Origin of the sequence: Oerskovia jenensis, from assembly GCF_016907235.1 — a bacterium.
GTDB lineage: Bacteria > Actinomycetota > Actinomycetes > Actinomycetales > Cellulomonadaceae > Oerskovia > Oerskovia jenensis.
Genome location: NZ_JAFBBO010000001.1, coordinates 2,461,881 through 2,576,271, shown reverse-complemented (window position 1 = coordinate 2,576,271; position 114,391 = coordinate 2,461,881). Strand labels below are relative to the sequence as shown.

Sequence of the window (114,391 nt, the reverse complement as noted above, 5' to 3'; positions counted from 1 at the left end):
TCGCCCGAGCCGGCCGGTCGAGCCGGGCGCGCGGTTCCCGGACGCGGCACCTCCGGGGCCCGCACCCCGGCCGTGCCCGACGACGCCTCCCACCGCTACGACCCCGACCGCGAGCTCGTGGGCCAGGGCCTGGCATCGATCGCGAGCGGCGTGTTCGGCGGGATGCCCGCGACGGGCGCGATCGCACGGACCGCGGTCAACGTGCGCGCGGGTGCCCGGACGCGGCTCGCGGCCGTCGTGCACTCGGTCGTCATCCTGGGCGTCATCTACCTGGCGACGGGACCCGTCTCGGCGATCCCGCTCGCGGCGCTGGCCGGTGTCCTGATGGTCACCGCGGTGCGCATGGTCTCGGTCGCGACCCTCCGCGCCGTGCTCACTTCGACCCGGGCGGACGCCCTCGTGCTCGTGGTGACAGCGGTCGTGACGATCGCGGTCGACCTCATCGAGGCCGTGCAGATCGGGCTCCTCGTCGCGGCGTTCTTCGCGCTGCGGTCGGTCGCGAAGGCGGCGGCCGTGCACCGGGAGCCGCTCCCCGGGCCCGCAGTGCCGGGCGACGAGCACATCGCGCTCTACCGGCTCGACGGCGCCATGTTCTTCGGCGCGGCGGACCGCATCCACGCCCAGATCCGCGACGACCAGGACGCCCTGGTCGTCGTCCTGCGGCTCTCGCACCTGCGCCTCGTCGACGCGACGGGCGCCCACGCGCTGGGCGAGCTCGTCGCGGACCTCGAGCGCTCGGGCGTCACGGTCCTGGTCAAGGGCATCCAGCCCGCCCACCTGCCCGTGCTGACACGCGTCGGCGTGCTCGACGAGCTGCGCCACGAGAAGCACCTGTTCGCAGACCTGCCGCCCGCGATCGAGCACGCTCGCTCGCACGTCGTGCGGGCTCAGGCCGGGACCGCGGAGCGGCCCACGAGCGCCGCCGAGGTCCCACCCCGGGACGCCCTCACCGCGTGACGTCGAGCGTCAGGAGCACCGTGACCACGTCGCCCAGCTCGACGCCCTCTGCCGCACGGATCGCGTCCTTGAGCGGCACGACGTACAGGCCGTCCTTCGCGAAGAGCGACGTCGTCCAGGTCGTGCCCCCGATGCGCGCCGAGACGGGGATCATGCCCCAGCCGTAGGTCACGAGAGCCGCGACCTCGTGGATGCGGGCGCTCTCGTCGTCGGGCACGGTCACGAAGTGGAAGGGCGCGGGCCCCCGCCAGTGCCACACCTCGCCGACGGCCTCGATCTCCATCCGCCCAGCATCCCCCGGGGACGCGCCGCCCGCCGCCCCTGCGCCGAGCGCGCAGCTCAGACCAGGATCGCGACCACGGTGACGAACAGCGTGACGAGGACGAGGAGCACACCGAGGCCGACGAGCAGGCTGACGGCGACGGGGTGGGCCTGGCGCCACGGCACGAGGCGCGGGTCGAGGGCACGGAGCTGGGTCGGCGTGACGGGCTGACGAATCGGCGTGAGCGGGACGCCGCGACCGGCGAGGTCGAGCGCGAGGGCGGAGAGCTGCTCGCGGTCCCACATCTGTCCCACGAGCAGGAGGAGACGCTTGCGCGGTCCGACGACGACGAGGTGATGGGTGGGCGCGGCGCCGGCGAACCCCATGCTGTCGATCGTGACGACGCGTTCCATGTCCTCGACCGTGAACGTCTTCGACCGCCCCCACCCCTGGACCGTGAGGGTCCCGTCACCGAACGTGACGCGCGACGTGTCGGCCACCTGGCGGGCGAGGGCGTACGTCAGCGGGATCATGGCGAGCACGAGGCCCAGGAAGACGAGCGGGAGCGCGATGCTCCGCGTGGTGATCGCGAGCGTGACCGCGTTCAGCCCGAGGAGCGGCGCCAGGATCCCGATGAGCATCAGGTTGGTGCGCACCATGCGCCGCTTCGCGTCGTCGTGCAGGGTCAGCTCGGTCATGCGCGACATCGTCCCACGGCCGATACCGGCGTCCGGGACTGCGCCCGCGCCTCGACTCCCCGCTCCGCTCAGGCGCGGGTCGCCGTCGCGACGGCCCGCTCGAAAGCGCCCGCGAGCGCCGCACGGACCGCGTCCGGGGCGTCGGGGGCGCAGCGCGCGGCCACGGTCGCCGCGAGCTCGGCGAGGTGGGGCAGCAGGGCGTCGAGCTCCGGGGTCGTCGCGTCGAGCTCGTGCGCGGGCACGACGACCGTCGCGGTGATCCGTCGCCGCGACCGGGAGAACCGGACGTTGCGGACCCCGGCCGGGCCGGCCGAGGGCGTGACCGAGCCGCCGAGCGCGAGCATGACGTCGAGCTCGTCCAGGCCCGGGACGTCGAGCGGGGCGCACTCGGCCAGGAGCGCGCGGCGCAGCCGGACCACCGCGCCGACATCCCGGTCGGGGCCGCCCAGGACGTTGCGCTGCGCGAGGATCATGCGGTCGGCCCGGTCGGCGGGGTGGGCGGGGTGGGCGGGAGGTCGGGTAGGTTCTGGTCGAGCAGGTCCGCGAAGGTCTCGGCGAGAGTGCGCCGCTCGCCCGTGTCGTGGTCGAAGGTCACGACGGGGCCGTCGTTCGTGATCACGAGGGGATTGCCCGAGCCGTCGAACCCGATCACGAGCCCTTCGTCCGCGACGGCCCAGCCGTCCGCGCGGAAGGCGCGCGTGAGGGCCGCGACGTCGGCGCCCTCGAGGAGCGGCGCGTTGTGCAGCCCGTGGACGGGGACGCCCACGAAGCAGCCGCCGTGCCGCCCGACCACCTCCACGTACCCAGGGTCGAGGACCACGTCGAGGCCGCTCACGGCCTCCTCGATCTCGTCGCGCGTCGAGGGCTCGCCCGCGCCGTAGAGGGCCACCGCGGCGTCGAGCCGCGCCAGGAGGTCGGGGGTCAGCACCATACGTGCACGGTAGCCGGGGCCTGGGACAGCCCGACGACGTCACGCGCCCCGGGTGCGTCTGTCGCCGCCGGGCGGGACCATGGCGGAGGCACGTACACCCTCCTCTCCCCACACCAGCGAGGTGCTCCATGACCCGGTTCGTCGTCGACCCCGGCACGGTCCTGCGGCTCGTCGCCGACGACTCCCAGGTCTCGGACACGCACGAGCTGCTCGCGCCGACCCTCCTGCGGTCGCAGACGTTGTCCGCTCTGCACGAGGCCGTGCATCGCGGTGACCTGTCGGTCGAGGTCGGACGGGAGCGGCTGGCCCGCGTCGGCCGTCTGAAGATCCGGCTCCTCGGCGACGGCGTGCTGCGCCGCACCGCGTGGACGGTGGCTGATCGGCTCGGCTGGGCCTCGACCTACGACGCCGAGTACGTGGCCCTCACGCAGCTCCAGGGGGATGCCCTCGTCACGACGGACGCCGAGCTCGCTCGCGCGGTCCGCGGCGTGATCGAGACCGCGCCGTACGAGGCGCTGCTCGACGCGGGGGCTTGACCCACACCAGGATGAGGGGCCCCGGAAGTGTCAGGGTCTCGACGCCGCCAGTCGGTCGAGCGCCCCGATCGACGCCTCGACGATCTGCGCCTGGGCCTCGGCCCGGCTCGTGGTCGGTTCACCGTCCCCCGGTTGCGCCCCGTAGTCGGCGAAGAAGGCGTGGACGGCCCCCGGGATCTCGACGAGCTCGGCCGTGACGGGCAGGTCGGCGCGGGACGCCTCGATCTTGTCGGGCGTGGTCAGGCCGTCGCGCGATCCCCACACCGACGTCACCTCGACGTCCGCCGCGCTCATGTCGGCGGCCGGGTACGAGGCGTGCAGGAGCAGGCCGTCGACCTCGTCGTCGTGCGCGGCGGCGAACGACGCGGCGACGACGCCACCCAGGGAGTGACCGCCCACGGCCCAGGTGTCGACCTCGTCGAACGCCGCCATCGCGGAGGCCGACTGGTTCGGAGACGTGAAGGCGATCCCCAGGGGTTCCTTGAGCGCCACGACCAGGTAGCCCGCCTCGGCGAGCGGGCGGAGCACCGCGGCTGTGGCGCGCACGTCCACCCGAGCCCCCGGCGAGTAGACGAGCCCGGTCGTCGCCTCCCCGTCCCGCGGGACGAACGCGATCCATCCTGCCTCGTCGAGCACCTCGACCGAGTCGTCGCTCTCGAGGGCCGCGAGCGCCGGGGTGGTCGCCGGGAAGGGCCTGAGCCACACGACCGCCGCAGCGAGCGCCACGAGCACGGTCAGTCCCGCACCGAGGGAGATCCCGCGGAGCACACGCCGGGATCGCGACCGCTCCGGGCGCCGAGCCGGCCGCCGAGCCTGCACGACGGTCACCAGGAGGAGAAGCACTCCGGCGACCGCGCTCGCCACCAGGACGGCGGTGAGCGCCCAGTGCTGGTGCCGGACCGCGTCCCCCGTCGTCGCCACGACCCACACGGGTGCGACGACCAGCACGACCCCCAGGAGGGCGAGCAGGAGGAGTCCGACCAGCCCGCTCCGCGACCTGCGGCCCTCGTCGTCCGGCTGTCCGGGTCCGGCTTCCGTCCGGACGTTCGGCGTGCTCATCCCTGCTCCAGAACTCTCGACGACGCCTCCGGAAGACCGGGGCGATCGCCACGCTAGCAGCGGCTCGGCGCGCGCAGCCGACGACCGTGGTCGCGCGTCAGGGGCACCGGCATCCCCGTCGTGCCGCGGCGCGGACCAGGGCAGCCACGCAGGGGCGCTGCGCCGTCGGGCCGGACCGCCACGGCGCCCCCAGATGCCAACCGGGGCGACCCGGGCGAGCATGGCCGGATGAGCACCCTCCTGACCGCCGACCCACCGCCCGACACCGTGGCCCGCCGGATCGGGCGCATCGCGCTCGGGCTGAGCCTCGTCTTCGCGGGGATCGGTCACCTGACCTTCTCGCGCGAGGAGTTCCAGGCCCAGGTGCCCGACTGGTTCCCCGTGAACGAGGACGTCACGGTCCTCGCGTCGGGCGCGGTCGAGATCGCGCTCGGCTCCTCTCTCGTCGTCCTCTCGCGACGGCGGGTCGCGGTGGGGCTGGTCGCGGCCGCGTTCTTCGTCGTGATCTTCCCGGGGAACGTCGGGCAGTGGCTCGAGCACAAGGACGGGTTCGGGCTCGACACCGACGCCAAGCGGCTCGGGCGGCTCTTCTTCCAGCCCTTGCTCGTCGCGTGGGCGCTGTGGTCGACGGGCGCGTTCCGCGCACTGCGGCAGGCACGGCACCAGGACTGACCGCGGCCGCTCGAGCACCACCAGACCCGACGCACTCGGACGAAAGGAACCACTCATGGGCTACATCACCTCCGGCAGCGAGAACACCACCCCGGTCGAGCTGTACTACGAGGACCACGGCACCGGACGGACCGTCGTGCTCATCCACGGCTACCCCCTCGACGGGCACAGCTGGGAACGTCAGACGCGTACCCTGCTCGACGCCGGGTACCGCGTGGTGACGTACGACCGTCGGGGCTTCGGCCGGTCCAGCAAGGTCGGGACGGGCTACGACTACGACACGTTCGCGGCCGACCTGCACGCCGTCCTCGAAGCGCTCGACCTGCGCGACGTCGCCCTCGTGGGCTTCTCGATGGGCACGGGCGAGCTGGCCCGGTACGTCGCGAACCACGGCCACGAGCGCGTCGCGAAGCTCGCGTTCCTCGCCTCGCTCGAACCTTTCCTCGTCCAGCGCGACGACAACCCGACGGGTGTCCCGCAGGAGGTCTTCGACGGGATCGTCGAGACGGCCCGCGCCGACCGCTTCGCCTGGTTCACGCAGTTCTACGCCGACTTCTACAACCTCGACGAGAACCTCGGGACACGCATCTCGCAGGAGGCCGTGACGGCGAGCTGGAACACCGCCACGGGGTCGGCCCCCGTCGCCGCCTACGCCGTGGTCCCGACCTGGATCGAGGACTTCCGCGCCGACGTCGCGGCGGTGAGGGCGAGCGGCAAGCCCGCCCTGATCCTGCACGGCACGGCCGACCGGATCCTGCCGATCGACTCGACGGGCCGTCCGTTCCACGCGGCGTTCCCCGAGGCCGACTACGTCGAGGTCGACGGCGCCCCCCACGGCCTGCTCTGGACCCACGCGGAGGAGGTCGACCGGGCACTGCTCGCGTTCCTCGCGTAGGGCGGGACGGCACGCGTGGCGGAGGCGCCATGACCGTGACGCTCGCGCTGCCGTTCCGTGGGCGTTGGCTCGTGCAGAACAGTCCTGCGCGCCGGGTCCCGAGCCACGGCGTCGACCTCCTGGGCCAGCGGTATGCGATCGACTTCGTGGGCGTCGACTCCCGGCACCGCACGGCCGCGGTCCGCGACTGGCGCACGGTCCTCGCGACCGAACCCCCCGAACGTTTCGTCGCGTTCGGTCGCCCGGTCCTCGCGCCCGCGGCCGGCGTCGTCGTCCAGGTGCACGACGGCGAGGACGACCACGCCGCCCGGCGCTCCCAGGTGTCCCTCGTGCCCTACGCGCTCGGGGCCGCGGCGCGGCTGCGGCAGGGCGTGCACGCCGTGGCCGGGAACCACGTGACCATCGCGCTGCCGGGGTCCGTGGCCCTCGTGTCGGTCGTGCACCTGCGGCGCGGGTCCTTGCTGGTCCGGGTCGGCGACGAGGTGCGGGTCGGGCAGCCGCTCGCCGAGTGCGGGAACTCCGGGAACTCGACCCAGCCGCACGTGCACCTGCAGGTCACCGACAGCGCCGACCTCACGGTCGCCCGCGGCGTGCCGATCACGTTCCGCGACTTCCGCGAGTGGCCGCGCGGGCGGGGCGAGCCCCTCGACCGGGTGACGGGGCTGCCCGACGAACGCTCCGTCGTCGAACCGCTGGGGTGACGCTCGGCGCGGCCCTCCGGACGGGAGCAGGTCCCTCCCCTCAGGCGAGGGGTTGGAGCCGGAAGAGTCGGACCACGCGCCCCGACTCGCGCTCGTACGCGCGGTACCCGGGCCACTGCGCCTGGATCAGTTCCCACGCGGCCTCGCGCTCGTCGTCGGACTCGAGCAGGCTCGCCCGGACCCGCAGGTCCCGGCCGCGCACCGTGATCGAGGCGTCGGGGTGCGCCAGCAGGTTGTACGTCCACGCCGGGTGGCGGTCGCGCGCGAACGACGTGCCCGCGACGATCGCTCGACCGTGACCGTCGGGCGTGTACATGAGGTAGGTGCTGCGCGGCTCGCCCGACCGCGCGCCCGTCGTGTGCAGGACGAGTGACGGGACGAGGATCGCGCTGATCTGCCACCGCCCGCCCGACACGCGCGCGAGGAACCGCTCGACCGGCGGCAGCACGACCGGGGCGACCCGGCGGAAGGAGCGCGTGCGCGTGAGCGGGGCGACCACGGACCGGACGACCTGCAGCAGCGAGGGCATGCCCCCATGATCGCCGGGGTAGCCGCGGGGCGCGTCCCGGCGGGCTCGTCGCACCCTGGCCGGGCACGACGCACCCGACCGGGACGTCGCCGAGGACGATGCCCGACGCCGTCCCCTCAGCCACGCGCCCCCTGCACGACCGCGCTGCGCAGCCCGAGGTTCTCGCGCAACGTCGTCCCGGGATACTCCGTGCGGTAGACCCCACGCGACTGGAGCTCGGGCACGAGCCGGTCCACGACGTCGTCGAAGCCGTCGGGGACCGACTGCGGCGTGAGGTTGATGCCGTCGAGGGCCCCTGCGCGGACGTACTCGGCGAGCCGGTCGGCCACGCCCCCGGGCGTCCCGACGAACGCGGCCGAGGTCGTGACCCTGTCGACGAGCTGCCGGACCGTGAGCCCCTCGTCGGCCACGACCTTCCGCCAGCGGGCGGCCGTCTCGAGGGGCCGGTCGCGGGTGTTGACGACGCCGTGGGTCCTGGTCTGCTCGGCCGAGACCGGGTCGACGTCGGGCAGTGGGCCGTCGGGGTCGAGCCAGGACAGGTCGCGACCCCAGACCGCCTCGACGACCGCGAGGACCATGCGGTCGGTCCACGTCCGCCGGTGGAACCACTCCGCCTTCTCACGCGCCTCGGCCTCGGTGTCCCCCAGGGTGATGCTCGCCGCAGGGAAGATCCGCAGGGCGCCCGCCGGCCGCCCGTGCGCCACGAGCCGACGCCGCATGTCGTCGGCGAACGACGTCGCGGCGTCGAGGTCGAGGTACCGCGAGAAGATCCCTTCGGCGTGCCGGGCGGCGAAGTCCCGCCCTTCGTCGGACTCACCGGCCTGGAACAGGACCGGCCGGCCCTGGGCCGAGGGCGCCAGCGGGGACGTCGCGACCAGGTCGTAGTGCGCGCCCGTGTGCCGCACCTCGGCGCCCTGCTCGGCGTCCCACAGGCGTCGGGCGACCGCGAGGTGCTCCTCGGCGAGCCGGTATCGCTCCGAGGCGGGCAGGTACCCGCCGCGACGGAAGTTGGCCCCCGTCCAGGCGTTCTCGGTCGTCACGAGGTTCCACCCGACACGGCCGCCCGAGAGACGGTCCACGGTCGCGACGCGCGCGGCCAGGTCGACCGGGTCCGAGAACGTGGTGTTGAGCGTCGCGACGAACCCCAGGTGCCGGGTCCGGGCGGCCAGGTGCGCGAAGAGCACGAGCTGGTCCGGTCGGCCCGTGACGACGGTGTCGTTCACCCGGCCCAGGTGCTCGCGCAGCCGCTGGCTGTCACCCAGGAACAGGGCCGAGAACAGCCCACGCTCGGCCGACCGCGCCAGGCCGGCGTACGACTCGACGTCGTAGTAGTCCTCCGGGTCCTCGCGGGCGGTCCAGTCGTAGTGCGGACCGAACGGGAAGAAGCCCGCGAGGTGCAGCTCACGGCGCGGCGCGCTCATCGGGTCCCGCTCTCGTTCTCGGTGGACGACACGCTGCCGCGTGCCGAGGCGAACACTCCCGCGGGCCGCGGGAGCCCGAACAGGTCACGCAGCGTCCGCCCGCTCTCGGGTGGCGGAGCCACGAGCCCGGCCGCACGCAGGGCGGGGATCACGTCCTGCACGACGCGGCGCGCACCCTCGGGTCCCGTGGGGACGAGCCGGACCGCCGTGACGGCGCCCCCGAGCCGCCGCACCCTCTCGACGACCGCGTCGCTCTCGTCGCTCCCGGGAGCCCCGTCGCCCCCGTCGGGCTCCGGGCCCACGACGACGTCGACCACGGTCCGCTGCTCCTGCCCGCCAGGGCGCGGGAGCGTCCCGGACAGCACGGCCACGTCGGCGGGCTCCTGGTCGAGCCACCCCGCGGCGGCGAGCACGGGGACCCGACCCTGCGGTGGGCGGGGCAGCAGGGCCGGCCCCTTGATCGAGAAGCGTCGGCCGACGAAGTCGACGTAGTGGATCCGGTCGGCGTCGAGGAACCGCCCCGACGCCTGGTCGGCGACGAGAGCGCCGTCGTCCCACGAGTCCCAGAGCAGCCGCACGACCTGCACGACCTCGGCGACCTCCACGCCGAGGGCGTCGCCGACCGGCGTCCTGGACCTGGCCCGGGCGTGCGCCTCGTCGTCGACGACCTCGATCCACCAGCCCGCCCGACCACGGGAGATCCGGTCGAGGCTCGAGAGCTGGTTGGACAGGTGGAAGGGTTCGCCGTGGACCGGGTCGACGACCGGGACCAGCCCGACCCGGTCGGTCCAGGCCGCGGCGAACGACGCCGCCTCGATCGCCGACAGCCCCTCCCCGCCCGGGCCGCCGGCGAACGTGACGAGGTGCGCCCCCGCGGCTTCGAGCGCGACCACCCTCTCGCGCAACGACTCGGCCGCGTCGGCCTCCCCGGTGTCGACGTGGGCCGCGACCAGCACTCTCCCGCTCATGTCTCTCCTCCTCGCGCGGGACCCTCGACCACGGCACCTCGTGGCTCGGTCACCCTTCGAGACGATGCCGGATGCCCCGCGAACGAGCGGATGGTAGCCCGTACCATCCGCTCCCATGACCGCACCCGAGGAACTGTCCATCCTTCGAGCCCTGCACTCGACGCCGTCCCGGCGCTACCTGTCGCCCGACCCCGTCCCCGACGACGTGCTGGAGGCGATCCTCGACGCCGCGATCCGTGGCCCGAGCGGGGGCAACCGGCAGCAGTGGGCCTGGATCGTCGTGACCGACCCCGCGGTCAAGGCGAAGATCGCCGAGTGGTACCGGGAGGGCTGGCGCGCGGCCTACGGGCAGCGTCGCGACGACGTGCTGGCCGCCGCGGCGGGCGGCACGGGCGTGAGCCCCGCGACGTTCCGCGCGGTCGAGCACCTCGCGCTCCACCTCGAGGAGGCCCCCGTGTGGGTGTTCCCCGTGCTGCGGAACGCGGCGGGATCGACCGACCCGCGGCTCGGCGCCTCGATCTACGGAGCCGTCCAGCACCTGGTCCTCGCGGCCCGCGCCTACGGGATCGGGACGACCCTCACGAGCTTCCACACGGGCCACGAGGCCGAGGTCGCCGCGCTCCTCGGCCTTCCGGCCGATGCCGCGACCATGGGGCTGATCCCGCTCGGCTACCCCGAGCGCGGCCGGTGGTCGGAGCCACGGCGCCGCCCCCTGGCCGAGGTGGTCCACCGCGAACGGTGGGAGGGCTGACCGCGGGACACCGGAGCAGAGACCCTCGTCAGCCCTCGTCCGGGACCGAGGTCGTGCGGCGGACGCGGCACGTCGGCGCGGGCCCTGCTGCCCTGGCCGGCGCCTCAGAGCCCGTCGAGGAGGTCGCGCATGCGGTCGATCTCGCCCGCCTGGCCCGACGCGGTCTCGGCGGCGATCTCGTGCGCGAACAGGTCCTGCCCGTCGACCAGGACGACGTCGACCATGGCGAGCGCGCCCTGGTGGTGGGCGATCATGCCTTCGAGGAAGAGCCGGTCGAACTCGGCGCCGTCCGCCCCGGCGAGCGCGGCCATCTGCTCGGCCGTGAGCATCCCGACGACGCCGTCCCCGTGGGCGCCGTGCTCGCCCCCCGAACCCGCCGACACCCGAGGACCGGTACCCCCGAGGTCCCGTGCCCCCTCGGGAACGGCGACGTCGCGCGCCTGCAACCACGAGGCGAGCGCGTGGATCTCCGGACCCTGCGCGGCCGTGACACGCTCGGCGAACGAGCGGACGGCACCGGACTCCGCACGGTCGGGGGCGAGCGCGGCGATCTCGAGAGCCTGCAGGTGGTGCTCGATCATCCCGGCGACGAACCCGACGTCGGCCTGGTTCCAGGAGCCCTCCACCGGGGCGTCGTCGTAGTCCTCGGGCGAGACGGTCGCGTTGGTCTCCCCCGGCAGGCCGGGCTGGACGACGATGCTCGACGGCGTCGAGGTCGGCGCGGGGTCGCCCGTGCACGCCGTGGCACCGAGCACCGCCCCCACGACGACGAACCCGCAGGTCAGGACGCGGACGCTCGCGCGCGCCCCGGTCGCCGGCACCGCGTTACCGCCAGGAAAACTCCGCATGCGCTCTGTTCCCTCCGTGTAAAACCTTGCCGGACCGATCCCGTTTAAGTGGTGCATGTCACATTTGCCGGTCAGAATGCGCAGAACCCTATCAAGGAGGTGTTTCTCTCGTGCATCGAAGAACGCGCAGTCACAGAAGCCGGGTCCTGCTCGCCTCGTCCGTGGCACTCACCCTCTCCGTCTCCTCGCTCGCGGTCGCGTCGGCGGCGTACGCCGAACCGTCCGACGGATCTCCCGAGGCGGTGGCCGAGCTCCTCGAGCAGGCCCCGTCCTCGCTCCCCGCACAGCGCCTCGCTCCCCTCGCCCAGGCCACCGCCGTCCTGGCCCCCGGGGAGATCGCCGGCAGCCCCAACCTGTCCCTCGTCGCCAACATCCCGAAGAACGGGGCCTTCGCCCCCGAGGGCCAGTACAACAGCGACCTCGCCTTCCAGGACCACTACGCGTTCGCCGGGAACTACGGCGGGTTCACGGTCTACGACGTCGCGGACCCGAAGAACCCGCAGCAGGTCGCCCAGGTGGTCTGCGCCGGCTCCCAGAACGACATCTCGGTCTACGGGGACCTGCTCGTCCTGAGCACCGACTCCTCGCGCAGCAACGCCTCGTGCGACAACGTCGCCCAGAGCGCCACGATCAAGGACTCGTGGGAAGGCCTCAAGGTCTTCGACATCTCCGACCCGACGTCGCCGAAGTACGTGTCGGCCGTCGAGACCCAGTGCGGCTCGCACACGAACTCGCTCGCCCCGTCGAAGGACGGCAAGGACCTGTTCGTGTACGTCTCGTCCTACTCGCCCAACGCCGCTTTCCCCGACTGCAAGCCGCCGCACGACCTCATCAGCGTCGTGCAGATCCCGGTCGACGACCCGACGGCCGCCGCGCTCGTCTCGACCCCCGTCCTCTTCCCGGACGGCGGCAACCCGGGCGGCAACGGCTCGAGCACGACGTCGGGCTGCCACGACATCACGACCTACCCGTCCAAGGACATCGCGGCGGGCGCGTGCATGGGCGACGGCATCCTCATGGACATCACCGACCGCGCGCACCCCGTGGTCACCGAGGTCGTCCGGGACACGACGAACTTCGCGTTCTGGCACTCGGCGACGTTCAACAACGCGGGCACCAAGGTCGTCTTCACCGACGAGCTCGGCGGCGGCGGCGCACCGACCTGCAACGCGACGGTCGGGCCCGAGAAGGGCGCGGACGCGATCTACGACATCGTGGACGGACAGCTCGTGTTCAAGAGCTACTACAAGATCCCGCGCGAGCAGGCCGCGACGGAGAACTGCGTCGCGCACAACGGCTCGCTCATCCCCGTGCCGGGCCGCGACGTCATGGTCCAGGCCTGGTACCAGGGCGGCATCTCGGTGTGGGACTTCACGGACTCGGCCAACCCGGTCGAGATCGCGTGGTTCGACCGCGGAGCGCTGTCCTCCGAGCGGCTGATCCTCGGCGGCTCGTGGTCGGCGTACTGGTACAACGGCGCGATCATCTCGAACGACATCCAGAAGGGCCTCGACGTCCTGCTGCTCGACGACCCGGTGACCAACGCCGCGAAGTCGGTCCTCACGACCGAGCTCAACCCGCAGGCCCAGCCGACGTACGTCGAGCCGGCCGCGTGGGCCAAGGGCACCGCCTACGCGGGCGGCACGACGGTCACGTACAAGGGCGCCGTCTGGCGGGCCCAGTGGTGGACCCAGGGCCAGACCCCCGGGGACCCGTGGGGTCCGTGGGAGGAGATCGCGGGCGTCGACTCGAAGGGCGTCGGGGCGTGGAAGCCGACCCGCGTCTACTCCTCGGGCGAGACCGTGACGCACCAGGGCACCACGTACACCGCGAAGTGGTGGACGAGGAACCAGGCGCCCGGCGACCGCTGGGGTCCGTGGGCTCCGCAGGGCTGACCTGCGCCTCGCCCGGGCTGCGGCCCGGGTGACCACTGCCCGACGGCGCCGCTCACCTCCCGGGTGAGCGGCGCCGTCGGGCATGGGGCGGCACGGGCGCGGGTTTCGGCCCGCGGAGCACACCCACTACTGTGAGCTGCCCGCTCTGCCCCGAGGCCGGTCCTGTGGGCAGGGGACCGGGCTCGACGACCGAGAGGAACCGCACGGATGGCCAAGCCCAGGGAACGACCCTTCGTCGCGCTGATCGGTGCGCTCCTGTTCTTGGCCGGCGTGGTCCTCACCGCCCTGTTCGCCGCGGTCGCGATCTGGAACCTCGTGCACGGGGAACGAGGAGTGGCGTGGGGGATCTTCGCGGTCACCGTCCCCGTCGGGGCCGTCGGCCTCTGGCTCGTCCGGATCAGCCGGGTCCCGCTCGGCGAGGCCCTCAACCTCTGATCACCTCTCCGTGGGCCGCCCGGACGAGAGCCGGTCGGCCACCCCGCCGAGCGTGTCGCGCCGCCCGGTCGCCCACGGAGGTGAACTGCTCGGGCGGGTTCTTCGTCGTGGGGACCTGCGGCAGGGTCTTCATCAGTGGTCTTCTCCTCGAAGCGTGGACGGGGACGTGGACCGAGCGGGGTGTTCCTCCTGCTCGCGGGTCGCGGCCCAGGACGCGAGGAGCTTGAGCCCGTCGTCGGACGGGGAGCCGGGGACCGCGGTGTACACGTTGAGCTGCAACCCGGCGTCGGCGGGCAGCTCGAGTGCCTCGAAGTCGAGCTCGAGCCTGCCGACGACCGGGTGGTGGAAGACCTTGGTGCCCGTGCGGTGGAGCCGTACGTCGTGTGACGCCCACAGCCGACGGAAGTCCTCGCTGCGTGTCGACAGCTCGCCGACGAGAGCCGTGAGCGCGGTGTCGTACGGGTTCTTGCCCGCCTCGGCCCGCAGGATCGCGACCGCGTCGTGCGCGATGCGGTCGTACCGGTCTCCCCAGAACGCCTGGGCCGCCTCCGGGTCGAGGAACTGGAACCGGGCACTGTTGACCGGCCTCTTCGCGATCCGCTCGGGCGACTCGTAGATGGGCGAGTACAGGGCCCGGCCCAGCGAGTTCGCCCCGAGCACGTCGAGCCGACCGTTCCGCACGAACGCCGGAGCGCCCTCCATCGCGTCCAGGATCCGCTGGACCACCGGACGGAGGACGGGCGCGGAGGTGCGCCTGGCGCGTGACCGGGCAGCCCCGGACTGGTTCGCCGCGCGGGCGAGATCGAACAGGTGGTGGTGCTCGGCCTCGTCGAGCTGCAGCGCCTGAGACACGGCCTCGAGGACCTCCTCGGACACGCCGCCCAGGTTCCCGCGCTCGAGCCGGGTGTAGTAGTCGACGCTCACCCCCGCGAGCATCGCGACCTCCTCACGGCGCAGACCCGGCACACGCCGGTTGCCGCCGTACGCGGGCAGCCCGGCCTTGTCGGGGGTGATCCGGGCGCGGCGCGTCGTGAGGAACTCGCGGGTCTCGGCCTTCAGGTCCATGCCGTCGACGGTACGGCCGACACCCTGCTTCTGGGAGGTTCTGCCGGTACCCGGAACTCCTGCGGCTCCCGCGCCGGGTCGAGCCGGCGCAGACCGGCGCCGCACCGGACGTCGGTAACCTCGGACGTCGGGAGCTCGGAGCGGGGTACCAGCAGAACCTGCCTCATCCGGCAGACACCTCCTAGCGTGAAAGGCATGACGACGAACCCGATCCCCACGCTGACTCTGAACAACGGCACCGAGATGCCTGCCCTGGGGTACGGCGTCTTCCAGACGCCCCCGCAGGAGACCGTCGACGTGGTCACCGAAGCGCTGCGTACCGGCTACCGGCACATCGACACCGCCGCCGCCTACGGCAACGAGCGTGAGGTCGGACGCGCCATCGCCGGATCCGGTCTCGAGCGCGGCGAGATCTTCGTCGAGACGAAGGTCTGGATCAGCGACTACGGCTACGACGCGACGCTGCACGCGTTCGACAAGTCCGCCGGCAAGCTCGGCATCGAGACCATCGATCTCCTGATCCTGCACCAGGCGCTGCCGAGCCGGTTCGACCTGACGATCGAGGCCTACCGAGCGCTGGAGACGCTGCTCGCCGACGGCAAGGTCCGCGCGATCGGCGTCAGCAACTTCATGCCCGAGCACCTGACCTCGCTCCTCGAGGCCACCACGGTGGTCCCGGCCGTCAACCAGATCGAGGTCCACCCCTACTTCCAGCAGAAGGGCCTCCAGGCGCTGCACGCCGAGCACGCCATCCTCACCCAGGCGTGGTCGCCGATCGGCGGCATCACGTTCTACCCCGGCTACGGCGAGGAGCGTCGCAGCACGCTCGAGGACCCGACGATCGGCAGGATCGCCACCGCGCACGGCAGGACGCCCGCGCAGGTGATGCTGCGCTGGCACCTGCAGCAGGGCCGCTCCGCGATCCCCAAGTCCGTCACCCCCGCGCGCATCGCCGAGAACTTCGCCGTCACCGACTTCGAGCTCACGGGCGACGAGCTGGCCGCGATCGACGGCCTGGACACGGGCGTCCGCGGCGGTCCCGACCCCGCCGACATCACGCTCGAGACCTTCGGCCGCGAGATCCCCGAAGCCTGAGCACCAGCACCGCCGACAGCGACCGCCACACCCGATCCATCCACGCACCACCGAGAGGCACCACCTCATGCGAGCAACACTCATGTACGGCGCCGGAGACGTCCGCATCGAGACCGTCCCCGACCCCGTCCTCCAGCAACCCACGGACGCGATCGTGCGTGTCGTGCGAGCCTGCGTCTGCGGGTCGGACCTGCACCCCTACCACTCCATGCGCGGCTCGACCCGGGGCAACCCGATGGGGCACGAGCTCATCGGCGTCGTCGAGGAGACCGGCAGCGTCGTGACGAACGTCCAGAAGGGCGACTTCGTCATCGCCCCGTTCGCGTTCTCCGACAACACGTGCGTGTTCTGCCGTGAGGGCTTCCAGACCTCGTGCGTGCACGGCGGCTGGTACGGCTCCCCCGAGACCGGTGGCCTACAGGCCGAGCTCGCGCGCATCCCGCTGGCCGACGGCAGCCTCGTCGTCGTCCCCGACGTCGACCCGGCGACCGCCGACGAGGGACTGCTGAACTCCCTGCTCACCCTGTCCGACGTGTACCTCACCGGCTACCACGCGGCGCACATGGCACAGGTCCAGCCCGGCCAGATCGTCACCGTGATCGGGGACGGCGCCGTCGGGCTCTCCGCCGTGCTCGCCGCCAAGCAGCTCGGCGCCGAGCGGATCATCCTCATGGGCCGCCACGCCGCGCGCACCGACCTGGGACGCGAGTTCGGTGCGACCGACGTCGTCGCGGAGCGTGGCGCCGAGGGCATCGGCAAGGTCATGGACCTCACCGGAGGTGAAGGCTCGCACGCCGTGCTCGAGGCCGTGGGCCACATGCCCGCCTACGAGCAGGCCTACGGCGTCGTGCGCCCCGGCGGGATCATCTCCCGCGTCGGCGTCCCCCAGTACGAGGACGCCCCCGTCGGGTTCGGGTCCCTGTTCGGGAAGAACGCACGCCTCGCCGGTGGCCCCGCCCCGGTGCGGGCATACCAGGAGGCAGCGATCGCCCAGGTCCTCGCAGGCGAGATCGACCCCGGCAGGGTGTTCGACGCGACTCTGCCGCTCGAGGACGTCGCCGAGGCCTACCGCCTCATGGACTCACGCGAGTCCCTCAAGGTCGCCCTGCGGCCCTGAACCTCGGGGGGGTGGGCGCCCCGGCGCCCACCCTCTCCCCCGTCTGTGTCCCCGACCACGAAGGAGAAGCACCATGAGCGACTGGAGCTCCGCAGACCTGGCGGCCATCGACGCCGACGGCGAGCTGCGCGTCGCCGCGCACCGCCCCGACGGGACGCTGCGTACCCCCCGCATCGTGTGGCACGTCGTCGTCGACGGCCATCTGTACATCCGCTCCGTGCGCGGCGTCGACGGCGCCTGGTACCGCGGCGTGCAGCGCACCCGTACCGGCCAGATCGACTCCGGCGGAGTCCGCGCCGACGTGACCTTCGTCCGCGACGACGGCCACGACGACGCCATCGACTCCGCCTACCGCGCCAAGTACGGCAACGGCTCGGCCGTCGACCACATCACGGCCCCCAGGGCGCGGGCCACCACGCTGCGCGTCGAGCAGGCCTGACGACCTGCCGATCCGAGCGCTGCCGCCGGCCCGCGACCCCGCTCTTCGGCGCGTCGCAGATGGCGGCGGGCTCCTCGGGCTCGGTCGTCCTGCCACGGGAGGACCCCGTCGCCCTGGCGTCCGACGACGGGGGGACGCCCGGACGCGAGCGCGTGCCTAGCGTCGGGGTGTGCCCGACTCGACCTCGCTCCACGACCCTCTCGACGACCGTTCGCCCGTCGCACCGTCCCGCCCCGGCAGGACGACGGCGCCCAGCGGACAGCCCTGGTCGCGCGGCGCCGTCGTGCTCGCGGCAAGCTTCCTGCTCGGCGGGCTCACGTCCTTCGCCCAGGGCTTCCTGCCCGACGCCGCAGCTCCCTTCGCGAACTCCGCGAGCGGCTGGACCCTGCTCACGGCGCTCCTCGTCGCCTGGGCGGCGCGCGACCCACGGGCCCGGACGTGGCACGCCGCCGTGCTCGGAGCCGCGAGCTTCGTGCTCCTCGTCCTCGGCTACACGGTCGCCTCCGACGTCCGCGGGTACGTCTACGACCCCACGCTGTTCGAGGTCGTCGGCCTGCTCGTCGGTCCGTTCGTCGGTGTCGGAGCGGCGTGGCTGCGCGAGACGGGCGTGCGCGCCGCCCTGGGCACAGCGCTGCTCGCGGGGATCGGGCTCGGCGAGTCGGTGTACGGGCTGACGACCGTCGTGGAGACGACGGGAGCAGGCTACTGGGTCGCGATCGGGCTCGTGTCGCTCGTCCTGCTCGCCGTCATGCTCGGGCGTGCGCTCCGCGGCACCCTGCAGGTGGCGTTGACCACGGCGGGCACCGCCGTCGTTGCCGCGGGGTTCCTCCTCGCGTACCGCGCGCTCGGCACGGTCGGCTGACGAGCCCGGTCGCCAGATATCCACCCCGGGGGCCGGGCCCCCCACCGGAGGTGTGGCGGCGTCGAGCAGTTCGTCGGATGCCTCACGACCCGTGCGCGGGCACGCATCTGCTGGTCCGTGGACGTGGTCGTCAGGGAATCACGTCGAGAGCCGCTGCCCAGAGGCTGTGCTCGGTGTAGAACCGTGCGACCTCGTCCAGGTCGACGATCCCGGGAGCGGGGGCACCGGCAGGACCGGCGACCCACCAGTCCGCCCCCGGAAGACCGGCCGACGCCCACGCTCGCGACCCCGGGTCCTGCGCCTGGTAGCCGACCCGCCCTCGAGCGACGACCTCACCGTGCGCCGGCTCCCACAAGCGCACCGAGTCGTCGCCGGTCGGTCCCAGGACGACCGCGTCGTACCACCTCCACACGACGACACCGGCGCCGTCGGACCCGGGGGCGATCGCGACCAGATGGCCAGGGGACACCCGCTCGACCCGCGGCCCGGGAAAGATCGGTGCGAACCGGACCCGGCTGACCACACCGTCCTTCCAGACCTCGCAGGTGTCCTCCTCGACGCTCAGGACGAGGGACGTCCAGAGGTCGAGCGGGGAACGGACGGCATCCACAGGTGGAGTGGTCATGCGCCACAGCGTCGACGACGTGAAACCGGGTCGTCCACGCCTTCCAGGGCTCACACGCACCCCATAGCGAGGCCGGAACCACACAGGATCGAATCAGACCTGCATGTCCACGAACCGCGCGTAGTGCCCCTGGAACGCCACCGTGATGGTGTCGGTCGGGCCGTTACGGTGCTTGGCGACGATCAGGTCGGCCTCGCCGGCTCGCGGAGACTCCTTCTCGTAGGCGTCCTCGCGGTGGAGCAGGATGACCATGTCGGCGTCCTGCTCGATGCTGTTGTGGACGGCGATGCCGTTGGCGACGAAGTTGTGGGTGCCGACCACGGTCGCGTCGTAGACGGGCTTCTCACCCTCGGGGGTGATGGAGACGACCTCGTCCCACAGCAGGTCGTTGACCGCCATGATCTCGAGCTCCTCGCTGTCGAGGACTTCCGCGATCTTCCCGAGCCGCTGCCGGGACGGGGAGCGCTTGAACAGGGTGCTCCCGCAGAACTGCGTCCCCATGGCCTCGGCGAACTTCCGGTGCGACATCCCGCGCTCCTCGAGGAGCACTCGGACGTCGTCCCACACCTGGCGCGGCACGGTGTCGACGTTGGTGTTCGCGCGGGTGTCGCGGATGATCTCGAGGAGCCTCTCGGCGGCGGCCCCGCGCTCACCGTGCACCCCGATCTCCTGGAGGAAACGCCGCTGGTCGTCCACGCCGGAGATGTCGAGCGTGTACCCGGTCCGGTACGCGCCCTTGGGGGTGGCCGTGCGAAGGCGGGTGGAGATGCCGAAGCGCAGCAGCAGGCGGGACAGTCCGTCGACGAGCTGTCGTGAGGTCGAGGCGTAGTAGATGCGGCCGCTGCGGCCGTTGGCGTTGACGGTCACCGAGCCGTCGGTCGCCCAGATGTGCCGGATGAAGAGCGCGATCTGCTCCTTGGGCAGGTGGAACACGGTCGAGGGCACGAACTTCTCGTGGCTCCGCGCCCCGAAGAGACCCAGGTCGTCGAGCCACTCGGCGACGGGGTTCCGCTTGCCGCGGGCCAGTCGGTAGGGAGCCGGGAGCCGCAGTGTGGTGCAGCGGGCGACCGCGTACTCGTCGCGGATCGGGGTGATGCCGAAGGCACCCGCGGCCTCCGAGACGACCGCGAGGTTCTTCTCGTCGATCGACGCGTAGCAGATGGGTTGGCGCTTGACGAACGAGCCGTCGCCCAGCATGTGGGCGAGCATGACGACCTTGCGGTCGTCCCACGCGACGCTCTGCTCCGGTCCGGGGACGTGGCGGGGCACGCCGAGGCGCGAGCCCACCTGCAGCTCGCCGAGCGGCGTCCAGCCCTCGTACGTGAGGAACGGGTGGTTCGCGGTCGCGCTGATCTCCTTGCCGGAGGCCAGCTTGAGGCGGAACGTCTCGCGCGTCCCGGTGGGGAACACGTGCGTGAGGTGGCGGCGCACATACTGGAGGCGTTCGTTGAGCGCCCACACGGGGACGTCCTTGGCACCGAGCGCGTAGAGCTCGCCCATCGTGGTCTCAGCGCCCGTGTCCGCTCGCAGGATCCTGGTGTCCTCTGTGAGGCAGCCCGACTCACGCAAATCCGACATAGCGGGCTTCTTGTCCGTACGCTGCTCGGCGCCACGGTTCAGCTGAGAGATCGCGATGACCGGCACCTCGAGCTCCTTCGCGAGGAGCTTGAGCGCACGGGAGAACTCGGAGACCTCCTGCTGGCGGGACTCGACGCGCTTGCCCGACGTCATGAGCTGGAGGTAGTCGATCACGACGAGCTTGAGGTCGTGCTTCTGCTTGAGCCGGCGGCACTTGGCGCGGATCTCCATGAGCGACATGTTGGGCGAGTCGTCGATGAAGAGCGGCGCCTCGGAGATCTTGCCCATGGTGCCTGCGAGCTTCTGCCAGTCGTCCTCCCCCATGGAGCCGTTGCGCATCTTCTGCAGGTGGATGCGCGCCTCGGCAGCCAACAGACGCATCGTGATCTCGTTGCGGCTCATCTCGAGCGAGAACACGACGGACGTCATGTTGTGCTTTATGGAAGCACTCCTTACTATGTCGATTCCCAGCGTCGACTTCCCGATGGCCGGGCGTGCCGCGATCACGATCATCTGCCCGGGGTGCAGCCCGTTGGTCAGCCGGTCGAGGTCGGCGAACCCCGTCGGGACGCCCACCATGCCCTCCCCGCGGTGACCCGCGGCCTCGATCTCGTCGACCGTCCCGCCGATGACCTCGCCCAGGACGATGTAGTCCTCGGCGGTGCGTCGCTCGGTCACGGCGTAGACCTCGGCCTGCGCGTTGTTCACGACGTCGTCGACGTCGCCGCCGTCGGTCGCGTAGCCGAGCTGCACGATCCGGGTCCCGGCCTCGACGAGGCGGCGCAGCACGGCCCGCTCGCGCACGATGCGGGCGTAGTAGCCCGCGTTGGCCGCAGTGGGGACCATGGCCATGAGGTCGTGGATGTAGGGCGCGCCGCCGATCCGGCCCAGCTCGCCGCGGCGCGTCAGCTCGGCGACGACCGTGATGGCGTCGGCGGGCTCACCTCGTCCGTAGAGGTCGATGACGACGTCGTAGATCGACTCGTGCGCCGGCTTGTAGAAGTCGGTGCCGCGGATCTGCTCGATCACGTCCGCGATGGCGTCCTTGGACAGGAGCATGCCGCCGAGGACGCTCTGCTCGGCCGCGATGTCCTGCGGCGGGGTGCGGTCGAACCCGGGACCGCCGCTGCCTGCGGGTGGTCCGAAGCTCGACTCGAGCTCGTCGATCGACATGCGGGCCCCTCACTCCCCCGGCATGGCCGGGTATCGTCCTGCGTCGCACATCTGTTCTACTCCGGCCCACCGACACGTCTTGAGCCCGCGTCGTCGAGGGGTGTCGTGTGGTGCTGCACCGTCGACCGTCCGTAGGCCCGAGCATGCACGACTCAGCGACAGTAGATCGCGCTTCCATCCCCCGCAAACGACCCTGTTCACAGAGGTGTGGACAGCCTGTGGACAGACCCCGTCAGCCTGTTCACAGGCATGTGGACAACCATGTGGACAAGTGACGAGTTGTCCCCTGTACACGCCCATGAGCAGCCTGTTCACTAGGCTCGGGGGTGTGGACGAAAGAAATTCCGGCGACACGCCGCACGCACGCCAGCCAGCCCCAGGTCAGCGCTCCGACGCCGGTCGTTCACCCCGTTCATCCGAGGACCGCTCCCCGTCCACCGAGGGCACCCCGCACGGCCCGTCGTCGTCCACAGGGGACGGGCCGTCCACAGCGGACGGGCCCCCCAGCCGTCGGCTCATCGACAGGCAGATCCTCGCTCTCGCGGTCCCCGCCCTGGGCGCGCTCGTCGCGGAGCCGATCTTCGTGCTCGTGGACAGCGCCGTCGTCGGGCATCTGGGGACCGCAGAGCTCGCCGGGCTCTCCCTGGCCTCCACGGTCCTGCTGACCCTCGTGGGCCTGTGCGTCTTCCTCGCCTACGCGACCACCGCGGCCGTGGCCCGGCGCATCGGCGCGGGCCACCGGCGCGAGGCGCTCCAGTCGGGGATCGACGGCATGTGGCTCGCGCTGGGCCTGGGCCTGGTGCTCGCGGCGACCCTGTGGATCGGGGGCGGCTGGGCGATCGGCGCGATGGGCGGCACGGGCGAGGTCGCCGAGCACGCGCTGGTGTACCTGCGATGGTCCGGCCTGGGCCTGCCGGGCATGCTCGTCGTCCTGGCGTCCACGGGCGTGCTGCGCGGCCTGCAGGACACCCGCACGCCCCTCTACGTCGCCGCGGGCGGCGCGACGTTCAACGCGGTCCTCAACGTGGTCCTCGTGTACGGCGTGGGCCTGGGCATCGCGGGCTCGGGCATCGGGACGGCCGTCGCGCAGCTCACCATGGGCGCGGTGCTCGCCGTCGTCGTCGTGCGTGGTGCCCGGCGCGAGGGCGCGTCGCTGCGCCCCGCCGCGGGCGGCATCTGGTCCAACGCGCGCGCGGGCGCGCCGCTGCTCGTCCGCACGCTCTCGCTGCGCCTCGCGATCCTCCTGACGGTCTTCGTCGCGACGGGCCTGGGCGAGGTCACGCTCGCGGGCTACCAGGTGGTCGCGTCGGTGTGGGGGCTCGCGGCGTTCGCGCTCGACGCCCTCGCGATCGCCGCGCAGGCCCTCGTGGGCCACGGCCTGGGCGCGGGAGACCGGTCGCACGTGCGCTCGGTCCTGCGTCGCACGCTGCAGTGGGGCGTCGGCGCGGGCGCGCTGCTGGGCCTCGTCATGGCCGCGGGCGGCTGGTGGTTCGCGCTGCTCTTCACGTCCGACCCCGACGTCCGCGCCGCCGTCGCGCTCGGCATGGCCGTGTGCGGGCTGCTGCTGCCCATGGCGGGGTGGGTGTTCGTCCTCGACGGCGTGCTGATCGGCGCCGGGGACGGCCGCTACCTCGCGTGGGCGGGCATGGTCACGTTCGTCGTGTACGTCCCGGTGGCCCTCGCGGTCCGCGCTCTCGCGCCCGACGGCGCCGCTGGGCTCGCGTGGTTGTGGGCGGCCTTCGCGGGGGTCTTCATGGCGGCGCGCGCCCTGACCACGGGGCTCCGTGCGCGCGGCGACCGGTGGATGGTCACGGGAGCCTGACCGGACCCGGACCTGTCAGAACGAGCGAGGGCCAGAGGTCACGCTCGTTCTGACACACGGTTCAGGGGGAACGCCGACGGCCCGGCCCCCTCCGCAGAGGGGACCGGGCCGTCGGGTGAGATCTCCGATCCATCCATCCCTCACGGGACAGGGGCGATCAGTCGATCAGGCAGCCACCACGTTGACCGCGATGTTCGCCGAGACCTCGGCGTGCAGGCGGATGGTGACCGTGTACGAACCGGTCGACTTGATCGGCTGGCCGATCTCGATCTTGCGCTTGTCGACGGACGGGCCGCCGGCGGCCTTGACGGCCTCGGCGATGTCACCGGTGGTGACCGCACCGAACAGACGGCCGCCCTGGCCCGCCTTGGCCTGCACGACGACAGGCTTCGACTGCAGCGAGTCGCGCGTCGCCTTGGCCTCGTCGAGCGTCGCGATCTCGCGAGCCTTACGAGCCTTGCGAATCGCAGAGATCTGCGACTCGGCGCCCTTGGACCATCCGGTCGCCAGGCCACGGGGCACGAGGAAGTTACGGGCGTACCCGTCCTTGACCTCGACCACGTCGCCGGGCTCGCCCAGGCCGGTGACCTCGTGGGTCAGAATGAGCTTTGCCATGTTCTATCCCCTCTCGATCAGCGTGCGGACGACGAGTACGGCAGGAGCGCCATCTCGCGAGCGTTCTTGACGGCACGTGCGATCTGACGCTGCTCCTGGACGGAGACGCCGGTCACGCGACGGGCACGGATCTTCCCGCGGTCGGAGATGAACTTCCGCAGCAGGGTCGTGTCCTTGTAGTCGACCGACTCGATCTTCGCCGACTTCAGGGGGTTGGACTTCTTCTTGGGCTTGCGCACCACTGGCTTCGCCATGGTGTTGCTCCTTCACAAGGTGCTATCCCCGGCCGGGGTGGGTGCCGTCGTCGGGCACCTGCCCTGCCGGGAAGGGTTTGTCTGGGGTGAGCGGTGACTAGAAGGGGGGCTCGTCCGAGAACGAGGATCCACCCGACGACGCCGGGCCAGCCGTGGCCCACGGGTCGTCGTTGTTCTGCTGGCCACCGCCGGAAGCACTGAAACCACCGCCGCTCGAAGCGCCGCCGCCGCCGAAACCGCCGCCGCCACCACCGAAGTTGCCGCCACCCGTGCGCTGGGCCCGGGTGACCTTCGCGGAGGCGTACTTCAGGGAAGGACCGATCTCCTCCACCTGCAGCTCGACGACCGTGCGCTTCTCCCCCTCGCGGGTCTCGTACGAACGCTGGACCAGTCGGCCCTGAACAATCACGCGCATGCCCTTGGTCAAGGACTCGGCGACGTTCTCCGCGGCCTCGCGCCAGATCGAGCAGCGCATGAACAGCGTGTCGCCGTCCTTCCACTCGTTGGCGTTCTTGTCGAAGGTGCGCGGCGTGGACGCCACGGTGAAGTTGGCGACGGCAGCCCCTGCAGGGGTGAAGCGAAGCTCCGGGTCCCCGGTCAGGTTTCCGACCACCGTGATGACGGTTTCACCAGCCATGCCAGCTCCTCATTGTTCGTTGCGTATCGAAGAAACTTCGAAGGGGATGACCCCCGTCCGCGGACATCCCACCACGTGCCACTGACGACGCCCGTGAGGACGCGCAGCGCACCGGGACGGCGCGAGGGAAGTCAGACGTGCGAGGCGATCAGCGAGCGTCGGTGCGCAGGACCTTCGTGCGCAGGACGACCTCGTTGAGGCCGAGCTGACGGTCCAGCTCCTTGGCCGTGTCCGACGTCGCGGTGAAGTCGACGACGGCGTAGATGCCCTCGGACTTCTTGTTGATCTCGAAGGACAGGCGGCGACGCCCCCAGATGTCCACCTTGTCGACAGTGCCACCGTCGGTCTTGATGACCGTCAGGTACTTGTCGAGCGACGGAGCAACGGTGCGCTCCTCGATCTCGGGGTCGAGGATGATCATCAATTCGTACTGACGCATGCGGTTAACCCACCTCCTGCGGACTCAGCGGTCACGGTCTCTCCGTGACAGGAGGGTTGTGCGTCGCTGTGCGGTCCCCGCGCTGATGGCAGCGCGGATCGGGACACAGCAAGATCCCAAGGTACCCGGTCAGGGCCGGGGTCGGGAAATCTGGGGGGCTCCAGGCGCGGGTCCGGTGGCGGAGGGTGCCGCCACCGGACCTCGGCTAGGGCCTGGTCCCGCCACCGCCCGGAACACCACCGTCGCCTCCCTCAGGAGGCGTGGTCTGCGTGGGCGTCGGTGTGGGCGTGGGGACCGGGGCGACGGGCTTGGGGCCCTTCGACAGGACGATCGAGACGCGGGAGCCCGGCTCGACGACCTTGCCTCCCGGCGCGCGGATCACCACTCCTGGCGGCTGGTCGGACCAGTCCTCCGTGAAGCTCACCTCGAGCCCCAGACGGGCCAGGATCTGCGCCACGTCGTCCTTCGACTTGCCCACGAGGTCGGTCGGGACCGTCGGCTGGGTGGGCTCGACGGGATCGGGCTCGACGGGCTCCTCGACCGGCGGGATCTCCGTGGGGACCTCGCTCGGCGTCTCGGTCGGGACCGGCTTCTTCGGCGTGTACTGCGGGAACTCCTGCACCTCGGCGTACTGCGGGAGCGCGAGGACGCCCTCCATGTACTGCGTCCAGGCGTCCACGGGCCAGGTTCCACCCGTGATGGACTTGCGGTAGTACTCGCCGAACGGCTGGATCTGCTCCTGGGCCTGCGTCTCGAGGTTGGTCTGATAGAGACCGACGATGGTCGCGAGCTGGGGGACGTACCCGGCGAACCAGGCCGACTTGTTGTCGTTCGACGTTCCGGTCTTGCCCGCGACGGGCCGCCCGAGCGCCTTGGCCGGTGCACCCGAGGCGCCCTTGGACTCGACGACCTGCGTCATGGCGTAGGTCGCGGCCGCCATGGTGTCCGGCTCGAAGACGCGGTCGTTGCGGCCCACGGGCTCCCAGATCTCGGCACCGCTGCTGAGCAGCTTGACGGACTGCACGACGTGCGGGGTCGACTCGAAGCCCTGCGCAGCGAACGTCGCGTAGGCGTGCGCGAGGTCGATCGGGTGGACCGACGCGGTACCGAGCACGTTCGACGGCACGGGCTTGAGGTCCATGGTGTCGGCCGGGATGCCCGCCTTGACGGCCGCCTCGACCGTGGCCTCGGGACCGATCTCCATGTTGAGCGCCGCGTAGACCGTGTTGACGGAGTTCGCGGTGGCCTTGACGAGGTCGACCTGGCCGTACGGCACGTCGCCGAAGTTCTTGACCCCCTTGCCCTTCTCGGAGAACCCGGGCACCTCGACGTCGTTGTTGCCGTCGTACGTCGCGGACAGGTCGATCCCCTTCTCGAGCGCCGCGACGAGCGTGAACGGCTTGAAGGTCGAACCGGCCTGCGCGATGCCGTCCGTCGCGGAGTTGAACGGCACCTTCACGAAGTCCGCCCCGCCGTAGATGGCCTTGACCGCACCGTCCGCCGGGTCGATCGAGACGATCGACGGGCTCAGGCCGGCAGCGGCCGGATGGTCGCCGTCCCGGGGGATCGTCGCGGGGTCCTCCGCCGTCGCGACGGCGAGGTCCTGCATGGTCTTGTCGATCGTCGTGACGATCGTGTAGCCCTTGGTGAACAGGTCCTCGGAGTCACGGCCCGAGTTGGCCCACTCGTCCTGGACCATGTCCAGGAGGTAGCCCGCCTGCCCACCCTTGGAGTTGGTGGCGGGGGCCTTCGGCAGGAGCGTGTCGGCCGGGAAGGCGGCGGCGGCCTTCTCCTCGGGCGTGATCAGCCCCTGCTCGCCCATGCGGCGGATCACTCGATCCCACTTGACCTGTGCGGCCTCCGGGTTGACCGCCGGGTCGTAGCGGTTCGGGCTCGGGATGACGGCCGTGATCAGCGCGGCCTGCGAGAGGGTGAGCTCCGCGGCCGGGACACCGAAGTACGCCTGCGCGGCGGCCTCGATGCCGTGCGCCCCGCGACCGAAGTAGATCGTGTTGAGGTAGTTCCCGAGGATCTCCTTCTTGTCCTCCTTCTGCGTCAGGCGCAGGGCGAGCATCGCCTCACGGAACTTGCCCGCGTAGCTGGAGATGGTCTCGTCGGAGTAGTAGCGCTCGGCGTACTGCTGCGTGATCGTCGACGCGCCCTGGCGCGGACCCCCCGTGATGTTGTTCAGCGCGGCGCGGGCCATGCCCTTGACATCGACCCCGGAGTTCTCCCAGAACGTCTCGTCCTCCGAGGCGACGACCGAGTCCCCGACGTGCTTGGGCAGGCTGTCGAACGGGACGATCACGCGGTTCTCGACCTGGAACGTCCCGATCTCGGTCACGCCGTCGGCGTAGTAGACGGTCGTCTTCTGCTGCTTCGCGTAGGCGGCTTCTGCGGGGACGGTCGTCGTGGCGTAGGCGGCGATCACGATGCCGGCGACCAGCGCGACACCCGTCAGGAACGTCCCGAGCAGCACGCGCCACGAGGGGAGCCAGCGACGGAACCCCTTGACGTGGGACCGGGGGTAGTTGAAGAACCGGCGCTTGCGCGCCGGGGTGGCCGTACGCGCTGTGCTGGCGGTGCGCGCCGTGCCCTTCGTCTGCCTCGCGGAGCTCGCCACGGTTCACCTTCCTCTGGGGGTCACTTCAGGTCCGGACCGCACCGCGCTTCGCCCAGGGGGAGGGCGACGGGGGACGCGGGACATGCATCGGACCACCCTGAACAATAGGCCGTCAGCCCGTGAGGACAAGGACCTCGGCGGGGGGAAGGTCATTGTTTCGCCACAGCCACTCGGCAGTTCCGCCAGTCCTTCACATCTGGCCCGTCGCACGGGGGACACAGGGTTCTATGCACCGGCGCATTGCGCAGCGGTTCGATTGCACCTAGCCTGTCGATGTATCGACTCGATACATCGAGTAGGTGAACCAGCCCGATCCGCCCTCCGCGGTGACAGCCTGACCGAGGAGGAGGTGCCATGGCACGCAGCCGTTCCGACGTGCTGGAGACCGCCATCCTCGGCCTCCTGAACGAGTCCCCGCTGCACGGGTACGAGCTGCGCAAGCGCCTCAACCTGCTGCTCGGTTCGTTCCGGGCGTTCTCCTACGGTTCGCTCTACCCGGCGCTGAAGGCGATGGTCGCGCACGGCCACATCGTCGGCACCGAGTCACCCACCACCCCTCCCCACGCGCTGTCCGGCAAGCGGGCACGCATCGTGTACCAGCTCACGGCCGAGGGCAAGGAGCGTCTTCAGACGGTCCTCGCGACCTCGGGTCCGGCAGCCTGGGAGGACGAGAGCTTCGACGTCCGGTTCGCGTTCTTCGCGCAGACCGACGCCGAGACCCGTCTCCGCATCCTCGAGGGTCGGCGCAGCCGGCTCACCGAGAGGTTGGAGTCGGTCAAGGAGTCCGCCGCCCGCACTCGCGAGCGTCTGGACGAATACACCCTTGAGCTGCAGCGTCACGGCCTGGAACAGGTCGAACGTGAGGTTCGCTGGCTCGACGGACTGATCACGACCGAGCGCGACCGTCGTCGCACCCGGCCGTCGAGCGGCCCCGAGAACCGTCACGGGCAAGACAACCACTAACTACGAAGCCGTCGGCGCGCAGCGCCCCCGGCACTGACAGCAAGGAGCGAGGATGTCCTCCATCCGCGTCGCCATCGTTGGCGTCGGAAACTGCGCATCTTCCCTGGTCCAGGGCGTGCACTACTACCGCGACGCTGACCCGAGCAGCACCGTGCCCGGACTGATGCACGTGCAGTTCGGTGACTACCACGTGTCCGACCTGGAGTTCGTCGCCGCTTTCGACGTCGACGCCAAGAAGGTCGGCTTCGACCTCTCGGAGGCCATCCACGCCTCGGAGAACAACACCATCAAGATCGCCGACGTCCCGCCGCTGGGCGTGCCCGTCCAGCGTGGCGTGACGAACGACGGTCTCGGCAAGTACTACCGCGAGACCATCGAGGAGTCGGACGCCGAGCCGGTCGACATCGTCGCCGCGCTCAAGGAGTCGGGCGCGGACGTGCTCGTCTGCTACCTGCCCGTCGGTTCGGAGATCGCCGCGAAGTACTACGCGCAGTGCGCGATCGACGCGGGTGTCGCCTTCGTCAACGCCCTGCCGGTCTTCATCGCGTCGGACCCCGAGTGGGCCGCGAAGTTCGAGGCCGCCGGTGTCCCGATCGTGGGCGACGACATCAAGTCGCAGGTCGGTGCGACCATCACGCACCGCGTGCTCGCGAAGCTCTTCGAGGACCGCGGCGTCGTGCTGGACCGTACGTACCAGCTGAACGTCGGCGGCAACATGGACTTCAAGAACATGCTCGAGCGCACGCGCCTCGAGTCCAAGAAGATCTCGAAGACGCAGGCCGTGACGTCGAACCTCGAGGGTCCCCTCGGTGGCAAGACCGAGGACCGCAACGTGCACATCGGCCCGTCGGACTACGTCGCGTGGCTCGACGACCGCAAGTGGGCGTACGTCCGCCTCGAGGGTCGCGCGTTCGGCGAGGTGCCCCTGAACCTGGAGTACAAGCTCGAGGTCTGGGACTCCCCCAACTCGGCCGGCATCATCATCGACGCCGTCCGCGCCGCGAAGATCGCCAAGGACCGCGGGGTCGGCGGCCCGATCCTCTCGGCCTCGACGTACTTCATGAAGTCCCCGCCGGTCCAGATGGAGGACACGAAGGGCCGTGCGGCTCTGGAGGCCTTCATCTCCGGCGAGAACGAGCGCTGATCCGTAGCGAACTTGCGAGCGCAGGACCAGCGCGACCGCACGTACCTGCGCTGATCTGACGCAATCGAAGAGGGTCCGGAACCTGAGGGTTTCCGGGCCCTCTTCGCATGCCCGGCCACGCGTCGCACGGCCCGACGGCGTCGCTCCCCCGCCCCGGTCGGCTCGCCCAGGCCCAGGGCACCGGGGCGAGATGGGTGCTCCCGCACGAGACGGGTCGTGCGGGCAGCGTCCCGGGGACCCACCTCGGACGGAAGCACCCATCTCACCGTCCGGGGCCGGGACCGCGCCGGGACCGCGCTGGGACCGGCCCCCTGCCAACCCCACCCCCGCACCCCGGTGCACCCCCGAATCCGAGGGGCGCGCCGTCGTCGGGCCGTCCCCGGGCGGGAACCACCCGCCCCACCGCATACCCTGAACCGGTGGGTGTGATCTCGGAACTCGGTGTCCTGCTTCGGCTGCGCGACTTCAGGAAGCTCTTCGCGGTCCGGCTGGTCAGCCAGGCGGGCGACGGGATGTTCCAGGTCGGGCTGGCGTCGCTCCTCTTCTTCTCCCCGGAGTCCCAGGGCACGGCGGCCTCGATCGCCGCGGCGTTCGCGGTGATGCTGGCCCCGTTCACGATCGTGGGCCCGTTCGCGGGGGTCTTCCTGGACCGCTGGAGCCGGCGCCAGGTCCTCGTGTGGGGCAACGCGGTGCGTGTGGTCCTGACGGCCGCGACCGCGGTCCTCATGCTGACCACGGGCGTGACGCCGTGGATCTACGTGCTGGCGCTCGCGACGCTCTCGGTCAACCGCTTCCTGCTCGCGGGGCTGTCCGCGGGGCTGCCGCGCGTGGTCGACGGTCCGCTGCTGCTCACGGCCAACTCCCTGACTCCCACGCTGGGTGCCGCGGCGGCGTTCGTGGGCGGTGGCATCGGCTTCCTGCTGAGCCTGACCTTCGAGCCGGGGCGCCAGAAGGACTCGGTCGCGCTCGTGTGCGCGGCCCTGGTGTTCGGGGCGGCGTCGTTGCTGGCGCTGCGCATGTCGCGCGGTCTGCTGGGGCCCGACCGGCCCGCGGAGGCGGCGATCACGACCGAGATCGCGAAGGTCGCGCGCGGCCTCGCGGACGGCGCCCGCTATCTCGTCGCGCGCCGCACGCCGGGCCAGGCCCTCGTGGTCATGGCGACGCACCGGTTCCTGTACGGGGTCACGTTCATCGCGTCGATCCTCATCTCGCGCAACCTGCTCTCCGACCCGGGCAACACGAACGCGGGCCTGGCGACGTTCGCGACGGTCGTGGGCCTCACGGGGGTCGGTGGCGCGCTCGCCGTCGTGGCGACCCCGACGCTGTCGCGGTACACGGGTCCGCACCTGTGGATCGCGCTCATGCTGGGGCTGGCCGCGGTGAGCCAGCTGCTGCTCGCCACGACGCCCTCACGCACGATCGTGTACGCGGGCGCCCTGCTGCTGGGGCTGGCCGCGCAGGCGACGAAGATCGCGGTGGACACGATCGTCCAGCGGGACACCGCGGACGCCTACCGCGGGAGGGCGTTCGCGTTCTACGACGTCCTGTACAACGCGGCGTTCGTGGGTGCGGCCGCTCTCGCGGCGTTCACGCTGCCGGACACGGGGTACTCGCGCCCGGTGTTCGTGGTCCTCGCAGTCGCGTACGCGGGTGCCGCGCTGGTCTTCGGCCGGTTCGGGGCGCGGCACGCCGCAGGGCCCGACGGCGCCGCTCCCCTTCCCGAGGCCGCTCCCGACGGGCGCCCCGCGGCGGGGTGAGATAGCCCACCCGCTCGTCCTCCGCACGGCCCCGCGCCGCGGCGGACCGCCGTCGTGCCACCGATGAGTCCCGCCCGGAAAAGGAGTCGTCAGGACCGGGGGAATATCCGAGGATGGCAGAGCGTAGTTCTCGTAGGGCGTACGACATCCCGACCGACGCTCCCCCCTCTCGCTGCGCGCCGTCCCCCGTCGCGTGAGTGCGCACCGACCCCACAGGAGAGCCCATGCAGGTACCGCAGAGCACCGCCCCGTCCTTACAGACCCCCGAGAAGCTGTCGCGCGAGAACTTCCTCGTGATCGCGCTCCTCCTGATCTCCGCGTCGGTCGTGATCCTCAACGAGACGACCATGGGCGTCGCGCTCCCTCACCTCATGGAGGAGATGGGGATCACGGCCTCGACCGGCCAGTGGCTGACCACGGCCTTCATGCTCACGATGGCCGTCGTCATCCCCGCGACGGGCTTCCTGCTCCAGCGCCTGGGTACGCGCGGGGCGTTCCTGCTCGCGATGTCGCTGTTCAGCGTGGGCACGGCTCTCGCTGCGTTCGCGCCGGGCTTCGGCTGGCTCCTCGGGGCTCGCGTCGTGCAGGCGTCGGGCACGGCGATCATGATGCCGCTGCTCATGACCACGATCATGACCCTCGTGCCCCCGACCGCTCGCGGCCGGATCATGGGGAACGTCGCGATCGTCATGGCCGCGGCCCCCGCCCTCGGCCCGACGCTGTCCGGACTGGTCCTCGAGAGCCTGTCCTGGCGCTGGATCTTCGGTCTCGTGCTGCCGATCGCCCTCGTGGCCCTCGTGTTCGGTGCGAAGTACGTCAAGGACTCGGCCGACCGTACACACACGCGCCTCGACCCGCTGTCGTTGTTCCTCGCCGCCCTCGCGTTCGGTGGCCTGGTCTTCGGCCTGTCCAACCTGGGAGAGGCCGCACGCGCCACGCCGGCCGTGCCCGTGTGGATCCCGCTCGTCGTCGGGCCGGTGTTCCTCGTGCTGTTCGTCGCGCGCCAGCTCGTGCTGCAGCGGCGTGACGCCGCGCTGCTCGACCTGCGCGTGTTCTCCTCGCGCGGCTTCACGGTCTCGCTCGGCATCATGTCGGTCGCGATGATCGCGCTGTTCGGCTCGATCATCCTGCTGCCGCTCTACCTGCAGAGCTCGCTCGGCCTCGACCCCGTGTACACGGGTCTGCTGATGCTGCCGGGCGGTCTGATCATGGGCCTGCTGGGCCCGACCGTCGGTCGCCTCTACGACCGCCTCGGCCCGCGTCCCCTGGTCCTGCCGGGACTGGCGGCGGTCGCGGTCGCGCTCGCGACGCTCACCACGGTCGGCGCGACGACGTCCCCGTGGTTCGTCCTGGGCGCGCACGTCGTCCTGAGCCTGGGCCTGGCGTTCGTCTTCACGCCGCTGTTCACGGGTGCTCTCTCGGCGCTCAAGCCGTCGCTGTACTCGCACGGCAGCGCCATGATCGGCACGGTCCAGCAGCTCGCCGGGGCGGCGGGCACGGCCTTGTTCATCGCCGTCATGACGTCGCACGAGGTCGCCAGGACCGCGGAGGGCGCGAGCCCGCAGGTCGCCCTCGCCGACGGTGTGTCCTCGGCGTTCGTGTGGGGTGCCGTGGTCATGCTCGTCGCGGTCGGGCTGTCGTTCCTCCTGCGCAGGCCGGCGGTCGTGGAGACCCCGACGGTCCTGTCCGACGACGTCGCGTCCCTCGAGCGGGACGCTCCCGTCCTCGAGACCGCCGGCGAGGCGACCGAGCGCCGCTGAGGTACGCAACGGTCCCGCCGGGGACCGTGCACGAAGGGCGGGCACCGACGGTGCCCGCCCTTCCGGCGTCTCGGGGTCAGGTCACGCCTCGCGCGCGGCCCACCAGGTCAGCAGCTCCTCGCGGGCCACGTCCTCGCCGAGCGGGCCACGGTCGAGGCGCAGCTCCAGCAGGAACTTGTAGGCCTGCCCCACCTCGGGGCCCGGCGTGATGCCCAGGATCTCCATGATCTGCTGCCCGTCGAGGTCGGGGCGGATCGAGGCCAGCTCCTCCTCGCCGCGGAGCCGCTCGATGCGCTGCTCGAGGTCCGTGTAGGCATCGGAGAGCCGCTGCGCCTTGCGCTTGTTGCGCGTGGTCGAGTCCGCGCGCGTGAGGCGGTGCAGCCGCTCCAGGAGCGGTCCGGCGTCGGTCACGTAGCGACGGACGGCCGAGTCGGTCCACTCCCCCTCCCCGTACCCGTGGAAACGCAGGTGCAGCTCGACGAGCCGTGACACCTGCTTGACCGTGTCCTTGTCGAAGCGCAGCGCCTTGAGCCGCTTCGCCGTGAGCTTGGCCCCCACGACCTCGTGGTGGTGGAAGCTCACGCCACCGCCGGGCTCGAAACGGCGCGTGTCCGGCTTGCCGATGTCGTGCAGGAGCGACGCGAGGCGCAGCACGAGGTCCGGACCCGGCACGACGCCGTCGGGCCCGGTCTCCTGGGCGATCGCCTGCTCCAGCACCGTCAGCGAGTGCTGGTACACGTCCTTGTGCCGGTGGTGCTCGTCGATCTCGAGCCGCAGCGCCGGGAGCTCGGGCAGGACGTGGTCCGCCAGGCCCGTCTCGACGAGCACCTCGAGGCCCTTGCGCGGGTCGTCGGACAGGAGGAGCTTGGTCAGCTCGTCCCGCACCCGCTCGGCCGAGACGATCTCGATGCGCGAAGCCATGTCGACGATCGCCGCGTGCGTCGCCGGCTCGACCTCGAAGCCGAGCTGGGCCGCGAACCGTGCGGCCCGCATCATGCGCAGCGGGTCGTCGTCGAACGAACGCTCGGGCGCGATCGGGGTGCGCAGGACACCCAGCGCGAGGTCGGCGAGCCCGTCGTGCGGGTCGACGAACACCATCTCCGGGACCCGGACCGCCATGGCGTTGACCGTGAAGTCTCGCCGCGACAGGTCCCCGACCAGGGTGTCGCCGAACGCGACGAGCGGCTTGCGCGACGCCGGGTCGTACTCGTCCGTGCGGTACGTGGTGACCTCGACGACCAGCTCGCCCGCACCCCGCGGGCTTCCCTTCGGTGCGAAGCGCTTGGCGCCGATCGTGCCGAACTCCTTGCCGATGTCCCAGTGCGCGTCCCCCCAGGCCGCGAGCAACGCCTGCGTCTCGTCCGGGTCGGCCGACGTCGCGAAGTCGAGGTCGTTGCTCGCCCGGCCCAGGAAGGCGTCGCGGACGGGTCCGCCGACGAGCGCCAGCTCGTGGCCGGCCGCTCGGAACAGCTCCCCCAGCTCGATCGCCGCGGGCGCCATCTCCGTCAGCACCGCCAGCGCACGCCGCAGGAGCTCGAGCTGTTCGGGCGTCGTCGGCACCCCGCGAGACCCCTCGGCGGGCAGCGCGACGGGCTCGGGGACGGGAGAGTTCTGGGTAGGAGTCGGCACGACATCCAAGCGTGCCAGATCAAGCGCGGACTCCACACTCGGTAATGTTGGGTCATGTCCACCCCAGCGCACTCTCCGGACCATCGCGGTGTACCAGCGCCGCCCGGTGGTCACGCGCTGCGGATCGACCCGGAGGCCCAGCGGGGGCACGCCACGTCACCGAGCCCGCCACCCCCTCTGCCCGTCGTCGAGGAGATCTCTGCAGGTGGGCTGGTCGTCGACACGTTCGAGGGGTTGTTCAGAGCGGCAGTCATCGCACGGCGCAACCGTGGCGGTCGCCTCGAGTGGTGCCTGCCGAAGGGGCACCTCGAGGGCGAGGAGACCCCGGAGGAGGCCGCCGTCCGGGAGATCGCCGAGGAGACGGGGATCACGGGGGTCGTCCAGACCCCGCTCGGGATCATCGACTACTGGTTCACGGGTGAGGACCGTCGGGTGCACAAGGTCGTCCACCACTTCCTGCTGCGGGCGACCGGCGGGCACCTGACCGTCGAGGGCGACCCCGACGGCGAGGCCGAGGACGTCGCCTGGGTCCCGTTCGAGGACCTGCCAGACCGCCTGTCCTATCCCAACGAGCGCCGCCTCGCCGCAGTTGCGCACGACGTCCTGCGAGGGCGACGCACGAGCGCCCACTTCCGGGGTACCGTGACTCGCACCGTCGTCCGTACCAGCCGGCCGGCACCCGACGACCCACGGAACCCGACCGACCACCCATGAGCTTTCACTTCTCCGGTGGCGCGCCTCGCGCCTCGACGCACGGTCCGGCATCGGACGGCCTCCGCCGGTCCGAGGACCGCACCGCCCACGGCACGACGCAGCCCTCCCCGGGGCGGGGACCGGTCCGTTCCCGCGTGCGAGGTCTCCTCACGCCGCTGCTCGTCCTCGGTCTCACGATGCTGCCCTCGGCCGCCCTCGCCGCGGCACCGGCCCTGGCCGAGCCGGGCGCCCGGTCCACGTCGCTCGGGACCAGCACCGTCGCCACCGACACGGACCCGACGGCAGCGCCGGCCGACTCGACGGACGCTGCCGACCCGACCGGCACGGTCTCGACGACGCTCGTGTCGATGTCACCGACCACGGTCAAGCCTGGTGACACGCTCACGGTCGTCGTGCGGATCCACAACGGCACCGAGGAGACGCTCAAGGCACCCCGAGCCACGCTCGGCGTGAGCTGGCGGCCCGTGAGCACCCGGTCGGCACTCGACGCATGGGCCGATGCCCCCACGTCGCAGCAGCCGGCCGCGCGCATGACCGTGGAGAACGTCGACCCGCTGGCCCCGGGCGAGGACGCCACCGTCGCGTTCGAGGTCGCCGCCGACGACCTGAACCTCGAGCCCGGCTCGGGATGGGGGCCCCGTCCCCTCTCGGTCATGGTCGAGGACGGCGGCGAACGGCTCGACGTCCTGCGGACCTTCTTCCTGTGGGGCGAGTCGCAGGAGCCCGCCCCGGTCCGGGTCAGCCTGATCGCCCCCGTCACCGGACCCGCCCTGGGCCTCACGGCGAGCACGACCGACGCGGGGACCCCGGCGGCGTCAAGCGTCGACGCCCGCGCCGTCGACGATGCTCTCGGCGGCGACCAGCGGCTGGGCCGGCTCCTGTCCGCCACGGCCCAGGTCCCCGAGCTCGCGTGGGCGATCGACCCCGCGCTCCTGGCGGCGGCCGAGAGCTCGGCGGACGCCGACTCCCGCTCGTGGGCCACAGCGCTGCGTGACGGGACCGCCGGACGCACCGTCTTCGGTCTGCGTCCCTACGACCCGGACCCCGCCGCGTACGCGCAGGTGGGCACGACTCTTCCTGCCACGACGACCCCCCTGCCCGGCGGTGCACCCCTCGATCCCGCCTGGCGTACCGACCTCGTCTACCCAGCCGACGACGTGCCCGACGTGCAGACCGCTCGCACGGGCGTCCTGTCCGGCTCGCCCCTGATCGTCGTGCGGGGCGACGGGCTCGCGCCCGAGGATTCGGTCAGCTACACCCCGACCGGCCTGGCCACCGTCCCGACCGACGCCGGCCCCGCGACCGCCCTGGTCTCCGACGACGCCCTCACCTCGGTCCTCGTGGACGGGACCCGTGCCGGACGGGACGCCGACGACCGCTCCACGCCCGACGCGACACAACGACTCCTCGCCGATCTTGCCGTGGTCGCCTCCGAGCGGCCGACCGAGTCACGCCACCTGCTCGTCGCCCTCCCGCGGTCGTGGGACCCGGACCCCGACGCGCTCGCCGCGGTCGTCGACGCCCTCGCGGGCGCGACATGGGTCGACGTCGCCCCCCTCGACGACCTCCTCGGTTCGCCGGTACCGGACGTCGCCCGGTCGGCGCTACCCGGTTCGTCGTCGGGCGAGGGCACGCTCCCGGTCGCCCAGATGAACGAGCTCCAGCGCGCCCGGACCCAGACCGCCGACTTCGCGACGATCACCGCCGACCCCGCGGCGATCGTCCAGAGCGCCGAGCCCGCCCTCGTCGTCCCGACTGCGGTCGCCTACCGGCTCCTTCCCGACGACCGGACCGTCGCCGTGGACACGGCCGTCAAGGATGCGGCACTGATCAGGTCCGCGGTGTCGATCGTCCCCCGCGGACTCGACGTCACGCTGATCAACACCTCGGGAAAGATCCCCGTCTGGGTGCGCAACACGCTCGACCAGCCCGTCACCATCCAGGTGGCGCTGCGGCCCGACAGCGGTCTCCTCAAGGTCGTCTCGTTCCCCGTCGGGCCCGTCCCGGCGGGCGCCGAGGTCGTGTTCAAGGTCCCCGTCCAGGCCATCGGCAGCGGAGACGTCGAGGTCGAGGTCGAGCTCCTCGCCGTTCCCTCCGGCACCGTCGTCTCACCACCGTCGGCGTTCGTCGTGCAGGTGCGCGCCGAGTGGGAGAACACGGGGACCGCGATCTTCGCCGGGCTCGTCGCCCTCCTCATGATCGGCGGCATCTGGCGCACCATCCGGCGCGGCCGGTCGCCGCGCCGCGTCGCCGAGATGACCCCTGCGGCAGGCGTGCCGGGGGCCCACGGGGCGGCCTCGCCGTCGGGCCGCTCGACGGGGCGCGACGGGTGAAGCACGTCAGACCCACCGGAGCGCCGCGGACACCCCGTCCCGCCGCCACCCCGCCGACCACCCCGACCAGCTCCGACGCCGAGACGCAGGACGACGAGTCGGTCGCGGCCGTCTCGGCCGCGAAGAACAGCCTCGGCCGCAGCTCGGCGCTCATGGCCTCGGGCACCGCGGTCTCCCGCGTCCTCGGCCTCGTCCGCAACGTCCTCCTCGTCACCGCGATCGGGACCACGGGCCTGGCCGCCGACGCGTTCGACGTCGCCAACAAGATCCCCAACGTCCTGTTCGCGATCCTGGCAGGCGGCGTGCTCAACGCCGTCCTCGTCCCGCAGATCGTCCGCGCGTACCGGTCCAAGAACCCCCAGGAGCGCCTCGACAAGCTGCTGACCCTGTCCGGGGTCCTGCTCCTCGGGCTGAGCCTGGTCCTCACCGCGGGCGCCGCGGTGATCGTGACCCTGTACACCGACGGCTGGGGTTCGGCGCAGTTCTCGCTCGCCGTCGCGTTCGCCTTCTGGTGCACCCCGCAGCTCTTCTTCTACGGTCTGTACACGCTGCTCGGGCAGGTCCTCAACGCGCGCGGCCAGTTCGGCCCGTTCATGTGGGCCCCGGTCGTCAACAACATCGTCTCGATCGTCGGATTCGGTGCCTTCATCGCGATCTACGGTCCCTACGCGACCGGCGCGGCCGACGACCTCGGGACGTGGGACGGCACCAAGATCGCCGTCCTCGCCGGGACGGCCACCCTCGGCGTCGCGGCCCAGGCGCTCATCCTGATCGTGCCGCTGTGGCGTGCAGGCTTCCGCTGGCACTTCCGCCTCGGGCTGCGCGGCATCGGGCTGCGTTCGGCCGGGCAGGTCGCGATCTGGACGTTCGGTGCCGTGATGCTCGAGCAGATCGGTGTCCTGTTCACGACGCAGTTCGCCTCGAGCGCGCCCGCCGCGGCGCTCCGGCAGACCTTCGGCGCCTATGCCGACGACCCCCTCGCGACCGGCGTCGTGACGGGCGTCGTGACGGGCGCCCCCGAGGCCTTCGCAGTCGCCGGCAACGCCGCGTACACGCAGGCGCTCATGATCTACCTGCTGCCGCACTCGCTCGTCACGGTCTCGATCGCCACCGCCCTGTTCACCGGGATGAGCGCGGCCGCCGGCGCGGGCGACTTCGCGCGGGTCCGGCACGACCTCTCGCGCGGAGTCCGGACCGTGGGGGTGTTCACGGTGTTCGCCACGGCCGTGTTCGCGATCCTCGCCCTGCCGATCACCAAGCTCCTGCTCATCAACGTCACGGCGTCGAGCGCGGTGGCGGTCAGCCAGATCCTCGTCGCCATGGCCTTCGGGCTCGTGCCGCTCGGTGGGATGGTCCTCATGAAGTGGGTCTACTACGCCTACGAGGACGGCAAGACGGTCTTCTGGATCCAGGTGCCGGCGACGATCGCCCTCGTGGGCGTCGCCTGGCTCGCGACCCGCACGCTCGACCCCGTGTGGTGGGTCGTCGGGGTCGGTGCGGCCATGTCGATCTCCAACGTCGTCGCCGTCCTCCTGCGGACCGCGGGACTGCGGCGCAAGCTCCACGGTCTGGACGCGTTCCGGATCGTCCGGATGCACGTCAAGACCGCGCTCGCCGCGGGGGTCAGCGCGGGCATCGGCTGGGGGGTCCTCCAGCTCTTCGGCGACCTGTACGGACTCTCGTGGCTGCGGGCCGCGCTGGTCACTACAGTCGTCGGGATCGTCATGACCGCCGTGTACATCGGCGGGCTCAAGATCATGAGGGTCCGCGAGCTCGACCAGCTCGCCGATCCCTTGCTCCGCAAGCTCGGGCGGCGACGCCCGACCACGAGATAGAGGACGCCCGTACCATGTGGGGGGAAGATGTCGACGGCAAGGAAGTTCGAGGTGCGCAGGTGACCGCAGCAGGACCCGGCACGACACTGGTGGGCCGCTACCTGCTGGCGGAACGGCTGACGAGCGACCTGGTCGACGTCACCGCCTTCTCGGCGCACGACTCGGTCCTGAACCGTCCCGTACGGGTCTCGCTGCTCACCGGCGAGCACGTCGCGGAGGCCATCGACTCCGCGCGCCGCGCCGCGCTCGTGGCCGACCCCCGTCTGACCCGTGTCCTCGACGTCGGGACCGACGACGGCATCGCCTACGTCATCACCGAACCGTTCGCCGGCATCACGCTGTCCGAGGTCGTGGCGGGTGGGATCGTCGACGCCCAGCAGGCACGCGCGATCGTCGGCGAGGCCGCGGCAGCGCTCGAGGTCGCCCGCCGACGCGGCGTGCACCACCTGGCCCTGCGGCCCGAAGCCCTGCGGGTCGACGGCGACCGCGTCGTCGTGACGGGCCTCGGGCTCGACGCGGGCATCAGCGGGCAGGAGCAGCACGACGCCGACGAGACCTCTCGGGCCGACACCCTCGGCCTGGTCGCGCTGCTCTACTACGCGATGACGGCACGCTGGGCGGGTCCCAGCCTCGACGTGCCGTGGATCAGCCCCGACTCGGTCCACCCCCTCCCCGCGCAACGCGACGCGGCCGGGGTGCTCCCGCTGTCCACGCTCGTCCCCGGGGCGCCGACGGACCTGTCGGAGCTGTGCACCAAGGTCTTCGCCGACGCCGAGACCGCGCGCACCTCCGCAGGCGCAGAAGGCGGCGCGTCGACGAGCGACGACACCCAGGAGTTCGACAGCCTCGCCGCACCGCCGTCCTCCCCCGCCGACCTGGTCAGCGCCCTCGCACCCTGGGGTGCGCTCTCCGTGGTCGCAGCGCTCCCGACGTTCGTCCAGCCGCCTGCGCCACCCACCGCGAACCGGGTCAGCAGGCAGTCCATCCGGAGCGCGTTCGACGTCCCCCTCTCGACGCCGCCAGGAACCCCGCCGCCCGCGGTCCCGTTCCACCGGCCCACGACTGGGCGGATACACCGCGTCCCGCTCACGGGCGCTTCGTCCCTCCCCGACGGAGCCAGCTACCCCGCTCCCACCTACGCCGACGCCCCTGTCGCCTATGCGGCATCGCCTGCGCCCGCTCCCACGACGGGTGCCTACCCGGCACAGGTCGCCCCCACCCAGCAGCAGCCCGCCACGGGCGCTCACCCGGCCGCCCCACCGCCCCCGCCCGCCGGTCCGGCCACTGCGCAGCCTGCGGCCGCCGACCCGGCCGCCGGATCGCGGACCGGCCCGTTCGCGACGACGAGCGCCAAGAAGAGCAACGTCAAGAGCACGTGGATCATCATGCCGATCGTGCTCCTCCTGGTGCTCGGTGCGGTCGTCTGGGGCGTGAAGTCCGGCCTCGGTGGTTTCGGCGCGGTGCTCACTCCGGGATCCCAGCAAGGGGGTTCTGCCACGACCGGGTCCCAGCCCCCCGGGACGACGACGCCCGACGAGGGCGACGTACCGGTGAACACCGAGCCGCTCCCGATCGCCGCGGGCGGTCTGCTCGACCCGGACGTCGCGAACCCGGACGACATCGGTGAGAAGCCCGAAGCCGTGCCCCTCGCGGTCGACGGCGACCCGACGACCTTCTGGTACACGTTCTCGTACAACACGGCTGCCTTCGGCGGGAACAAGACGAAGACGGGCTACACGTTCACGCTGGACGAGGAAGCCACGGTCCAGCGCATCGTGCTCGACACGAACAACACGGGTGGCCATGTGGAGGTTCGCGCCGTCACCGACGACGCACCGACAGGTGGGGACGTCCTCGCATCTGGCGCCTTCTCGAAGACCGTCGACCTCACGCTCGACCCCGCGACCAAGGGCACCACGTTCGTCCTGTACATCACCGAGCTCCCGACGAACCCTCAGGGCAAGTTCCGCGTCGAGCTCAACGAGATCACCGTCTACTGACCTCGAGGCTGCGCCCTCCCGGGGCGCAGCCCGTCGCTCGTGCTGACCATCTTCCAGGCCGTCCGGCCGACGGTGCTCTCGGAACAGAACGACGCCCCTCGGCGTTGGACCCGGTGCACCACCCACCACTGAGGAGTACACGTGACGGAACAGACCCCCACGACCGCCCCGCGGAACGTCATCATCGTGGGTTCGGGCCCCGCCGGGTACACGGCCGCCGTGTACGCCGCGCGCGCGGGCCTCGAGCCCCTGGTCCTGGCCGGTTCGATCACCGCGGGTGGCGCGCTGATGAACACGACCGAGGTCGAGAACTTTCCCGGGTTCCCCGACGGCATCATGGGCCCCGAGCTCATGGACAACCTGCAGAAGCAGGCCGAGCGCTTCGGCGCCCAGGTCGAGTGGGACGACGCGATCGAGCTCCAGCTCGACGGCCCCGTCAAGACCGTCGTCACCGGCAACGGTGAGACCTACACCGCTCGCGCCGTGATCCTGGCGACCGGCTCCGCGTACCGCGAGCTGGGCCTCGAGGACGAGAAGCGCCTCTCCGGCCGCGGCGTGTCCTGGTGCGCGACGTGCGACGGGTTCTTCTTCCGGGACCAGCACATCGTGGTCGTCGGTGGAGGGGACTCGGCTGTCGAGGAGGCCACCTTCCTGACGCGATTCGCGTCGAAGGTGACCATGGTGCACCGTCGCGGCGAGCTGCGCGCCTCGAAGATCATGGCGGACCGCGCCAAGGCCGACCCCAAGATCGAGTTCGCCTGGAACAGCGAGGTCGTCGGGATCCACGGCGAGAACAAGGTCGAGTCCCTGACGCTGCGCGACACGATCACCGGCGAGGAGCGTTCGATCGACGCGACCGGCCTGTTCGTCGCGATCGGGCACGACCCGCGCTCCGAGCTCGTCAAGGGACAGATCGACCTGGACGACGAGGGCTACATCCAGGTCGTCGGACGCACCACCGCGACCAACCTCGAGGGTGTCTTCGCGTGCGGCGACGCGGTCGACCACACCTACCGCCAGGCCATCACCGCCGCGGGCTCGGGCTGCTCCGCGGCGCTCGACGCCCAGCGCTACCTCACTGAGCTCGTCGACGCGGTCGAGGACGCCGAAGGGCTCCCCGAGATCGCCGGCACGCCCGAGTCCCCCGCCCCCGACGAGCTGCCCCGTGCACTGGAGGAGATCCGATGAGCAACACCGTCAAGGTCACCGACGACACCTTCAAGGCCGAGGTCCTCGAGTCGGACATCCCCGTCATCGTGGACTTCTGGGCCACGTGGTGCGGGCCGTGCCTGCAGATCGCCCCGATCCTCGAAGAGCTGGCCGGGGAGTACGCCGGCAAGGTCAAGATCGCGAAGCTCGACTCCGACGAGAACCCTGCCATCACTGCGGCCTACGGCGTGATCTCGATCCCGACGCTCAACTTCTACTCGGGCGGCGAGCTCGTGAAGTCGATCGTGGGCGGCCGCCCCAAGCGCATCCTCGCCGAGGAGATCGACGCGCTGATCGCCTGACCCTCCCGTCGCGCGCGAGCGCGACGTCCGAAGGGGCGGTCTGTCCACGGGACAGACCGCCCCTTCGGCGTCCGGTACGCACCGCGGACGGATTCCACCCGGACCGGACCCAGGTTGAGCAGGCTCCCTGACGGCGTCCGAGAACCGGTGCCTTCACGGTTCCCACCGATTCGTCGTGGGAGACTGGGGAGCGTGAGCACGACACCGACGCACCCCGCTCAGCCCGCCGCCTCGGGCGGCACCCGCCTCGACCCGTGGTTCGGCGCCTACGCCGAGCGAGCCCACGGCATGCGAGCGTCGGAGATTCGCGCCCTGTTCGCGGTCGCGAATCGCCCCGAGGTCGTCTCGCTCGCCGGCGGCATGCCCTACCTCGAGGGACTCCCCCTCGACGTCATCGCAGACGCCATGCAGAAGCTCGTCGCGACGCGTGGCACCACGGCGCTGCAGTACGGCTCCGGCCAGGGGGACGAGTCGCTGCGCGAGAAGATCGTCGACGTCGTCCGTCTCGAGGGCATCGACTGCCACCCCGACGACGTCGTGGTCACCACCGGCTCCCAACAGGCTCTCGACCTCGTGACACGGATCTTCATCGACCCCGGTGACGTCGTCGTGGCGGAGGCGCCGAGCTACGTCGGAGCACTCGGGGTCTTCCGCTCGTACCAGGCCGACATCGTCCACGTTCCCCTCGACGAGCACGGACTCGTCCCCGAGGCCCTCGAGGAGACCCTCACCCGACTGGCCGCCGAGGGCCGTCGGGTCAAGCTCCTCTACACCGTGCCCAACTTCCACAACCCTGCCGGTGTGACGCTCTCCGTCGAGCGCCGGCCCCGCATCCTCGAGATCGCGCAGCGATTCGGCGTCCTCGTGATCGAGGACAACCCGTACGGCCTGCTCGGCTTCGATGGCGACCCGCTCCCCGCGATGCGTTCGCTCGACGACCAGGGCGTCCTCTACCTGGGCTCCTTCTCGAAGACCTTCGCCCCCGGCTACCGGGTGGGGTGGGTCGTCGCACCCCACGCCGTTCGCGAGAAGCTCGTGCTCGCGAGCGAGTCGGCGATCCTGTGCCCGTCGAACGCCTCCCAGCTCGCGATCGCGACCTACCTCGACACCTGCGACTGGCAGGGCCAGATCAAGCAGTTCCGCGAGCTCTACCGCGAACGTCGCGACGCCATGATCGGCGCCCTGTCGGAGCACCTACCGTCCGCGTCGTGGAACGTGCCGAACGGCGGGTTCTACACCTGGGTCAAGCTGCCCGACGGGCTCGACGCACGGTCGATGCTTCCTCGCGCGGTCACGGCACGTGTGGCCTACGTCCCCGGGACGGCGTTCTACGCCGACGGGTCGGGCGCTGATCACGTGCGCCTCTCCTACTGCTTCCCGACGCCGGAGCGCATCAAGGAGGGAGTCCGCCGGTTCGCCGGGGTCGTCTCCGCCGAGCGCGAGCTCGTGGACCTGTTCGGCACCTCCGGAGCCCAGGACCCGGACCTGACCGACGTCGAGAATCCCGGCCCGAACCTCGCATGAGCGCCACCCCTGCCCCCGCGAGCACCTTGCTGAACATCGAGAGGACCAAGACCGTGGGTACCGCTGCGGAATCACAGATCGTCACCGAGGACGTCGCCGAAGTCTCTCCGGCCGACCACCGAGCACCGGAGGACAGGAACCCCGGGCACACCGGGCAGCGCCCGGTCGAGCGCGTCGTGGTCCTCGCAGGTGGGTTGTCCCACGAGCGCGACGTCTCCCTCCGCTCGGGCCGGCGCGTGGCCGACGCCCTCCGAGGGGCGGGCATCGAGGTGGCGGTCCACGACGTCGACGCGTCCCTCCTTCCCTTCCTCGCCCAGGAGCAGCCCGATGTCGTCTGGCCGCTCCTCCACGGCGCGAGCGGTGAGGACGGTTCGATCCGAGACGTCTTGGAGCTCCTCTCGCTCGACTACGTGGGGACCGGCCCGCGGGCATCCCGTGCCGCCTGGAACAAGCCCATCGCCAAGAACGTCGTCCTGGGTGCGGGTCTCTCCACTCCGGACTACGTGACCCTCCCCCAGAGCCTCTTCCGGGAGCTCGGTGCACAGCCGGTGCTCGACGCCGTCGTCGGTCGCCTGGGCCTTCCCCTGGTCGTCAAGCCGACCCGTGGAGGTTCAGCACTGGGGGTCACGCTGGTCCGTCGTGCCGAGGACCTTCCGCGAGCGATGGTCGACTGCTTCTCCTACGGCGACATCGCCCTCATCGAACGCGCGGTCGAAGGCACGGAGATCGCCGTGAGCGTCGTGGACGGCCCCAACGGGCCCGAGGCCCTCCCGGCCGTCGAGATCGTCACCGACGGCACCTACGACTACGACGCCCGGTACAACCCGGGACGCACGAGCTACTACGCCCCCGCCCGGCTTGCTCCCGACGTCGCGTCGCGTGTGGAAGACATGGCGGTCCGTGCACATCTGGCTCTCGGCCTCCGGGATCTCTCCCGCTCCGACCTCATCGTCGACACCGAGGGGCAGCCCCACTTCCTCGAGGTCAACGTCGCTCCCGGTATGACCGAGACCTCGCTCTTCCCGCAGGCCGTCCAGGCTGCGGGAAGGGACCTCGGCGACCTCTACCGGGCGATCGTCACGAGCAGCGCGGCACGGCAGAGCACCTCACGCTGAAGGTCCCCGACTCACGACATCGGCCCCGATGAGCAACCGCTCATCGGGGCCGATGTTTCACGTGAAACGTCCTGGTCGCTCACCGACCCGACGGAACTACTGGCGCAGCAACCCCGGGTCCTGGGGGGCCATCAGGTCCAGGATCCTGTTGAGGTCCTCGACGGACGCGAACTCCACCGTCAGACGTCCCTTGTTCTTCCCGAGGTCCACCTTCACGCGCGTCTCGAAACGGTCTGAGAGTCGCGAGGCCAGATCATCGATGGCAGCACTGCGCTGACCGGGCCGCGGCGTGCGTTCGACGGGTCGCTTGGAGTCCAGTCCACCCAGGGCGACGATCTCCTCGGTGGCACGCACCGAGAGCCCCTCTGAGACGATCCTCTGGGCGAGCCGCTCGATCTCTGCGCCGTCCGTGAGCCCGAGCAGTGCGCGGGCGTGCCCTGCCGACAGGACGCCGGCCGCGACGCGGCGTTGCACCAGCGGAGGAAGACGAAGCAGGCGGAGAGTGTTCGAGATCTGCGACCGGCTCCGGGAGATGCGCGTCCCGAGCTCCTCGTGCGTGCAACCGAAGTCGTCGAGAAGCTGGCGATACGCCGCAGCCTCTTCCAACGGGTTCAGTGCGCTGCGGTGGAGGTTCTCGAGGAGCGCGTCGCGCAGAAGGTCCGCGTCGTCCGTCTCGCGAATGATGGCGGGGATGACCGTCAGGCCGGCTGCCTGCGTCGCCCTCCACCGCCGCTCACCCATGATCAGCTCGTACGCTCCGGGGTTCTCCGGGTCACGACGCACGACGATGGGCTGCAGGACGCCGATCTCCCGGATGGAGCCGACGAGCTCATCGAGCTCCCCCTCGTCGAAGACCGTGCGTGGCTGCCGCGAGTTCGCCCGGATGAGCCCGACCGGGAGCTCCGCGAACGTCGCACCAGGAACCGGCACCAGCTCGGACGAGGAATCCTGTGCAACCTCTCCCGACGTGTCGACCGGGCGCGTTTCACGTGGAACATCGCCATCGGGGTGCGCGTCGCTCGCTGCGACACCGACGGTCGAGCTCTCGGCCGTCGGGGCGTCGGACAAAGGAGCGTCGATGCTCCCTGTCGCAGAACCGTCACCGGCCGCGGTGAGCGCGGCGAGCTCCTCCTCATCAGCACCCCCGAGAGATGCCGGGGAATCAGCGTCGATACGCTCGATCGTCAGCACTGTCGTGTTGGGCGCATCTGCGCCCACTCCCCCCGAGTCCCGGTTCGCGTTCTCGGCGACGTCCGCCGGACGCGGGGCGGAGGGGAAGAACACGTCCACCGGACGCTCACGCTCAGGACTGGTCGGAATCAATGCTCCAAGACCACGACCGAGCCCACGGCGCTTCTCACTCATCGTGCATCCTCCTGGTAGCTAGGCAGCACTGCCCATCGCTCGGCGAGGTAGTTCTGCCGTGAGACGTTGCGAGATGCTCCGTCGACGGGTTGGACAGGCAAGGGTTCGGGGCGGCCCCGATCGGCAACCTCACGGGCCGCTTCGAGATACGCGAGCGCTCCGGTCGAGCTCGGATCGTACGTGATGACGCTCTGGCCGTGACTCGGCGCCTCCGAGATCCTCACCGAACGAGGGATCGACGTCTTGAGGGTCTGCTCGGGGAAGTGCTCACGCACCTCGGACGCGACCTGTTGCGCCAGGTTGGTGCGCCCGTCGTACATCGTGAGCAGGATCGTCGACACATGCAGACGAGGGTTGAGGTGCGCCTTGATGAGCTCGATCGTCTTCAGGAGCTGGCTGAGCCCTTCGAGCGCGTAGTACTCGCACTGAATAGGGATCAGCACTTCACGGCCGACCACGAAGGCGTTCACGGTCAACAGACCAAGGCTCGGTGGGCAGTCCACGAGAACGTAGTCGATCGGTGCGAGACCCTGCGCGACTCTCTCCTCGAGGAAGTCGTCGACAGCCTTTCTCAGCCGTGTTTCACGTGAAACCAACGAGACGAGCTCGATCTCGGCGCCCGACAGGTCGATCGTCGCGGGCACGCACCACAGCGTCGGGAGATCCGGGCACTGCTGAACCGCCGAGGACAAGGGGGCGCCATCGACGAGCACCTCGTAGACCGAGGGGGTCCCGGCTCGGTGCTCGACCCCGAGGGCCGTGGAGGCATTCCCCTGCGGATCGTTGTCGATCACCAGCACGTTGAGCCCGGCCTGCGCGAGACCGGCCGCCAGGTTGACGGTCGTCGTGGTCTTACCCACCCCGCCCTTCTGGTTGGCGATGGTGATGACTCGGGTCGATGCCGGACGAGGGAATCGTCGTCCCTGCAGATCGATCCGTCGACGAGCATCGATGGTGAGCTGCGCCGCAAGAGGGGTGTCGTCATCCATCTCAGGGAGGCTCGCCATGAGCTCCTCGCGCCGACTCTCGTCGTAGGTGTTGTCCGACGGATAGCCGTCAGATGTTCCACGTGAAACGTCCGCGAGATACGTCGTGTCCCGACTATCGAACGGGATGTCCTGCTGCTGGTCGGAACTCTCAGTCACGCCCATCTCCCTCACTTGACCTACTCCAGCATGCGCCCCGCCGCAGCCTCATCCGTGGACCGCCGAACGCGTGTCGTCGCCGAGTCTCTCGGCTCACTGAGCAAGAGATTTCTGACGCCCTGTGTCACCCTACGTGGTGCGGTGGATCTTCCGCCGCCTCGCATCCTGGGCGGTCAGGGAAACGCGTCCTGGACGAACGGCGGTCACCCAGGAGACGTTGCACGGATCAGAGCTGAGCCGGCGTGCGCCGGATCCGGAGCACCGTCGTCGGCTCGACCCCATCGACACTGGACGCTTCGAGAACCTCAGGCTCTTCCGTCTTGTACTTGCGGAGCACCTTCCGCGCCGGCTCGATCTCTTGCATCACGTTGCGCCCCTTGAGGACGACCATCTCCCCACCGCGCTCTACCAACGGCAGAGACATGCGGGCCAGCTTCTCCAGCGCGGCGACCGCGCGCGACGTCACCGCCTCACATTGGAATGCCCCGTGATACTCCTCGGCGCGTCCGCGCAGGACCTCCACGTTGGACAGACCCAGCTCCGCGACGACCTCGGTCAACCAGGCACACCGACGCTCCATCGGTTCGATCAGAAGGACCCGAGCCTCAGGGCGCATGGCGGCGATGACGATGCCTGGAAGTCCTGCGCCGGAGCCGATGTCGGCGATCGAGCCCGTCTGGGGGAGGAACTGGACCAGCGCTGCCGAGTTGAGGATATGCCGCTCCCAGATGCGCGAGACCTCTCGTGGGCCGATCAATCCGCGCAGCTCGCCTTGATCGTGCAGCATCTCTGCGAAGCGGGCGACGAGCGGGTACGCCGCGCCGAAGTACGCCTGAACTTCTGGAGAGTCGGCGAGTGTTTCACGTGAAACATGGCCTTCGACGGCGTCGCTCATCTCGTGGGTCATCTACTCCTCTTTCCGTACTCAAACTCCCAAGGGCAGTCGGGCTACGCCGAACAGTCCGGGTCCATGGTGTCACGTCTGAGACATCTGCGGTGTTGTGCCCAGGCCCCCTGTGACTCCCCCGTCGGACAGGCCCCTGGTCCAGATCTCCTCGCGGCCGAGAGCGCGGCCGAGCCGGTTGCTCGACCCTGCAGGTGAGCGCGGGGAGGGGGCCCAGAACCGGCCGAAGTTCCGCCTGGCACGGGCGGACCCGGCGCACGGCGGCTGACGCGCGGCGCGCGGCGCATGACGTCCAGTGCCCAGTGCCCGGTGCTCGGTGCCCGACCCGCGGCACCCGGCACCCAGCACGCGGCACCCAGCCTGCAGTACCAGGTACCAGGCACACCCGGCACCGAGATCGGGGCCGCCTGAGACCACAGGCCGAGGTTCCCGGCGCCAGATCGCCAACGACGGTGCGCTGCTACCCAGCGCAGTGGCAGGCACTTACGGGAGCCCAGCTCACCGGAGGGCCGTCCGCCGAGTCCAGAGGCGCACTGCACCAGCGCGACATCGCCACCCAGCGCGGCGGCGGGCACTTACGAGAGCCCAGCTCACCGGACGGCAGACCGCTGTGTCCTGAGGGCCACTGCACCAGCGTGACACCGCAAGTGGGGGTGCGGAGCAGACGGAGGGGACGGCTCTCCGGCCGCCGCCGTCCGCGCGAAGAGACACGCACCTGCACGTCGGCAAGAGGCCCCACCCCTCCCCCGCCGGTGAGGGCCGCATCCCGCCCTGTCGGATGAGGGCGTCAGCGGTCCCTGCGCGCATCCGCGAGATCCGGTAGGGCGGGACCGCCGGCCCGGGTCGCACGATCAATCAACGGGGGCGTTCACGTGCAGCGCAGGGGCGACGTCGGCCACGATCGAGGCCCTTCAGCCCCGAGGGGGCGGCAGAGCCCAGAGCCGAGCGGGGGCCTCCGCCCACCGAACACGGGGTCATGTCTGACGGATCGATCTGCGCGAGAGCGTCCACGACCGCCAGGCTGTCGCCCTCGGAGGACGCGCAGCGCGCGGCCGCTCACTGGAGAGGCGCTGGAACACCCTGCGTGATGCGCGCGGAAGTGCGTGGCCCGTACAACACAGCCGCCCGATGTTCCACGTGGAACATCGGGCGGCTGCGAGGTGACCGAACGGGGTCAGGTGGCGTCAGCGGGACGGATCACGACGTAGCGGTCCGGATCGGTCCCCCGAGAATCGCTCGTGAGCCCAGCGGCGGCGACGACATCGTGGACCACCTTGCGCTCGAACGCGTTGAGCGGCTCCATCGAGAGCTCGGTACCCGATTCCCGCACCGTCGCGATCGCCTTGGTCGCGAGATCGGTCAGCTCCACCTTGCGCTGCGCCCGGAAGCCCGCGATGTCGAGCATGAGCCGGCTCCGCTCCCCCGTCCGCGCCTGCACGGCAAGTCGCGTCAGCTCCTGGAGAGCGTCGAGGACCTCGCCCTCCTTGCCCACCAGGTGACGGAGCGACGCGGGCTCGTCAGCGACGATCTCGAGCGCTGCACGACCATGGTCGATGTCGATGTCGATGTCGCCGTCAAGGTCAGCGATGTCGAGGAACTCCTCGAGGTAATCCGCCGCGACCTCACCTTCCTCTTCGAGGCGCGTCATCTCGTCGGGTGCGTGGTCTTCGGCAGCAGGTGCGTCGGTCGACGACATGGCTGACTCCTTGGGGTCATGAGAACCCCGGGGTCTCGGAGGAACCTCGGCGCTCTCGGAACAGGTCTGGGCTACTTCTTCGGCTGCTTCGGCTTGGGGGAACCCTTACCGGTCCCCGTTGCCTGGCCGTCGGACTCGTCGTCGGCAGGTTCATCGTTGACCTTGTCCGACGGAGCCGTCGTTCCGTTGATGACGCGAGGCGTACCCGGCTTCTGCCGGTCCTTGCGCTTGGGCTGCTGGCGCTGACCGCGGGGCTGCTCGATGACCGGAGCCGCCTCCTCGACGATCCCCTTGGCCGCAGCCTTGCGGGCCTTGCGCTCCTTCAGCAGTCGCTCGGCCTCAGAGCCCGGAGCGGGCATGCGCCTGATGGTGTAGAACTGCTGGCCCATCGACCAGAGGTTCGTCGTGGTCCAGTAGACGAGGACACCGACGGGGAAGTTCACGCCGGACACCGCGAAGATGAAGGGGAAGACGTAGAGCATCATCTTCTGGGTCGAAGCCATGGGGCCCTCGAGCGCCGACTTCGGCATGTTCTTCATGGTCAGCTGGCGCTGCGTGAAGAAGGTCGTGGCGCACATCGCGACGATGAGGACGCCGATGACGATCTTGGCCTGCATGTCGTCGGTCTTGAGGAAGATGTCCGAGAGGTGCGCACCGAACAACGACGAGCTCTCGATGTCGCTCGCGACGCTCGCGTCGATCGGACCGATGGCCTTGGCATCACCGTTGGAGATCGGCACCAGGCCGTTGAGCACACGGAAGAGCGCGAAGAAGATCGGAGACTGCAGAAGGATCGGCAGGCACGAGGCGAACGGGTTGGTCCCGTGCTTCTTGTACAGCTCCATGGTCTCGCGGCTCATCGCCTCGCGGGACGCCGGGTCCGACTTGCCCTTGTACTTCTTCTGGATGGCCTGCATCTCCGGCTGCAGCATCTGCATGCCACGGGAGGCCTTGATCTGCTTGAAGAAGAGCGGGATCAGGAGGATACGGATGATGATCACGAGGCCGACGATCGAGAAGACCCATCCGAGCCCCGGTCCGTCGCCCATGCCCAGGAACACGAGCCCCTGGTGACACAGGTACATGATCCACGCCACGACCCATTCGATCGGCGCGAGGAACGCGAAGAAGTCCATCCGTACTACTCCCTAACCTTCAACAAACTGGGTCCTGCCGGCGTCGCCGGCAGGAGGACTAGTGCGAGTGCTTCCTCAGCGCCTCGGGGACGTCGTCGACGCCGCCCTTGCTCCAGGGATTGCACCTCAGCAGCCGCCAGACGGCGAGCCGTACGCCTCGCAGCACTCCGTGCCGTCGTATCGCGACGAGCGCGTACTGCGAGCAGGAGGGGTAGTACTTGCAGGTAGGACCGGTCATCGGCGAGATGACGCTCTGATACGCCCTGATGAGCCCTACCAGCACGAGCAGCGGGATCTGCCGGACGATCCGCCACGCCCGGGAGATCCAGCCTGGCGAGCTGCTCACCGCACGATCAGCCTGGACGGTCGCGCTCATGCGTGAGCCGATCGGCGGTCCCACTGGGCAACGGCACGCTTGATGCACGACCCGAGGTCCTGGTCGAGCTGGGCGTAGTCGCTGCCGGACGAGGCGGGGAGGGCCCTCACGACGACGAGGCTCCCCGGCGGCAGTGCATCGAGGTACGCCGAAGACGCGGCGCGCAGGCGCCGCTTCACCTTGTTCCGATGCACGGCGTTGCCCACGGCCTTGGAAACGACAAAACCGACCTGTGGTGGCTCGTCTCCCCCAGGGTCTTGGGAGAGATGAACCACCACGGTCGATCGTCCCGCGCGCACGCCACGTCGCACCGCCCGTTCGAAATCTACGGAACGGCGCAAGCGGTGCGCCGCGGGTAGCACCTGCTGTCAGGCAGAGAGCTCGGCGCGGCCCTTGCGACGACGGGCTGCCAGGATGGCGCGGCCGGCGCGGGTGCGCATACGCAGCCGGAAACCGTGGGTCTTCGCACGGCGCCGGTTGTTCGGCTGGAAAGTCCGCTTGCTCACGAGGTACTCCAAGAACGTCGGGGAGGTACACCGTCTATGTCCTCGACGATGCAGTGCTACAGCTGGAAGGGATGCAGTTCTGCACCCCAGCCGCCCGTGTACCCGCCACGATCAGTCCGTGGATTCGCCCCCGTGAGGGCGCGCGAAAGTACCTGGAACGGCTGTATGACGTTACGCCGCCGACCCCCCTCGGGTCAAACCCGGCCTGACCGACGCCGAGCCTGTCATGATATGTCGCTCGGTGGCCGGTACGTCTACTCTGGTCAGTGGCACGGGTGCCCTCCTGGGCCGGTGGCACCATGGTGCGCGTCGCCACGCAGGCACGCGGCCCACCGTTCGGCACCCGATCACCGGACCACGACCCACTCCCGCCGGGAGCGTTGCCACTACTCCCCACAGGTTGTGGAAAACTATGTGGATAACGGGTCCGCGTGGCACACTCCAGACTGATCCTGATCATCATGCAGCACCCGACGACGAAGGAATCACCTGGTGTCCAACCCCGACGAGAACATCACTGACGTCTGGGCTCAGACCATCGCCGTCCTCGAAGCCAGCCCCGACATGACGCCGCGGCAGATCGCGTTCATCAAGCTGGCCAAGCCCCTCGCGATCCTCGACGACACCGTGTTCATCGCCGTGCCGCACGAGCAGACGCGAACCTACCTGGAGACACGGGTCCGTGACGAGCTCGTCTCCGCGATGGCGGGGGCACTGGGTCGGGACGTCAGGTTCGGGATCACGGTCGATCCCGAGCTCGCGGCGGAACCGCCGTCCCCCGCGGCTCTGACCGCCAGCGTGCCCGAGCCGGCGATGCCGGTCCACGTCGAACCCGAGCGCGAGCGGATGCTCCCGGCTCCGGTTCCTCAACGTCCGCACGCCGAGCCGACCCGCCTGAACCCGAAGTACATCTTCGAGACGTTCGTCATCGGCTCCTCCAACCGCTTCGCCCACGCAGCGGCCGTCGCGGTCGCCGAGGCACCCGCCAAGGCCTACAACCCGCTCTTCATCTATGGGCAGTCCGGCCTGGGCAAGACCCACCTGCTGCACGCGATCGGGCACTACGCGCACAACCTCTACCCCAACGTCCGTGTGCGCTACGTGAACTCCGAGGAGTTCACCAACGACTTCATCAACTCCATCGGTGAGGGCAAGGCCGGCGCGTTCCAGCGCCGCTACCGTGACGTCGACGTCCTCCTCATCGACGACATCCAGTTCCTGCAGGGCAAGGAACAGACGATGGAGGAGTTCTTCCACACGTTCAACGCGTTGCACAACGCCAACAAGCAGCTCGTCATCACGTCGGACCTGCCCCCCAAGCAGCTCAACGGCTTCGAGGACCGACTGCGCAGCCGGTTCGAGTGGGGTCTGATCACCGACGTCCAGCCGCCCGACCTCGAGACCCGCATCGCGATCCTCCGCAAGAAGGCCGCGAGCGAACGTCTCGCCGTCCCGACGGACGTCCTGTCGTACATCGGCTCGAAGATCTCGACGAACATCCGCGAGCTCGAGGGTGCACTCATCCGCGTCACCGCGTTCGCGAACCTCAACCGCCAGCAGGTCGACCTCGCGCTCGCCGAGATCGTCCTCAAGGACCTCATCACGGACGACGACGCCTCGGAGATCACCCCGGCGAGCGTCATCGCACAGACGGCCGCGTACTTCGGGCTGACCATCGAGGACCTGTGCGGCAGCTCGCGCTCCCGCGTCCTCGTGACCGCTCGGCAGATCGCCATGTACCTGTGCCGAGAGCTGACCGACCTCTCCTTGCCCAAGATCGGTCAGCAGTTCGGCGGCCGTGACCACACGACGGTCATGCATGCGAACCGCAAGATCACCGAGCAGATGGCCGAGCGTCGTTCGACGTACAACCAGGTCACCGAGCTGACGAGCAGGATCAAGCAGCAGCACCGGGGCTGAGCCCGCAATGCGTCACGCCGGGTGATCCGGCGGGTCGGGCCCACCCCCGGGAGTCGACGGCGGTGGGCCCGTTCCCCGTCCCCCTCGTGGGGCGCTCCCGTCAGGCCCGGCCGGCCCACCCAGCCCGCGCTGCCCCCCGTGGGCCCCGCGGCCCACCGTGGCCCACGGGGGTCACCGTGGCCCACCGTCAGGCTCGCCGCGAGCGAGACGCACCCGCCCGCCCCCTTCGTCCCCGCTTGACCGGGTCCCGCCCCGCCGGCACTGCGCTCCCCGCCTGGAGATCGAGCGTCGTCGTACGGCCGGCAGACCGCGAGCCGCAGCTGGCGACCTCGCCACCTGCGGCACTATCCCTCGCAGCGCCGCTCCAGCTCCCCCGCGCCGACTGCGTCGTCGGGTGGACCCTGTCCGCACGGTGCAGGTGCCCGTCCGAACGGCTCGTCGAGGCGTCTGCGTCCACAGCCCTGGGCGCCTGGAGGCGTCTCGCCGTGGACAGGCACCCGGGCTCGCGCTCGACGGCATGCCGGTTATGCACCGTATGCGGCTTACCTGTGGATGAATTCTCCGGAGCCGATCCGGGTTGTGCACAGATGCCCGACGACGGCGCTCGCCTGGGGCCTGGACGTCTCTCCACAGTCCTGTGGATGCACAGGCGCACCACACCCATGTGTACAAGTGCCTGTGGACATCAACTTGTCCCCAGAGTTGTCCACAAGGGCTGGGGGTATGTCCACCACTCGTCGCCAGCCGTCCCCAGATCGTGAGCTGTGCGTCCCCAAGCGCCTGTGTACAGGGCACTCTGTGCTGTGTACAGATCCCCCTGCGGCCGCGATCCCCACAAGGTTGTGCACCTGCCTGTGGATAACTGTGGATGAAGGGCCACATCGTGTGGACAGAGGATGTCCTCTCGGTGGACGGCGATCTGTGGACAACTCGCCGTCAACAGTGCCTGCGATTTACCCACAGGCTCGTACCCACTTCGTCCACACGCAGAATGTGCCGCTGACCAGGGCGAAGACCCGTTTTCCACACTTTGCACAACACCGATGACTACGACGAATGATCTCTAAGAGGAAATATCCACACGCCTTCATCTGGTCCCGAGCCGCTCGAGCTGCCTCAACTCGCACGTGTGACCGCGGTCACACGAAAGCCCGGGCGGTCCCTGGATCGACACCGATCCACAGAGCGTGCCAGAGGTACCGGGCAAGGCCAGGACTCGCGTAGGGTTCATGCGGGCACGGCGACCCGAACAGGTCTCGTCCTCCCCGACGGTGAGGGGGACGACGCGAGGAACAGCGACGTGCGGTCTTCATGCACAAGCGAACTCACCCCTGTGTACCGCGCGGTCGAGTGCCTGACATGTGAAGATCGATCCATGGACGAGAGGGTGTGGGATGAAGTTCCGGGTTGAGCGTGATGTCCTGGCCGACGCAGTGACCTGGACGGCCCGTACGTTGCCGACGCGGCCTCCGGCGCCCGTTCTTGCAGGGGTACGCATCGAGGCCGACGCGGTGGGCACCATCGGGCTGTCGAGCTTCGACTACGAGGTGTCCGCACGCTCCGAGATCCCTGCCGAGGTCGTCGAGCCGGGGACGGTCCTGGTCTCCGGCCGTCTGCTCGCGGAGATCTCCCGCGCTCTGCCCGCCAAGCCGGTCGACTTCGCGGTCGAGGGCAACAAGGTGATCGTCACGTGCGGCGCGAGCCGTTTCACGCTCCTCACCATGCCGGTCGAGGACTACCCGGCGCTGCCGGCCATGCCGGAGCTGTCCGGCACCGTCTCGGGCGACGAGCTGACGCACGCCGTGGCCCAGGTGACGGTGGCCGCGAGCCGCGACGACACGCTGCCGCTGCTGACGGGCGTGCGCATGGAGATCGACGGCGAGCGCATCACGCTCCTCGCGACGGACCGCTACCGGCTCGCGCTGCGTGAGCTCACGTGGACTCCTTCCTCCCCCGACTTCAACGCGGTCGCCCTCGTGCGTGCGCGCACGCTCAACGACGTCGCGAAGTCCCTGGGCAGCTCGGGCCTGGTCAACGTGGGCCTCACGGCGGGCACGGGCGTCGACCTCATCGGCTTCGAGGCGGGTGGCCGCCACACGACGTCGCAGCTCGTGGACGGCGACTACCCGGCGGTCCGTCGGCTCTTCCCCGACGAGACCCCGATCCACGCGGTCATGGCGACCGCACCGCTGATCGACGCGGCCAAGCGCGTCTCGCTCGTCGCGGAGCGCAACACCCCGATCCGCCTGTCGTTCACGGACGGGCAGGTCGTGCTCGACGCGGGCCAGGGGGACGACGCGCAGGCGTCGGAGGCCCTCGAGGCCGTCCTGGTGGGCGAGGAGATCTCGGTCGCGTTCAACCCGCAGTTCCTGCTCGACGGCCTGGGCGCGCTGGGGACGGACTTCGTCCGTCTGAGCTTCACGCACCCCAACAAGCCGGTCGAGTTCACCGGTCAGGAGTCGCTGGACGGCGAGGACTCGTCGCACTACCGCTACCTGCTGGTCCCCATCCGCTTCGCGAGCTAGCGGCGGCTGGCCCGCGCACGGCACGAGCTCAACGGTACGGAGGCACGCGATGGTCACCCACATCGGTCTGGTCGGACTCGGCAAGATGGGCGCGAACATGCGCACCCGTCTGCGCGCGGGCGGCATCGAGGTCACGGGGTTCGACCAGAACCCCGAGGTGTCGGACGTCGCCTCGCTCTCCGAGCTGGTCGCAGCTCTTCCGCCGGGGCAGCGGTTCGTGTGGGTCATGGTCCCGTCCGGGCCGATCACGCGCAGCGTGGTGACCGAGCTCGCGGGACTGCTCACGGACGGAGACGTCGTCATCGAGGGCGGGAACTCCCACTTCTCGGACGACGCCGTGCACGCCGCGGAGCTCGCTCCCCTGGGCATCGGGTACCTGGACGTGGGCGTCTCGGGAGGCATCTGGGGCCTCGAGAACGGCTACGGCCTCATGGTGGGCGGTGACGCGGCGCTCGTCGAGGCCGCGATGCCGGTCTTCGACGCGCTCCGGCCGGACGGACCGCGGGAGGAGGGCTTCGTGCACGCCGGGGCCGTGGGGGCCGGGCACTACGCGAAGATGGTCCACAACGGCATCGAGTACGGCCTCATGCAGGCCTATGCCGAGGGGTACGAGCTCCTCGAGGCCAAGGACATCGTCACGGACGTCCCGGGGACCCTCAAGGCCTGGACGCGCGGCACGGTCGTGCGGTCGTGGCTCCTGGACCTCTTGGTCAAGGCGCTCGAGGAGGACCCGGAGCTGGGCGAGATCAGCGACTGGGTCGAGGACTCGGGCGAGGGCCGCTGGACCGTGGACGAGGCGATCGACAGCGCGGTGCCGCTCCCGGTCATCTCGGCCGCGCTCTTCGCGCGCTTCGCGTCCCGCCAGGGGGCGTCGCCCGCGATGAAGGCGGTCGCGGCCCTTCGTCAGCAGTTCGGCGGGCACGCCGTGAAGCCTGCCGGCGGTTCCTGAGGCGGACGTGCTCCCTGCCCGACGACGTCGCTCGCCCGGTAGGTCGTCGTACCGGGGAGGCCGCACACTGGTAGGCGTCGCCCGGTGCCCTTCTCCACAGGCTGTCCACGCACTGTGGAAGGGCCGCCCCGTCACGACCGACACCACGACCTGTTCGACCCGACGCCGTAGGACCTGATGTACATCTCTCACCTCTCGCTCGCGGACTTCCGCTCGTACGCGTCCGTCGACGTCGAGCTCGAGCCCGGCGTGAACGCCTTCGTCGGCCCGAACGGACAGGGCAAGACGAACCTCGTCGAGGCGATCGGCTACGTCGCGACCCTGGGCAGCCACCGCGTGCCGTCGGACGCGGCCCTGGTGCGTGCGGGCGCCTCGCGGGCAGTGGTCCGGGCACGGATCGTCCGGGGCGACCGGGCGAGCACGGTCGAGATCGAGATCGCGGCGGGCAAGGCCAACCGTGCCCGGATCAACCGTGCGCCCGCGGGCAAGCCCCGCGACGTCCTGGGCATCGCGCGGACCGTGCTGTTCGCGCCCGAGGACCTGGCTCTGGTCAAGGGCGACCCCGACGGTCGTCGACGGTTCCTCGACCAGCTCGCCGTGCTCCTGGTGCCGCGGTTCGCGGGGGTCCTCTCGGACTACGACCGGGTCCTGCGTCAGCGCAGCGCGCTCCTCAAGTCCGCGGGCGGTGCGATGCGCGCCGCTCGCTCGTCGACGCCGGACCTGCGCACGCTCGACGTGTGGGACGCCAAGCTCGCGGCGACGGGTGCGGAGATCGTCGCGTTGCGGCTCCAGCTCGTCGCGGCTCTCCAGCCCTACGCCGCGGCGGCGTACGAGCAGGTGAGCTCGGGGCAGGGTGAGGCGCACATCGCCTACCGCTCCTCGGTCGCGGCCGCCCTCGAGGACGTGAGCGACGCCGTCGGGGCGCAGGGCGAGACGCAGACCGTCGAGACCCTCGAGACGCAGCTCCTCGAGGCCATGGCCTCCTTGCGCAGCAAGGAGATCGAGCGCGGGGTGTGCCTCGTGGGGCCGCACCGCGACGACCTCGTCCTGACCCTCGGGAACCTCCCGGCGAAGGGGTACGCGAGCCACGGCGAGTCCTGGTCGTTCGCGCTCGCGCTCCGCCTCGCGTCGTACCGGCTCCTCACGGACGGGGCACCGGAGGCGGCCGGCTCGCTCCTGTGGTCGCCGGACTGGGGGCCCGACGGCGAGCCCGTCCTCCTGCTCGACGACGTGTTCGCCGAGCTCGACGTGCGCCGTCGCAACAAGCTCGCGGACCTGGTCGCAGGGGCCAACCAGGTCATCATCACGGCGGCCGTGCCCGAGGACGTGCCCGCCCAGCTCTCGGGTCTGCGGCTCGATGTGTACAACGGCCAGGTGACCAGACGTGCGTGAGGTCGGGGAGCACGGCGAGGACGGCGAGGACGGCGAGGACGAGGAGCCCGGCCGTGCTCAGGGCCTGCCCGTCGGCGAGGTGGTGGACCTCACGCCTCCTGCCCAGGTCGCGCGCGAGGCCCTCAACCGTGCTCGCGCCGCGGCGCGCGCGAAGGGCATCCGGCCGGGGCAGCCGTCGCGACGCGTCCTGGCCGATCCTCCCCCGTCCACCGGGGCGCGGCCGGGGGGCCGCGACCCGCAGACGTTCGGCGCGGTCGTCCAGCGCCTGCTGCACGAGCGCGGGTGGGTCCAGGACGTGTCCGTCGGCGGGGTCGTCGGGCGCTGGCGCGAGGTCGTCGGCGACCAGGTGGCCGACCACTGCGAGCCCGAGACGTTCGAGGACAAGGTGCTCGTGGTGCGGGCGGACTCGACCGCGTGGGCCACGCAGGTACGGTTGCTGACGCCCCGGCTGCTCGAACGACTGGCCCAGGAGGTCGGCGAAGGCGTGGTCGAGTCGGTCACGGTGCTGGGGCCGACGGGCCCCAGCTTCCGCCGTGGTCCGAAGTCGGTCCGGGGGCGTGGGCCGCGCGACACGTACGGCTGAGTAGACCGTCCGGTTCGTCCCGGTATGGCCCTCTCGGCCGGGGTCTGGTCGTCCTTGCTCGTGGGTAGATCCATCACCCTGTGGAGAACCTTGTGGAGAACTTGCCCCCAGAGCCTCATAATCCGCTGTTTCGGCTACCTCCCAGGTAGAATGGAGAGGTCATTCCGGGTACCTCCGCGAGCACCGTCTGGGTGCACCGCGCGAGCCGGAACCGATGAGCCGTGCAGCGATCCTCCCCAGCGGGTGAACCTGTCGCGTGCATGATGACGAGGAGCGCTTCCGCCCGTGGCAGAGCACACAGACAACGTCCCTTCCAGCCTGCCCCCGGAGAGTGGTGAAGGGCCGGGCGTGGACCGGGACCCCTCTGGTGGCACGTACGACGCGAGCAACATCACGGTCCTCGAAGGGCTCGAGGCCGTCCGCAAGCGTCCCGGTATGTACATCGGGTCCACCGGTGAGCGCGGCCTCCACCACCTCGTGTACGAGGTTGTGGACAACTCTGTGGACGAAGCTCTCGCAGGGTACGCCGACACCATCGACGTGACACTTCTCGCCGACGGAGGTGTACGAGTCACGGACAACGGCCGTGGCATCCCCGTCGCGATCCACCCGACCGAGGGAAAGCCGACCGTCGAGGTCGTCATGACGATCCTCCACGCCGGCGGAAAGTTCGGCGGCGGCGGCTACGCGGTGTCGGGCGGTCTGCACGGCGTCGGCATCTCGGTCGTCAACGCGCTCTCCTACAAGGTCGAGACCGTGGTCAAGCGTGACGGGTACACCTGGACCCAGAACTTCAAGGACGGCGGCAAGACCGACGGTCCGCTCGTCAAGGGCGAGGCCACCACGGAGACGGGCACGACCCAGACGTTCTGGGCCGACCCGGAGATCTTCGAGACGACCGAGTTCGACTTCGAGACGCTGCGCTCGCGCTTCCAGCAGTACGCGTTCCTCAACAAGGGGCTGCGCATCACGCTGACGGACGAGCGCCGGCAGTTCCTCGACACGGACGACGAGGTCACGGGACAGGTCGTGGACCCCGCGGAGGACCTCGTCGCGGCCCCGGAGGGCGAGGACGAGTTCAAGCCCCGCGTCGTGTCCTACAAGTACGACGACGGTCTGGTCGACTACGTCAAGCACCTCAACTCGGCCAAGAAGGTCGAGCTGATCCACGACGAGATCATCGACTTCGAGTCCGAGGACAAGGAGCGACGCATCTCGGTCGAGATCGCGCTCCAGTGGACCGGCTCGTACTCCGAGTCCGTGCACACGTTCGCCAACACGATCTCGACGACCGAGGGCGGCACGCACGAGGAGGGCTTCCGTGCGGCCATGACCTCGCTGGTCAACGAGTACGCGCGGGCCAAGAGCATCATCAAGGAGAAGGACGACAACCTCACGGGCGACGACATCCGCGAGGGCCTCACGGCCGTCCTGTCGATCAAGCTCGGCGAGCCGCAGTTCGAGGGCCAGACCAAGACCAAGCTCGGCAACACCGAGGCCAAGTCCTTCGTCCAGCGCGTGGTGCGCGCTCAGCTCACGGACTGGTTCGACTCGCACCCGACCGAGGCCCGCGACATCATCCGCAAGGCCATCCAGGCCTCGCAGGCGCGGCTCGCGGCCCGCAAGGCGCGCGAGGCGACCCGCCGCAAGGGCCTGCTCGAGTCCGGCGGGATGCCTGGCAAGCTCAAGGACTGCCAGTCGAACCGCCCGGAGGAGTGCGAGGTCTTCATCGTCGAGGGCGACTCGGCAGGTGGCTCGGCGGTCCGTGGGCGCAACCCCCACAACCAGGCGATCCTGCCGCTGCGCGGGAAGATCCTCAACGTCGAGCGCGCTCGCCTCGACCGGGCCCTGGGCAACAACGAGGTCCAGGCCCTCATCACGGCGTTCGGGACGGGCATCGGCGAGGACTTCGACATCGCCAAGCTGCGCTATCACAAGATCGTCCTGATGGCCGATGCCGACGTCGACGGCCAGCACATCTGCACGCTCCTGCTGACGCTGCTCTTCCGGTACATGCGACCGCTGATCGAGCACGGCCACGTGTACCTCGCCCAGCCGCCGCTGTACCGCCTCAAGTGGTCCAACGCGCCGCACGACTACGTGTACTCCGACCGGGAGCGCGACGCCTTCCTGCTCGCCGGCCAGGCTGCGGGCAAGCGCATCCCCAAGGAGAACGGGATCCAGCGCTACAAGGGTCTGGGCGAGATGGACTACTCGGAGCTGTGGGACACGACCATGGACCCCGAGCACCGCACGCTCAACCAGGTCACGCTCGACGACGCCGCTGCAGCGGACGAGATCTTCTCGATCCTCATGGGCGAGGACGTGGAGTCGCGCCGCAACTTCATCCAGCGCAACGCCAAGGACGTGAGGTTCCTGGACATCTAGCGGGGACGCGGCCGGGAGCCGTGGGGCGGTCGGGTCTTCCACCCGGCCGCCCACGTCGGCCCGGACCGGGCCCCGCCCCAGGCACGGAGTCCGCGCAGCCCGGCACGGCTGCACGGACCGCGGTCCGCGCTCGACGTGAGCGCACCGACGACCGGACCACCGGCTCCGTGCCACGACGCAGCTTCACCACCCAGCAGGACCACGACAGGACGAGGTAGACGACGGTGACGGACGAGACTCCCGAGCAGGACGAGAACCAGGGAACCCTCCCCGGTGACGGGACCGAGGCAGTGGTGCGGTCAGACGGCACGGTCGCCGTGCAGCACGGGCGCATCGAGCAGGTGGACCTCCAGCTCGAGATGCAGCGCTCGTACCTCGACTACGCGATGAGCGTCATCGTGGGCCGTGCACTCCCCGACGTGCGGGACGGGCTCAAGCCCGTCCACCGTCGCGTGCTGTACGCGATGCACGACGGTGGATACCGTCCCGACCGGGCGTTCTCCAAGTGCAGCCGTGTCGTCGGCGACGTCATGGGCAAGTTCCACCCGCACGGTGACACGTCCATCTACGACGCCCTGGTGCGCCTGGTCCAGGACTGGTCGCTGCGTTACCCGTTGGCGGCCGGGCAGGGGAACTTCGGCTCCCCCGGCAACGACCCGGCGGCCGCGCCGCGGTACACCGAGTGCCGCATGGCGCCGCTGGCCACGGAGATGGTCCGGGACATCGACAAGGAGACCGTCGACTTCCAGGACAACTACGACGGTCGCACGCAGGAGCCCGTCGTCCTGCCCTCCCGCTTCCCGAACCTGCTGGTCAACGGTTCGGCCGGGATCGCGGTCGGCATGGCCACGAACATCCCGCCGCACAACCTCCGTGAGGTCGCGGACGGCGTGAAGTGGCACCTCGAGCACCCGGAGGCCTCCAAGGAGGAGCTCCTCGAGGTCCTGCTCACCAAGATCAAGGGCCCCGACTTCCCGACCGGCGCGACGATCCTCGGCCACAAGGGCATCGAGGAGGCGTACCGCACGGGTCGTGGCTCGATCACGATGCGCGCGGTCGTCAACGTCGAGGAGATCCAGAACCGGATCTGCCTGGTCATCACCGAGCTGCCCTACCAGGTCAACCCGGACAACCTCGCGCTGCGCATCGCCGACCTGGTCAAGGACGGCAAGGTGCAGGGCATCGCCGACATCCGCGACGAGACCTCGGGCCGTACGGGGCAGCGCCTGGTCATCGTGCTCAAGCGCGACGCGGTCGCCAAGGTCGTCCTGAACAACCTGTACAAGCACACGTCGCTCCAGGAGAACTTCGGCGCGAACATGCTCGCGCTGGTCGACGGCGTGCCGCGCACACTGAGCATCGACGCGTTCGTCCGTCACTGGACGACGCACCAGATGGACGTCGTCATGCGCCGCGCCCGGTTCGACCTGCGTGCCAAGGAGGAGCGCGCGCACATCGTGCGCGGCTACCTCAAGGCGCTCGACGCGCTCGACGCGGTGATCGCTCTGATCCGTGGTTCGGCCACGGTCGAGGACGCTCGTGAGGGCCTCATGGCGCTGCTCGAGGTCGACGAGATCCAGGCCCGGGCGATCCTGACGCTGCAGCTGCGCGCGCTCGCCGCGATGGAGCGCCAGAAGCTCGTCGACGAGTACGCGGAGCTCGAGGCCGCGATCAAGGACCTGAACGACATCCTCGCGCGCCCGGAGCGCCAGCGTCAGATCGTGGGCGAAGAGCTCGACGAGATCGTGACCCGCTTCGGAGACGAGCGTCGGACCACGATCCTCCCCTACGACGGCGAGGTCTCGATCGAGGACCTCATCGCTGAGGAGGAGGTCGTCGTCACGATCACGCGCGGCGGCTACGCCAAGCGCACGCGCAGCGACAACTACCGTCAGCAGAAGCGTGGCGGCAAGGGGGTGCGCGGCACGCAGCTGCGCGAGGACGACATCGTCGACCACTTCTTCGTGACGACGACGCACCACTGGCTCCTGTTCTTCACGAACCTGGGTCGTGTGTACCGGGCCAAGGCGTACGAGCTCCCCGAGGGCGGGCGGGACGCCAAGGGTCAGCACGTCGCGAACCTGCTCGCGTTCCAGCCGGGCGAGAAGATCGCGCAGGTCCTGGACCTGCGCGACTACGACGCCGCCGAGTACCTGGTGCTCGCCACGCGCCGCGGTCTGGTCAAGAAGACGCGCCTGGCGGAGTACAACTCCCCGCGCTCGGGCGGCCTCATCGCGATCAACCTGCGCGAGGACGAGGAGGGCAACACCGACGAGCTGGTCTCGGCCCGTCTCGTGGACGCCACCGACGACCTGATCCTGGTCTCGCGCAAGGGGCAGTCCATCCGCTTCACGGCCGACGACGACGCCATGCGCCCGCTGGGTCGCTCGACGTCGGGCGTCACCGGGATGAAGTTCCGCGAGGAGGACGACCTGCTCGCGATGGACGTGGTCCGCGACGACGCCTTCCTGTTCACGGTCACCGAGGGCGGAATCGCCAAGCGGACCCAGCTCACCGAGGACAACTACCGCGTCCAGGGCCGCAACGGCTTCGGCATCAAGGTCGCGAACCTTCCCGAGCGCAACGGTGACCTGGTCGGGGCCCTCGTGGTGGACGCCGACGACGAGGTGCTCGTCATCATGGAACGCGGCAAGATCGTGCGCTCGTCGGTCGACGAGGTCAAGCCCACGGGACGCACGTCGCAGGGCGTCATCTTCGCCAAGCCGGACAAGAACGACAAGATCATCGCCGTTGCCCGTAATGTCGAACGTCGACTGGGGGAGGATCGGGATACCGTGGACGAGGACGCGTCCGAGCAGGGGCAGTCCGAGGTCGCCTCTCCCGCCAGCACCACCGGGCAGGAGGCTTCGTCGGAAGCGGCCCCCGGAGCCACCGAGGATGGTAGATGAGCAGCGAGAAGAAGTCCCCGCCGACGATCGTGCCGAAGGCGGTGTCGCCGCGCCCTGATGAGGTGACGAGCACCGCGACCCGCCCTCCGGCGAGCAACGGCACCGCACGGCCCGCAGGGGGCGGGACGACCAACGGTGCCCGGACAGGGGCGAGCGCCCCGGTCCCACCACCTCCCCCGGCGACGGGAGCGACGCCGTCGGACGGGGCGGCGGCGAGCGAGAAGCCCGTCCCGCCACCGCCGGCCTCCGGCGGCGCGACCGCTCGGTCCGGTGCGCTGAAGGCGGCTGCCGCCGCCATGGCGACGGCCAAGGCCGCCGCCAAGAAGCTGGCCGAGCCCGCACCGGCGCCTGCGCCCGCGCCCGCGAAGCAGAGCGAGAAGCCCTCCGACGAGATCGACGACCGAACGGTGCCACGTGTGAACAAGACCCCGGCGAGCGCAGGCGCACCCCCTGCGAGCGGTGCCCCGGAGGTGCCCGCCATGCACTACACGGCGGCGGGCTTCAGCGGGGCGGCGAGCCCGGTCACGGGGGCCACGCCCGTGGCTGGGGCCCCGGGACCCGCCGCACAGGCGCCGAGGCCGGCACAGCCGGCGACGGGTGCGACACCCGCGGCACGCCCCGCTGACGGTCCTCGTCGGGTACGCCTCGCGATCTCGCGCGTCGACCCCTGGTCGGTCATGAAGCTGTCGTTCCTGCTGGCGGTGGCGATCGGGATCATGACGGTCGTCGCGACGGCGGTCCTGTGGACGGTGCTCGACGGCATGGGCGTCTTCACCGAGACGGACGCGCTGATCCGGAGCATCGTCGGCGAGGAGTCCAAGGTCGACGTGCTCCAGTTCGTGGAGTTCAACCGGGTGGTCGCGCTGTCGACCCTGATCGCGATCGTGAACATGGTGCTCATCACAGCGCTGTCCACGATCATGGCGTTCATCTACAACATCGTCGCGGCCATGGTGGGCGGAATCCACCTGACACTGACGGACGACTAGGACATAACACCCCAGACCGGGACGTCGTCCGAAGGGCCTCGAGCTGCTTCGGAGCACGTCGGACGATGTCCCGGTTTGGGCGCACCCCGAGAAGTGCGGTAGTCTCAAGCGCTGCCGCAGCACAGCAAGGGCCTATAGCTCAGACGGTTAGAGCGCTTCCCTGATAAGGAAGAGGTCAGAGGTTCAAGTCCTCTTAGGCCCACTGCCGGAAACCCACCCGAGGGGGAACGTCATGAAGAAGTTCTTCGTACTGCTGCTCGTTGCCGGCGCCGGATTCTTGATCTGGCGCAAGGTGTCCGAGGACAACAACGAGCGCGATCTCTGGGCAGAGGTCACCGACACCTTCGAGTGACGGTCTCTGCGGGGTGGTTCCGCGTGATCTGGGGCCATGGCGCAATTGGTAGCGCACCTGCTTTGCAAGCAGGGGGTTAGGGGTTCGAGTCCCCTTGGCTCCACAGAAGTGAGAGGCCGTCGGCCGGGTCTTCGGACCTGGACGGCGGCCTTTCGCGTACCCCCGGGGCCCTTCTCTGCCCGACGCCTGCCCGACGCCTCCAGGCTGTGGGCGGGTGGGCGGGCTCGCCGGGACCCCGGAACGCCGAGAGCCCCGACCGGTCCTGCCGGTCGGGGCTCTCGGGTCTGCGGCGTGGGTGCCGGGTACGACGTCAGGCGGTCGGCTTCTTGCCGTCCCCGGCCGCCTCGCCCTCGTCGCCCGACGGCGCGGCGTCCTTGGCCCGTGTCGTCGCCTTGCGCGTGGCCTCCTTGGCGTCGCTCACGGCCTCCTGGACCTTGCCGGTGATCTTCTCGCCGGCGTCGGTGACCGCTTCCTGGACCTTGCCGCTCGTCTCGCGACCCTTGGCGACCGCGACGCCCGCTGCCTCGCCGACGGCCTCGGCCGCGTTGTTGACGGCCGCACGGGCATCGTCGAAGGTCGAGGCGGGGACCTGGTCCCACGGCTCGGCCCACGGGTCGGTCGTGGGCTGGGCACGGCGCCACAGGACGTAGGCGCCGCCCGCGGCGGTGACGCCGCCGACGACCCACCAGAGCGCCTTGCTCTTCTTCTGGGGGTCGGCCTGCTCGGCCGCGGCGGTGAGCTTGGCAGGTGCGGCCTTGGCGGCCTTCTTGGCCGAGGCCGCCGAAGCGTCGAGCCCCTTCCTGGCCGCCTTGGCCGCCTTCTTCGCAGCCCTCTTGGACAGCGTCTCGGCTGCCGCCGCCGAGGCCACCGTGGCAGCCGCAGCGGCCTCGGCGTTGCGGGAAGCAGCCTCTGCCGCGGCGGTCGCCGCGGCGTTGAAGCTCGCGACGATCTTGGGCAGGACCTCGTCCACGAGCTTGTCGTGCGCGGTGTCGATGGCCGGGCCGGCCTTCTCCGCGGCCTTCTCGACGCGCGGGGCAGCTGCCTGCAGGCTGTCCTGCCACGCCTTCTCGAGTCGAGGCGTCGCCCACTCGACGAAAGCCTCGACCTTGGGCTGGCCCCAGTCCTTGGCCTGGTCCGCGAGATGCGCGGCCGTGGTCTGCGCCTTGGTACCAGCGTCACCGACGAGCGCGGCGAGCTCAGCGGCCTGATCCTTGATCTTCTCGGAGTCGATCGACGAGATCGTGTCGTTCACGGCTCGGGTGGAACGACGGGTGCGGTCGGACATGAAGCCTCCTGGTGTTCACGGTGCTGGTCAGGGTCGCTGGAACTCCACTCTGCCACCGGGCCTGGGCACCCGCGAGGCAAGCGCGCCGTCGTCCTCGTCACGAGTCGGGCGACTGGCGGGCGCCACAGCACGTCATGTGAGAATGAGGGCATGTTCGCAACCCTCCACACCACTGCTGGTGACATCCGCATCGAGCTCCTGCCGAACCACGCGCCCAAGACGGTGGCGAACTTCACCGGTCTGGCGAAGGGCACCACGACCTGGACGGATCCCCGCACGGGCGCCGAGAGCAACGCGCCGTTCTACGACGGGCTGATCTTCCACCGCGTCATCCAGGACTTCATGATCCAGGGCGGTTGCCCCCTGGGTACCGGGACCGGCGGTCCTGGCTACACGTTCAACGACGAGATCCACCCCGAGCTCCAGTTCGACCGTCCGTACCTGCTGGCCATGGCCAACGCCGGGTCGCGTCGCAACCCGGTCTCGGGCGAGGTCGAGGGCACCAACGGGTCGCAGTTCTTCATCTCCACGATCCCGACGCCGTGGCTCAACGGCAAGCACACCATCTTCGGCGAGGTCGCGGACGACGAGTCGCGCGCCGTGGTCGACGCGATCAACACCACCCGGACGCGTCCGGGTGACCGTCCGGTCGACGACATCGTCATCACCTCGGTCACCATCGAGGACTGACCATCTCCGTCCCCGCCTTCGGGACACCGGAGCCGGCCCAGCCGGCTCCGGTGTGTCCCCGACACCCCGACCGCGTCTCCTACGTCCGCTGCCAGCGCTGCGGCCGTCCGGCCTGCCCCGAGTGCCAGCGGCCCGCCGCCGTCGGGGTGCAGTGCGTGGACTGCGTCCGCGAGCAGGCACGCACCGTCCCGCGCACCCAGACGGTCCTGGGGGGCACGGTCCGTGGCGGACGGCCCGTCGTCACGCTGACGATCATCGCGCTGTGCGTCGGGAGCTGGCTGCTCCAGCTCGTGACGGACGGCGGGTGGACCCAGCAGCTGGCCTTCGCGCCCTTCATCGGCGAGGTGGAGCCCTACCGCTTCCTCACCGCGGCGTTCCTCCACTCCACGGGCGTCTTCCACATCCTGTTCAACATGTACGCCCTGTGGATCACCGGGCCCTTCCTCGAGCAGATGCTCGGGAGGGTGCGCTTCATCGCGCTCTACGTGCTCGCGGCGCTCGGAGGGTCCGTCGGGGTCCTGCTCCTCGCGGACCCGTCGACGCAGAGCTGGTACACGGCCGTGGTGGGAGCGTCCGGCGCGGTCTTCGGGCTCTTCGGAGCGATCCTGCTCGTCCTGCGGCGCCTGGGGAGGAACGCGACCCAGATCCTCGTCCTGATCGGGATCAACGTGGCGATCGGCTTCATCCCCGGTACCAACATCGCGTGGCAGGCGCACCTGGGTGGGCTCGCCGTCGGACTGATCCTCGGGGCGGGGTACGCGTACGCGCCCAAGGCACGTCGTGTCGCGTGGAGCGTCGGCGTGACGGTGGCCGTCGCGGTCGCCCTCGTGGCGCTGACGGTGCTCAAGTACTCGACGGTCGGTCCGGGGTTCGTGGCGTTCTGAACCGACTACTCGACCTCGAATAGTTATCCACAGAGTTACTCACACCTGTGGAACTACACCGGTGTAGTTATCCACAGGCGGTGACGACCTGTGTACGCACGACCAGGGACAGGGTGGGTCCGCAGCGCTGCGGACCCACCCGAACCTGCTACCCGGTGGGTCAGGGCGAGGCCCTCGCCCTACTTCCAGCGCGTCGTCAGGACGAAGCCGGCGATGATCAGCGAGAACCCGATCGCCAGGTTCCACTGGTGCAGCCCCGGGATCGGCAGGCCCAGCCCGTTGCTGGTCAGGTAGAAGAGGACGATCCAGGCCAGGCCCAGCAGCATCAGGGAGAGCATGGTCGGGACGAGCCAGCGCGGGTTGCCGGTGTCAGGCTTCTTCACCTGCGGGGCCTTGACCTTGACTGGCTTCTTACGGGACTTCGACTCGGGCACGAGAGCTGGCTCCTGTCCTCGGTATGCGTGATCCTGGCACGAAGGGTGTGCAGGAGCTGTGTCGGGTGGGACGAAACGGCGCTGCGCGACGTCGTGAACGGCAACGCCATTCGACGTCTAGCGTAGTGGGCGGACAGAATAGCCGTGTGCACGGTCAGGCGGAGGTGGGTCAGGGAATGAGCCAGGACGACCAGGACGTCGACGCGCCCCGCGGCGGCGTCGACGAGCACGCTGCGTCCGGGGAAGGCGTCGGGCGTGCAGCCGACACCCCCGCCCCCACCCGGGGACGGCGCATCCGGTCCGGTGTCACGGTCCTCCTGGTGCTCACGCTCTCGGGCCTCATGTTCACGGCGAGCGCCAGGCTCGCGCGCAACCAGGACGGGCGTCACCCGCAGAACCTCACCGACCTCGTGCAGAACGAGGAGCGTCGGGTCGAGAACATGACCGAGAAGGTCGTCGATCTCGAGACCGAGGTCACCGCGCTGGCCCAGGAGCTCGCACCTGTCGAGGTGAGCTCGCCCGAGGTCGTCGTGAACACGGGCATCGTCGCGGGCTCGGTCCCGGTCAGAGGCCCCGCGCTCACCGTGACCCTCGACGACGCGCCGCCCACCCAGAAGTCGGTGGACGCCCGCGTGGACGACCTCGTCGTCCACCAGCAGGACCTCCAGGAGGTCATCAACGCGCTCTGGGCCGGCGGCGCCGAGGCGATGACCCTCCAGGGGCAGCGCGTGACCCCGACCACCGCGTTCCGTTGCGTGGGCAACGTGCTCAACCTGCACGGACGGGTCTACTCGCCGCCCTACGTGGTCTCCGCCATCGGCGACCCGGTCGCTCTCCAGGCAGCACTGGACCGCTCCCCCGTGATCAACATCTACCAGGAGTACGTCGACGCGTACGGACTCGGGTGGAAGGTCGAGAAGTCGTCCTCGCTCGAGATCCCCGCCTTCGAGGGCGCCACGGACCTGCAGTTCGCCCGGGTGCCCGGCGAGAAGGACGCGGCGTGAGCGTCGCCCGGCCCGTCACCCGATGCCGCAGCGCCGGTCGTGGTCGCGACGGCCGCCCCGCGCACGGCACGTGGCACGCCGTGGACGCCGTCACCGGGCCGACACCCGGCGGGTGATGATGTACGCGACGTCCTGGGTCGACGCGTCCGGCGCCGACCCGCGTCCGCGCGCTGCCGGTGCTCCGGGTCTCCCTGGGGTAGCGGAGCTCAGGCCGTCCAGCCGTTCAACCAGAAGACCGTCGAAGGAACAGGTGAGTAAGGGATGGTCCGCATCCTCGTCGTGGACAACTACGACTCGTTCGTCTACACGATCGTGGGGTACCTGAACCAGCTGGGCGCCCGGACGGTCGTGGTGCGCAACGACGCCGTCCCCGCCGTGGGCGCGGACGGCCTGTTCCGGGACGAGGAGGGCGTGTTCGACGGCGTCCTCGTCTCGCCCGGTCCCGGCACCCCCGCGGAGGCGGGGCAGAGCGAAGAGGTCATCCGGGCCTGCGCCGCGTCGCGTACGCCCATGCTCGGGGTCTGCCTGGGCCACCAGGCGCTCGCCGAGGTGTACGGCGCCACCGTGACCCACGCTCCCGAGCTCATGCACGGCAAGACCAGCCTGGTCGAGCACGAGGACACGGGTGTCCTGGCCGGTCTGCCCTCCCCCTTCACCGCGACGCGCTACCACTCGCTCGCGGTGGTCCCCGAGACCGTGCCCGCCGAGCTCGTCGTCACGGCAGCGACGGAGAGCGGGGTCGTCATGGCTCTCCAGCACCGTGACCTGCCGCTGCACGGCGTGCAGTTCCACCCCGAGTCGGTACTGACCGAAGGCGGGCACCGGTTGCTCGCGAACTGGCTCACGCTGTGCGGGGCCCCGGATGCCGTGGAGCGCTCGGAAGGGCTCGCGCCGCTCGTGCGCCGCTGACGCCGCTGACGCGGCCCTGCCGACGCCGCTGACGCCGCTGACGCGGCCCTGCCGACGCCGCTGACGCCGCTGACGCGGCCCTGCCGACGCCGCTGACGCCGCTGACGCGGCCCTGCCGACGCCGCTGACGCCGCTGACGCGGCCCTGCCGACGCCGTTGACACGGCGCGCTGACGGGGCGTGCTGACGGGGCCGAGCACCGGGTCGATACCAGTTTCCGTCGCTCCCGGGCCGGCGCAGCGTCACCTCGAACCTGGACCGAACGCACGAGGGCCCGGCACCGCAAGGTGCCGGGCCCTCGTGCGCTGCCGTTCCTACGGCTCGCGACGGGACGTCACGGAGTCTGGTTGCCGCCGCCGTTGCCGCCCCCGCCGGGCGGGCCGGTGGAGACCACGATGTCGACCTTGTCTCCCACCTCCAGGACGGCGTCCTTGCCGGGGTTCGTCGAGATGACGTTCCCCTTGGGGACGGAGGCCGACTCCTTCTCGGTGACGTTGCCCGAGTTGAGCCCTGCCCCGCCGAGGAGCTCCTTCGCCTCGTCGAGCGTCTTGCCCACCATGTCCGGCACGTTCGTCATCTCCGGTCCGGCCGGGGCGGGTGTCTTGGCGATGGTCAGCGTGACCTTCTGGCCCTGCTTGCCCGGGCCTGCGCCCGGATTCTGCTTGATGACCGTGCCGGCGGTCTTCGTGCTCTCCTCCTCGACGATCGCATAGCTGAGGTCGAGGTCGTCGAGGGCCGTCTCGGCCTCGGCCTGGGGCTTGCCGACCAGGTCCGGGATCGTGACGAGGCCGCTCGAGATGAAGATCTTGACCGCCGAACCGGCCGGGGCGCTCTCGTCGGCAGCGGGTTCGGTCCGTGTGACCAGCCCCTTCTTCACGGTGCCGTTGTCCTCCTGGTCGACCGTCGGGTCGACTGCGAGACCGGCGGACTCGATCTCGGCACGAGCCTGCTCCTGGGAGAGGCCCGCGACGTTCGGGACGATCACGGCAGCCGGGCCCGCCGAGAAGAACACGGTGACCTCGGTGCCCTTGTCGACCTCCGTGCCGCTCTCCGGGGACGAGCTGACGAAGGTGTCCTTGGGGAGCTGCGACTCCTGGTCGATCGCCTTGAGGAACTCCAGCCCCACCTCGTCGAGCGCCTGCTGGGCCTGCTCGGGGGTCGTGGTCGCGCTGAACGCCGGGACGGCGACCGTCTCCGGCTCGGCGGGCTTCTGGTTGAGCAGGATCATGGTGATGATCGCGGCGATCGCGACCACACCCACCGCGATGAGCGCCCACATGAGGCCGCGCTTCTTGCCCGATCCCTCGTCCTCCGGCTCACCCTCGGCCGGTGCCCCGACGGGCGGCTGCCCCGGGGGGACGGCGGCCGGGACTCCGGTGGTCTCCCACGGGTTCGGCGCACCGGCGACGGCGGGGCTCATGACCTGCGTCGCGTTCTCGAGCGGGCCCTGCACCTGGGTCGCTGCGAGAGCCCCGGCCCCCGCAGCGGCAGCAGCGGCGACGCCGAGGGCCGGAGCGGTGATGTGGCCACCCCGGACGGCGTTCTCCAGGTCGTTGCGGAACTCCGCGGCACTGCTGTAGCGGGCCGTGCGCTCCTTGGCGAGCGCCTTGAGGGTGATGCGGTCGAGGACCTCGGGGACGTCCGGGGCGAGGTCGCTCGGCTTCGCGGGTGCCTCGCGCACGTGCTGGTAGGCCACAGCGACCGGGGAGTCCCCGATGAACGGCGGGCGCCCCGTGAGGAGCTCGAAGAGCAGGCAGCCCGTCGAGTAGATGTCGCTGCGTGCGTCGACCGTCTCGCCGCGGGCCTGCTCGGGCGACAGGTACTGCGCCGTGCCGATCACGGCGTGGGTCTGGGTCATGGTCGCCGCGGAGTCCGCGACGGCTCGCGCGATGCCGAAGTCCATGACCTTGACCGCCCCCGTCGGGGTGATCATCACGTTCGCGGGCTTGATGTCGCGGTGCACGATGCCCGCGTGGTGGGAGTACTCGAGCCCCGACAGGACACCGGCCGTGATCTCGATGGCCTCGTCGATCGGGACGGCCTGACCGTCGCCGAGGATGTCGCGGACGGTGTGTCCCTCGACGTACTCCATGACGATGAACGGCACGTGCGCCGTCCCGCCGCCGGGCTCGACGTGGGTGTCCTCACCCGTGTCGTAGACCGCGACGATCGCCGGGTGGTTCAGTGCCGCCGCGGCCTGGGCCTCCCGGCGGAACCGGGCAAGGAACGACGGGTCCCGCGCGAGGTCCGAGCGCAGGATCTTGATCGCCACGGTCCGTCCGAGACGGGTGTCGTGGCCGATGTGCACCTCGGCCATACCGCCTCGGCCGATGAGCTCACCGACCTCGTACCGGCCGGCGAGTATCCGGGGAGCGTTGTCCACCACTTAGGAGTCCTTCGATGTCGTCGGGGCCGGGGACCCAGAGGGACCCGGCGCAATACTGAGCATCATCCCATCGTCGGACGCAAGGTCCGAGGACGAATGCAACGATCTGGTCACGTTCGGGGCAGAAGCGGCCCCCTCGGACCGTTCGTCGCCACCCCCCACGAGCGTCGCGACGAGCACGACCAGCAGGAGTCCGAGAAGGGCCAGGAGCGGCCACGAGAAGCCCTTGGCGAATCCACCGATCCGTTGTCCTGTCGTGGTCGACGTCCGCACGGGCGGCGCGTCCTGGGACGCGCGCCGACGCTCGGCACGGGTGACGCCCGCGGCGGCCGCCCGCTGAGGGCCGCCCTGCGCCGAGGTGCGCGACGCCGTCGGGCCGGACTCCGCGCGTCGCGGGCGCGCGGCCGACGCCCCACCGTGCATCTCGCGGCGCGGCGGGTACGAACGCGGCGCGTCCGCGGGCGGTTCTGCCGCCACGGAGGCCGAGGCGCGCTCCCACGGCAGCGCTGTCGACTCGGGCGCCCCGGGCCCGGAGGGCGCCGGCGGGGGTGGGGGCGGAGGGGGGACGGCCTGGCCGTCGAAGAGAGGCGTGTCCGACGGCGCCGCCGACGCCGCCGACGGCGCGGAGAGCGCCGAGTGGCTCGAGTAGCCCGACTGGGCGGACTGCGCCGACAGGCCTGACTGGGCCGACAGACCTGACTGCGCCGACCGTGCGGCGTCCTGCGGGCGCGGCGAGGAGATCGTGGGCAGCGGGCGCGAACGCAGCTCCTCGGGGATCTCGAGCGGCGTGGGCGAGCTCGGCGGCGGAGACGCACCGTGCCTGGCCGGCTGCGTGCGGCGAGCGCGGCGTGACGCGCCCCCTGCCCGGGCTGTCGCCCCCCACGGGTCGCGCGCGATGGTCTCTGCGAGGTCGTCGAGCGTCTGGGCGAGCGCCGAGGCCGGCATGGGGCGCGCCTTGGGGTCCTTGGCGAGCATCGCGTAGATGAGCGAGGCGAGGGACGGGTGCACGTGCGCGGGCAGCGGCGGCACCTTCTCGTTGACGTGCGCGACCGCGATGTCCACGGGCGTCGACCCCGTGAACGGCCTGTTCCCGGCGACCGACTCGTACGCCACGATCCCCAGCGCGTACACGTCCGAGGCGCCCGTCGCGGCCTGACCGATCGCCTGCTCCGGGGACAGGTACTGGGCCGTGCCCATGACCATGCCCGTCGCCGTCATGGGGATCTGGTTCGCCGCGAGCGAGACCCCGAAGTCCGTGATCTTCACGATGCCACGAGGCTCGAGCAGGATGTTGCCCGGCTTGACGTCACGGTGCACCACACCCGCGACGTGCGCGGCGTGCAGGGCTCGGGCGGTCTGCGCGAGGATGGGCAGCAGCTTGGACGGCATGAGGACGGGCTCACGCTCGAGGAGGTCTGCCATGGGCTCTCCCATGACGAGCTCCATGACCAGGTAGCCCGACTGGTTCTGCTCGCCGTAGTCGTACATCTGGGCGATGTTCGGGTGCGACAGCGCGGCGCTGTTGCGCGCCTCGGTGCGCAGGCGCTCCAGGAAGTCCTCGTTGCCCGCGTACTCCTCCCGGAGCAGCTTGACGGCGACCTCGCGCCCCAGCGCGCGGTCGTTCGCGACCCACACCTCGCCCATGCCGCCGATCGCGATGCGGCGGACGAGGCGGTAGCGGTCGCCCAGGGCGAGCCCCTCCACGGGTCTCACTTGTTCAACACCGCCTCCATCACTGCCTTCGCGATGGGGGAGGCCACTGCTCCGCCGGTCGCCTCGTTGCCGCGGTCGCCACCGTTCTCGACGATGACGGCGACGGCGACCTGCGGGTTGTCGGCAGGCGCGAAGCCCGTGAACCAGGCGTGCGGGGCCTTTTCCGGGTCGTTCTCGGCCGTGCCGGTCTTCCCGGCGACCTGGACGCCGGGGATGCGCGCGGGCTTGCCCGAACCGTTCTCCACGACGCTGATCATCATGGAGGTGAGCTGCTGCGCGGTGGTCGGCGACACCGAGGTGCGCAGGAGCGACGGCTCGGTCTGCTCGACGACCTCGAGGTCGGCGCCCCGGACCGTCTGCACGGTGTAGGGCGTCATCTGCTTGCCGCCGTTGGCGATCGCTGCCGAGATCATGGCGATCTGGAGCGGCGTGGCGCGGACGTCGCCCTGTCCGATCGAGGCGCGCGCGAGCTGCCCGCCGTCGTCGGTGACCTCCGCGTCCGGGAAGTGGCTGGCAGTGACGGTCATGGGGACGGACAGCTTCGAGTCGAAACCGAAGTCCTCGGACTGGGACCGCATCGCGTCCCCGCCGAGGGTGACCCCGAGGTCCGCGAACGCGGTGTTGCACGAGATGCGCATGGCGTCCGCGAGGGTCTGCTCGCCCGACGGCGAGCACCGGGCCCCGCCGAAGTTCTTCATGGTCGCCGTGGAGTTGGGGTACTGGTACTCGTCGGGGGCCGGGATGACGGTGTCGGGCGTGTACTGGCCCGACTCGAGGGCCGCGGCGGCCGTCACGAGCTTGAAGGTGGACCCCGGCGGGTACGTGTTGCCCGAGATGGCGCGGTTCACGAGCGGGTCGCCGTCGGCGTTGATGAGCGACTGGTACGCCTCGCTCGCGGCCTTGGTGTCGTGGGTCGCGAGGACGTTCGGGTCGTAGGACGGCTTGGAGACCATCGCGAGGATCTTGCCCGTCGCCGGCTCGATCGCGACGACCGCACCGCGCTGCTCGCCGAGCGCATCGTACGCGGCCTGCTGGGCCGCGGGGTCGATCGTGAGCTCGACCGACGCGCCCTGGGGCTTCTGCCCGGTGATCATGCCCTGGAGCCGGTCGATCCACAGCGTGCTCGCCTGGCCGTTGAGGAACTCGTTCTCCGTGCTCTCGATCGCGGTCTTCCCGTTGACGATCGAGAAGTACCCCGTGACGTGACCGAACACGGGCCCGTTGGTGTACGAGCGCTGGTAGCCGTACGGGTCGTCGACCGGGGTCGAGAGCGCGACCGACTCCCCCGCGACGACGATCGGGCCCCGGAAGTTCCCGTACTCGCGATACACCTGGCGCTTGTTGCGCGGGTCGTTGTTGAGCGAGTCCGCCTGGACGAACTGGATGTAGGTGGTCGAGACCATGAGCGCCAGGAACATGACGAGCACGACGGTCGCCACACGGCGCAGGGGGACGTTCACAGGTTCTTCCGCTCGGTGTCGTCGATGATCTCGGTCGCCCCGGTCATCGGGTCACCACCGCCCTCGGAGAGGTCGGTGCGCACGACCTGCGTGGGCAGGTCCTGGGAGGGGCCGCCACGCGAAGGTCCGACGGCGGCGCTCGCCTCGCCCGCCTCGACGGCCTCGTGGGAGCCCGCCCCCACCGCGACGGGCTGGCTGCCCGTGCTCGGACCGGTCGCGGCCTGCGAGGGGGCGACCTGGCCCCGTACCGGCAGCGACGACGGCCGGCGGGCGTTGTCGGAGATCCGCAGCAGGAGGCCGATCACGAGCCAGTTGGCGAGCAGCGAGGAGCCGCCCTGCGCGACGAACGGCATGGTCAGGCCCGTGAGCGGGATGATGCGGGTGATCCCGCCGATCACCACGAAGAGCTGCCACGCCATGACGAAGGCGAGGCCACCCGCGAGGAGCTTGCCGAACCCGTCGCGGACGCCGATCGCGGTCCGCAGGCCGCGCTCGACGAGCACGAGGTACATGACGAGGATCGCGAGCAGCCCGGCGAGCCCGAGCTCCTCGCCGAGCGACGTGTAGATGAAGTCCGAGTAGGCGTAGGGCACGAGCCGTGGGTAGCCCTGGCCCCAGCCGGTACCGGTCAACCCGCCGTTCGCGAGCCCGAACATCCCGCCCACGAGCTGGCCCGAGCCTCCTGGGTCGCGGCCGAAGATCTCCGGGGCCAACGGGTTGAGCCACACATCGACACGTGCCTGGACGTGGGGGAACACCGAGGCGGCGACGACCGCGCCCACCGCGAACATGCTCAGGCCGATCGCGACCCAGCTGAAGCGCTCGGTCGCGATGTACAGCATGGCGACGAACAGCCCGAAGAACAGGAGCGAGGTCCCCAGGTCGCGCTCGAAGACGAGGACTGCGAGCGAGGCGGCCCACACGATGACGAGCGGTCCGAGGTCACGCAGGCGCGGGAGCTGGAGGCCGAGGACCTTGGGGCCCGCGAGAGCGAGCGTGTCCCGGTTGGTCACGAGGTAGCCGGCGAAGAAGATCGCGAAGGCGATCTTGGCGAACTCCGCGGGCTGCAACGACAGACCTCCGATGCGCACCCAGATCTGAGCACCGTTGATGTTCCGGCCGATGACCGGGAGCAACGGCATCACGACCAGGACGAGGCCGACGATCATCGCGGTGTACGAGTACCTGCGCAGGGTCCGGTGGTCCTTGAGCAGCCAGACCACGCCGCACGCCGCGACCACGCCGAGCACGGTCCACAGGAGCTGCTTCGACGCCAGGTCCGAGGGGGACCCGACCATCGAGCCGCCGATGGCGATACGGCCGATCATCGCGAGGCCGATGCCGTTGAGAGCGACCGCGACGGGCAGGATCACCTGGTCGGCGTAGGGCGCCTTGAGGCGCAGGACCACGTGCCCGACCACGGCGAGCGCGACCAGGGTCAGGCTGTACTGCGTGAAGTTGTCCGGGAGCTTGTCCTGGAGCCCGAACCCCACCGAGGCGTAGGACCCGATGCCGATCGCGAGAGCGAGCACCAGCAGGCCGGCCTCGGCCCGGCGCGACGGGCGCTTGGTGGAGGCAGTGGCGTGCGGCTCGACCGTGGCCATCAGGGCGCCACCGGGGGAACGGCGGGGTCGGCGGGCGGGACGGCGGGGTCGGCGGGCGGGACGGCGGGGTCGGCGGGAGCCGCCGGGTCGACGGGCGGCGCCGTCTCCGTGTCCGTGGGGACAGCGGGCTCGGTGGGGTCGGTGGTCGTCGTCTCCGCCGTGGCGTCGGCGACGAGCCGGGTGGCGCGCTCGCGCGCGTCGTCGAACGACGTGGCGCTGATGGTCTCCTTCAGCCGGTCCACGACGTACGGAGGCAGGTCGTCGACCTTGGCCCCCGTGAGCTCGATCGGGGTCGAGAGCGTGAGCGGGCCCGCGCTCGTCGGAACGCCGCGGAACACCGCGACCTGACCGTCGGCGACGCCCACGTAGTACTGCTGCTGGGTCCAGCGGTAGCCGACGAAGGCCCCCGCACCCAGCGCGGCGAGGACGACCACGGTCACCACCGGGGCGATCCACCGCTTGGAACGCTTGGCGGGTCGCACGTCCGCCTCGTCGCCGGAAGGAGTGGCCGGACCCGCCGTGCCGTCCTGCGGAACCTGCTCCGGGTCCGTGGGAGGGTCACCCGCTGCGGCCTGCTGCTGGGCGGCGCTCGCCGACGCGACGAGCGACGCGGCCCGGGCGGCAGGACCGTCCTGCGCGGACGTCGGGCGGTCCCGGTCGATCGCCGCGGAACCGACGACGACCGGAGCGGTCGAGGGACCCGAACCGTCAGGAAGGGTGTCCAGGTCGACGACGTCGACCACGACGACCGTCACGTTGTCCGTGCTGCCCGCACGGAGAGCGAGGTGCAGGAGCCGCTCGGCGCACTCGTCCGTGTCCCGGACCGAGATCAACGTCTGCTCGAGCGTCTCGAGGCTCACGAACCCCGAGAGACCGTCGGAGCAGAGCATCCAACGGTCCCCCGGGCGAGCCTCGCGGACCGACATGTCGGGCGTGAGGTCCACGTCGAAGTCGCCGAGGACCCGCATCACGACGTTGCGCTGCGGGTGGTACTCGGCCTCCTCCGGGGTGATGCGGCCCGTGTCCACGAGGTGCTGGACGAACGTGTGGTCGGTCGTGACCTGGTTCAGGACGCCGTCGCGCAGCAGGTACGCGCGGGAGTCACCGAGGTGCGCCATCGCGAGCGTGTTCCCGCTGCGCAGGAGGGCCGTGACGGTGGTGCCCATGCCCGCGAGCTCGGGCGTCTGCTCGCTGCGCTCGACCAGGTCGAGGCGCGCGTTGTCGATCGAGGACTCCAGGAGGCCCAGGGCCTCGTCGGGGCCGTGCGACTCGCCGTCGAGCGGGGCGAGGGCAGCGACCGCGAGCGAGGACGCGACGTCGCCGCCGGCGTGCCCGCCCATCCCGTCGGCCACGACGATCAGGTGCGGACCCGCGTACCCGGAGTCCTGGTTGTTCGACCGGACGAGGCCCACGTCGGAGAGGGCGGCGTACTTGAGCGCGATGTTCATGGGGCGCTACCGCTGCAGCTCGACGATGCTCTGACCGACCCGCACGCCCACGCCCGGAGGAAGGGGCTCGATACCGGAGATGCGTCGATCGTTGATGTACGTGCCGTTCGTCGAGCCGAGGTCCTCCACGTACCAGGCGCCACCCTGCGGGAAGATCCGGGCGTGCCGGGAGGACGAGTAGTCGTCGTCGAGGACGAGGGTGCAGCTGGGGGCGCGCCCCAGCAGGATCGACGACGCCGAGAGCGGGATGGTGGTGCCGCGCAAGGGTCCGGACGTCACGACGAGCCGCGTCGGGCCGGCCGGAGCCGGCGCCGGGGCCGCGGGCGTCGGGCCCGAGGGTGCAGCTCCGCGGGAGGTGGCCGCACCACGTGGCGCGGCGGCGCCCGCGGGCGGGCGCGCCTCCTGGCCGCTCCGGCCCTTGCGTGCCGTGATCTTGGTGCCGTAGAGGTCGCGTCGCAACACACCGATCGCGGCGAACACGAACACCCACAGGAGGACCAGGAATCCCAGCCGCAGCAGGGTGAACGTCAGCTCGGTCATGCGGAGGGGATCACCAATCCTCGTTGTCGGGCGCACCCGTCCAGAACATGATGCGGGTCCGCCCGATGGTCAGGCTGTTCCCGTCGAGCAGGGTAGCGGCTGGGACCTGGTGGCCCTCGACGAAGAGACCGTTGGTGGAACCGAGGTCCGTCGCGATCACGCCGTCGGGCGTGACCCGGATCTCGAGGTGGCGACGTGAGACACCCGGGTCGTCGACCACGATGTCGGCCTCCGAGCCGCGCCCGATGACCGTGACCGGACCCGTGAGCAGGTAACGCTGCCCGTCGATGTCCACCAGGGGGTGCCGTGCGCTGGGCGCCGAGCTCGTCGCGGGCGCGACGTTCCCGCGCACGCTCGCCGAACGTAGCTGGAAACGCCCCGTGTCCAGGGAGTCCTCCTGCTCGAACGACACGCTCACCGGGCCGACGAACGCGTAGTGCTGCGACGCCGCGTGCTCCGTCACGTTGGCCGCGAGCTCGTCGGCGAGCGACTCCGCTCCCCACCCCTCGACCTGTGCGTAGTCGTCCGGCGACAGCTCGATGGTGAACTGGTTGGGCACGACCGTCCGGTCGCGGTCCACGACCGCGGCCCGATCGTCGACCTCACGACGCAGAGCACTCGCCAGCTCGACGGGCTTGACCTCGCTGCGCCCGACCTTGAAGGCGTTGTTGACGACGCGTTCGACGCCCTTCTCGAAACGATCCAGGACTCCCATGCCACCTCCTCCCTCATCGACGTTCTCTCGACCGGGTACACGGTCCCCGGGCAGACTACCTAGATCGTAACGACCCGGGGCCCCGCCGGGCCGGTGATCGTCCGAAGTGGACGGGGAGATCACGGGGAGATCGGGTGCCCCGGGCGTGAGGCGCGTCCCGGAGCGGGGTACTGTTCTCTCTGGTGCAGCACGGACCTCCGGGTCCGGAGATGCACCAGTGGAAGACCTCACGAGGGCGGCCGGACTGCCGATGCAGGACTGGGTCGGCTCTCGTGATAATCTTCTGCGGCACGCGCGAGTGGCGGAATGGCAGACGCGCTAGCTTCAGGTGCTAGTGTCCGAAAGGGCGTGGGGGTTCAAGTCCCCCCTCGCGCACGTGAGAAGGGTTTCGGCTTTCGAGCCGGTTCGCCTTCGGGAAAGATCCCGGTCAGGTTCTCCTGGCCGGGATTTTTTGCGTCCAGGGGCGGGCGTGGGGGTGGTTGTGGTGGTCGTTGGCCGTTGGGGTGGGTCGGCTGCGCGGTGCGCTGGCCGGATGTGCGCTGACCTGGGGGTGTGCGGCTGTTTCGTGGCGCGACGGTGCGTCCGGGTGGTGCGGGGCCGGGTGGGCGGGGTACTCAGGTGGTGGTCGTGCGGGTGCGGCTTGATGCAAGATTCCTCGGAAGGAGGGTCGTGGTTGAACTGCTGGCGCGGCTCCGGTGCGGCCTCTCACGTCGAACGTCCCCGCCTCCGAACTGAAGCACTTGAGAAGCACGCTGCAGTCGGGAGCCGACGACGGGAACTACATCTCCGACCTCGCTCGGGCATAGCGCGCCTCGGGCGTCGTGATCACTGCGGTGAGTCGTCCAGCCATCTGACGAAGCGCTCCGCCTCGTCCTCCAGCGTGGGCCAAGTAGCCTCCTCCACCCAGACGACATAGCCGCGGCCGCAGATCCGCGAGCCCTCGTACATCCTCAACTCGTCACCCGCGACCACGCCGCGCCACGTCGGCACCTCCACGGGGAATTGGGGAACGATGACGGCACGAACATCATCGCCAGGGCGGATGCCGACCCGGGAGAAGCCGAGAACCGGGGCCGCTGTCTGGTCGCCGTCGGGCCACCCAGGAAGGCCCCAGTTCGGCCGGTGGGTGAAGCGGACACCAGGCTCACTACCGCCGAGAAGCGGCGAGCGTCGGCCGCCTTCGGCCGTGGGCACGAGGTGGAGCTCGATCCCGAGCGCGACGGTGCTGACTGGGTCCATCGGCGCAGCATATGGGCGTTGACGCCCAACGTCAGCGCCTTCGGCCCGCCCAGACATGACGAGCAACTCGCACCTCTCGGGCACGCACCTCTAGCAGTTTTCGAAAGGCGGGCGGGCGTGCGCCGTCGCGTGGAAGTGACCCGGATGAGCGCGGCGGAGTTAGCGCTGCGCCGTCACCCAACGATGAGAGTGCCAACAGGTGTGTCCCGAGGCCTGGTTCGGGTGTGCCTGGCCTGGGTCAGGGCGTCGCATGTCTGTGCAGGTCAGCCACTTCCCGAAACCCCCCACGTGATGGACGAAAGGCCCCGGATCTCAGATCCGGGGCCTTCGTCGTGTCCGGCCCGGGCCTCCGCCCGCCGAGGCGGACATGCCCTGCCGAGCCGGACACCTCAGGACGCGGCCGGGTTCGCGCGGCCGCGTCCTGACGGTGGTCAGCCGAAGACGTGGTGGTAGAGCCGCCCCACCCAGTCGCCGAACTCGGCGCTGACGTTGAGCTCGCCTTCCTTGATGTACTGGCTCAGGACGCCGTTCACGACTTTCGGGTCCTCGGCCGTGAACCAGGGACCGCCGCTTCCTCCGGCGGTCATGTTGTCGTGCTTGGTGATGGTCGACGGGAGGGTGTCTGCGGCGCGGCCGCCGAGGCTCTGCCACTGGTGCTGACCGTCGAAGGGGAAGCCCGGGATGGCCTTGGCCGGGTAGCCGATGTCGTTCCAGGCGGTGCCGATCCGGTCCCAGCGGACGGCGGCCCGGCCGACGACGTCACCGACTCCTCGCCCCTGGTCGTCGGGGGCGACGGTGCAGAACCCGACGTCCCAGGCGGACTCCATCGTGCGGGCCCACGCGGTGTTGAACACGGCTCGGGTGATCTTCCACGTCCCGTAGGGGGCTGCGCCTGCGGTGTAGGCGGGGACGAAGACGATGTTGCTGGCCTCGTTCCTGCCCAGGAGGAGGCAGTGTGCGGCGGTCATGATGCCGAGGCGGTCGACGACGACGGCGGACCCCACGCGGGGCTTGCCGTCCAGGACGAAGAACAGCTTGCCGACGGTCCGGTACGGGTAGGCCTGGGGGTCCTGGACCCGGGTGGTCCGGGCTCCTTCCTGCACGCCGGGGTGTCCGCCCTCGGATGCGGTCGTGCCCCCGGTGGGTGCGGTCTCGGTCGCGGTCGAGAGGGTGTCGACGTCGAACGTGGCGGTTCGGTCGAGCGGCTCGGCCGCCTTCATCCGTTCCGGGGTCCAGTAGTCGAGGGGGTCGACGGCGCTCGTGCCGAGCGCGTCGGTCGTCGCGGCCGCCGCGACGGACTCGACGAACTCCGGCTCGTGCGCCGCGGTGAGCGTCCACGGTCCGGCCGGGTAGAGGTTGGCGTCGACCGTGTACCAGACGATCGTCCAGCTGCAGCCGCGGTCGTAGTCGCTCTTGACGTAGACGTTGCCGTTGTTGCGGCCGATGATCGTGGCGCTGCGCTTCTGCCAGTCGCCGCCGTTGTCGGTCCGGTTGCAGATGATGTCCCACCCGACGATCACCTTGGAGGTGTCGCGGAACGTGAAGACGTTCTCGCGCCACCCGATCTTCCAGTCCGCGGAGTAGTTCTGGGAGATGCTGGCCACGTCGATGCCGGGGGCGTCGCCGCGCTGGAACCCGTAGCCCCACCGCACGCGGCCCTTGTCGGCGTCGAAGTTCTCCCCCTCGGCCGGTTCGGTCTTCGAGGCTGCGACGACCTGGGTGTAGAACGTCTGGCGGTTGGCGACGACGTCGAGCTCGCCGAGGAGCCGCTTGGTGTCGGCCGTGAACGCCTCGATCCGGGCCTCGTCGGTCGGCAGGGACGACTGGTAGGCCTCGAGGTCCTTCTCGAGCTTGCGGAACGGGTCGTCCACGAGCTTCTTGCCGAACTCGGGGCAGGTCTTGACGCGGCTCCGGGCGAGCCAGAACTGGCCGTAGAGGTAGCCGACCTGGGAGAAGACGTCGGGGCTGATGGGTACCTCGCCCGAGATCGACGGGTCGATCATGCGGTAGGCCATGAGGTAGGACTCGAGCGGGGCGGGCGACTGGGCCGCGTTGAACCAGGGCAGGAGGGTCGAGACGATCGTCTCGGCCGTCCACGTCGACCCCGACGGCGGGTTGGGGAAGCTGCCCTTGACCCCGCGTGCGGTGATGTGGATGCTGACGTTCGCCCCGTGCTTGGAGGCGATCGACTCGAACTTGGAGCTCCCCTCGGTGCTGAACACCTGGGGGACCTCGGCGGCCACGGCGGCCGAGAACTCGGTGCGCTGCTTGGTGCTCGTGAACCGGCACTGGTAGGTGACGTACAGCGAGGATCCGGCCCGGTAGCCGGCCACGAAGTAGTCGCCGTACTTCTCGCGGAAGCCGGGGCCGGGCTGGACCGCGAGCTCGTACGACGGGGCGAGCGAGTACTGGCCGTCCTCGACGGACACCTCGGCGACGAGGGTCACGGCGAGGTCGGAGACGGCGAGCTCGTCGAGGAACGAGGTGCTGGCGCTGACCGTGATGCCCTCGATGTTGTACGAGCCCTTGAGCGACGCGCTGATGAGGCTCTGGACGTCGCTCTCCGCCTGGATGAACGAGTACGTGAACTCGGGGTTCTGGGTCGTGCTGGGCGTGACCGTGAACGGCTTGACGGCCGAGGCGCGGAGCTGGCCGGTCACGGCGTCGACGCCGAGGCCCGGCGTGTAGCTCGGCTGCCAGGGCTGGCCGACGACCGTGGTGTTGAGGAGCGTGGTCGGTTGTGTTGTCGATACCTGAATCATCATCGATCCCCTTGCGTGTTCGAGTGATTACGGATGGTCGTGCTCAGCTCGTCATCGATGCATCACCGGCCCCCTGGTCCGCGTGGGTGCGAGCTCCTCGTCGTCGGTGCCTCCGAGGGGGGCGGTGAGGCGGGGCTCTCGCGCACGTCGTCGTGCGTTCCTCACTCTGCTCGACGGGGTCAGGCGTCGTCTTCACCAGAATTGGTGAACTGTGCGTGGGCGTCGTGGAGCCAGGTCATGTGGCCGGACCGGCGGACCACGGCCACGGCCTCGAGCTGGGACCGGACCTGGAGCTTGGCCAGGATCGACTTGATGTGGCTGCGGATGGTGTGGGTCGAGAGGTAGCGCTGGTCGCTGATCTGGGTGGCGCTGAAGCCCGCGACCATGGCTCTCAGGACGCCGTTCTCGGCCGCGGTCAGCCGGCCCAGGCCGATGCTCTCGTCCCGTCGCCGCTGCAGCGTGCGCGAGAACGCGACGGCCTCGTGCTCGGTCCGACCGGGCGTCAGGTGGGCGCGTTCGACGAGCCGGAGCAGCGAGAGCAGCGAGGCGGACTGGTTGAGCACCGTGGCACCGCGACCGTGGAGAGTGAGCAGGACGGACACGGACCGGACGGAGCCGACGCAGACGCACGTCGTGAGCGACCCGGTGGAGGGGAGCCCCATCCGTGCGTTGCCGTCGTCGTCCTCGATGACCACGACGGCTCTCGTGCGCAGGTGTGTCGGCTCGGCCCGGGTGACGGTGTGGAGCTCGACGGCCCAGCCTCGGGCCCCGAGCCCAGCGTGGAGTGCGGGGCCGAGCGAGGTCCCGTACGGCGCAAGGACCGTGATGCTCGGCCGGGTGTTCTCCACGGTCGTCTTTCTGGCACGGGTCGTGAGGGTCGGCAACCGCGAGCCGTGCTCGTCTCGGGGGGCCCGTGCCTCCATACCTAGATCTGCTAGGTTAGATACCCCTAGCAGTCCTAGGTATTGGAGCACCATGCACATCGACAAGGACCTCGTCGCCGCCTCGGCCACGCCGCTCGTCCTCGGCATCCTCGCGGACGGCGAGTCGTACGGCTACGCGATCGTCCGACGCGTCAACGAGCTCTCGGGCGGTCACATGCAGTGGACCGACGGCATGCTCTACCCCCTCCTCCACCGGCTCGAACGCCTCGGGTTCGTCGAGGCGACGTGGGGCGTGTCCGACGTCGGGCGGCGGCGCAAGCACTACGCCCTGACGCCCGCAGGCCACGAGGCGCTCGCCGAGCGCCGCGCGCAGTGGCAGGTCGTCGCCGACGCGCTCCAGCAGGTGTGGAACGACCTGGGCGACGTCCAGTCCCCCCGCGCCGTGGCCGAGGGGTGGGCATGATGGTGAGCACCCCGGAGCTCGAGGCCCAGATCGACCAGTGGCGCAGCTACGTCCAGCGCCGTCAGGCGATCTCCACGGCCGACGTCGACGAGATGGAGGACCACCTGCGCGAGCAGGTCGCCGACCTGACCGCGACCGGACTCGACGACGACGAGGCCTTCCTGGTGGCGGTCAAGCGCATGGGCAACCTCGACGAGGTGTCGCGCGAGTTCGCTCGCGAGCACTCCGACCGCCTGTGGAAGCAGCTCGTGCTCGTCCCCGACACGGGCGGCACGGGTCGAAGCGAACGGTCGTGGCGCGAGCTCGCCGTCGTCCTGGCGCTCGCAGTCGGCGCGGGGGTCGCGGTCAAGGTCGCCTCCGGGCTGATCGGCGACGAGACGGTCCTGATGCGCAACATCGGCCTGCTGGTCCTCCCGTTCCTCGCGGGGTACTTCGCCTGGAAGCGCCGCCTCACGTGGGGCGTGGGCGTGATGCTCCTGGTCCCGTTCACGGTGCTCGCGGTCGTGCTCAACGTCTACCCGTTCGAGGCCGACGGCGCCACGCTCCTTCTCGCGGCGCTGCACACCCCGGTGGTCCTGTGGGCGCTCGTGGGGATCGCGTACGTCGGCGGACGGTGGCGCTCGGACAGCGGCCGCATGGACTTCGCCCGGTTCACGGGCGAGCTCGCGATCTACTTCACGCTCCTGGCCCTGGGCGGCGGCGTCCTGCTCGGCCTCACGTTCGGCACGCTGAACCTCGTGGGGATCGACCCCGAGCCGTTCTTCGAGGGGTGGATCCTGCCCTTCGCCGTGCCCGGGGCGCTCGTCGTCGCGGCCTGGCTCGTCGAGGCCAAGCAGAACGTCGTGGAGAACATCGCGCCCGTCCTGACCCGCGTCTTCACCCCGCTGACGATCGTCATGCTGGTCGTGCTGTTCGTGGTCCTCGCGACGGCAGGCTCGCTGCTCGACACCGACCGCGGGCTCCTCATCCTCATGGACGCGATCCTGGTCCTCGTCCTGTGCCTGCTGCTCTACTCGGTCTCGGCACGCGACCCGCTCTCCCCGCCCCACCTGTTCGACGCGCTCCTGCTCGCCCTGGTCGTCGCGGCGTTCGCGGTCGACGCGGTCGCGCTCACCGCGATGGCCACCCGCATCGCGGAGTTCGGCTTCAGCCCCAACAAGGTCGCGGCCCTGGGGCTCAACCTCCTGCTGCTCGTGCACCTCGTGGGGTCGGCGCTGCTGCTCACGGGGTTCCTGCGGGGACGGCGCCCGTTCGCGGCCCTCGGGCGCTGGCAGACGCAGTTCCTGCCGGTGTACGCCGTGTGGGCGGCGGTCGTGGTCGTGGTGTTCCCACCGGTCTTCGGGTTCGTCTGACGGGTGACCCGACGGCGCAGGGCGACCCTGCGCCGTCGGGCCATGCTTGCGGGATGCATGAGTGAAACTCAACTCGCTAATCGAAACTTCGGGCCAGGTCCGCAATCCCGATAACCTTGGCCGCCTCCACTCCACTCATTCTCAGCCACTCCGGGCGACCCAATTCAAGCACCTCGTTCGGGCGGTCAATCAACGTGATTCCCAATGCAGAGATCAGTGCTCGTCCAGCCGCGGCACCGAGGGGCGGGGGGACACTGTTTCCGACCTGCCGATGCCCGTGCCAGTTTGTGGTGTGAAATCGGAACCAGTCGGGGTACCCATGTAGACGAGCTGCCTCCCGAACCGTGACGACCCGATTCTTGTATGGATGGATCGGACGAGGCGATGTATGAGAACCTCGATCAGTTCCGGTACCAGCCCGCAACGTCCTTGCGAACCCAGCCGGGTCCAATCGGAATAGCCGACTGATAGGTTCAGCTTTTCCTTGTGGAGTCCGCGAGAACCGCTGGACCGTCTTTTTGGTATGCACCGTTCGAAGTGAACCAGTCAATGAGTGTGCCGAGTATGCTCGAGGATAGCTCTTGTCCAGAGGATCAGTCTCCACACCGACGATCTGGCGTGCGTATTTTGACTCGACCGAGACCAATGCAGCATAGTCAGCGTCCCGCAAGATCACTTCGTCTGAACGAAGCAAACGTCGATAGCGCGCCAAATCCGGAAGGCCTTCCAACGCGTCTCCCACTAGTGGAGCAGCGGACCTGAAGTCAGAAATCTCCGGCACGTCATCCAAGCTGGTCCCGAGAATGAGTACGCGGCGACGACTCTGTGGAACCCCATAATCAGACGCATTCACCGCCGTATCAAGACCGGCAAGTGAGTAACCACCCTCAACCGTCAAACGCCGAATTGCCTCATCGCGAATTGGGCTAAATCGTGACTCCAGTAGACCGGCTACGTTCTCCAGGCAGAAGACCTTTGGCTTCAGACTTACAACTAGGTCCACAAAACGAAGAAGCTGGTCATTTCTGTCGTCCGCCGAATCGCGCACCCCCCCTACCGAGAATCCTTGACACGGTGGCCCACCTACTACCGCATCAATCTGCACCTTACCCTGTCGTCCCGAAGTTCGCCACGCGTCTTCAACGAGCGAGAGAATCATCTTCGACGTAGTATCGACTGCGTTTTCGCTCAGGTCGGAACAAAGAACTGGCGTGGCTGGCATGTTGTAGCGATGAGTCAGGGCATGGATTGGGTCAAATTCGGCGGCAGTGAGTACGTCGAATCCCGCCTGTTCCATTCCGAAAGACAGGCCACCAGCGCCTGCGTAGAGATCGACCGCCACAGGGCGGAAGTCGGGGGTAGGTGTCACTTTGGGCGGGCCTCATCGCTTGAACGCTGGAGAGAGTCTGAGTCGTAACACAGCATAGCGCAGGGTGCATGCGCGAAGTGCCGGTCTGCGCGGCTAGCTCTTGATGCATCTCACCCGTGACAGAACGCTGCCCCGATGGCATAGTACGTGCCGGAGTAGCCCGACGGACATGGAGACGGCAATGACGATGGATGCAGGGCCCGAGGGTAGGCGCGTGGATGCGAGCCCAACGAAAGCCTTCTTTGTGCGCATGCTTACCCGAGATATTACGCTCGACGACTGCATCCTGGATCTCGTGGACAACTCAATCGATAGCGCGTGGAAGAGTATTGGTGCGCAGCCGACTGTTTTCACCAATGGGGATCTTCTTTCCAAGTTCGAGATTTCGATCGAATTCTCCGACGATCACTTCAAGATCTCGGACAATTGCGGCGGGATATCAATCGAGAATGCGATCAGTTACGCGTTCACGTTTGGACGAAAAGAACCCGAAGACGCTCCCCCGCATGAGGCCGCACGGCAGCGAATCGACGGCGACTACTCTGTGGGCGTTTATGGAATTGGAATGAAGCGCGCGATCTTCAAGATCGGAGACTCCGTCAAGATCACGAGCACTCACGACCGCGATGGAACCGTCTCTAGCTTCAGTGTTCCCATTGTCGTCAGCGAATGGCTCGCAGAACGCGCCACACCGTGGGACTTCGAAATGGATGCGGCTGACCATCTGAAAGAGCCAGGCGTCGAGATAGAAATACATGGATTGAATGATGACGCAGCCCGCCGCTTCCGCGACCCGCTGTACCAGAGGAGTTTGATCGAGGAGGTTCTTGGGCGCGACTATCTAATTCCATTGATGCAGGGTCTGGTGATTAAGGTCAATGGAGTGAAGGTCCCCTTTAAGCCGCTAAAGTTGCTAACAAGCGACACGTTTGTCCCTCTGCGTGAGTCGTTTCACGATGGCGATGTGACGGTCGAGATTATCGCGGGAATGCACGCAGCTCCTCCGGATAGTAACGAGCCCGAGGTCGGTCGCCCGGATCGAGAGTCTGGATGGTACATTGTCTGCAATGGTCGCGTTGTACTGGCGGCAGACCGGACGCATTTGACCGGCTGGGGCGTTAAGGAATTCCCCCGATGGCATGGCCAGTATTCCGGCTTTGTTGGAATGGTACTCTTTGCTGCGGCTGATCCATCATTGTTGCCGATGACAACTACGAAAAGGAGTGTTGACCCGTCGCTGGCGGTCTACCAGAGGACCGTGAATAGAATGTTGAAGCCGGCGCGTGCCTGGATTGACTATACGAATGCTCGTAAGTCCGCATTGGACGATGCTCGTAAGCTTGAGGAGTCGGCCAGTACGGTCGAGGCATCAACGGTTCTTCCTAGTTCAAAGGTGGGTTTGCCCGCAGTGCGCGCGTCTAGGGCGCAAGTGGCAAACGTAAACTACGCAGTGCCAAAGAATCGAATGGTCGCGCTAGCCCGCGCGCTGGGAAACGTGAACATGTCGTACCGCGACGTGGGTCAAGAGTCGTTCAATTATACGTACGAAGCCCACGTGGACGCGGACGAATGAGTTCAAGTAATCGAATTGATTATTCCGTGCGTCAGAATAAGGCTATTGAACGTAGCATTGTTTTTGACGGACTGCGCGCAGTGGTCGGTGTCGTCCCTGAGGTCGCCACATCGGTGTACGTGGGCTTTGGTTCCGTATGGTTCACAGATTTCCACATGGCTCATCGTTCCCTCGGCATTTTGCGAATGGTCTCGATTGAGGGAGATGCAATCACCGCGCATCGCGCCGAGTTCAACAGGCCTTACCGCACGATCGAAGTGGTTGAAGGGATCTCGTCAGACGTGATTCCAGATTTGCTGTCCCGTCCCGAGTTGGGAACGATCCCGTGGATTTCCTGGCTTGACTATGATCAGGCGCTGGACGAGGAGCGGATTCGCGAACTAGATGATCTCGTGAGATATTTACCAAACAACTCTTTCTTGATCGCCACGTTTAGTGCGACGGGTGGGCGTTACGGAAAGCCAGCTCAGCGCTCCGAGTTCCTATCCGGCCTGTTGAATTACGGGATTCCGCTGGATTTGGATTTGGCAGTCGTTCGTGACGAGCGGAATCTGGCTCGAGAAATCGGCCGGCTTCTCCAGGATCGGCTTGTTAGCGTATCGGTGGATGCAGGTCGTGAAGTAGCAATTCCGTGCTTTCGTCTTTGCTACAAAGATGGTACCCCTATGGTTACTGTGGGAGTGTTCCTTCCGGATGGGGGTAGCGCCTCTGGAGTACGCGAACTTGTTGGAGGTGTTAATTGGTTCGGGATAAACGACGAGCCGATTACGACGCCGCCGCTCACGGCGCGAGAAGTCTCGGCGTTGCGCGCGTTGCTTCCTGCTGTTGCGCCGCTGTCGCGCTCAGATGTGCAGGCTTGTGGATTCGATCTGGAGGATGATCAGTTGGAGGCTTTTGTAGTCCACTACAATCGGTATCCGACGTTTGCCCAACTGGCGTTCTGATTCGTTCGATGTGAGTTTCGCGATGTTCCGTGGGCCCCAGCCGCCCGTCGTGACGGGATCCAGTCGTCCGGATTCCCAGGCCGCGACTGATCCCAAGGTGGACGCCTCAGTGGATTCGCACTCGAATTGGCCCACCCTGGACGCGACTCTGCTGGTCGACTAGCGGGACGGGAGCCTAGGCAGCGCTCTGCCATTGGGCCGGACGGGTACGTGCAACCCACTCCGCACGCCCGGAGCACGGACAGACTTCCTTCCTCTCGTCCGGTGTGTGACAGTGGGCCGGATGCCCCGGGCGCGCCCGCGCCCGTGCTGCTCGCACCGGTCCTGTGACCGGTGCACCCCCCGACAGCACCGCAGGACCCTGGAGGAGCCATGACCGACGTGCACGTGCCCGTCGCCGCCGACCACGTCGTGACCGTCGACGCCGAGGGGAACCGGACCGGGACCTTCGCGCGCAGCGACGTCCACACCACGGAGACGCCCCTGCACCTCGCGTTCTCCTGCTACGTGCTCGACGGCGCAGGTCGCCTCCTCGTGACGCGTCGCGCCCTGTCGAAGCGCACGTGGCCGGGCGTGTGGACCAACTCCTTCTGCGGTCACCCGCGCTGGACCGAGTCGACCGAGGAGTCCATCACGCGGCACGCCGCGCACGAGCTGGGCCTGCGGATCGAGGGTCTCGAGGTCGCCGTGCCGGGGTTCCGGTACCGGGCCGTGGACGCGTCGGGCGTGGTCGAGAACGAGATCTGCCCCGTGTACGTCGCGCGCGCCGCGAGCGACGTGACGGCCAACCCGGACGAGGTCGCCGAGCTCGAGTGGGCCGCAGCGGGCACGCTGGGGCGTGCGGTCGACGCGACGCCCTGGGCGTTCAGCCCGTGGATGGTGCTGCAGGTCGCGGCACTGCGCGAGGCGGCCAGCACGCCCGACGGCGCCGTCTCGCCCCTGCTGACCGAGGTCGCCGCCGCCCTGGGCTGAGCGGGCGACCGTGCCCGACCGCCCGGCCCGTCCCGACCGCCCGGCCCGGCCCGCCCGGGCGGCTCAGCCGACCCGGGCGTCGACCTGGATGCTCGTCGAGCGCAGCCTCTGGGGCAGGCGCAGGTGGTCGGCGTCGGCCACGCTCACGCGCAGCCGCCGCGCGGGCAGGGCGTGCGCGAGGACCTGCTCGGCGCCCGGCTGGCCGGACCGGACCAGCGCCGTGGCGAGCTCGTGCACGAGGATCTCCTGGCGCCGCGCGCCGCGCACCGAGAACACCCAGAGGTCCTGCTTCCCGGGCTGCGGCTGCCACGTCCCGGTCCGGGTGAAGGTGCGCGAGACCTCGGCGGTCGGCCCGACGAACGTCACGGACCGCAGCGACCACAACGCCGTCCGGTTGGTCGCCGACGCCCCTTGGTCGGCCTTGAGCAGCGTCACCGGGCGCTGGGTCCCGACGATCGCCGAGACGCTCGGCGCGACGACGTCCGCGTACGGCACGGCGTAGGGCGTCATGAACGGGCCGAACGAGCCCACGACGAGGCCGCGGTCGAGCACGAGGAGCTTCTCGCTCGCGACGAAGCGCAGGACCACGGCCAGGACCAGGCCCATCGCGAGGGCGAACGCCACGACCTGGAGCACGCTCCCGTTGAAGGCCAGCACCGCGACGACCGCGGCGAAGATCCCGGCGACCGTCCCGATCGCGCGCGCCGAGAGCGTGCAGGACTCGACGTGGCGCAGCTCGCCGAGGGTCGGGCGGTGATGGTCGGCGACGGCGCGGACCTTGCGGGTCGCGCGGTCGCTGAGGGGGTGGGGCGCGGGGCTCAGGGGGTGTCCTCGTCGTCGGGGTGAGCGGTGCGGTGCGGGGCTGGGCCGTGCGTCAGCGGAGGTCCTTCGCACGGTCCCTGGTCGGGATGCCGAGGTGGTCGGCGTCGGCGTTCGTCCGGCGCAGGGGGCGTGGAGGCAGGGCGTGCGCGACGATCCCGTCGGCCCCGGGGGTGCCCGCCGCGTGCATCGCGGTGGCGAGGGCGCGGACGAGGGGCTCGAGGCGGTTCGTGTGCCGGACGGAGAACAGCCAGAGCAGGAAGAAGCGGCGGTCGGTGACCGCGGTGGGTCCGCCTCGCCGGGCCTGGTGCCTGATCACCGTGGGGGCCAGGGCGACGAAGGTGACCGAGCGCAGTGACCAGGGGACGGTGCGGTTCGCCCGGCCGGCCCCGCGGTCGGCCAGGAGCAGGCCGGTGCCCCGTGGTCCCGCGAGGTTCGCGCTGATCGTGCGGGCGTCGATCTGGTCGAAGCCGAGGGCGTAGGGCGTGAGGAACGGGGCGAAGGACCCGATCACGATCCCTCGCTCGAGGACCAGGAGCTTCTCACCGCCCAGGAACGTCAGGATGACCACGGCGATCAGGACGAAGGACGCGATCACTGCCGCGATGCCGCCGATCCCGCCGCCTTGCAGGGCTACGAGGACGGAGAGCGCACCGACGACGGCCGCGGTCCAGACGACGACGCGGGGTGGTGGTGAGCTCGACTCGACGTGGCGCAGCTCGCCCAGCCTCTCGCGGTGCCGTGCCGCGACCGCACGAACCTTGCGGGTCGCCCGGTGACCCGTGGGGCGCAGCGCCGTCGGGGTGCTCACGTCTGCGCCGTAGAGGCCAACCATGGGGCTCGGTTCCGTTCGTCGTGCGGCGCTCGGCCGATCAGGGCGCGGGCGGCGGAGGTGCTGGTCCGGCGGGGACGTCGGTGATCGTCCCGGCGCACGAAACTACCGCTTTGTCGCGTCCTGCGCGACGGGCACATCTGCCCTGGACCCTGGCACGGCGCTGTGCCCGCCGTGCCAGGGTCCAGGTCGTCGTGGGGCGGGCGTGCCGTTTCGACCGAGCATGCTCCGCCGGGGGACAATCGACGCATGTCTGAAGCCGGAGCCCTTCCCGTCCCCGACCGCGCCGCCCCGTTCGAGGCGCACGTCGAGTGGGCGCGGGCGACACCGGTCGAGGGGTTCGACCTGTCCCCGATCGACGACCGGTGCGTCGAGGAACCCCTGCCCTGGGACTACCTGGTGCTCGCGCGCGAGCTGGTGGGCAGCGGTCGTGGCCCGGTCCTGGACCTGGGGACGGGCGGCGGCGAGGCGTTCGCCTCGCTCGCGCCGCTGCCGGAGGGGTCGGCCGCCACGGAGGGCTGGCCACCGAACGTCCCCGTGGCCCGACGGCGCCTCGAACCGCTGGGCGTGGACGTCCGGCAGGTGGGCAGCAGCAAGGGCGAGGGGCTCATGCTGCCGTTCCTCGACGGCCGGTTCGCGGTGGTGCTGGACCGGCACGAGGAGTTCGAGCCGTCCGAGGTCCTGCGTGTCCTGGAACCGGGGGGCGTGTTCATCACGCAGCAGGTCGACTCCCGGGACGGCATCCGGGTCAACACCGCGCTCGGCGCACAGCTCCCCTGGGACCCGGACGACGTGACGCTCGAGGGCGCGGTCGCCGACCTGGCCGAGGCCGGCTTCGTGATCGACGTGGCGCGCGAGCACGTGGGCACGCGGCACTTCCACGACCTGAGCTCGCTGCTCTGGTACCTCAAGGTCATCGCGTGGCAGGTCCCCGAGATCGCGAGCCTGTCGCCCGAGGCGATCGGGCGGTACGAGGCGCCGCTGCGCGCCCTGCACATGCACTTCGCCGCGGGCAACGACTTCGTGGACGAGGCGCCGCGGTTCCTCGTGGTGGCGCGCAAGCCGTTCTGACCTGCCCTGGTCAGGCGGGCATGGACGACTCTGCGGCGTGTGGCCCCGACTGGTTGACGAGGTACTTGTAGGCGTTCTTCACGTCCGGGGTGAGGACGAGGGACGCCCATCGTGGCAGATCGTGCGCACGGTTCGTGTCCAGGAACGTCGCGACGTCGGAGTGCAGCCGGTTCTCGGCCAGGGCGACCCACAGGAGCGGCACACCGAGGAGCATCACTCCCCACAGAACCACCTCGAGGGCCTGCTGGTACTCGTCACCGCTGACGAGGGCGCTGGCGACGACGAGCACTGCGGCGACCAGACCCAACCCTGCGACGAAGGGCAGCTGGGAGGGGATCAGGGCCCTCGTCAGGCGTTGCCGGAGCCGAGCTCGTACGACTGCCGCCAGTGCGACGTCCTCGGTCGTCCGGTCGGGCGCGATCTCCGAGAGGTCCTTGAATAGCGTGAGGTCTGCGGAGAGCGCCTCGTGCTCCTTGGTGTGCCGATCCACGGCCAGCCTGGAGCTCACGTACGCACTGACTGCCCCGGAGGTGAGGACGGCAGCAAGAATCGTCGTCACGTTGTTCACCGTTTCCCCCTGCAACTCGATGTGGGATGAGGCTACTCGGCCGGGGGCTGGGGAGGTGCCGGGCGCGAAGAAGCCCGCGGGCCGGTGGATTCCTCCACCCGTCGCGCTGGACAAGGGCGCGACTCCCGCGGGCTCCGGTGGCTGCATGGTTCTCGCTGGTCGTGGGTGACGTGACGGTCACCTGTCGGCCGCGGGATCCTCGCAAGGTCCGTTGCTCGATGGCACGACTAGCGTGCAACCACCTCATGTGTCCGAAGAATCTTCACTTCGTGGACCACCTCCTTTCGCATGTACTGGCGACGCTACGCCTGCCTCCCACAGGGCCGCCAGGGTATTTCTCGACGGGTTCAGGTCCGTCACCGCCTGCGGTCTCGGACGTCACCGTCGGCGCTCGGGCCCGTCACCCTCGGGGGGTGGGCGCGTCACCCTCGGCGTGCGACCGCTCGCCCTGGTCCACGCCCTCGCGCCGGGAGGCCGCGACGACGCGCGTCGAGCACACCAGGCCAAGGAGCAGGAAGCCCCCGGCGACGTACAGCGAGATCCGGGTGGCGTCGCTGAACCCGTCGGAGAGCGCGTCGACGACGTCGGGCGTCTTCTCGCCGAACTGGCTCCGGGTGCCCTCGCCGCGCAGCTGCGGGATCGTGCCGCCCGCCGACTGGGCCGTCGCGTCGGCGACCTGCGACGCGACGGCGGGCGAGACGCCGTCGACCTCGTCGAGCGCGGGGGGCACCGCGGTCGTGAGGCCGATCGCGAGGGCCGCCCCGATGAAGGCGGTGCCGAGCGCCGAGCCGAGCTGGCGTGACGTCGACTGGGTCGCGGACGCCTGGCCGGACTCCTCCTCGGGGACGTCGACGAGCGTCGTGCCCGTGAGCTGCGCGGACGCGAGACCCAGCCCCAGGCCGTAGACCACGAGCAGGACCGCGATGAGCCACGACGAGACGGTCGGGGTCACGACGAGCGCGACCGCGAGCACGCCCACGACCTCCAGGACCAGCCCCAGGACGATCGTGCGCGGCGACCCGATCGCGGCCGCGAGGTGCCGGGCCATCGCTCCCGAGAAGAACGCGCCCGCGGCCATGGTCGCGAGCACGACGCCCGCCCCCAGGCTCGAGAGGCCCAGGATGTTCTGCAGGTACAGGGGCAGCACGAAGATCAGGCCGAACTCCCCGATCGCGACGAGCATCGCCGTGAGGTTGCCCCAGCGGAACGTCGCGACGCGGAACAGCGTGAGATCCAGCAGCGCGGACCGCCCGATCCGTGCGCGGTGGTTCTCCCAGAACGCGAAGAGCACCAGGAGCAGCACGCCGATCGCGCCGATGACCGGGACCGGAGAGACGGGGGCGTCGGTCCCCCAGATCATGCCGAAGACCTTGAGCTCGCCCTTGGGGGCCCACCAGCCGAGCGACTGTCCCTCGATGAGCGCGAAGACGACCGCACCGAACCCGAGCGCGCTCAGGAGCAGCCCGACGACGTCGAGCCCCGGCACCGTGATGTGCGCGCGGGTCTCGGGGACGACGAGCAGCGCGCCGACGACGACCGCGATCCCGATCGGGAGGTTCACGAGGAAGATCCACGGCCACGTGAACGACGTCGTGAGCCACCCGCCGAGGAGCGGGCCCACGGCGGCCATCCCCGAGATCACGGCTCCCCAGATCCCGAACGCGACCGCGCGGTCCTTGCCGCGGAACGTCGCGTTGACCGTCGACAAGGTCGCGGGCAGGACGAACGCCCCGCCGACGCCCTGGATCAGGCGCGCCACGATCAGGGTCCCGGCGTCGTCGGCCTGCGACGCGAGGAGGCTCCCGGCGAGGAAGACCACGACGCCGCCGAGCAGCATGTTCCGCCGTCCCAGACGGTCGCCCAGGCGGCCCGCGGTGAGCAGGAGCGCCGCGAACACGACCGAGTAGGACGCGTTGACCCACTGCGCGTCGTTCAGGTCGAGGTGCAGGTCCTCGATGATGGTCGGGAGGGCGACGCCCACGATCGTCCCGTCGAGCACGATCATCGACAGCGCCGTGGCGAGCACGAACAGCCCGGCCCACCGGTGGTCGGGGGCGCCGGGTCCCTGCGCGGGGCGCGCCGGTGCTGCTCCGCCCGGCTCGTTCGACTGCGTGCTCATGGACGCTCCTTCGAGGTCGGGGCGACCGCTGTACGTCGCCCCCTGGCTGGGCGGTCAGGCGGGGAGGAGCCGGTCCCACTCCTCGGGGTAGTCGTCGAGCCAGGCGGCGAAGCTCTGCGCGGGGCGCCCGGCGAATCGTTCGACGACGTCGCTCACCCCTGCCAGCTCGCCCGCCGCGATCGCGGTGTAGGACGAGACCCAGCCGTCGACCGCGAACGGCGGTGCGGCGTAGACCGCGCGCGACGCGTACGCCTCCTCCACGGTCTCGGGCTGGTAGGTGATGGTGCGGCCGGTGACGTCCGACAGGACGGCGGCGACCTCGGTGAGCGTGAGGGCCTGCGGTCCGGTCACGTCGTACGTCTTCCCGTCGTGCGCGCGGGGACGTTCGTCGAGCAGGATCGCGGTCGCGACGTCCGCGATGTCGTCGTGGGACACCGACGCGAGCCGTCCGTCGCCCGCGGGGCCGCGGATGACGCCGTCGTCCCCGACCATGTGGACCAGGCCCTGGTGGTAGAGGTTGTCCCGCAGGAACGTGTACCTGATCCCCGTGGCCTTGATGTACTCCTCGGTGTGCCAGTGGTCGCGCGCGAACGTGAACGTCGCCTCGGGAGCCGCGCCGACGAACGACACGTAGACGATGCGCTCGACGCCGGCCGCGACGGCCGCGTCCACGGCTGCCCGGTGCTCGGCGACCCGGTCCGGCGCCTCGCGGGCCGAGACCAGGAAGACCGAACGCGCACCGCGGAAGGCGCGCACCATGCGTTCGGTGTCGGTGTACCCGGCGGTGACCGCGACCTCGGAGTCGGGCAGGGGCTCGCCGTCGGGCAGACGAGGGGTGCGGGAGGCGTCCCGCACGACCAGCCGTTGGGCGGCGCCCTCGGCCGCGAGCCGCAGCGCGAGCTTCGTGCCGAGCTGCCCGCTCGCTCCGGTCACCGCGACGATCCCCGAGTCCGTCCTGATGGTCATGCGTCCACGGTAGGCCGGGCGCGCAGGAACTGCCCGGGGGGCGGGGCCCGGGGCGAGACGGGTGATGGCGCTCGAGACGGGTACCCGGGCCCGTGTCCCAGCGGCCCGTCTCGTGCGGGAGCACCCGTCTCACCCCCGTCGAGAGGGCCGACGCACGGCTCGGGCAGACTGGTCGGGTGACGACACCCCACGACGCGACCCCCGACCCCGGCCACGGCCCCTACCGCGTGATGACGGTCTGCACGGGCAACATCTGCCGCTCGCCCATGGCGGAGATCGTGCTGCGCGACCGGTTCGAGGCCGCGGGACTGGGCGGGCGAGTGGTCGTGGACTCGACGGGCATCAGCGCGGAGGAGCACGGCAACCCCGTGGACCGCCGGGCGCGCCGCGTCCTGGCCGAGCACGGGTACGCCACGGGCGACGGCCACCACGCCCGCCAGGTCCGCGCGAGCGACCTCGTGTCCCGGGACCTGGTGCTGCCCATGACGGCGCAGCACGCGCGCGCCCTGCGCCGGATGCACGGCGACGGGAACGTGCGCCTGTACCGGACGTTCGACCCGGCGGCGCCCGTCGTCCCGCCCGAGCGGACCGAGCGCGACGAGCACCTGCTCGACATCGACGACCCCTGGTACGGCGGCATGCAGGACTTCGAGGACTGCCTGGCGCAGGTCGAGGCCGCCGCGGACGGGGTCGTCGAGTTCGTGCGCGGAGAGCTCGCGCGGCGTCAGGACTGAGGCGGTCGCGGCCGGGTCCCCCGCGCCCGGGTCCCCCGCGCCCGGGCGGCCCACCCGCGCACGCTCGCCCCCACGGACCCCGCCGCCGAGCGGGCCCACCGGACCGGCGCCCACGCGCCGACCCCCCTCGCCGCGGGCCCCGCCGCGTCCGCCCCGGGCTCCTCCGGGGGCACCGGCTCGGGCACGTACCCACGCACCCAGGTCGTGATCCGGTCGTACGCCACGGCGCGCACGGGCGCCGCCGAGAGCACGACGTCGTGCAGCGCCCCCTCGATGCGTGCGAGCACGACGAGCGTCCCCAGGTCGGTCGACCGTCGAGCGATCCCGACGACGTCGAGGGCCGTGTCGCTGTGCATCATCTCGGGGGTCCACCGGGGCAGGAGCGTGCTGCGCGTGGACAGCAGGACCAGGACGGGCACCGTGATCCCGAGCCCCAGCTCGACGGCGGTCTGCCCGTGCAGCACCGCGTTGAGCCAGCCCCCGTGCACCACGAAGCCGCGCACGGGCCGCCACGCGAGGTCGTAGTCCCACTCGCCGTCGAGCGTCCTGGACACGGAGCGCGTGTAGAAGCCGAGGTCGACCTGGGGCAGGGGCGCTCGCGGGTCGAGCCGGGCCTGGAGCCCGATCGCGGGCGCGAGCACCTTGCGTCCGATCTGGCGCGCCTGGAACTCGAGCCACGGGCTGTTGAGGACCAGACCGGCGACGCGGTCCTGGTTCCGCGCGGTCCACAGGCTCAGCGTGAGCCCGCCCGTCGAGTGGCCCATGAGCACCAGGCCGCGTTCGCGCAGCACGGGGTCGGCGGTCAGGACGCCGTGCCCCATGGTCGTGAGCGCGGCCTCGATGTCCTCGTCGTACGTCGCGAGGCTCGTGACGAACCCGGGGGTCTGGCCGGGGCGCAGGCTGCGGCCGTACTTGCGCAGGTCGAGCGCGAAGAACCGGGCTCCCTGCGCCTCCCAGTAGTCCGCGAGCTCGGTCTGGAAGAAGTAGTCCGACCAGCCGTGCACGTACAGGACGTCGATCCCCCGGTCGCGCACGCCCGCGGGCCGGGCTCCCCCGTGGAGCGTGTCGGCCGCGGTGCCGTCTCCTGCGTCCCGACGGCGGCGTACCAGCGTCGCGACGACCTCGCCCTCGTCGTCGGGGTCGAGGGGCAGGGTGAGCTGCTCGAACCCGTCGAGGACGTCGGGCACCCAGCCCGTCGTCGCGGCGGTCGGGGCGGTGGGTGGGGGCATGTCCCGAGGGTAGGAGCCGCCGGGTGGGAGCGCTCGCCGGGAGCGGGTGGTTCAGGTCGCCTCGGTGCCGTCCGCCGGTCCGCCCCGCCGACGGCGCCACCACCGTCGCGTACCCGTCGCGCCCGAGCCGTCCCCCGCCCCGGGCGAGCGGTCCCGGGGTGAGCCGTCCCGGGAGGTGCGCGGCGCCGTCGGGCCGGTGGACGACGCCGCGCTGCGGGCCGCACGTCGTGCGCGCCAGAGCGAGACCTCCTCCTCGACGTCCCGCAGGGGCGTGACCACGGGCGGGCCACCCAGGAGCTGGCGGCGGGCGTCGACCACGCGCGCGTTGAACTCCGCCAGGGTCTCGCGCACGGACTCCTCGGAGAACAGGCGGTCGAGCTCGTCGCGGAGCCCGGCGTCGTCCGCCCGGAGCTGGGCCGGGGGCAGGATGCCCGTGATCCGCTCGCGCTCGACGAGGTTCTTGAGCCACCAATCGGGGTCGTACCGCGCCCCCAGGCCGGGGATGGGCTTGCCCGCGAGCGGCAGGTCGTCGAACTCGCCGCGGGCCATGGCCTGCCGGACGAGCTCGTCGACCCACTGGCCGCGATTCTCGAGCGGGAGCCGTGGGCGGGCGGGGCCGTCCTCGTGGGGCTCGTCGGCCTGCTGCGGGGCGTTCGCGTCGGCTGCCGCCTCCGCCGCGTCCTGCGCCGCCTCGCGGTCCACGCGGTACTGCGCGGCCCGGCGCACCGGGTCGTCCTCGGTCATCGGGTCCTCCCAGGGTCGTCGCCGGACGGGTGCTGCTCCCATCCTCGCCGATCGCGGGCGTTGTAGGCTGAGCCGCCCGGCCTCTTCCGACCGGGTGTGCTCGTCATCGGTGAAGAAGCAGCCGGGACTGGTCGGCAGCGCGCTGCCATGAACGGCCCGCACCTCGCGGGAGGGGAGCTGCACATGACCCAGAGCACGGACGAAGAACTTCTCAGCCCGGCCGAGACGATCGACCTCGAGAACTGCGCGCGCGAGCCCATCCACATCCCCGGGCGGATCCAGCCCCGCGGGGCGCTCCTCGTGGTCCGGGAGAGCGACGGGCACGTGGTGCAGTGCTCGACCAACGTGCCCGAGGTCCTGGGGCGCGGCACCGCGGACGTGCTCGGCGCCCACCTGTCCGAGGTCCTGGGCGCCGACGACGGCCCGAGGCTCCTCACGCACGTCGCGCAGCATCCCGACCTCGCGCCGCACAACCCCGTCGAGATCCGTACCGGCGCGGCGCGCGCGACCCCGACCGACGCGATCCTGCACCGACCCCCGCTGCGCGCCGGTGCCGAACCCGTCGTCGTGATCGAGCTCGAGCCCGCCGTCGTGCGCCCCCTCAGCTTCCCCAACACGTACCAGTCCGTGCGTGCGGCGCTCGCGGACCTGGACAGGGCCGGGACGCTGCCCGAGCTGTTCGGGACGGCGGCGCGGCACGTGCGGCAGCTCACGGGCTTCGACCGCGTGATGATCTACCGCTTCGACGCCGACCACAACGGCGAGGTCGTCGCGGAGGCCAAGCGCGAGGACCTCAACTCGTTCCACGGGCTGCACTACCCCGCGACCGACATCCCGCGCCAGGCCCGCGCGCTGTACGAGAAGAACTGGATCCGGCTGATCGACGACGTGGGCTACGTCCCGTGCGAGATCGTCCCCACCGACCTCCCGACCACGGGGCAGCCGCTCGACCTCACGTACTCGACGCTGCGCAGCGTCTCCCCCATCCACCTCGAGTACCTCGCGAACATGGGCGTGGGCGCGTCCATGTCGATCTCGCTGCTGCGCGACGGCAAGCTCTGGGGCCTCATCGCGTGCCACCACTACTCGGGGCCGCACCACCCGCCCTACGCGGTGCGCGCGGCCGCGGAGTTCCTGGGCGCCGCCCTGTCGGTGCTGCTCGTCGCGCAGAGCGAGGAGGACCGCCTGGCCGCGTCACGCACGTCGTCGCGCCTGCTCGCGGGCCTCGTCGCCGACAGCCGCGACCAGGACACGGCGCTCGTCGAGGCGCTCACGGCCGACGCTCGCCTGCTCGACCTCGTGGGTGCCGACGGGGCCGTGGTCGTCGCGGAGGGGCGCTTCGCCTCGCTCGGGCACGTGCCCGACGACGCAGGGATCGCCCTGCTCGCCGACTGGTTCGCAGACCGTCTCGCGGCCGCGGACGACGAGGTCCTCGCGATCGACTCGCTGCGCGTCGCGGCCCCGGACCTCGCGGCGCACCTGCCCGACGTCGCGGGCGTGCTGGGCGTGCACCTCAACGACGGCCAGGTCGTGCTCTGGCTGCGGGACGAGGTGCTGCGCAGCGTCGACTGGGGTGGCGACCCGCACAACAAGGCCATCGCGCGCAGCGAGGGCGACACCGTCCGGCTCAGCCCCCGCAAGTCGTTCGACCGCTGGCGCGAGGTCGTGAGCGGGCACAGCGATCCCTGGACCGAGGACGCCGTCGAGACCGCGGGGGCGCTGCGCAGCCACCTCGTCGAGGCGCTCTACCTGGCCGGGCGCCGCGACGTGCGCGCGGCCGAGGCGCTCCAGCGCAGCCTGCTCCCCGAGTCGCTGCCCGACACACCGGGCTGGACCGTCACCGCGCGGTACGAGCCCGCCGGGGGCGGGTTCGTCGGCGGTGACTGGTACGACGCGCTGCGCCTGCCCTCGGGCGCGCTCGGGCTCGTCGTCGGGGACGTCACGGGCCACGGGCTGCAGGCGGCCGCCTCGATGGGGCAGCTCCGCAACACGCTGCGCGCCGCTCTCGTGCAGGCCGGGACCGCGCGCGGGGCCGTCGAGCAGGTCGCCGAGACCGTGCGGTGGACCATGCCGGGGCAGATCGCGACGCTCGTCGTCGCGGTCGTCGACCTCGACAGGGGCTCGGTCGAGTACGTGACGGCGGGTCACCCGCCGCCCTTCTTCCTCGTGCCGGGCGAGGGCGTCGTGTGGGGCCGGCTGCTGGGCGGTCCGCCGCTCGGGCTGGGCGCGCTGCGGTTCGAGGCCGGGACCACGTCGATCGCGCCGGGCGGCGCGCTCGTGCTGTACAGCGACGGGCTCTTCGAGCGCCGCGACGAGTCCCTCAAGGTGGGCCTGCGCCGCCTCGCCGGGACGTTCGCCGAGCACGTGGGCGACGTCGACGCCGTGCTGCGCGAGACCCGGGACCCCGCGTCGGAGGACGACGCGACGCTGCTGGTGCTGCGCCGTCGGACCGACCCGGCCGAGCCTGACGACGGCCGAGCCTGACGACGGCCGAGCCCTGACGACGACCGAGGGCCGGCCTGCGCCTCGCGCAGACCGGCCCTCGGCGGGAGCTCGGCGGGAACGAGCGGTCAGGGGACCGCCGCGACAGGTCGGGGCGGTCTCACCACGTCCTTGGGCACACCCAGCCTCGCCCAGACGTGCTTGCCGTCCGCGACGAACCAGCCCACGTCCAGGGCGATCCGCTGCGCGAGCACGAGCCCGAAGCCGCCGTCGCCCGGCAGGCGCGGCGCGGCGACCACGGGCGCTCGGCTCGTGTCCTGGTCGATCACGTCGACGATGTACTCCTCGCCGTCGGTCAGGAGCTGGACCGTCGTCGGTGGGCGCCCGTGCCGCAGCGCGTTGGTCGCAAGCTCGCTCGCGACGAGCACGATCTTCTCGGGGACCTCGGCGAGGGCGCCGTCGGGTGCGAGCGGGCGGCCCGTCAGCTCGAGATGGAGCGAGGTGCGCAACGTCGAGAGCTCGTCGATCGAGTCGAGCTGCCAGACGCGGACCACGTGGAAGTTCTCGGGCGGACGGGACGAGGCGATCGAGGTGTCCAAGAGGTTCCTCCGATGGGTCCGGTGAGTCGTACGGGTGGACGGGTGCGGCGTCGCGGCCGGGGGTGGTGGCCGCGGCGACGGGACGGTGTCAGTCGACGAGCGTGAACTGCGCGAGGACGCCGCTGATCTCGAGCAGGTCCCTGATGCGCTCCGGGACACCGACCAGGACAGGGGCCACGCCCCCGGCCAGCAGGGACAGGTACAGCAGCCGCAGGCCGCCCGAGTCCATGAACGTGACCTCGCTCAGGTCGATCGTCACGGGGCCGTCCGCGCGCTGGAGAGAGCGGACGAGGTCGTCCTCGGAACGGTCCTGGACCGCGGCGTCGACCTCGCCCCACATCGTCCATCGAGGTCCGGAGTCGTCGATGCGGACTCCCCCTTGCGTCGTGTGCTCCGGCACTGCTCGCCTCTCGCTCGTGTGATCCGCGGATCTTCTCCCAGCCTCTGCGCGACCGGGACTCGTGCAAGGTTACGGAACTTCACGCGCGGTTTCCTGCCAGGACTCGCTCCGTCACCGGACCTGCACAGTTCACCCGGCGCTCGTCGGGCCCCGTGAGGTGCGGAATCCCGGGCATGATGGGCTCATGAAGGTCTCGCGCAGGTCGCACGTCCCCCCGTTCGCCGTCATGGAGGTCCTCGCCGCGGCCAACGCCCGGCGCGACGCGGGAGAGTCGGTCCTCAACCTGTGCGCCGGGGAGCCCGCGACGGGGGCGTCCGACGTCGTGCGGCGCCGGGCGATCGAGCTGCTCGAGTCCGGAGACCTCGGCTACACCGAGGCCCTGGGCGTGCCCGCGCTGCGTCAGGCGATCGCCGAGCACTACGGGCGTACCTACGGCGTGCAGGTCGACCCGTCACGCGTCGCGGTGACCACGGGGTCGTCGGGCGGCTTCATGCTCGCGTTCCTCGCCGCGTTCGACGCCGGCGACCGCGTCGCCCTGGCCCGCCCCGGGTACCCCGCGTACCGGAACATCCTCGCGGCCCTGGGGTGCGAGGTCGTCGAGCTCGACTGCGGCCCCGAGACCCGCTACCAGCCGACGGTCTCCCAGCTCATGGAGGCGTACTACGGGGGCGGCCTCGACGGGCTCGTGGTCGCGAGCCCCGCCAACCCGACCGGGACCATGATCCCGCCGGCCGACCTGGCCGAGCTCGCGTCCTGGTGCACCGACCACGACGTGCGCCTGATCAGCGACGAGATCTATCACGGCATCGTCTACGCCGACCCCGCGTCGGAGGCCGGCGAGACGGCGACCGCGGCGCAGTACCTCGACGGCGGTGCGGTCGTCGTGAACTCGTTCTCCAAGTACTGGGCCATGACCGGGTGGCGGCTCGGGTGGCTCGTGCTGCCCGAGGACCTCGTGGCCCCGGTCGACGCGCTCGCGGGCAACATCGCGCTGAGCCCCCCCGCGCTCGCGCAGCACGCGGGCGTCGCGGCGCTGTCCCCCGAGGGGTACGCGGCCGCCGTGGCGAACGTCGCCCGGTACGCGGACTCGCGCGCGCTCGTGCTCGACCGGCTCGACGACCTGGGCTGGGACCCGGTCGCCCCGGCGGACGGCGCGTTCTACGTCTACGCGAACGTCGCGGAGTCGGGGCTGGACTCGGTCACGTGGTGCGAGCGGCTGCTCGCCGACACGGGGGTCGCGCTCACCCCGGGGACGGACTTCGACGGCGTGCGCGGCCACGAGTGGGTCCGGTTGTCGTTCGCGGCCGCGCCCGAGGTCGTGGCCGAGGCCGTCGACCGGATCGTCGCCTGGCGCGCGGCGGGCTACCGCCCGGTGTGACGAGCCGTCAGGCGGCCAGGTCCACGGCACGCACCTGGGCGGCGGGGGCCTCGAGGGCGATGACGACCGCCTCGGTCGCGCGGCGGCGTCGAGCCTTGACGAGCACCACGATGGCCTGACCGCCGATGACGATCCACACCACGTTCGCGACCGCCGAGGGCCATACCCCGTTGACCGCCGCGACCAGGCACATGAGACCCGCGCCCACGAAGTTCGTGAGCTGGAACCGCAGCGAGTCCCCTGACCAGCGACCACGTGTGACCATCGCGTACGCCGTGACGGCCGCGATCGCGCCGACCCATCCGAGCGGGGTCACGACCAGGTCGACGAGGGCGGGGGAAGCGGACATGGCGGTCTCCGGGCAGGGGTCACGAAGGGATCGGGGAGGGGGGTCCTGGTGGGAGCTGCGACGCTGCAGCGACCAGGTGGATTGTGGGCGCCAGCCCCTTTTGAGGAGGACCAGCCGGCGCCACGTCACAAGTGTGACCCCGAAAATCATTCAGCACAATTGAAGAACTCTGACGTGGCCGTTTAGCATCTCTACATGGCCACGGACCCACGAAGACTTGGTTTCCTGCTTGCCGTGCACCGGGCCGGAGGTGTCCTGGCGGCAGCCGACCTGCTGCACGTGACGCCCTCGGCCGTGTCTCAGCAAATAGCGCGTCTGGAGGCCGAGGAGAAGATCCAGGTCCTCGACCGCGGGCCTCGTGGCGTGACGCTGACGCCCGCAGGTCGCATCCTCGCCGAGGCCGCCGAACGCATCGAGTCCGAGATGGTCGAGGCCCGCAAGGCCATCGTCGCGATGAGCGAGGAGATGACGGGGACGGTGTCGGTCGGGTCGTTCCAGACGGCGATCCGAGCGGTCGTCGGTCCGACGTTCGCATCGCTCGAGTCGCGCTATCCCGGCGTCGAGCTCGACGTCCAGGAGCTCGAGCCCGCGGAGGCCCTGCGGCTCCTGCGCAGCGGCGACCTGGACGTCGTCCTGCTGGAGCGTGACGAGGACGCCGACTCCCCCGCGCCGCGCGGCATGCGCGAGGTCCCGCTGCTCGACGAGCCGTGGCGCGTCGTCGTGCCCGCGACCTTCCCCACGCCCGCGCGCCTCGACGACGTGCGCGACGCCGTCTGGCTGGGACCCGAACCCACGACGGCCGCGGCCCGCGCCCTGCGCCGCCTCTCGCGCACCCTCGGCACGACGCTCCGCACGCGTCACTCCTACTACGACTTCGACGTGGCGCTCGCGCTCGTCGCGGCCGGCCAGGGCGTCGCGATGCTCCCGGCGCTCGCCGTGCAGGGCGAGATGCCCGACGGCGTCACGGTCGTCCCGCTCCCGGGCCTCGGTTCGCGACGCCTCGTCGCACGGCACCGGGCGACCCGGCACGAACCCCGGCCCGTCGTGAACGCGGTCATCGACGAGATGGTCACCGCGGCCGCAGCGATCGAGCTGGGCTGAACGGGCTGGGCCGAAGAACGCTCAGCGCCTGCCGACCGACAGGCTCCCCTCGTCGAGCACCGCCAGCTCGTCCAGGACCCGGGTGAGGGTGCCCGCCGACCGGTCCCAGCGCATCGACCGGGGGTCCGCCGGAAGATCGGCGACCCGGGCCGGGGCCTCCGGCACGGCGAGGTGGCGCGGGACGTAGGCGGTCGTCCGGGGCTGCTGGTCCTGCGACGTCATGTCCATGCTGGGTGAAGCCCCCTCGGGCGCTCGTGGTGGTCCCCGTCGCGCACGTGCGACGAGGTGAGCACCTCATCCTGCCCGCCGCGCGAGCGGTGGGCAGGAGGCGCGCCCTCGGACGTGGGCGGGACCCTGGGGAGAGTCGTGGAGATCGTGTGGGTGCTAGTCACGGACGAAGACCTGGTACCGCTCGGGGTCCTTCTGGGCCGCGACGACCGAGGCGACCCGCGCCTCGGCCTCCTCCCTGGTCGGCAGTACGTCGCAGTCGAAGACGTCGTACAGCGTGATCGAGGTGTGCGCCCACCCGAGGAACGGGGTGCTCCCCGCCGGGCAGCTCCCGACGAGCGGGTACACGAAGACGATCTGCTTGCCGGTCTGGAGTCCGACCTTGCGCGCGATGCCCTGCGCGGTGTCGACGATCAGGCTGCGGTTGGTCGTGATCTGCTCGGGCACGCCCGGGTCCTGAACGCTCGCGTCGACCTGTTCCTGCACGTGGGCCCGGACGCGCTCGGGCAGCGGCTCGCTGCTCGTGACCACGACCCGCGACTTGTCGGGCAGGACGAAGGCGTGCTTCCCGGCAGGAAGCCTGTCGACGTCCTCCACGGCGATCGGCTCTCCCGTGGCGACGGTGAGCTCACCGGGTGCGGGCGACTCGGCCGCGTCGACCATCGACGACCCCTCGGCGCCCGGGCCTCGCGAGCCCTCGCCGCCGCCCTCGACGCAGCCGTCGAGCAGTGCGAGCAGCGCGAGGAGCACGAGCGTGGCTGCTGCCAGCCAGAACGCCGCGCGGCGATTCTCGGGGCTCGTCACAGAGCACACCTCCGTCGATCTCGTGCGTGCTCACCCGGAGCACAGGTCGGTTTTCCTCCTCTCTATGCGGCGGGAGGATCGTCGGCCTGCGTGCTCGCTCCTGCGTCGACGCGTGCGGGCCTGCATGGACGGGTGGGCCCGCGCCTGCGCCGACCGGTTCCGTCCCGGCGCGCGCGGCCCGGCACGGACTCGTACCGTGTGGGGGTGCGCGTACCTCACGCTCGCCGGGTCCCCCGGGCGCCCCAGGGCTCCCGGCTGCTGTCGACGCCGACCACCCGGCTTCTCGGGCTCGTCCTGGCCCTCGCCCTCGCCCTGCTGGTCGGGGCCGGTGCCGCAGGGCCTGCGACAGCGGCGACCACGGCCGGCTGGGCGGCCTGGGACCCGCTCGCCGGCACGGGCGGCACCTTCACGACCACGATGCGGCTGCCCGCGGGGGGCTTCCCGGCCGCGACCGTGACGTCGGACTCGCGGGCCGGGCAGGTGGGCGTCCAGTCGGGGGCCAGCTCGTGGTTGAGCGCCACGACACCCGTCGGCTCCCGGTACGGGTCGAGCCAGGGGCAGCCCTACCTGAACCTGCGCCCGCGGGCCGACACGCCGACGACTCCGTCGACCACGACCTACACGTTCGAGCGCCCCACCCCCGCGAGCGGGTGGACGTTCGTGCTGGGGGACATCGACGCAGACCAGGTGACGGTCGTCGCGCGGGGTGGAGGTGGCCGGCTCCTGACGGGCGCCGAGCTGGGCTACCAGGGCGGGTTCAACTACTGCGCCGTCACCCCGAGCCCCGCCTGCACGGGGACGGACGTCCCGACGTGGGACCCCGCCACGGGTGTGCTGCGGGGGAACGCGACCGCGACCGACACGTCGGGGGCCACGGGCTGGTTCGAGCCCACGGTGCCCGTCACGAGCCTGACGTTCCTGTTCCAGCAGCGGTCCGGGCTCCCGGTCTTCCAGACCTGGTTCGCCTCGCTCGCGCGCGACGTCACCGGGACGGTCGCGCTGCAGGGCGCGGGTCCGGTGGGCGGCGCGAGGCTCACGCTCCTGTCCCCCGACGGTGTCCGGCTCGCGACCACGACCTCGGGGACCGACGGCACGTACTCGTTCGCCGGGTACACCGCGGCGGACGGCTACACGGTCGAGGTCGCCCCGCCGCCTGCCCCGACGGGCCAGGCGGGGTACGTCGTGGTCGGCCCCGGCGCCCTGCCGGCCGACCTCGCCGCGACCGACGCGAGCGGAGTCGACTTCACGGTCCGGCCGATCGTCCCCGTCCCGGTCGGAGGAACCGTCCTGACCGATGACGGGACACCGGTCCCGGGAGCCACGATCACGATCACGGGGGCGAGCGGGCCGATCACGGCCGTGACCGACTCGAACGGGACCTACCTCGTGGACCAGGTCGCGGTCGGGCAGCACACCGTGACCGTGACACCGCCGCCCGGGTACACGGTGGACGAGCCGAGCCGGTCGTTCGAGGTGCTCCCGGGGGACGAGGCGCTGCGCACCGTGAGCTTCGTGGCCTCAGCCCTGCCGTCGGTCTCCGGGACGGTCACGGCGGGCGGACAGGGCGTCGCGGGGACCCTGGTGACCTTCACGGGCCCGGGCGGCGCGACGGGCAGCACCCTCACGGCCGCGGACGGCACGTACCGGTTCGACCTCCTCCCCGCCGGTCCGTACACGGTCACGGTCGATCCCCCGCCCGGCTTCACGGTGGACGGGCCGGGATCGCGTGCGGTCACGCTGGGAGCGGCGGACGTGACCGGGATCGACTTCACGCTCGCCCGGCCGGGCGCGATCGGGGGCACGGTCACGGCCGACGACGGCGCTCCGGTCCCGGGAGCGACCGTCCTGGTCAGCGGTCCCGGCGGCGACGTCCCGCTCACGACCGGCCCGGACGGGACCTACTTCGTCGACGGGCTCGGCCCGGGCGGGTACACGATCGCGCTGGCCGTCCCGGAGGGTTTCACGAGCCCGGCACCTGCGGAGCGCACCGTGACCCTCACGAGCGCGGGCGAGTCGCGACTCGACCAGGACTTCGCGGTCGAGGTGGCGCTCCCCGTCGACCCGCCGCCGCCCGTCTCCCCCGGGACCTCTCCGGGCTCCGCCTCCGGCGTGCCGGCCCCCGGCGCCACGGTGAGCACACCCGGCCCGACGGCCCCGGCACGGCTCGCGTCCTCGGGCGCCGACCCGACCGCCCCGCTCGCGGTCGCCGCTGCGCTGACCACCGCGGGGCTCGCCCTGGTGGGCGGACGGGCGCTGCGCCGTCGGGCCTGAGGACGTCCCTCCCGACCGAGCCCGGCCGAGACGTCCTGCCTGCGGAGGGGACTTTCCGGACGTAGCCTGCTCGGATGGACGTAGCGGTGCTCGGAGCGACCGGCGACGTCGGGCGGCAGGTCGTCACGCAGCTCGTCGAGCGGCGCGTCCTGCCCACGACCTCCCGGCTGCAGCTCGTCGGCCGACCCGGTGGTGCGTCGGGGCGCGCGGTCCACGGGCTGCGCGCGGACCTCGTCGACGCCTACGACGAGCACGCCCCGCTCATCGACGTGGCCCACTCCCCCGACGACGTCGTGGCCGACGTCGTCGTGGTCGCGGCCGGCGCGACGACGCCCGCCCGCTCGGGCGCCTCGCTCGACCGGACCGGGCTCGCGGTCGCCAACCGCGAGGTCTTCGCCGAGTACGCCGACGCGATCGCGCGGTACGGCTCGGGGCACGAGGTCGTGATCGTGGTGTCCAACCCCGTCGAGGTCGGCGTCGCCGTGATGGCCCGGGCGCTGGGCGCGCGACGCGTCGTCGGCATGGGGGCCTGGCTCGACACGCTGCGCTTCCGGCGCGAGATCGCCGTCGAGCTGGGCGTGCGACGGCACCGCGTGGGCGGCTTCGTCGGGGGCCAGCACGGCGAGGACGCCGTGCCGCTGTGGTCGACCGTCCGCCTCAGCGGGCACGACGTCGCCGAGCGCGACCGTGCCGTGCGGCTCCTGCGCCGGGGACGTACGCTCGACGCGTTCCCCGACGAGATCGCCGCGGCCAAGGCAGAGCTCGTCGAGGTCGCGGCCACCGACGTCGGCGCCGCGTACCGCCTGATCGACACCTGGCCCGCCGACCTGCGCGTCGTCGCGCGCCCCTGGATGACGCACCAGAGCGGCGCCAAGACCGCGACCGCCACGGCGTCCGCGACGGTCGACCTCGTCGAGGTCGTGCTCGACGGCCGGGAGATCGTCGTGGCCGGGCAGGTCGCGCTCGACGGCGAGGTGGCGCTCGCGGGCGAGCCGCAGCGCGGCGTCCTGGGCGTCCCGCTCGTGCTGGGCCCCGAGGGATGGACGCGCGTCCTCCTGGACGCCCTGCCCGACGACGAGACGCACCGCCTGCGCGGAGCGGCGGCAGCCGTGGGGTCGGCCCTGCGGGCGGCCGGCGGTCCGGGTGCGCGGGGTGGCGCGGGTGCCGGGACCGGCGGCGTGGCCGCGACCGCTGGTGCCGGCGGGACCGGTGCCGGGCCGGACCGCCGCGGACAGCCCGGCACGGGTGACGGTCCGGGCCGGGACGGCGGGGTCGGCCGACCCGAGACGCCCGAGCCCTCGTGGGTGGCGCAGGTCGAGGGGCTCCACCGCGCGGGCACCCTGACCGGCCTCACGGGCGTGTTCTCGACGCGCGGCGTGAGCTTCGAGCGTCTCGCGACCGAGGAGGTCGAGGGCGACGGCGACGCGGGCACGATCCACGTGAGCTTCCGGGCCAGCGAGCGTCGAGCCCGGGCGCTCGAACGCGCGGTGGGTCGACTCGCGACGGTGCGCTCCGTCGTCGTGCACGGCGCTCCCCACGAGACGCCTGCGCCGCCGCCGGACCGCGCGCGCTAGGCTGGGCGCACAACCACATACTGCTGCTCGAACCACCGCGGGAGAGCCCGGCCACCTCAGGGTGAGGTCGGCGCCGAAGGAGCAACTCCTCCCCGAGAATCTCTCAGGCCGACGTACCGCGGTGGCGAGGCAACTCTGGAAAGCGGTGGCTTCGCGTCCGCCCGCGGGCGCAGGAGTCCCCTACCGACGGTGCAAGCCGGCGCGCCCCGGGT

Annotated in this window: 101 protein-coding genes, 3 tRNA genes and 1 riboswitch (1 of these 105 running past the window's edge); of the genes, 53 read left to right on the top strand and 51 right to left on the bottom strand. The window is 70.6% G+C overall.

The genetic code is table 11. The features are described 5' to 3' along the window. Positions 1-957, top strand: the 3' portion of a protein-coding gene (locus tag JOD49_RS11540) for a SulP family inorganic anion transporter (protein WP_205307309.1). Its footprint begins 831 nt before the window's first position; 957 of the gene's 1,788 nt are visible here — the last part of the coding sequence; its start codon lies beyond the left edge, outside the window; its stop codon occupies positions 955-957. Here the strand turns inward: JOD49_RS11540 and JOD49_RS11535 are convergent. The 4 genes from JOD49_RS11535 to JOD49_RS11520 form a co-directional block, all read right to left on the bottom strand. Beyond that, positions 947-1,240: a DUF1905 domain-containing protein gene (locus JOD49_RS11535; protein WP_205307308.1), complete on the bottom strand. Its 294-nt coding sequence runs from the start codon at positions 1,238-1,240 to the stop codon at positions 947-949. The genes JOD49_RS11540 and JOD49_RS11535 overlap by 11 nt on opposite strands. A gap of 56 nt (positions 1,241-1,296) precedes the next feature. Continuing rightward, complete coding sequence (locus JOD49_RS11530; RefSeq protein WP_205307307.1) at positions 1,297-1,917, bottom strand: hypothetical protein; 621 nt, start codon at positions 1,915-1,917, stop codon at positions 1,297-1,299. A gap of 68 nt (positions 1,918-1,985) precedes the next feature. Then, positions 1,986-2,390 carry a hypothetical protein gene (locus JOD49_RS11525; protein WP_205307306.1) on the bottom strand — a complete coding sequence of 135 codons (405 nt, stop codon included), beginning with the start codon at positions 2,388-2,390 and terminating at the stop codon, positions 1,986-1,988. Beyond that, complete coding sequence (locus JOD49_RS11520) at positions 2,387-2,848, bottom strand: SMI1/KNR4 family protein (protein ID WP_205307305.1); 462 nt, start codon at positions 2,846-2,848, stop codon at positions 2,387-2,389. Before JOD49_RS11520 ends, JOD49_RS11525 begins: the two co-directional genes overlap by 4 nt. Positions 2,849-2,976: 128 nt before the next feature. On the opposite strand from JOD49_RS11520, the gene JOD49_RS11515 reads away from it, so the two are divergent. After that, positions 2,977-3,384 (top strand): type II toxin-antitoxin system VapC family toxin, encoded by a 408-nt coding sequence (locus JOD49_RS11515; protein WP_205307304.1) that lies wholly within the window; start codon positions 2,977-2,979, stop codon positions 3,382-3,384. Positions 3,385-3,414: 30 nt separating this feature from the next. On the opposite strand, the gene JOD49_RS11510 is transcribed toward JOD49_RS11515, so the two are convergent. Beyond that, positions 3,415-4,443 (bottom strand): alpha/beta hydrolase, encoded by a 1,029-nt coding sequence (locus JOD49_RS11510; protein ID WP_205307303.1) that lies wholly within the window; start codon positions 4,441-4,443, stop codon positions 3,415-3,417. A 228-nt stretch (positions 4,444-4,671) separates the two neighbouring features. Here JOD49_RS11510 and JOD49_RS11505 point away from each other — a divergent pair, with 228 nt between their 5' ends. The 3 genes from JOD49_RS11505 to JOD49_RS11495 are packed head-to-tail and all read left to right on the top strand — an operon-like array spanning position 4,672 to position 6,711. Then, entirely contained in the window at positions 4,672-5,115 is a 444-nt protein-coding gene (locus JOD49_RS11505; protein WP_205307302.1) for a DoxX family protein, read from the top strand. Between the two features lie 55 nt (positions 5,116-5,170). After that, positions 5,171-6,010 carry an alpha/beta fold hydrolase gene (locus JOD49_RS11500; protein WP_205307301.1) on the top strand — a complete coding sequence of 280 codons (840 nt, stop codon included), beginning with the start codon at positions 5,171-5,173 and terminating at the stop codon, positions 6,008-6,010. A 29-nt stretch (positions 6,011-6,039) separates the two neighbouring features. Continuing rightward, positions 6,040-6,711, top strand: a complete 672-nt coding sequence (locus JOD49_RS11495) for a M23 family metallopeptidase (RefSeq protein ID WP_205307300.1) — start codon at positions 6,040-6,042, stop codon at positions 6,709-6,711. A 40-nt stretch (positions 6,712-6,751) separates the two neighbouring features. On the opposite strand, the gene JOD49_RS11490 is transcribed toward JOD49_RS11495, so the two are convergent. The 3 genes from JOD49_RS11490 to JOD49_RS11480 all read right to left on the bottom strand — a co-directional run bounded on the left by JOD49_RS11490 (position 6,752) and on the right by JOD49_RS11480 (position 9,629). Next, on the bottom strand, positions 6,752-7,240 hold the full coding sequence (locus tag JOD49_RS11490; RefSeq protein WP_205307299.1) for a nitroreductase/quinone reductase family protein: 489 nt from the start codon (positions 7,238-7,240) through the stop codon (positions 6,752-6,754). Between the two features lie 116 nt (positions 7,241-7,356). Next, a complete protein-coding gene (locus JOD49_RS11485) occupies positions 7,357-8,661 on the bottom strand; it encodes an LLM class flavin-dependent oxidoreductase (RefSeq protein WP_205307298.1) in 1,305 nt (434 codons plus the stop codon). Further along, positions 8,658-9,629: an LLM class flavin-dependent oxidoreductase gene (locus JOD49_RS11480; RefSeq protein WP_205307297.1), complete on the bottom strand. Its 972-nt coding sequence runs from the start codon at positions 9,627-9,629 to the stop codon at positions 8,658-8,660. The genes JOD49_RS11485 and JOD49_RS11480 overlap by 4 nt, the downstream gene beginning before the upstream one ends. A 115-nt stretch (positions 9,630-9,744) precedes the next feature. Between JOD49_RS11480 and JOD49_RS11475 the strand changes: the two genes are divergently transcribed. Continuing rightward, positions 9,745-10,380 carry a nitroreductase family protein gene (locus JOD49_RS11475; RefSeq protein ID WP_205307296.1) on the top strand — a complete coding sequence of 212 codons (636 nt, stop codon included), beginning with the start codon at positions 9,745-9,747 and terminating at the stop codon, positions 10,378-10,380. Between the two features lie 104 nt (positions 10,381-10,484). On the opposite strand, the gene JOD49_RS11470 is transcribed toward JOD49_RS11475, so the two are convergent. Continuing rightward, the gene (locus JOD49_RS11470; protein ID WP_205307295.1) at positions 10,485-11,228 is read right to left on the bottom strand and encodes a DUF305 domain-containing protein; all 744 of its coding nucleotides are present in this window, start codon (positions 11,226-11,228) and stop codon (positions 10,485-10,487) included. Between the two features lie 161 nt (positions 11,229-11,389). Here JOD49_RS11470 and JOD49_RS11465 point away from each other — a divergent pair, with 161 nt between their 5' ends. Together JOD49_RS11465 and JOD49_RS11460 are read left to right on the top strand one after the other, a co-directional pair. Further along, positions 11,390-13,123, top strand: a complete 1,734-nt coding sequence (locus JOD49_RS11465) for a carbohydrate-binding protein (protein ID WP_239525200.1) — start codon at positions 11,390-11,392, stop codon at positions 13,121-13,123. A 207-nt stretch (positions 13,124-13,330) separates the two neighbouring features. Next, complete coding sequence (locus JOD49_RS11460) at positions 13,331-13,558, top strand: hypothetical protein (RefSeq protein WP_205307294.1); 228 nt, start codon at positions 13,331-13,333, stop codon at positions 13,556-13,558. 132 nt (positions 13,559-13,690) lie between these two features. Here the strand turns inward: JOD49_RS11460 and JOD49_RS11455 are convergent, their stop codons facing one another. Next, entirely contained in the window at positions 13,691-14,623 is a 933-nt protein-coding gene (locus JOD49_RS11455) for a helix-turn-helix transcriptional regulator (RefSeq protein WP_205307293.1), read from the bottom strand. Between the two features lie 195 nt (positions 14,624-14,818). On the opposite strand from JOD49_RS11455, the gene JOD49_RS11450 reads away from it, so the two are divergent. From JOD49_RS11450 to JOD49_RS11435, 4 genes are all read left to right on the top strand, one after another. Next, on the top strand, positions 14,819-15,718 hold the full coding sequence (locus JOD49_RS11450; protein ID WP_205307292.1) for an aldo/keto reductase: 900 nt from the start codon (positions 14,819-14,821) through the stop codon (positions 15,716-15,718). A gap of 67 nt (positions 15,719-15,785) precedes the next feature. After that, positions 15,786-16,835, top strand: a complete 1,050-nt coding sequence (locus tag JOD49_RS11445; protein ID WP_205307291.1) for a zinc-dependent alcohol dehydrogenase family protein — start codon at positions 15,786-15,788, stop codon at positions 16,833-16,835. A 73-nt stretch (positions 16,836-16,908) separates the two neighbouring features. Continuing rightward, on the top strand, positions 16,909-17,274 hold the full coding sequence (locus tag JOD49_RS11440; protein ID WP_205307290.1) for a DUF2255 family protein: 366 nt from the start codon (positions 16,909-16,911) through the stop codon (positions 17,272-17,274). Between the two features lie 169 nt (positions 17,275-17,443). Further along, positions 17,444-18,136, top strand: coding sequence for a DUF6518 family protein (locus tag JOD49_RS11435; protein WP_307822509.1), 693 nt, complete (start codon positions 17,444-17,446; stop codon positions 18,134-18,136). A 130-nt stretch (positions 18,137-18,266) separates the two neighbouring features. Here JOD49_RS11435 and JOD49_RS11430 read toward each other — a convergent pair whose 3' ends face one another. Further along, positions 18,267-18,761, bottom strand: a complete 495-nt coding sequence (locus JOD49_RS11430) for a hypothetical protein (RefSeq protein WP_205307289.1) — start codon at positions 18,759-18,761, stop codon at positions 18,267-18,269. A 93-nt stretch (positions 18,762-18,854) separates the two neighbouring features. Next, on the bottom strand, positions 18,855-21,512 hold the full coding sequence (locus JOD49_RS11425; protein ID WP_205307288.1) for a replicative DNA helicase: 2,658 nt from the start codon (positions 21,510-21,512) through the stop codon (positions 18,855-18,857). 298 nt (positions 21,513-21,810) lie between these two features. Between JOD49_RS11425 and JOD49_RS11420 the strand changes: the two genes are divergently transcribed. After that, positions 21,811-23,334 carry an MATE family efflux transporter gene (locus JOD49_RS11420; RefSeq protein ID WP_239525199.1) on the top strand — a complete coding sequence of 508 codons (1,524 nt, stop codon included), beginning with the start codon at positions 21,811-21,813 and terminating at the stop codon, positions 23,332-23,334. Positions 23,335-23,499: 165 nt separating this feature from the next. Here the strand turns inward: JOD49_RS11420 and rplI are convergent, their stop codons facing one another. The 5 genes from rplI to JOD49_RS11395 form a co-directional block, all read right to left on the bottom strand. After that, a complete protein-coding gene (rplI, locus tag JOD49_RS11415; RefSeq protein ID WP_138827012.1) occupies positions 23,500-23,949 on the bottom strand; it encodes a 50S ribosomal protein L9 in 450 nt (149 codons plus the stop codon). Between the two features lie 17 nt (positions 23,950-23,966). Next, positions 23,967-24,203, bottom strand: a complete 237-nt coding sequence (gene rpsR, locus JOD49_RS11410; protein ID WP_030152654.1) for a 30S ribosomal protein S18 — start codon at positions 24,201-24,203, stop codon at positions 23,967-23,969. A 97-nt stretch (positions 24,204-24,300) separates the two neighbouring features. Then, the gene (locus JOD49_RS11405; RefSeq protein ID WP_205307287.1) at positions 24,301-24,840 is read right to left on the bottom strand and encodes a single-stranded DNA-binding protein; all 540 of its coding nucleotides are present in this window, start codon (positions 24,838-24,840) and stop codon (positions 24,301-24,303) included. Between the two features lie 148 nt (positions 24,841-24,988). After that, a complete protein-coding gene (gene rpsF, locus JOD49_RS11400) occupies positions 24,989-25,279 on the bottom strand; it encodes a 30S ribosomal protein S6 (protein WP_056654034.1) in 291 nt (96 codons plus the stop codon). Positions 25,280-25,484: 205 nt separating this feature from the next. Beyond that, positions 25,485-27,902: a penicillin-binding protein gene (locus JOD49_RS11395; RefSeq protein WP_205307286.1), complete on the bottom strand. Its 2,418-nt coding sequence runs from the start codon at positions 27,900-27,902 to the stop codon at positions 25,485-25,487. 354 nt (positions 27,903-28,256) lie between these two features. Here JOD49_RS11395 and JOD49_RS11390 point away from each other — a divergent pair, with 354 nt between their 5' ends. The 4 genes from JOD49_RS11390 to JOD49_RS11375 all read left to right on the top strand — a co-directional run bounded on the left by JOD49_RS11390 (position 28,257) and on the right by JOD49_RS11375 (position 33,526). Continuing rightward, entirely contained in the window at positions 28,257-28,865 is a 609-nt protein-coding gene (locus JOD49_RS11390; protein WP_191791220.1) for a PadR family transcriptional regulator, read from the top strand. Positions 28,866-28,917: 52 nt separating this feature from the next. Further along, on the top strand, positions 28,918-30,009 hold the full coding sequence (locus JOD49_RS11385) for an inositol-3-phosphate synthase (protein ID WP_056654026.1): 1,092 nt from the start codon (positions 28,918-28,920) through the stop codon (positions 30,007-30,009). A gap of 419 nt (positions 30,010-30,428) precedes the next feature. Next, complete coding sequence (locus tag JOD49_RS11380; protein WP_205307285.1) at positions 30,429-31,766, top strand: MFS transporter; 1,338 nt, start codon at positions 30,429-30,431, stop codon at positions 31,764-31,766. 224 nt (positions 31,767-31,990) lie between these two features. After that, entirely contained in the window at positions 31,991-33,526 is a 1,536-nt protein-coding gene (locus JOD49_RS11375; protein WP_205307284.1) for an MDR family MFS transporter, read from the top strand. 81 nt (positions 33,527-33,607) lie between these two features. On the opposite strand, the gene JOD49_RS11370 is transcribed toward JOD49_RS11375, so the two are convergent. Next, positions 33,608-35,026, bottom strand: a complete 1,419-nt coding sequence (locus JOD49_RS11370; protein ID WP_239526321.1) for a CCA tRNA nucleotidyltransferase — start codon at positions 35,024-35,026, stop codon at positions 33,608-33,610. A 183-nt stretch (positions 35,027-35,209) separates the two neighbouring features. Between JOD49_RS11370 and JOD49_RS11365 the strand changes: the two genes are divergently transcribed. The 8 genes from JOD49_RS11365 to JOD49_RS11330 all read left to right on the top strand — a co-directional run bounded on the left by JOD49_RS11365 (position 35,210) and on the right by JOD49_RS11330 (position 46,187). Continuing rightward, positions 35,210-35,869, top strand: a complete 660-nt coding sequence (locus JOD49_RS11365) for an NUDIX hydrolase (protein ID WP_205307282.1) — start codon at positions 35,210-35,212, stop codon at positions 35,867-35,869. A gap of 134 nt (positions 35,870-36,003) precedes the next feature. Beyond that, complete coding sequence (locus JOD49_RS11360) at positions 36,004-38,202, top strand: DUF6049 family protein (protein ID WP_205307281.1); 2,199 nt, start codon at positions 36,004-36,006, stop codon at positions 38,200-38,202. Then, entirely contained in the window at positions 38,199-40,037 is a 1,839-nt protein-coding gene (gene murJ, locus JOD49_RS11355) for a murein biosynthesis integral membrane protein MurJ (RefSeq protein ID WP_307822508.1), read from the top strand. Before JOD49_RS11360 ends, murJ begins: the two co-directional genes overlap by 4 nt. Positions 40,038-40,096: 59 nt before the next feature. After that, positions 40,097-42,037 carry a protein kinase family protein gene (locus JOD49_RS11350; RefSeq protein WP_205307280.1) on the top strand — a complete coding sequence of 647 codons (1,941 nt, stop codon included), beginning with the start codon at positions 40,097-40,099 and terminating at the stop codon, positions 42,035-42,037. 141 nt (positions 42,038-42,178) lie between these two features. After that, positions 42,179-43,225, top strand: a complete 1,047-nt coding sequence (gene trxB, locus JOD49_RS11345) for a thioredoxin-disulfide reductase (RefSeq protein WP_205307279.1) — start codon at positions 42,179-42,181, stop codon at positions 43,223-43,225. After that, complete coding sequence (trxA, locus tag JOD49_RS11340; protein ID WP_138827001.1) at positions 43,222-43,548, top strand: thioredoxin; 327 nt, start codon at positions 43,222-43,224, stop codon at positions 43,546-43,548. The genes trxB and trxA overlap by 4 nt, the downstream gene beginning before the upstream one ends. A gap of 192 nt (positions 43,549-43,740) precedes the next feature. Continuing rightward, positions 43,741-45,072 (top strand): aminotransferase-like domain-containing protein, encoded by a 1,332-nt coding sequence (locus tag JOD49_RS11335; protein ID WP_205307278.1) that lies wholly within the window; start codon positions 43,741-43,743, stop codon positions 45,070-45,072. Beyond that, positions 45,069-46,187, top strand: a complete 1,119-nt coding sequence (locus tag JOD49_RS11330; RefSeq protein ID WP_205307277.1) for a D-alanine--D-alanine ligase family protein — start codon at positions 45,069-45,071, stop codon at positions 46,185-46,187. Before JOD49_RS11335 ends, JOD49_RS11330 begins: the two co-directional genes overlap by 4 nt. A 96-nt stretch (positions 46,188-46,283) precedes the next feature. On the opposite strand, the gene JOD49_RS11325 is transcribed toward JOD49_RS11330, so the two are convergent. The 8 genes from JOD49_RS11325 to rpmH form a co-directional block, all read right to left on the bottom strand. Next, entirely contained in the window at positions 46,284-47,552 is a 1,269-nt protein-coding gene (locus JOD49_RS11325) for a ParB/RepB/Spo0J family partition protein (protein ID WP_205307276.1), read from the bottom strand. Then, a complete protein-coding gene (locus tag JOD49_RS11320; RefSeq protein WP_205308938.1) occupies positions 47,549-48,559 on the bottom strand; it encodes a ParA family protein in 1,011 nt (336 codons plus the stop codon). Before JOD49_RS11320 ends, JOD49_RS11325 begins: the two co-directional genes overlap by 4 nt. A gap of 364 nt (positions 48,560-48,923) precedes the next feature. Beyond that, on the bottom strand, positions 48,924-49,604 hold the full coding sequence (gene rsmG / locus JOD49_RS11315) for a 16S rRNA (guanine(527)-N(7))-methyltransferase RsmG (RefSeq protein ID WP_239525198.1): 681 nt from the start codon (positions 49,602-49,604) through the stop codon (positions 48,924-48,926). 1,171 nt (positions 49,605-50,775) lie between these two features. After that, entirely contained in the window at positions 50,776-51,297 is a 522-nt protein-coding gene (locus JOD49_RS11310) for a Jag family protein (RefSeq protein WP_205307275.1), read from the bottom strand. 71 nt (positions 51,298-51,368) lie between these two features. Then, the gene (gene yidC / locus JOD49_RS11305) at positions 51,369-52,433 is read right to left on the bottom strand and encodes a membrane protein insertase YidC (RefSeq protein WP_205307274.1); all 1,065 of its coding nucleotides are present in this window, start codon (positions 52,431-52,433) and stop codon (positions 51,369-51,371) included. 58 nt (positions 52,434-52,491) lie between these two features. Next, a complete protein-coding gene (gene yidD, locus JOD49_RS11300; RefSeq protein ID WP_307822504.1) occupies positions 52,492-52,779 on the bottom strand; it encodes a membrane protein insertion efficiency factor YidD in 288 nt (95 codons plus the stop codon). A 26-nt stretch (positions 52,780-52,805) separates the two neighbouring features. Next, on the bottom strand, positions 52,806-53,171 hold the full coding sequence (gene rnpA / locus JOD49_RS11295; RefSeq protein ID WP_205307272.1) for a ribonuclease P protein component: 366 nt from the start codon (positions 53,169-53,171) through the stop codon (positions 52,806-52,808). A gap of 6 nt (positions 53,172-53,177) precedes the next feature. Further along, a complete protein-coding gene (gene rpmH, locus JOD49_RS11290) occupies positions 53,178-53,315 on the bottom strand; it encodes a 50S ribosomal protein L34 (RefSeq protein ID WP_010849920.1) in 138 nt (45 codons plus the stop codon). 492 nt (positions 53,316-53,807) lie between these two features. On the opposite strand from rpmH, the gene dnaA reads away from it, so the two are divergent. The 11 genes from dnaA (at position 53,808) to JOD49_RS11240 (ending at position 67,425) form a co-directional block, all read left to right on the top strand. Beyond that, positions 53,808-55,235, top strand: coding sequence for a chromosomal replication initiator protein DnaA (dnaA, locus tag JOD49_RS11285; RefSeq protein WP_205307271.1), 1,428 nt, complete (start codon positions 53,808-53,810; stop codon positions 55,233-55,235). Between the two features lie 1,394 nt (positions 55,236-56,629). Continuing rightward, positions 56,630-57,760: a DNA polymerase III subunit beta gene (dnaN, locus tag JOD49_RS11280; RefSeq protein WP_205307270.1), complete on the top strand. Its 1,131-nt coding sequence runs from the start codon at positions 56,630-56,632 to the stop codon at positions 57,758-57,760. A 49-nt stretch (positions 57,761-57,809) separates the two neighbouring features. Then, a complete protein-coding gene (gnd, locus tag JOD49_RS11275) occupies positions 57,810-58,709 on the top strand; it encodes a phosphogluconate dehydrogenase (NAD(+)-dependent, decarboxylating) (RefSeq protein WP_205307269.1) in 900 nt (299 codons plus the stop codon). Between the two features lie 177 nt (positions 58,710-58,886). Further along, entirely contained in the window at positions 58,887-60,101 is a 1,215-nt protein-coding gene (gene recF / locus JOD49_RS11270) for a DNA replication/repair protein RecF (protein WP_205307268.1), read from the top strand. Beyond that, a complete protein-coding gene (locus tag JOD49_RS11265; protein ID WP_307822503.1) occupies positions 60,094-60,684 on the top strand; it encodes a DciA family protein in 591 nt (196 codons plus the stop codon). The genes recF and JOD49_RS11265 overlap by 8 nt, the downstream gene beginning before the upstream one ends. Before the next feature lie 348 nt (positions 60,685-61,032). Then, on the top strand, positions 61,033-63,072 hold the full coding sequence (gyrB, locus tag JOD49_RS11260) for a DNA topoisomerase (ATP-hydrolyzing) subunit B (protein ID WP_307822502.1): 2,040 nt from the start codon (positions 61,033-61,035) through the stop codon (positions 63,070-63,072). 224 nt (positions 63,073-63,296) lie between these two features. Continuing rightward, a complete protein-coding gene (gene gyrA, locus JOD49_RS11255; RefSeq protein WP_205307267.1) occupies positions 63,297-65,981 on the top strand; it encodes a DNA gyrase subunit A in 2,685 nt (894 codons plus the stop codon). Continuing rightward, on the top strand, positions 65,978-66,970 hold the full coding sequence (locus JOD49_RS11250; protein ID WP_239525196.1) for a DUF3566 domain-containing protein: 993 nt from the start codon (positions 65,978-65,980) through the stop codon (positions 66,968-66,970). Before gyrA ends, JOD49_RS11250 begins: the two co-directional genes overlap by 4 nt. A gap of 128 nt (positions 66,971-67,098) precedes the next feature. After that, positions 67,099-67,172 (top strand) — tRNA-Ile (locus JOD49_RS11245). Between the two features lie 30 nt (positions 67,173-67,202). Continuing rightward, positions 67,203-67,322, top strand: coding sequence for a DLW-39 family protein (locus tag JOD49_RS20155; RefSeq protein WP_210410998.1), 120 nt, complete (start codon positions 67,203-67,205; stop codon positions 67,320-67,322). A gap of 30 nt (positions 67,323-67,352) precedes the next feature. Then, positions 67,353-67,425: transfer RNA gene (locus tag JOD49_RS11240), tRNA-Ala, on the top strand. Between the two features lie 207 nt (positions 67,426-67,632). Here the strand turns inward: JOD49_RS11240 and JOD49_RS20540 are convergent. After that, a complete protein-coding gene (locus tag JOD49_RS20540) occupies positions 67,633-68,607 on the bottom strand; it encodes a hypothetical protein (RefSeq protein WP_205307266.1) in 975 nt (324 codons plus the stop codon). 150 nt (positions 68,608-68,757) lie between these two features. Here JOD49_RS20540 and JOD49_RS11230 point away from each other — a divergent pair, with 150 nt between their 5' ends. Together JOD49_RS11230 and JOD49_RS11225 are read left to right on the top strand one after the other, a co-directional pair. Beyond that, entirely contained in the window at positions 68,758-69,297 is a 540-nt protein-coding gene (locus tag JOD49_RS11230; protein ID WP_191791239.1) for a peptidylprolyl isomerase, read from the top strand. Positions 69,298-69,452: 155 nt separating this feature from the next. Next, a complete protein-coding gene (locus JOD49_RS11225; protein ID WP_372441284.1) occupies positions 69,453-70,181 on the top strand; it encodes a rhomboid family intramembrane serine protease in 729 nt (242 codons plus the stop codon). Between the two features lie 179 nt (positions 70,182-70,360). Here JOD49_RS11225 and JOD49_RS11220 read toward each other — a convergent pair whose 3' ends face one another. Continuing rightward, positions 70,361-70,615, bottom strand: coding sequence for a cell division protein CrgA (locus tag JOD49_RS11220; RefSeq protein ID WP_205307265.1), 255 nt, complete (start codon positions 70,613-70,615; stop codon positions 70,361-70,363). A gap of 176 nt (positions 70,616-70,791) precedes the next feature. Here JOD49_RS11220 and JOD49_RS11215 point away from each other — a divergent pair, with 176 nt between their 5' ends. Together JOD49_RS11215 and JOD49_RS11210 are read left to right on the top strand one after the other, a co-directional pair. Next, entirely contained in the window at positions 70,792-71,619 is an 828-nt protein-coding gene (locus JOD49_RS11215) for a DUF881 domain-containing protein (RefSeq protein ID WP_205307264.1), read from the top strand. 261 nt (positions 71,620-71,880) lie between these two features. After that, positions 71,881-72,528 (top strand): aminodeoxychorismate/anthranilate synthase component II, encoded by a 648-nt coding sequence (locus tag JOD49_RS11210; protein WP_205307263.1) that lies wholly within the window; start codon positions 71,881-71,883, stop codon positions 72,526-72,528. A 333-nt stretch (positions 72,529-72,861) separates the two neighbouring features. On the opposite strand, the gene pknB is transcribed toward JOD49_RS11210, so the two are convergent. The 7 genes from pknB to JOD49_RS11175 are packed head-to-tail and all read right to left on the bottom strand — an operon-like array spanning position 72,862 to position 82,393. Continuing rightward, positions 72,862-74,913: a Stk1 family PASTA domain-containing Ser/Thr kinase gene (gene pknB, locus JOD49_RS11205; protein WP_205307262.1), complete on the bottom strand. Its 2,052-nt coding sequence runs from the start codon at positions 74,911-74,913 to the stop codon at positions 72,862-72,864. After that, positions 74,914-76,626, bottom strand: a complete 1,713-nt coding sequence (locus tag JOD49_RS11200; protein ID WP_205307261.1) for a serine/threonine-protein kinase — start codon at positions 76,624-76,626, stop codon at positions 74,914-74,916. Then, entirely contained in the window at positions 76,623-78,086 is a 1,464-nt protein-coding gene (locus JOD49_RS11195; protein ID WP_205307260.1) for a peptidoglycan D,D-transpeptidase FtsI family protein, read from the bottom strand. The genes JOD49_RS11200 and JOD49_RS11195 overlap by 4 nt, the downstream gene beginning before the upstream one ends. After that, positions 78,083-79,690: an FtsW/RodA/SpoVE family cell cycle protein gene (locus tag JOD49_RS11190; RefSeq protein ID WP_205307259.1), complete on the bottom strand. Its 1,608-nt coding sequence runs from the start codon at positions 79,688-79,690 to the stop codon at positions 78,083-78,085. Before JOD49_RS11190 ends, JOD49_RS11195 begins: the two co-directional genes overlap by 4 nt. Next, on the bottom strand, positions 79,690-81,138 hold the full coding sequence (locus JOD49_RS11185) for a PP2C family protein-serine/threonine phosphatase (RefSeq protein ID WP_205307258.1): 1,449 nt from the start codon (positions 81,136-81,138) through the stop codon (positions 79,690-79,692). The genes JOD49_RS11190 and JOD49_RS11185 overlap by 1 nt, the downstream gene beginning before the upstream one ends. Positions 81,139-81,144: 6 nt before the next feature. Beyond that, positions 81,145-81,678: an FHA domain-containing protein FhaB/FipA gene (locus tag JOD49_RS11180; protein ID WP_205307257.1), complete on the bottom strand. Its 534-nt coding sequence runs from the start codon at positions 81,676-81,678 to the stop codon at positions 81,145-81,147. Between the two features lie 10 nt (positions 81,679-81,688). Continuing rightward, on the bottom strand, positions 81,689-82,393 hold the full coding sequence (locus JOD49_RS11175) for an FHA domain-containing protein (RefSeq protein WP_138826978.1): 705 nt from the start codon (positions 82,391-82,393) through the stop codon (positions 81,689-81,691). A gap of 292 nt (positions 82,394-82,685) precedes the next feature. On the opposite strand from JOD49_RS11175, the gene JOD49_RS11170 reads away from it, so the two are divergent. Continuing rightward, a tRNA-Leu gene (locus JOD49_RS11170) sits at positions 82,686-82,768 on the top strand. A gap of 450 nt (positions 82,769-83,218) precedes the next feature. Here the strand turns inward: JOD49_RS11170 and JOD49_RS11165 are convergent. The 3 genes from JOD49_RS11165 to JOD49_RS20535 form a co-directional block, all read right to left on the bottom strand. Next, positions 83,219-83,632, bottom strand: a complete 414-nt coding sequence (locus JOD49_RS11165) for a hypothetical protein (RefSeq protein ID WP_205307256.1) — start codon at positions 83,630-83,632, stop codon at positions 83,219-83,221. A gap of 431 nt (positions 83,633-84,063) precedes the next feature. After that, positions 84,064-86,397 carry a trypsin-like serine peptidase gene (locus tag JOD49_RS11160; protein WP_205307255.1) on the bottom strand — a complete coding sequence of 778 codons (2,334 nt, stop codon included), beginning with the start codon at positions 86,395-86,397 and terminating at the stop codon, positions 84,064-84,066. 176 nt (positions 86,398-86,573) lie between these two features. Further along, positions 86,574-87,242 carry a helix-turn-helix transcriptional regulator gene (locus JOD49_RS20535; RefSeq protein ID WP_205307254.1) on the bottom strand — a complete coding sequence of 223 codons (669 nt, stop codon included), beginning with the start codon at positions 87,240-87,242 and terminating at the stop codon, positions 86,574-86,576. A 127-nt stretch (positions 87,243-87,369) separates the two neighbouring features. Between JOD49_RS20535 and JOD49_RS11150 the strand changes: the two genes are divergently transcribed. Beyond that, positions 87,370-87,741, top strand: coding sequence for a PadR family transcriptional regulator (locus JOD49_RS11150; protein WP_205307253.1), 372 nt, complete (start codon positions 87,370-87,372; stop codon positions 87,739-87,741). Then, positions 87,738-89,093, top strand: coding sequence for a permease prefix domain 1-containing protein (locus JOD49_RS11145; protein WP_239525195.1), 1,356 nt, complete (start codon positions 87,738-87,740; stop codon positions 89,091-89,093). The genes JOD49_RS11150 and JOD49_RS11145 overlap by 4 nt, the downstream gene beginning before the upstream one ends. 76 nt (positions 89,094-89,169) lie before the next feature. On the opposite strand, the gene JOD49_RS20900 is transcribed toward JOD49_RS11145, so the two are convergent. Beyond that, positions 89,170-90,435, bottom strand: coding sequence for a DNA cytosine methyltransferase (locus tag JOD49_RS20900; RefSeq protein WP_372441359.1), 1,266 nt, complete (start codon positions 90,433-90,435; stop codon positions 89,170-89,172). Positions 90,436-90,643: 208 nt separating this feature from the next. On the opposite strand from JOD49_RS20900, the gene JOD49_RS11135 reads away from it, so the two are divergent. The 3 genes from JOD49_RS11135 (at position 90,644) to idi (ending at position 93,951) form a co-directional block, all read left to right on the top strand. After that, entirely contained in the window at positions 90,644-92,035 is a 1,392-nt protein-coding gene (locus tag JOD49_RS11135) for an ATP-binding protein (RefSeq protein ID WP_205307250.1), read from the top strand. A gap of 26 nt (positions 92,036-92,061) precedes the next feature. Further along, a complete protein-coding gene (locus JOD49_RS11130; RefSeq protein WP_205307249.1) occupies positions 92,062-92,979 on the top strand; it encodes an O-methyltransferase in 918 nt (305 codons plus the stop codon). 372 nt (positions 92,980-93,351) lie between these two features. Beyond that, positions 93,352-93,951, top strand: coding sequence for an isopentenyl-diphosphate Delta-isomerase (gene idi / locus JOD49_RS11125; RefSeq protein WP_205307248.1), 600 nt, complete (start codon positions 93,352-93,354; stop codon positions 93,949-93,951). Positions 93,952-94,014: 63 nt separating this feature from the next. Here idi and JOD49_RS11120 read toward each other — a convergent pair whose 3' ends face one another. Both JOD49_RS11120 and JOD49_RS11115 read right to left on the bottom strand, forming a co-directional pair. After that, positions 94,015-94,845: a hypothetical protein gene (locus JOD49_RS11120; RefSeq protein WP_205307247.1), complete on the bottom strand. Its 831-nt coding sequence runs from the start codon at positions 94,843-94,845 to the stop codon at positions 94,015-94,017. Then, entirely contained in the window at positions 94,826-95,581 is a 756-nt protein-coding gene (locus JOD49_RS11115; RefSeq protein WP_205307246.1) for a hypothetical protein, read from the bottom strand. The genes JOD49_RS11120 and JOD49_RS11115 overlap by 20 nt, the downstream gene beginning before the upstream one ends. 270 nt (positions 95,582-95,851) lie before the next feature. On the opposite strand from JOD49_RS11115, the gene JOD49_RS11110 reads away from it, so the two are divergent. After that, on the top strand, positions 95,852-96,673 hold the full coding sequence (locus JOD49_RS11110) for a class I SAM-dependent methyltransferase (RefSeq protein ID WP_205307245.1): 822 nt from the start codon (positions 95,852-95,854) through the stop codon (positions 96,671-96,673). A 10-nt stretch (positions 96,674-96,683) separates the two neighbouring features. On the opposite strand, the gene JOD49_RS11105 is transcribed toward JOD49_RS11110, so the two are convergent. The 3 genes from JOD49_RS11105 to JOD49_RS11095 form a co-directional block, all read right to left on the bottom strand. Then, positions 96,684-97,232 carry a hypothetical protein gene (locus tag JOD49_RS11105; RefSeq protein WP_205307244.1) on the bottom strand — a complete coding sequence of 183 codons (549 nt, stop codon included), beginning with the start codon at positions 97,230-97,232 and terminating at the stop codon, positions 96,684-96,686. Between the two features lie 409 nt (positions 97,233-97,641). Then, the gene (locus JOD49_RS11100) at positions 97,642-99,360 is read right to left on the bottom strand and encodes an MFS transporter (protein WP_205307243.1); all 1,719 of its coding nucleotides are present in this window, start codon (positions 99,358-99,360) and stop codon (positions 97,642-97,644) included. Positions 99,361-99,414: 54 nt separating this feature from the next. Then, positions 99,415-100,326 carry an SDR family oxidoreductase gene (locus JOD49_RS11095; protein ID WP_205307242.1) on the bottom strand — a complete coding sequence of 304 codons (912 nt, stop codon included), beginning with the start codon at positions 100,324-100,326 and terminating at the stop codon, positions 99,415-99,417. A 230-nt stretch (positions 100,327-100,556) separates the two neighbouring features. On the opposite strand from JOD49_RS11095, the gene JOD49_RS11090 reads away from it, so the two are divergent. Beyond that, complete coding sequence (locus JOD49_RS11090; RefSeq protein WP_205308932.1) at positions 100,557-101,060, top strand: low molecular weight protein-tyrosine-phosphatase; 504 nt, start codon at positions 100,557-100,559, stop codon at positions 101,058-101,060. On the opposite strand, the gene JOD49_RS11085 is transcribed toward JOD49_RS11090, so the two are convergent. Together JOD49_RS11085 and JOD49_RS11080 are read right to left on the bottom strand one after the other, a co-directional pair. After that, the gene (locus tag JOD49_RS11085) at positions 101,051-102,289 is read right to left on the bottom strand and encodes an alpha/beta hydrolase (RefSeq protein ID WP_205307241.1); all 1,239 of its coding nucleotides are present in this window, start codon (positions 102,287-102,289) and stop codon (positions 101,051-101,053) included. The two genes, JOD49_RS11090 and JOD49_RS11085, sit on opposite strands and share 10 nt — an antisense overlap. Positions 102,290-102,340: 51 nt before the next feature. Then, entirely contained in the window at positions 102,341-103,033 is a 693-nt protein-coding gene (locus tag JOD49_RS11080) for a DnaJ family domain-containing protein (RefSeq protein ID WP_205307240.1), read from the bottom strand. A 183-nt stretch (positions 103,034-103,216) separates the two neighbouring features. Here JOD49_RS11080 and JOD49_RS11075 point away from each other — a divergent pair, with 183 nt between their 5' ends. After that, positions 103,217-105,517 (top strand): SpoIIE family protein phosphatase, encoded by a 2,301-nt coding sequence (locus JOD49_RS11075; RefSeq protein ID WP_205307239.1) that lies wholly within the window; start codon positions 103,217-103,219, stop codon positions 105,515-105,517. A gap of 86 nt (positions 105,518-105,603) precedes the next feature. Here JOD49_RS11075 and JOD49_RS11070 read toward each other — a convergent pair whose 3' ends face one another. Continuing rightward, positions 105,604-106,074: an ATP-binding protein gene (locus JOD49_RS11070; protein ID WP_205307238.1), complete on the bottom strand. Its 471-nt coding sequence runs from the start codon at positions 106,072-106,074 to the stop codon at positions 105,604-105,606. A gap of 88 nt (positions 106,075-106,162) precedes the next feature. Next, positions 106,163-106,474 (bottom strand): STAS domain-containing protein, encoded by a 312-nt coding sequence (locus JOD49_RS11065; protein ID WP_307822500.1) that lies wholly within the window; start codon positions 106,472-106,474, stop codon positions 106,163-106,165. A 184-nt stretch (positions 106,475-106,658) separates the two neighbouring features. Here JOD49_RS11065 and JOD49_RS11060 point away from each other — a divergent pair, with 184 nt between their 5' ends. Further along, complete coding sequence (locus JOD49_RS11060; protein ID WP_205307237.1) at positions 106,659-107,852, top strand: aminotransferase class I/II-fold pyridoxal phosphate-dependent enzyme; 1,194 nt, start codon at positions 106,659-106,661, stop codon at positions 107,850-107,852. A 7-nt stretch (positions 107,853-107,859) separates the two neighbouring features. Here JOD49_RS11060 and JOD49_RS11055 read toward each other — a convergent pair whose 3' ends face one another. Then, the gene (locus JOD49_RS11055; protein WP_205307236.1) at positions 107,860-108,201 is read right to left on the bottom strand and encodes a CBU_0592 family membrane protein; all 342 of its coding nucleotides are present in this window, start codon (positions 108,199-108,201) and stop codon (positions 107,860-107,862) included. Between the two features lie 195 nt (positions 108,202-108,396). Here JOD49_RS11055 and JOD49_RS11050 point away from each other — a divergent pair, with 195 nt between their 5' ends. Further along, complete coding sequence (locus JOD49_RS11050) at positions 108,397-109,302, top strand: LysR family transcriptional regulator (protein ID WP_205307235.1); 906 nt, start codon at positions 108,397-108,399, stop codon at positions 109,300-109,302. Positions 109,303-109,323: 21 nt separating this feature from the next. Here JOD49_RS11050 and JOD49_RS11045 read toward each other — a convergent pair whose 3' ends face one another. Further along, a complete protein-coding gene (locus tag JOD49_RS11045; protein ID WP_205307234.1) occupies positions 109,324-109,524 on the bottom strand; it encodes a hypothetical protein in 201 nt (66 codons plus the stop codon). A 162-nt stretch (positions 109,525-109,686) separates the two neighbouring features. Further along, complete coding sequence (locus JOD49_RS11040) at positions 109,687-110,334, bottom strand: hypothetical protein (RefSeq protein WP_205307233.1); 648 nt, start codon at positions 110,332-110,334, stop codon at positions 109,687-109,689. A 204-nt stretch (positions 110,335-110,538) separates the two neighbouring features. On the opposite strand from JOD49_RS11040, the gene JOD49_RS11035 reads away from it, so the two are divergent. Both JOD49_RS11035 and JOD49_RS11030 read left to right on the top strand, forming a co-directional pair. Then, positions 110,539-112,605: an MSCRAMM family protein gene (locus tag JOD49_RS11035; protein WP_307822499.1), complete on the top strand. Its 2,067-nt coding sequence runs from the start codon at positions 110,539-110,541 to the stop codon at positions 112,603-112,605. Positions 112,606-112,679: 74 nt separating this feature from the next. Further along, on the top strand, positions 112,680-114,179 hold the full coding sequence (locus JOD49_RS11030; RefSeq protein ID WP_205307232.1) for a lactate/malate family dehydrogenase: 1,500 nt from the start codon (positions 112,680-112,682) through the stop codon (positions 114,177-114,179). Positions 114,180-114,207: 28 nt separating this feature from the next. Beyond that, positions 114,208-114,308: riboswitch (glycine riboswitch) on the top strand. Positions 114,309-114,391 lie beyond the last annotated feature (83 nt).

What these genes read in the sequence shown, in the direction of transcription:
- JOD49_RS11365 (WP_205307282.1), top strand. Translation starts at nt 35,210, where the DNA reads ATGTCCACCCCAGCGCACTCTCCGGACCATCGCGGTGTACCAGCGCCG.
- rsmG (WP_239525198.1), bottom strand. Translation starts at nt 49,604, where the DNA reads ATGACCCACGAGATGAGCGACGCCGTCGAAGGCCATGTTTCACGTGAA.
- JOD49_RS11470 (WP_205307295.1), bottom strand. Translation starts at nt 11,228, where the DNA reads ATGCGGAGTTTTCCTGGCGGTAACGCGGTGCCGGCGACCGGGGCGCGC.
- rplI (WP_138827012.1), bottom strand. Translation starts at nt 23,949, where the DNA reads ATGGCAAAGCTCATTCTGACCCACGAGGTCACCGGCCTGGGCGAGCCC.
- recF (WP_205307268.1), top strand. Translation starts at nt 58,887, where the DNA reads ATGTACATCTCTCACCTCTCGCTCGCGGACTTCCGCTCGTACGCGTCC.
- JOD49_RS11075 (WP_205307239.1), top strand. Translation starts at nt 103,217, where the DNA reads ATGACCCAGAGCACGGACGAAGAACTTCTCAGCCCGGCCGAGACGATC.
- JOD49_RS11485 (WP_205307298.1), bottom strand. Translation starts at nt 8,661, where the DNA reads ATGAGCGCGCCGCGCCGTGAGCTGCACCTCGCGGGCTTCTTCCCGTTC.
- JOD49_RS11145 (WP_239525195.1), top strand. Translation starts at nt 87,738, where the DNA reads ATGATGGTGAGCACCCCGGAGCTCGAGGCCCAGATCGACCAGTGGCGC.
- JOD49_RS11430 (WP_205307289.1), bottom strand. Translation starts at nt 18,761, where the DNA reads ATGACCACTCCACCTGTGGATGCCGTCCGTTCCCCGCTCGACCTCTGG.
- JOD49_RS11030 (WP_205307232.1), top strand. Translation starts at nt 112,680, where the DNA reads ATGGACGTAGCGGTGCTCGGAGCGACCGGCGACGTCGGGCGGCAGGTC.
- JOD49_RS11095 (WP_205307242.1), bottom strand. Translation starts at nt 100,326, where the DNA reads ATGACCATCAGGACGGACTCGGGGATCGTCGCGGTGACCGGAGCGAGC.
- trxA (WP_138827001.1), top strand. Translation starts at nt 43,222, where the DNA reads ATGAGCAACACCGTCAAGGTCACCGACGACACCTTCAAGGCCGAGGTC.
- JOD49_RS20540 (WP_205307266.1), bottom strand. Translation starts at nt 68,607, where the DNA reads ATGTCCGACCGCACCCGTCGTTCCACCCGAGCCGTGAACGACACGATC.
- JOD49_RS11370 (WP_239526321.1), bottom strand. Translation starts at nt 35,026, where the DNA reads ATGGCGCCCGCGGCGATCGAGCTGGGGGAGCTGTTCCGAGCGGCCGGC.
- idi (WP_205307248.1), top strand. Translation starts at nt 93,352, where the DNA reads ATGACCGACGTGCACGTGCCCGTCGCCGCCGACCACGTCGTGACCGTC.
- JOD49_RS11390 (WP_191791220.1), top strand. Translation starts at nt 28,257, where the DNA reads ATGGCACGCAGCCGTTCCGACGTGCTGGAGACCGCCATCCTCGGCCTC.
- JOD49_RS11425 (WP_205307288.1), bottom strand. Translation starts at nt 21,512, where the DNA reads ATGTCGATCGACGAGCTCGAGTCGAGCTTCGGACCACCCGCAGGCAGC.
- JOD49_RS11175 (WP_138826978.1), bottom strand. Translation starts at nt 82,393, where the DNA reads ATGGGAGTCCTGGATCGTTTCGAGAAGGGCGTCGAACGCGTCGTCAAC.
- JOD49_RS11215 (WP_205307264.1), top strand. Translation starts at nt 70,792, where the DNA reads ATGAGCCAGGACGACCAGGACGTCGACGCGCCCCGCGGCGGCGTCGAC.
- JOD49_RS11330 (WP_205307277.1), top strand. Translation starts at nt 45,069, where the DNA reads ATGAGCGCCACCCCTGCCCCCGCGAGCACCTTGCTGAACATCGAGAGG.
- JOD49_RS11230 (WP_191791239.1), top strand. Translation starts at nt 68,758, where the DNA reads ATGTTCGCAACCCTCCACACCACTGCTGGTGACATCCGCATCGAGCTC.
- JOD49_RS11520 (WP_205307305.1), bottom strand. Translation starts at nt 2,848, where the DNA reads ATGGTGCTGACCCCCGACCTCCTGGCGCGGCTCGACGCCGCGGTGGCC.
- JOD49_RS11375 (WP_205307284.1), top strand. Translation starts at nt 31,991, where the DNA reads ATGCAGGTACCGCAGAGCACCGCCCCGTCCTTACAGACCCCCGAGAAG.
- JOD49_RS11210 (WP_205307263.1), top strand. Translation starts at nt 71,881, where the DNA reads ATGGTCCGCATCCTCGTCGTGGACAACTACGACTCGTTCGTCTACACG.
- rpsF (WP_056654034.1), bottom strand. Translation starts at nt 25,279, where the DNA reads ATGCGTCAGTACGAATTGATGATCATCCTCGACCCCGAGATCGAGGAG.
- JOD49_RS11445 (WP_205307291.1), top strand. Translation starts at nt 15,786, where the DNA reads ATGCGAGCAACACTCATGTACGGCGCCGGAGACGTCCGCATCGAGACC.
- JOD49_RS11495 (WP_205307300.1), top strand. Translation starts at nt 6,040, where the DNA reads ATGACCGTGACGCTCGCGCTGCCGTTCCGTGGGCGTTGGCTCGTGCAG.
- JOD49_RS20155 (WP_210410998.1), top strand. Translation starts at nt 67,203, where the DNA reads ATGAAGAAGTTCTTCGTACTGCTGCTCGTTGCCGGCGCCGGATTCTTG.
- JOD49_RS11325 (WP_205307276.1), bottom strand. Translation starts at nt 47,552, where the DNA reads ATGAGTGAGAAGCGCCGTGGGCTCGGTCGTGGTCTTGGAGCATTGATT.
- JOD49_RS11150 (WP_205307253.1), top strand. Translation starts at nt 87,370, where the DNA reads ATGCACATCGACAAGGACCTCGTCGCCGCCTCGGCCACGCCGCTCGTC.
- JOD49_RS11480 (WP_205307297.1), bottom strand. Translation starts at nt 9,629, where the DNA reads ATGAGCGGGAGAGTGCTGGTCGCGGCCCACGTCGACACCGGGGAGGCC.
- JOD49_RS11050 (WP_205307235.1), top strand. Translation starts at nt 108,397, where the DNA reads ATGGCCACGGACCCACGAAGACTTGGTTTCCTGCTTGCCGTGCACCGG.
- JOD49_RS11060 (WP_205307237.1), top strand. Translation starts at nt 106,659, where the DNA reads ATGAAGGTCTCGCGCAGGTCGCACGTCCCCCCGTTCGCCGTCATGGAG.
- JOD49_RS11455 (WP_205307293.1), bottom strand. Translation starts at nt 14,623, where the DNA reads ATGGACCTGAAGGCCGAGACCCGCGAGTTCCTCACGACGCGCCGCGCC.
- JOD49_RS11505 (WP_205307302.1), top strand. Translation starts at nt 4,672, where the DNA reads ATGAGCACCCTCCTGACCGCCGACCCACCGCCCGACACCGTGGCCCGC.
- yidC (WP_205307274.1), bottom strand. Translation starts at nt 52,433, where the DNA reads ATGGACTTCTTCGCGTTCCTCGCGCCGATCGAATGGGTCGTGGCGTGG.
- JOD49_RS11180 (WP_205307257.1), bottom strand. Translation starts at nt 81,678, where the DNA reads ATGACCGAGCTGACGTTCACCCTGCTGCGGCTGGGATTCCTGGTCCTC.
- JOD49_RS11160 (WP_205307255.1), bottom strand. Translation starts at nt 86,397, where the DNA reads ATGATGATTCAGGTATCGACAACACAACCGACCACGCTCCTCAACACC.
- rpsR (WP_030152654.1), bottom strand. Translation starts at nt 24,203, where the DNA reads ATGGCGAAGCCAGTGGTGCGCAAGCCCAAGAAGAAGTCCAACCCCCTG.
- JOD49_RS11090 (WP_205308932.1), top strand. Translation starts at nt 100,557, where the DNA reads ATGACGGTCTGCACGGGCAACATCTGCCGCTCGCCCATGGCGGAGATC.
- JOD49_RS11045 (WP_205307234.1), bottom strand. Translation starts at nt 109,524, where the DNA reads ATGACGTCGCAGGACCAGCAGCCCCGGACGACCGCCTACGTCCCGCGC.
- JOD49_RS11500 (WP_205307301.1), top strand. Translation starts at nt 5,171, where the DNA reads ATGGGCTACATCACCTCCGGCAGCGAGAACACCACCCCGGTCGAGCTG.
- JOD49_RS11525 (WP_205307306.1), bottom strand. Translation starts at nt 2,390, where the DNA reads ATGATCCTCGCGCAGCGCAACGTCCTGGGCGGCCCCGACCGGGATGTC.
- JOD49_RS11460 (WP_205307294.1), top strand. Translation starts at nt 13,331, where the DNA reads ATGGCCAAGCCCAGGGAACGACCCTTCGTCGCGCTGATCGGTGCGCTC.
- JOD49_RS11310 (WP_205307275.1), bottom strand. Translation starts at nt 51,297, where the DNA reads ATGTCGTCGACCGACGCACCTGCTGCCGAAGACCACGCACCCGACGAG.
- dnaN (WP_205307270.1), top strand. Translation starts at nt 56,630, where the DNA reads ATGAAGTTCCGGGTTGAGCGTGATGTCCTGGCCGACGCAGTGACCTGG.
- JOD49_RS11080 (WP_205307240.1), bottom strand. Translation starts at nt 103,033, where the DNA reads ATGACCGAGGACGACCCGGTGCGCCGGGCCGCGCAGTACCGCGTGGAC.
- JOD49_RS11385 (WP_056654026.1), top strand. Translation starts at nt 28,918, where the DNA reads ATGTCCTCCATCCGCGTCGCCATCGTTGGCGTCGGAAACTGCGCATCT.
- JOD49_RS11515 (WP_205307304.1), top strand. Translation starts at nt 2,977, where the DNA reads ATGACCCGGTTCGTCGTCGACCCCGGCACGGTCCTGCGGCTCGTCGCC.
- JOD49_RS11185 (WP_205307258.1), bottom strand. Translation starts at nt 81,138, where the DNA reads ATGAACATCGCGCTCAAGTACGCCGCCCTCTCCGACGTGGGCCTCGTC.
- JOD49_RS11320 (WP_205308938.1), bottom strand. Translation starts at nt 48,559, where the DNA reads ATGGCGAGCCTCCCTGAGATGGATGACGACACCCCTCTTGCGGCGCAG.
- JOD49_RS11250 (WP_239525196.1), top strand. Translation starts at nt 65,978, where the DNA reads ATGAGCAGCGAGAAGAAGTCCCCGCCGACGATCGTGCCGAAGGCGGTG.
- JOD49_RS11530 (WP_205307307.1), bottom strand. Translation starts at nt 1,917, where the DNA reads ATGACCGAGCTGACCCTGCACGACGACGCGAAGCGGCGCATGGTGCGC.
- JOD49_RS11490 (WP_205307299.1), bottom strand. Translation starts at nt 7,240, where the DNA reads ATGCCCTCGCTGCTGCAGGTCGTCCGGTCCGTGGTCGCCCCGCTCACG.
- JOD49_RS11190 (WP_205307259.1), bottom strand. Translation starts at nt 79,690, where the DNA reads ATGGCCACGGTCGAGCCGCACGCCACTGCCTCCACCAAGCGCCCGTCG.
- JOD49_RS11535 (WP_205307308.1), bottom strand. Translation starts at nt 1,240, where the DNA reads ATGGAGATCGAGGCCGTCGGCGAGGTGTGGCACTGGCGGGGGCCCGCG.
- JOD49_RS11110 (WP_205307245.1), top strand. Translation starts at nt 95,852, where the DNA reads ATGTCTGAAGCCGGAGCCCTTCCCGTCCCCGACCGCGCCGCCCCGTTC.
- JOD49_RS11135 (WP_205307250.1), top strand. Translation starts at nt 90,644, where the DNA reads ATGACGATGGATGCAGGGCCCGAGGGTAGGCGCGTGGATGCGAGCCCA.
- JOD49_RS11085 (WP_205307241.1), bottom strand. Translation starts at nt 102,289, where the DNA reads ATGCCCCCACCCACCGCCCCGACCGCCGCGACGACGGGCTGGGTGCCC.
- JOD49_RS11510 (WP_205307303.1), bottom strand. Translation starts at nt 4,443, where the DNA reads ATGAGCACGCCGAACGTCCGGACGGAAGCCGGACCCGGACAGCCGGAC.
- JOD49_RS11405 (WP_205307287.1), bottom strand. Translation starts at nt 24,840, where the DNA reads ATGGCTGGTGAAACCGTCATCACGGTGGTCGGAAACCTGACCGGGGAC.
- JOD49_RS11055 (WP_205307236.1), bottom strand. Translation starts at nt 108,201, where the DNA reads ATGTCCGCTTCCCCCGCCCTCGTCGACCTGGTCGTGACCCCGCTCGGA.
- JOD49_RS11165 (WP_205307256.1), bottom strand. Translation starts at nt 83,632, where the DNA reads ATGGACCCAGTCAGCACCGTCGCGCTCGGGATCGAGCTCCACCTCGTG.
- JOD49_RS11420 (WP_239525199.1), top strand. Translation starts at nt 21,811, where the DNA reads ATGAGCAGCCTGTTCACTAGGCTCGGGGGTGTGGACGAAAGAAATTCC.
- gnd (WP_205307269.1), top strand. Translation starts at nt 57,810, where the DNA reads ATGGTCACCCACATCGGTCTGGTCGGACTCGGCAAGATGGGCGCGAAC.
- JOD49_RS11100 (WP_205307243.1), bottom strand. Translation starts at nt 99,360, where the DNA reads ATGAGCACGCAGTCGAACGAGCCGGGCGGAGCAGCACCGGCGCGCCCC.
- JOD49_RS11440 (WP_205307290.1), top strand. Translation starts at nt 16,909, where the DNA reads ATGAGCGACTGGAGCTCCGCAGACCTGGCGGCCATCGACGCCGACGGC.
- JOD49_RS11475 (WP_205307296.1), top strand. Translation starts at nt 9,745, where the DNA reads ATGACCGCACCCGAGGAACTGTCCATCCTTCGAGCCCTGCACTCGACG.
- JOD49_RS11450 (WP_205307292.1), top strand. Translation starts at nt 14,819, where the DNA reads ATGACGACGAACCCGATCCCCACGCTGACTCTGAACAACGGCACCGAG.